The sequence below is a fragment of the Enterococcus sp. DIV1316a genome (assembly GCF_050536915.1).
GTDB classification, from domain to species: Bacteria; Bacillota; Bacilli; order Lactobacillales; family Enterococcaceae; genus Enterococcus; species Enterococcus faecalis.
In genome coordinates this window covers 1,323,257-1,438,599 of the sequence record NZ_CP172913.1, presented here as the reverse complement: position 1 = coordinate 1,438,599, position 115,343 = coordinate 1,323,257, and the positions used below count along the sequence as shown (strand labels likewise).

The window sequence follows — 115,343 nt, the reverse complement described above, 5'->3', positions numbered from 1 at the left end:
TGTCATTGCATGGAAAACCAGAAGAACGCTTTGCTACGTATCAACAAGCCTATAGTGCACAAATTCCTTTTACTGCAGCTACTACTGCGCGTCATGAAGGTAAACTAGCACCGAACCATGTCTACTTGACAACGGCAGAAGGACCAATTGGTTGGACAGCCGTTAAACGTCAAGAGCAAACGAATCATTTAGTCGTTCGTGGCTTTAATCTAACAGCGCAAAATATTCCTTGTGAACTTCACAAAGAGACACAACCAGCGACTTGTTTAACAAATGTATTAGAAGAACCGTTGACACCAGCGATAGAAATCGATGCACCATTACGTCCGTTTGAAATTCGGACATGGCGTTTCGAAAAATAAATAAATAGGAGAACTTTGTTGAAAAGGACAAAGTTCTCCTATTTTCTTCTCTGTCGTTTTTTTGAGATATTTATAATAAAAATCTAGCGAAACAATGAGAAAATCATTCATTTTACGGTCAATTTGTGCTACTATAACGTCAACTGAAGGAGTGAAGCTAAATGGATTTAACCAATCGTTTTAATCGTCAAGTAAATAAAATTGCTGTTTCTTTAATTCGTCAATTTGACGAACAAGTCTCAGGAATTGAAGGTATTTTAAAATTAACGCTAGGAGAGCCGGATTTTAACACACCTGAGCATGTCAAAAAAGCAGCCAAAGAAGCAATTGATGCGAATTTTTCTCATTATACAGGGATGTCTGGTTTATTAGATGTCCGTGAAGCAGCCGCTTATTTTATGAAAGAAAAGTACCATTTGACTTACCAGCCTGGGACAGAAATTTTAGTAACAGTTGGAGCAACAGAAGCGATTTCAGCTTCGTTATTAGCAATTTTAGAACAAGGTGACAAAGTGCTATTGCCAGCACCTATTTACCCAGGGTATGAACCAATTATTACATTGGCGGGGGCGGAACCGGTATATTTGGATACACGAGACAATGATTTTGTCTTGACCCCTGAAATGATTGAAGCGGCAATGGCCGAGCATGGGGAACAAGTCAAAGCAATTATTTTAAATTATCCTAGCAACCCAACTGGTGTCACCTATAACCGCCAAGAGTTGCAAGCAATTGCTGATGTTCTAAAAAAATACGACATTTTTGTGATTAGTGATGAAATTTATAGTGAGTTAACTTATGATGAGAGTCATGTTTCGATTGCTGAAATGTTACGTGACCAAACGATTTTAATTAACGGTTTGTCGAAATCACATGCCATGACAGGCTGGCGGATTGGCTTTATTTTTGCACCAGCGATTTTAACAGCGGAGATCATTAAAGTTCATCAGTATTTAGTTACTGCGGCTGCAACAGTGTCTCAAAAAGCGGCTGTTCGTGCCTTAATCGAAGGAATGCATGATGCTGAAATTATGAAAGAAGAGTATCGGAAACGGCGCGATTTTGTTTATGAACAGATGACTCAATTGGGGTTTGAGGTTGCGCGTCCAAATGGCGCCTTTTATATTTTTGCTAAGATTCCTACTGGTTATGAACAAGATTCTATGAAATTTTGTATTGATTTAGCGCAAAAAGAAGCAGTAGCGTTGATTCCAGGTATTTCTTTTGGTCCAGAAGCAGAAGGATACGTCCGAATTAGTTATGCGTCCGATATGGATAAATTAACAACGGCCATGGAACGAATCGCACATTACATGGCGACACAACGCGTAACGCGCTAGCCTTTATAGATTCTTTACACACCTTTACCTTTTATTTACATTTAATTGAAACAGAATTAACAGAGTCTTGGTAGACTAAACTTGTAACTAATTGAAAAGGAAGTGCAAAGATGAAAAAACGTGTAATTGCAGCAACTATGCTGAGTCTAGGGTTATTATTAACTGGGTGCGGAGCTCAAGGAGGCACAACTGAAAAATCCAGCGAAGCGGATAGTAACAAACCAGTTAAAATTGTCGCTGTTGGTTCCACCGCTTTACAACCGTTAGTAGATGCTGCGAAAGATCAATTTACACAAGAACATCCTAATTATACAGTTTCTGTCCAAGGTGGCGGCAGCGGAACAGGACTTTCGCAAGTTGCAGATGGCGCAGTGACCATTGGAAATTCCGATGTGTTTGCCGAAGAGAAAGATGGCGTGGATGCCTCTAAATTAGTCGATCATCGGGTGGCCGTGGTCGGTATGGGACCAGTGGTCAACAAAGAAGTCGGCGTGAAGAATTTAACAAAGCAACAATTGATTGATGTCTTTACTGGCAAAGTCAAAAACTGGAAAGAAGTGGGCGGCAAAGATCAAGAAATCGTCGTAATAAACCGCGCAAACGGAAGTGGCACCCGAGCAACATTTGAAAAATGGGGCTTAGATGGAGCTAAACCAGTTCAATCACAAGAACAAGATTCTTCGGGAACAGTTCGTAAAATTGTTGAACAAACACCAGGAGCAATCAGCTATTTAGCTTTTTCTTATATGGATGATTCCACCGTTGCCTTAAGCATTGATGGTGTTGAACCAAAAGAAGAACACGTGAAAGACAATTCATGGAAAATCTGGTCTTATGAACATATGTATACAAAAGGGGAGCCTAATAAAGAAGTAAAAGCCTTCTTAGACTATATGGTCACCGATGATGTTCAAAAGACAATTGTCAAAGACTTAGGTTATTTAGCCATCACAGACATGCAAGTAGAACGAGATGTAAATGGAAAAGTAACTGAAAAATAAACAAAAAAACTCAGCCAATAAACAGGATTGGCTGAGTTTTTTTAGGCTTCTTTTTTTGTTAAAGGCAAGGTGATTGTAAAAGTGGTCCCTAAGCCTAAGTGACTATCAATGGCGATTTTACCGCCTAATAATTCTGTGTAATTTTGGACAATAGCTAGACCTAGACCGGTGCCACCAGAATGACGGCTACGTGCTTTATCGACACGATAGAACCGTTCAAAGATCCGTTCTTGGTCTTTTTGACTAATGCCAATGCCAGTATCTTGAACAGATAAACGTAATTGCTGATTTTCTATAGCATAAGAAATAGTAATCTGACCATTTTTTTGGGAATACTGAATGGCATTTTCAATTAGATTCTTCACGATTGGATAAAACAATTCGTATTTGGTGAAAAACTGGCTCTCTGGCAGACCATGAACGACTGTTTTCAGCTGTTTTGCTGCCAATTGTTGCTGATAAGAACCGAGAATTTCTGTAATAAATTTTTCTAAAGTAATTTCTTGTTCTGCATAAGGAATTGTTGCACTGCCCCGAGAAAGTTCTAAAATTTCTTGAATTAATTGTTGCAGACGCTGGGCATCTTTTTGCATGATGTGCAAAAATTGATCAAGGACTTTCGGATCTTCTTTGGCGCCATCTATGAGTGTCTCGGTAAAGCCTAAAAGAGAAGTGACAGGCGTTTTTAATTCATGAGACACGTTTGATACAAAATCTTTTTGCATTTTTTCTAGTTGGCGAACGCGCGTTAAATCATAGGCAATTCCTAATACTTGATAATCATTGGCACTTTGATCATCCAAGTAACGAAGAGAAAGATCTAAGCGTAAAGGTGTTGGTCCCTGTGTCACAGTGATTTCTTGATGTAAGCTGTTTTTTTCAGCGACGACTTGATGGATTAAATGAATCAAATCGGCGTCTTGAATCACTTCAAGATAATTGCTTTGCATATTTTTAGCAGAGAGTCCTAACATTTCCTGCATTTTAGGGTTCAACAGACGAAGCCGTCCTTGCGTATCAATGATAAAGACACCAATCATCAACTCATCTAAAAGTTCGTGAAATTGCTCATCCGCAGACGTATACGCTTTATACGTTTGACTTACTTGTTGACTCAGTAAGTTAATAGTTTCGTAAAGTTCATTCCATTCAGAAGATTGCTGGATAATGGATCGATTTTCATCTGGATGTTTAAGCATTCGTTTCAGAATCGGTAAGACAGTCACTAGCGGTTGATTTTTTTGCCGTAACAATAAAAAGATAAACAAGGTAATTAGTAGGAACAAGATGCCAAATGTAAAGATAATATAGCGACGAAAAGATTGGATATTTTTAGAAAATAGCGCGGTTTGTTCCGAAATCCGAATAATACCAACGATTTCTCCTGATTTTAAAACAGGCGTGGCAACGTACAGAAGTTCTTTATTTAACGTTTTACTCTTTCGTAAAGCTGAACCATAGGTAGCTCCTGATAGAACCGCAGCGATTTCAGGTCGTTTTTTGTGCGACTCTAGCGGTTCATTTTGGCTGCTGTCAAAAAAGACGGTACCATTTTTTTGCAACAAAGTTACCCGTTCTTCTGCATCATCTAACGCATGGGTGACAAGGAGTTGTTGTTGGTTTGTCAGTTGCCCTTTTTCGAAAACGGAAGGGGGCAACTGGTCTGTTAAAAGGGTATTTTTTCTTCTTAAATAGGTTTCTTGCTGAGCAACCATTTCTTTTTGAAAGAAAAAATTGGTCGCTGCAATACTCCCGACAAATAATAAAAGCATGACTGCCGCAACTAAAAAATATTCAATCCGCAGTCTCTTTTTCATCGTTTTGGCTCCTGAAAACGGTAGCCAAAGCCACGGACAGTTACTAAGTAAACGGGCCGTTTGGGATCGGGCTCGATTTTATCACGTAAATGACTAATGTGGACATCGACGATGCGACTTTGTCCAGCGAAGTCATATTGCCAAATTCGTTCCAACAAGGTTTCCCGATTAATGACCCGATCTTTGCGTTTCATGAAGTAAACGAGTAATTCAAATTCTTTCGGTGTTAGCTCAATGGGCTGATTGCGCACAAAGACTTCATAATTTTGTTCATCTACACGAATCTCGCCAATCACAAGCGGAGCTTTAGGTGTGTCCTCTTGAAGCGTTTCGGTCGTGGTAGGTTTCAAACGACGAAAAATAGCTTTCATGCGTGCTAGGACTTCTCTGGGACTAAAAGGTTTTGTTAAATAATCATCTGCCCCAATTTCTAAGCCGATGATTTTATCTACTTGTTCATCTTTGGCAGTTAAAATCAAAATAGGCGTGTCAATTTTTTCTCGACGAAGTGCTTTGGTAATTTCTAAGCCATCCATACCAGGAAGCATTACATCTAAAATTATAAAATCATATTGATTAGACAAAGCTAATTCGAAGCCGTTTTTACCATCTTCGGAAGTAGTCACCTGATAGCCTTCTTTTTCCAAATTAAAGGTTAACAAAGTTAAAATCGATGGTTCATCATCGACGACAAGAACTTTTTTCATTTACATAACTCCTTCAAGAAATTTCTGAAAATAAGTGTATATTTCACTATTGTTAGTTTAACATATTTTTAGAGGAAGAACGTACTTTAAAGTAAGCGAGAATGCTACTTTTGAGAAAAGTCAACTCATGGTATAATAGAGAAATGAAATGAGGAGAAGCGAATGATTGGTATTAGTAGTTGCTTAGGTGGGATTTGTTGCCGTTACGATGGAAAATCTCAAGAACAAGAAGCGTTAAAACAACTTGTAACTAATGGAAAAGCAATAATGATTTGTCCCGAAGTTTTAGGAGAGTTGCCTATTCCACGTCCGCCAGCAGAAATCATTGGCGGGGATGGCTTTGATGTTTGGGCGAATACTGCTTATGTATATACGGATAACGGGGAAGATGTGACTGAGGCATTTAAAGTAGGGGCACAACGCGCGTATCAAAAATTAAAAACTCAACAAATTACAACCTTGATTTTGAAAGAAAAAAGTCCCAGCTGTGGCAGCCAGCTGATTTATGATGGACAATTTTCTGGCATTAAAAAAGCTGGAGTTGGGGTGGCAACTGCTTATTTTATTCAACAAGGAATGACCGTTTATTCTGAAGAAACATGGCAACTTGCGGACATTTCTTTTTAAAAGGTAAAAACTTAGTAAAAAAAGATTGACTATTCCCTATGAAATCGGTAACCTATAAGGGATTGAAGATGGGAGCACGGCTCATGGAAATGGAAAAAACAAACCGCATGAATGCGTTATTTGAATTTTATTCGACATTATTAACGGAAAAGCAGATGAATTATATGGAGCTTTACTATGCTGATGACTTTTCTTTAGGAGAAATTGCGGAAGAATATGAGGTTAGTCGCCAAGCGGTTTATGATAACATTAAACGAACCGAAAAAATTTTAGAAGAATATGAAAAAAAGTTACATCTTTATTCAAACTATGTTGTACGGAAAGAATATCTTGAACAACTACAGCAGTATGTTCAAGAAACTTATCCCAAAGATAGTGAAATCAAAAAATATATTGAACAAATTCAAGAAATAGAGGAATGAAACTATGGCTTTTGAGAGTTTAACAAACCGCCTACAACAGGCAATGAGTAAAATCCGTCGTAAGGGAAAAGTTTCCGAAGCCGACGTAAAAGAAATGATGCGAGAAATCCGTTTGGCTTTATTAGAAGCCGACGTTAATTTACAAGTGGTCAAAGATTTCACAAAACGTGTCAGAGAACGGGCAGTAGGAGTCGAAGTATTAGAAAGCTTATCACCAGCCCAACAAATTGTAAAAATTGTTGATGAAGAATTAACGAAAACGTTAGGTTCAGAAACGGTTGAACTGAATAAATCTCCAAAAATCCCGACAGTGATTATGATGACAGGGTTACAAGGGGCTGGTAAAACAACTTTTACTGGTAAATTAGCCAAACACTTAATGAAAACTGAAAACGCTCGTCCTCTTTTAATCGCTGGTGACGTTTATCGTCCAGCAGCGATTGATCAGTTGAAGGTTTTAGGTCAACAATTAGAAGTTCCCGTTTTTGATATGGGAACAGATGCTAATCCAGTGGAAATTGTTCGTCAAGGGTTAGCATTAGCAAAAGAAAAGAAAAATGATTATGTCTTAATTGATACGGCCGGCCGCTTGCACATTGATGAAGCTTTAATGGACGAATTGAAACAAATTAAAGAGTTGACTAATCCCAATGAAATTCTGTTAGTTGTTGATGCGATGACGGGGCAAGATGCTGTCAACGTTGCAGATAGTTTTAATGAACAGCTTGGAATTACTGGGGTTGTTATTACCAAAATGGACGGCGATACTCGTGGGGGGGCTGCGCTGTCAATTCGGGCAGTAACGGGCGCTCCGATTAAATTTGTCGGTTCTGGTGAAAAATTAACCGATTTAGAAATTTTCCATCCCGATCGTATGTCGAGTCGTATCCTAGGTATGGGGGACATGTTGACGCTAATTGAAAAAGCGCAACAAGATTACGATGAGAAAAAAGCAGAAGAACTTGCTCAAAAAATGAAAGAAAACAGTTTTGACTTTAACGATTTTATTGAGCAATTGGATCAAGTTATGGGCATGGGACCGATTGAAGACTTATTAAAAATGATCCCTGGAATGAGTAACATGCCTGGTATTGAAAATGTCAAAGTCGATCCAAAAGATGTGGCACGGAAACGGGCGATGGTCCTATCAATGACCCCTGCAGAACGTGAAAATCCTGATCTATTAAATCCTAGTCGCCGCCGCAGAATTGCAGCTGGTTCAGGAAATAGTGTGGTTGAAGTCAATCGTATGATTAAACAATTTAAAGAATCCAAAAAAATGATGCAACAAATGTCCAAAGGGGATATGAACATTCCTGGTATGGATCAAATGCTAGGTGGCGGCGTTAAAGGCAAGCTAGGTAAAATGGCCATGAATCGTATGATGAAGAAAAACAAAAAGAAGAAAAAGAAAAAAAGATAAACAGGCTTTAGTTAATTATTGGAAGAAACAGAAAGTGCGCTATCAGTCGAAGAGACTGATGGCGCACTTTCTGTTTAAGCGTAGTTTTGGATAATTGCGTTTAACGCTTCGGCAAAACCAGCGCCGTGTTGTTCATAATATGACGTAAATCGTTCATCACCAACATACATAAGCCCTAACCCTTTATGTGCTTCTGGCGAATAGCTTGACCAAGAGTACATTAACCAATCTTTGTGTAATTGGAAAATTTCTTGCGCAAGTTGGCTAGTCAATTTGGGTGATTTTTGATACATGGCTAACTTAGAAAATAAATCTTTTTCCACGTTCTGCATTGCTTGCATGTCTTTTTCCGTCAAGTTTAAATATTTTTTGTTGGCTTGTTCAATCGTTTCGTTGCCATATTTTTCCCGAATCTCTTTACCATATTTTTCTTCGTTTTCTTGAACTTTTTGTTGTTTGAATGCTTCGAATTTTTGCTGATCTGACATGTTTATCTCTCCTTTGTAATGGTGTAAGGTTTGTTGAACAGAGGCTAAAAGACGATCAATTTCATTGCGCTTTTCCAATAGTTTTTGTTGATGCTCGTATAAAGCCTGTTCAACATTAAAGTCAGGTTGCTCCAAAATTTCTTTAATTTCATCTAGTTTCAGATCCAATTCACGGTAAAAAAGAATTTGTTGCAAACGATTCACCTCGGCTTGCCCGTAAATTCGATAACCAGAAGAATTAATTCTGGCTCGTTGAAGAAGACCAATTTCATCATAATATCGTAACGTCCGTGCACTGACGCCAGATAGTGAAGCCATTTTTTTAATTGTATATTCCATCATTCATTCCTCCTGACAAAATCTATCATAAACCTTTACGTAACGAGAAGGTCAAGCAAAAAAATAAAAAAAGTGAGACAACCTGTAAAAAGTTGCCTCACTTTTTCTCGATTGATTCAATTAGGCAGTTAAGCGATTAAAGAAATCCACGTAAGCATCTACAATTGATTGTAAGAAGCCAACAGTGCCATCAATAATTTTACCATCTTCACCAATTAAGTTCGTAATACCGCCAATATAGGCTTCAGGTTGTTGTAAAGTTGGAACATTTAAGAAGACTAATGATTGTCTTAAATGATGGTTCGCACCAAATCCGCTAATTGCACCTGGTGAAACACTCACCACAAGTCCTGGTTTTTTATCCCAAACGCTTTCGCCATACGGACGTGAACCGACATCCAATGCATTTTTTAAAACAGCTGGTACTGAACGGTTATATTCTGGTGTTACAAACATTACGCCATCTACTTGTTTAACTTCTTCACGGAATGTTGTCCAAGCTTCGGTGGGGGTTCCTTCATCATCCAAATCTTGATTGTATAATTCTAAATCACCTATGTTAATGAAAACAGGTTCGAAATCAGCTGGAAATAAGTCCGCCATTGTTTTTGCTACCAATTTGTTAAATGAATCTTTTCTTAAACTCCCTACAAAAATACCAATTTTTTTTGTCATGTAAATCCCTCCATTTTTCTTTTACTTACTTTATGATAGTACTTTTCCAAAAAAAGCGCAAACGTTTTATCCTTGTACATTGTTGAACTTCGTAACTTCACGTATAATAGCTAGTAAAAGGATGAGTAAAGGAGCAACTGCTTGAATAAAAAAATAAATTGGCGCCGACAGTTAACACCGTTGGAGAAACAAACATTGACTGAATTAAAAAACAAGGAAATGATTAAACAAGGAACTTTTTATAAATTGGAACAAACATTTCCTGAGGAATCAGCTTATACTTATTATGGTTTATACAGGAAGGAACAAACCATTCAAGCATATATCGTAGGGTATTGTTTTGATGGGGAAACCTTGGAAGCGACGATTGTTGCGCCAAATGTAGGACCATTTTTTGAAGAACTTGTTCAAGAACTCGAAAAGCAAGCAGCTTTGTGGGGAATGAAAGAAGTCTTTCTCGTGATGGACGACAAGCAATCTGTTGGCCTGAATTATTTTAATAGACAAGGAATTGTGCCAGCTTTTTCAGAACAGTATCTGGTTTTTCAAAGAGAAACTTACTCACAGGCGTTGGCGAAGCTGACACTTCTCCGACCACAAGTGGCTGATTTGGATTCCTTGGCTAGGTTACTCGAAGGTACGCCTTTGCCGGAGGACCTTCAACGAACACTTATTTATAAAGAAAACAATCAACTTTTAGCCACGCTACGTTTGGATCATTTTGAAAACGAATGGGGGATTTATGGCTTTGTTGTGACAAAAACGCAACGAGGTCGCGGTCTTGGCCGTCAAGTGTTACAGTCTGCGCTCCGAATGATTTTAGAAAATTCAGCTTCAGCGACTATTTTTTTAGAAGTTGAAACAGAAAATCAAGCAGCGCTTCATCTCTATCAAACAGAAGGCTTTCAAGTGAGAAACCAGTACAACTATTATCAAATTTTGTAAAAATTCTTCATTATTTCGTTTGTTTTCCTGCAAATTGGCTAAAAAAATTGAAAAAAAGTAAAGGTGTCAAGAAAAAACTCTTTACAGGTTGTTGTTAATCTGTTAAACTAACTCTTGTGATTAAGTTAATGGAGGTGTATTTAATAATGGCAGTTAAAATTCGTTTAAAACGTATGGGTTCTAAAAAGAGTCCTTTTTACCGTATTGTAGTAGCTGATTCTCGTTCTCCTCGTGATGGACGTTTCATCGAAACTGTAGGTACTTACAACCCTTTGAAAGACCCTGCAGAAGTAGTTTTAAAAGAAGATTTAGTTTTAGATTGGTTATCTAAAGGTGCGCAACCTTCTGATACAGTTCGTAACATCCTTTCAAAAGAAGGCGTTATGAAAAAACATCATGAAGCTAAAAACGTTAAGAAATAAGGTGATTGAATATGGCAGATGTGAAAGAGTTAATTTTAACTATTGTCCGTCCGTTAGTCAGTCAACCTGAAGCAGTCTCATTAGAAATTGAGGAATCAACTGATTTCCTCGAGTATAATTTGACTGTGGCCAAAGAAGATATTGGACGTATCATTGGTAAACAAGGGCGTGTTGCAAAAGCAATTCGGACAATTGTTTATAGTGTACGTATCGATGGTCCGAAAAAGGTCCGTTTAAATATTCTTGATGGTAAATAAGCATTAACAAGGAGGTAGCCTAGCTATCTTCTTTTTTTATACATAACCAAAAAGTTTTCATTGCTAGAGATAGGCCTTTCTTGCTAAAATAGATGTATCCAGAATAAAGGAGCGATTTGTATGGCAAAACGAATTATCATTATGAACTTTGATATTGAAAGTAAATCGTACCAAGCATTTTCCGAAATAAAAAAGATGCAGGCAGAAAGACAGCTTAAAGGTGAGCAAATGGCGGTTGTTACGCATGTTAATGATGGCCAGCATCAATTTAAAATCAATGATTTTATCGATTTTACAGGCAACAATCATACATCAAAAGATAGCATGATTGGGATGCTAGTAGGCATATTAGGTGGTCCTCTGGGCATTCTTTTTGGCTGGTTTGCTGGAAGTATGTATGGTGCAAGCAAAGACGCCAAAGAAATTCAAGAAGCACAAACGGTTTTTGAACATGTGATTCAAAAGATTGATGAAGGACAAACGGGATTGTTATTAATTGCAGAAGAAGAAGACAACCGTCCGCTCAACCAATTGGTTATGTTTGACTTAGGTGGCGAAATCACGCGGCTTGATTTAGAGGAAGTCCAACAAGAAATTAACGATGCGAACGAAGTTGCAAATGAAGCGAAACAATCGTGGCAAGCAAAAAAAGAACAACACAAAGAAGCAACATCGAAAGAAGAATAAGGAGCAAAGACTGTTTTCTGAATAAAGGAAAACAGTCTTTTAAAATACTAAGAAATCACGGTTTTTTATGGTAGTTTGCTAATTTTTTGTTATTTTATCGTAAAATACGGTAAACTAAGAAGAAAACTTTGAGAAAATAGATAAATTATTATTTGCTAAAGGAGCAAACTTCTTCTAAAATAAAAAGGAAGTTTAAAAGAAAGTATGGTAGCAGATGGAAATACAATTTTTAGGAACAGGCGCTGGTGTGCCAGCAAAACATCGCAATGTCACAGGGATTGCGTTGAAATTATTAGATGAACGAAATGCAGTTTGGCTCTTCGATTGTGGTGAAGGGACTCAATTGCAAATTTTAAAAAGTAGTATTCGCCCAAGAAAAATTGAAAAGATTTTTATTACACATTTACATGGGGATCATATTTTTGGTTTACCTGGTTTGTTAAGTAGTCGTTCTTTTCAGGGCGGGACAGAACCTTTAGAAATCTATGGACCAGTTGGGATTGCTGATTTTGTCAAGACTTCTTTACGGGTCTCGCAATCGCGGTTGTCCTATCCACTGAAATTTATTGAATTAACGAAAGCAAATGACGTTATTTTTAAAGATAAACAATTCACTGTTCGCTGTAATATCTTGGACCATGGCATCACGAGCTTTGGCTATCGAATTGAGGAAGCAGCGCATGAAGGAGAATTACAAGTAGAGAAACTTCAAGCTTTAGGGATTCCTTCTGGGCCATTGTATGGCAAACTCAAACGTGGTGAAACGATTGTTTTTGATGGACAGGAAATTAATGGACAAGCGTTTGTGGGAGAGCGTAAACCTGGACGAATCGTGACGATTTTAGGAGACACTCGCAAAACTAAAAATAGTGTAACCTTAGCACAACGAGCGGATGTTTTAGTCCATGAAAGTACGTTTAATAAACACGAAGCAAAAATGGCAAAAGCCTACTTCCACTCAACCAGTCAACAAGCAGCTGAAGTTGCAAAAGAAGCGCAAGTAAAACAACTTATCTTAACGCATATTAGTGCCCGTTATTTAACCAAAGAGGCCTATCAGCTTCAAGAAGAAGCCCAAGAAATTTTCCCCAATACAAAAATCGTAAAAGATATGGATATCATTGAGATTCCATTTGCCAATGAAGGAGGAGCTTAGATGGATTTAACAAATAAAGTCGTTGTCGTAACTGGAGGTTCAGCTGGTTTAGGTGAACAAATTTGTTATGAAGCAGCTAAACAAGGGGCGGTCGTCGTTGTCTGCGCCCGCAGAATTAATTTGATTGGTAAAGTTCGCGAGCAGTGTGCTGTTTTAAGCGGACGAGAAGCATTTTCTTATCAATTAGATATTGCCGATCCAGAAAGTGTTGAACGTGTGGTTGAAGCTATTTCAGCAGAAGTTGGTCCTATAGATGTTTTAGTCAACAATGCTGGTTTTGGCTTGTTTGAAAATTTTGTTGAAATTGACTTGGCTGTTGCACGCCAAATGTTTGATGTCAACGTTCTAGGAATGATGACGTTTACTCAAAAAGTAGCTATTAAAATGATTGAAGCTGGGCAAGGACATATTATCAACGTTGCTTCAATGGCTGGGAAGATGGCTACAGCTAAATCAACCGTTTATTCTGCAACAAAATTTGCTGTGTTAGGTTTTTCAAATGCTTTACGTTTAGAATTGAAACCGTTGGGTGTAGCAGTAACGACTGTCAATCCAGGACCAATCCAAACAGAATTCTTTGATAAGGCGGACCCGACAGGCACTTATCTAGCTGCGGTGGATAAAATTGTTTTAGACCCTACGAAATTAGCGAAAGAAGTGGTTGGGAGTATGGGGACTTCTCGACGTGAGATTAATCGTCCGTTTGTCATGGAAGCGGCTGCCCGCTTTTATACATTGTTTCCACATTTAGGAGATTTCATAGCAGGAAATATTTTAAATAAAAAATAAAGGAGTCGATCAAGTCATGAAAAATCAATGGCGTGTTATTTTGGGCCTTGTGTTGGTCTTAATTGTTGTTATTTTTGCTGTTTTAAATAATCAAGCTGTTCCAGTAAACTTTGGTTTTACTAAAATTAGTGGACCGTTAATCTTAATTATTTTAGGTTCTGCAATTATTGGCGCACTAGTTGGATTACTAACCTCCACAACCACCATTTGGAACCAACGTAAGGAATTAAAAGCTGTACAAAAAGAGTTGGATATTTATAAAAATGATATGGATAAATTAGTCAAAGAAGAAACGGAAAAAGTTCAACGTTCTTTTGATAATCAATTGGCTGATTTGCAAGCCAAACAAGCGGCAGCACCACAAGTCGCAGAACCAGTGGTCAACGAACAAACATCAAACACAGAAGTAGACGCAACGCCTGTGTCAGGTAGTCGTATTGATCGTTATGTGAAACCTCGTGTGAATGAAGAGGAACAAAAATAAGGAAGAGACTTTATCGCTAAGTTTCTTTTAAAATAAAACTGTGATATCTGCTATTTATCTAACAGATATCACAGTTTTTTTCTCAGATTTAAAAAAATGCTTTCTTTAGTTTTTGGAAAAATTTTGCTATAATTACTTGGTTAGGAGTGACGTCGTGAAAAAATCAAACTATCAATGGCAGTTACAGACAAAGACAGAATTACCTGTAGAATTTATAGAACAATTAAAAAAAGAAGAAATTAATCCATTAATTGGCCAACTTTTATGGCACCGCAATATCCGGACAGAAGAAGCATTACGTAAGTTTCTACATCCGACTATCGAAGATATTTATGATCCGTTCTTAATGCATGATATGGAGAAAGCGGTAGCCCGCATCCAGCAAGCCGTCGAAGCGGGTGAACAAATCCTTGTCTATGGGGATTATGATGCAGATGGCATCACTAGTACCACGGTTATGAAAGAAGCAATCGAATTAGTCGGTGGCATGGTTCAGTACTTTCTACCGAATCGTTTTGTTCATGGATATGGGCCTAATAAAGACGTATTTGCTGAACAAATTGAACAAGGAGTCCAATTAATTGTAACCGTTGATAATGGTGTAGCCGGACATGAAGCAATTAGCTACGCTATGGCTCAAGGGGTAGATGTAATCGTTACTGACCATCATGAATTGCCTGAACAATTACCAGAAGCCTATGCGATTGTCCACCCTAGACATCCACAAGGAGCCTATCCTTTTGGAGATTTAGCTGGTGTTGGCGTGGCTTTCAAAGTCGCTACTGCGTTACTTGGTGAATTGCCAATTGAGTTATTAGATTTGGTAGCAATTGGGACGATTGCTGACTTGGTTTCATTAACCGATGAAAATAGAACGTTTGTCAAAATGGGCCTTCAAATCATTCAAACTGGTGATCGAATTGGTTTAGACGTTTTACTACAAGAAGCGGGTGTGAAAAAGGAAGCTGTTTCAGAAGAATCAATTGGCTTTACCATTGGACCTCGTTTAAACGCATTAGGTCGATTAGGGGAAGCCGCACCAGGTGTTGAATTAATGACTACATTTGATGAAGAGCAAGCGCTGGAAATCGCTAAATATATTGATCAACAAAACAATGAACGAAAAGACATTGTAACGACGATTGCCAAAGAAGCGCTGGATTTAATCGACCCGAATGCGCCGGTCCATATTTTAGCGAAACAAGGCTGGCATGAAGGCGTCTTAGGGATTGTCGCGGGCCGCATTATGCAAGAAACGGGGAAACCAACCATTATTTTAGCAATAGATGAATCTGGTACGACCGCTAAAGGCTCTGGACGTAGCATTAGCGCATTGAATCTCTATGAGGCGTTGAACGAAGTGCGTGAGCAATTCACTCATTTTGGTGGGCATCATATGGCAGCGGGAATGACTTTACCTGTTGAAAATATTCCTTTTGTTCAAGAACATCTGGTACACTTTATTGAAAAAAATCAAATTGATATGGCTAATGGACAAGAGTTACTCATTAGTGAGAGCTTAGCGGTTTCGCAGGCAACGACTGCTTTTATTGATCAATTGCGTATTTTGGCGCCTTTTGGGACTGATAATACTGTGCCAACTTTTGTATTTAAGGAAATCACGCCTACGCAAATTCGGCAAATTGGTGCAGATAATGCACATCTGAAATTTCAAATGAATCAAGAAGGGGCACAATTGGATGCAATTGCTTTTCAAATGGGGCCTCAAGCGGATGAACTAGCACAAGGAACCGCCGATGTGGCAGGCCAACTTTCCATCAATGAATGGAATGGTCGTAAGAAACCACAATTAATGGTGACTGATTTTGCTGTATCGGGAAGACAATTATTTGATTTTCGTGGCAAAAATAATCAAACGAAACCAATTCCTTCAGAAGCAACAGCTTATCTTTTGTTTGATGAAAAAAATCAAAAATTCATTTCAGATCCAACCGCTAATATTATTGTTTGGTCAAACCAAGAAGAATTGGTGGAAGCTGTTTCTCAAAATCAAATCGAACAACTGGTTTTTGTCGACTGTCCTGTGGAAGCAATCACGGTTAAAGAAATTGTTGAAGCAACTGAGATACAACGTATATACATGATGTTTATTTCACCAGAAGAAGCTTATTTAAACGGTATGGCTTCACGTGAACAATTTGCAACATTGTATAAATTTATTTTGCAGCAAAAAGAAGTAAATCTACGTTCCCAGCTATCGAAGGTGGCAAATTACTTAAATATCCAAGAAAAATTATTAATTTTCATGATACAGGTGTTTTTTGACTTAGGATTTGTTACAATAGAAAGCGGTGTTTTAAACAGTATTGAGAAACCCGACAATCGACCATTGACTGAAAGTCAAGTGTACCAACAACGATTGAAAAAAATAAAAACAGAAGAATTTCTACTTTACAGTGATTGTCAAACAATACAACAATGGCTGTGGAATGAGGAGGACAAATAAAAATGGATTTAAGAGATTACATTGCAAGCATTCCAGATTATCCTGAGAAAGGGATCGTGTTCCGTGACATTTCTCCATTAATGGCTAATGGGGATGCCTATCGTGAAGCAACGAAACAAATCGTGGATTACGCGAAAGAAAAAAGAATTGATATGGTTGTAGGACCGGAAGCTCGTGGCTTTATTGTCGGCTGTCCAGTGGCTTATGAACTAGGAGTTGGCTTTGCTCCGGTTCGTAAAAAAGGAAAACTTCCTCGTGAAACCATCGAAGTGACTTATGACTTAGAATATGGTTCAGATACATTAACGTTGCACAAAGATGCCATCACACCAGGCCAACGTGTTTTGATTTGTGATGACTTGTTAGCAACTGGTGGTACAATTAAAGCAACCATCGAATTAGTCGAACAATTAGGTGGTATTGTGGTTGGTTGTGCGTTCCTAATTGAATTAATGGATTTACATGGCCGCGATAAAATTGATGGCTACGATATTGTTACCTTAATGGAATACTAATCTAATTTAATTAGAAAGAGCGAAGGATTTAATCCTTCGCTCTTTCTTTGACATATTTATAAAAACGGAGCGTAGCTTGGGGGGAACACACCGTTTTATTATTTATTAAGGGAACTTACGATAAACGTATCTTGCTTGCTGTTGTTTACGTGTACGTGTATAACGCTTCTCATCCCATGACATAAACCAAAGAATAAATAACGGCGTCACGATCATAAAAGCAAGACGTAATCCTAATGTTCCCAAAAAAATACCTATAACCAATACAAAAAATAAAAATCCAACACGACGAATTGCTTCCATGTGTATCACCTCTTCATTTGATTCGAACGAGTGTTCGTATTGTTATTATACGAATGTGTGTTCGTTTTGTAAAGTCTTTTCTACTAATTTATGTTAAAATAATTCGAAAAGAAGAATAATCCTTTATAATAAAGAGATTTAGGGCAATAAAAGAACACGATGCTTTGAGCATCGTGTTCTTATTGTGCTGTGATTACGTATAAAAGAGAACAGAAAAATACATGAGGATCGCTGCAAGCATGACGAACAAGTGCCAAACCACATGCATAAACCGCACATTTTTCAATGAATAGAAGGCTGCACCTAATGTGTAAGACACGCCTCCTGCGACCAATAACGCTGTTCCTGTAAATCCAAGAGATTCATATAACGGACGAGCAGCGATGATACAGAGCCAACCTAAAACAATATAAATAATCGTTGAAATGTTTTTCACTGTTTCTTGTTTATGCAACGTGAGGGATTTATAGACAATACCGACGATGGCGATTAACCAGACTAAACTAAATAAGGTCCAACCTAACCAACCGCCAATACTAATTAAGCAAAACGGCGTATAGCTGCCAGCAATCAATAAGAAAATAGAACTATGATCGAAGACCTGAAAGACCTTTTTGGCTCTTGTAAAAATTAAACTATGAAATAACGTTGAAGATAAAAAAAGTAGAATCAACATGGAGCCATAAATAGCATAAGATACCACGTGAATCGGTGAGCCTAAACGAGCTCCTTTAACAAGTAAAATGACTAAGCCAGCAATACTTAAACCTGCGCCTATGCCATGTGTAACTGCATTCAAGACTTCGTTCACGATTAGGTATTTTTTTGAGAAATGCGTTTTTTCCAATAAATTCACTTCCTTTATTTTAATTTGATGAAAAATTCGGCAGTGTCTGTTATACTATAACTAGATAATTAACCGTTTAATGGTATTCTACCATGAAAACAGGTTCCTTTTAAAGAAAGAGTGATAAATTTATGACAAACGTTAAAATCGTAACGGATTCTTCATGTACGATGGAAAAAAGTCTTAGAGATGAATTAAATATCCATATGATGCCTTTATCAATTATGGTTGATGGCGTTGTTTATCCAGATGATGATCATTTGCCAGGCGAAAAATTTATGGACATGATGGCTAATGCGAAGGCCTTACCCAAAACGAGTCAACCACCAATTGGTGAATTTGTAGAATTATATGATCGCTTAGGTGAAGATGGCAGTGAAGTAATTTCGATTCACATGACAAAAGGCTTAAGTGGAACGGTTGAAGCGGCCCGTCAAGCTAGCAACTTATCATCAAGTAAAGTAACGGTGATTGATAGCGATTTTACAGACCAAGGTTTGTCTTTCCAAGTCATTCAAGCAGCAAAATTGGCACAAGCGGGAGCGGGTGTTCCAGAAATTTTAGCTGAAATTGAACGCGTCAAACAAAATACTAAATTATACATTGGCATTTCAACATTGGATAATTTGGTTAAAGGTGGACGAATCAGCCGTACAACAGGATTATTATCAAACATTTTTAATATGAAAGTTGTCATGGACTTTGAAAATACGGAATTGATTCCTGTAGCGAAAGGCCGAGGCGTTAAAACGTTTAATAAATGGTTTGACGAATTGAAATCAGAATTAAGTAAGATTCCAAATGTTCGACAAATTGGCATTTCTCATGCGGATGGGCTAGAACTAGCAAATGGATTCAAAGAAGGATTACAAGCAATCTTTAAAGACATGGATATTCCCGTATTACATACGAATCCAGTCATTGCAACACATACAGGAAAAAATGCCTTTGCTATTATGTACTATACAGACTAAGAAATAACGAGGTTGGGTCTCACTCTTAAATGAGTAGACGCAACCTCTTTCTAACAAGAAAAGGAAAATTTCTTGTTAGTTTATTTAAAAGGAAGTGACGAAGATGAAAAAACAAACACAGCATATTTTGCTGACCGTCTTAACACCTATCCTCATTGCGCTAGGTGTTTTTGCATTGTTAAGTGTGGCCATCCCCAAAGCAAAGCCACTATTAAAGCAAGAGAAAGTGGCCACAACTGCTCAAAAAAATCAAAAAGAAGTCATTCATTATACAGCAATCGGTGATTCTTTAACTGAAGGAATTGGCGATTTGACGAATAGTGGAGGTTTTGTTCCTATTGTGGCAGATGATTTAAAAGAACACTACAACTTGAACGGTGTTCAAACAGACAATTTTGGGAAAAATGGGGATCGTAGTGATCAAATTTTAAAACGAATCAAAGAGAAACCTGAAATTCAAAAGGGCCTTGCCTCTGCGGACGTGATTACGCTAACGGTTGGTGGAAATGACTTAATGAAAGTAATTAGTAGTAATATTTTCGACTTGAAAGTCAGCTCGTTCAATCGTCCACAAAAAGCCTATCAACGCCGAGTAAGACGACTACTTGAAGAAATCCGAGAGTACAACGAGAAGGCCCCTATTTATGTCTTAGGAATTTACAATCCCTTCTACTTAAACTTTTCCGAAATTACAGAAATGCAAGAAATCGTTGATAACTGGAATCAAGCAACCGAAGAAATGGTTCAAGAGCAAAAACGAGCCTATTTCATTCCTATCAATGATTTACTCTATAAAGGTCGTGGCGATGAAGTTGGCGTAACTGGTGGCGACTCAGAAACTACAGGAAGTAGTGCTAGCAAAGAGGATTTAAACAATTTGTTATATGAAGAAGATCGCTTCCATCCAAATAATCTTGGCTACCAAATTATGGCCGGAGCTGTCCGGGATGAAATGGTCAAGACAGAGAAAGAATGGATAACAAAATCAGAAGGTAGTGAATAAAATGAATGAAGAAAAGCCAAAAACAAGTAAATCAATTAAAAAGACACAACCAACCAATCTTAAACGAAATCCCTGGAAAATCGCTTTTCTTGTTCTAGTGGGTTTAGTCATTGGTAGTGTAGCTTTCGTGACATTTCGAGCAACACAAGTTCGCGAACCAGATTTAAAGAAAATACCAGCAATTGTTGAAAAAGAAGGCGAGCCAGTCGTCACCATTCAGTCAAAAAAACAACAAGTGAACAAACTGATTGACTTTTATTTAGCCGACTTTCAAAAAGGTTCGGAGATCAAATATAAATTTTATTTAGAAAATGATGCTTTATTAAATGGAACATTTCAGGTGTTAGGGCATGACATTCCTTTTTACTTATATTTTGATCCTTACGTGATGGCGAATGGTAATGTACAATTAAAAGCAAAAAGTTTATCTATAGGAACGTTAGGCTTGCCAATTAAAGAAGTATTGAAATTTGCTAAACGTTCTTACAAACTACCTAAATGGGTTGAAATCAATCCAGATGATCAAACTGTTTTATTACGTTTAGATCAGTTTAGAATGCAAAATGATCTATTTGTTCGAGCAGAAAAGATTAATTTAGTTGACGATGACATTCGGATGAATATATACTTGCCAAAAGAGAAATAAAAAAGGAGTGTTAGAGATGGAAGAAAAAGCAATTTTTGCAGGCGGCTGTTTCTGGTGTATGGTGCAGCCTTTTGATACACAACCAGGGATTATCTCAGTTGTTTCGGGTTATACAGGTGGGCACGTGCCTAATCCAACATATGAACAGGTTCTAACACACACAACAGGCCATACGGAAGCAGTAGAAATCACTTTTGATCCAGCGATTATTTCTTACGAACAATTAGTGGATATTTATTGGCAACAAACAGATCCTACTGATGCTTTCGGTCAGTTTCAAGACCGCGGCGATAATTATCGGCCAGTTATTTTTTATCGTTCCCAAGAACAAAAAGAAATTGCTGAGAAAAGTAAAGAACGTCTAGCTAATAGTGGCCGTTTTACAGAACCAATTGTTACCACCATCGAACCAGCAGCACCATTTTATCCTGCTGAAGAATACCATCAAGACTTTTATAAAAAAGACGCTTTGCGTTATGGATTGTCCCATCAACGTAGAAGTGAATTTATTGAAGAAAAATGGAGTGATTAATTTACATGAGACGAAGCTTTTACCATTACTTAATGACATTAAAAGGTCCGGCTAAAGATCCTGAAACTGATTTTGCCAATGAAGCGGCCAAAGATATTCAGTTTCCAAAACAAACCGAGGATTATCATGAACTTTCTTCTTATTTAGAAATGAATGCTGACTATTTAAGCAACATGGACATCTTTGATGAGTTATGGGAAAAGTACCTTGAAAACAATAAATAAATCCAGAGGAAAAGCAAACAAAGCTTTTCCTCTTTTTTCATTCATGTTATAGTAAACAAAAGTAGTGACGAATTTGTTAGAAATGAGATGAAATCTATGAAGAACAAACGAACTGTTCCTTTTTATCAATATATTATTTCGCTCCTCTGTGTCGCATTTTTAGCTGGAGGAAGTAGTTATATTTATTTTGATCATCGTGTTAAAAAGATGAGTCAAGAAGGGGCAATTACCAATGCTGATTTAAGCAAAGTGCAGGATTTATATAATGAAATTAGTACCAATTATGTAGGTGAAGTAGATAAAAATGAATTAGTTGAAGGCGCCTTAAAAGGCATGTCTGAAGCCATTGGAGACCCATACTCAACTTATCTAAATGAATCTGCTGCCAATGATTTAAACGAAAGCTTATCTGGTGATTTTGAAGGAATTGGTGCCACTATGACAATGAAAGATGGCGAACCAGTTGTAGCAGAGGCCCCTGTAGCAGATTCCCCAGCTGAAAAAGCGGGAATCAAAGAAGGCGATATTATTGAAAAGGTTGATGGTACAGCTACAAAAGGGATGAAACTAGCAGAAGTCGTCTCAAAAGTCCGAGGTAAAAAAGGAACTTCCGTTGAATTGACTATCCAAAGAGAGGGAGAAACTAAAAATATCTCAATCAAACGTGGGAAAATTCCCGTTAAAACAGTGACTGGTGAGTTAGACAAAAATGATGCACAAATTGGCTCGATTAAAATTACGTCCTTTGGTAAAAAAACATATCAAGAATTGAAAGAAACAATCACGAATTTACGTGACAAAGGAGCTAAATCCTTTGTAATTGATGTACGCCAAAATCCTGGTGGACTGCTAGATCAAGCAGAGCGAATGGCCAGTATGTTTTTAAAAAATGGCGAAACAATTGTTCAATTTGAAGACAAAAAAGGACGTACGATGAAAGAAGTTGCTTCCAAAGAATTAGACGGCGGCTTTAAAGTAAAAGAACCTGTTGCAGTTATCATTGATGGCAATAGTGCCAGTGCATCCGAAATTTTTGCTGCAGCACTGCATGAATCTGCGAATGTCCCATTAATTGGAACGAAAACATTTGGCAAAGGAACGGTCCAAACGGTGAAAGATTTAAATGACCAAACCGAAATAAAATTGACTGTTTTAAAATGGTTAACACCAAAAGGCGAATGGATCAACGAAAAAGGAATTGAACCAACCATCAAAGCTGATTACCCCGAGTATGCCTATTTAAAATTGATTCCTCGCGATAAAACGCTAAAAGAAGGAGATCAATCTGAAGATATTCAGAACTTAAATGCTATTTTAGCTGTATTAGCGTATCCTGTTGATGAAAACAATGCAAACTACACCGCAGAAACAAAAGCAGCGGTTAGCGATCTTCAACAGAAAAATGGCTTGCCTGTAACTGGAGAAATCGACAATGAAACAGCCACAAAAATTGAAGCCACTTTAGGTAAATTAATTCTTGAAAATGACGCTGCCTACGATACAGCAGTCAAAGAAATTCAAAAAAACTAGAAAAAAGGTGGCACGAAGTTGAAGAAGAAACGTGATTATGTTGGGTATTTAATGTACTTTCTGAAAATTTTAGTACCAGCAATCGTAGCCGTTTTTATTTTAAGAGGATTTTTCCTGATTCCTGTTCGGGTGGATGGCCATTCTATGCAAAAAACCTTGAATCAAGGAGATATGATTGTGATGGAAAAATTCTCCGCCATTAAACGGTTTGATGTGGTGGTCTTTAAAACAGACACAGGATCGATTCTGATTAAACGTGTGATTGGTTTACCAGGAGAAGCTGTGCGTTACGAAAACGATCAGTTATATGTCAATAATCAGCCAATCGCTGAACCGTATTTAACTAAAAACAGAAAAAAAGATCATGAAACGATGCCTTACACTACGAATTTTGATTCAAAAGAATTGTTAATGCAAGAAAAATTACCTAAAGATAGCTATTTTGTACTTGGTGATAATCGCCGTATGTCCAAAGACAGCCGTTCTTTTGGTGCAATACATGCAGATCAAATCTTAGGGAAAGCACAATTTGTTTATTACCCACTCACTCATATGAAGATCATTCCTAAATAAGTAAGACCACTAGTTCGTTTATTTAAATAACGACTAGTGGTCTTTTCTAATCTGAAAAATTGTTCTCTTAGCTGAAAAATGTTAAGGTTAAAGTAATGATAGATGTAGGAGGTCATGCAAATGATTAGAAAAACAATTTTAGCAAGTTCTATCTTAGGCGTTGGGTTGCTAATTGGTGCATGTGGGAATCAAACCCAAACTCAAATGAATTCAACTAATACCAGTGAATCATCACAGCCTAAAGTAACCGAATCAAGTCGCAAGTCATCTGAAAGTGCGTCTAATAACGAAGGTGTATCAAGCGATTCTAGTAAATCCACAAGTTCCACTACAGAATCAGAAATCTTAAAAGGTCTGGCGGAAGAAAAAACGCTAAAAGAAAAAATCCCGTCCTTAAATCAAACAACGATTAAGAAAGTCACTGATAATGAGTATAAACGCATTCTTGTGATGGAAGAAAAGGCTACAGGAACGACCTATAAAAGTATTTTGATAAAAAAACAAAATCGCTTAAAAATTGTCAACGAAACAACCGATGAATTGTTATACAATGGAACCCTATAAGAACGAAACCATTCAATAAACTCAAAAGTATAGCCATTGTTTTCAAAGAAAAATTTCTTTGGAAACAATGGTTTTTTTATTGACAAAAGAATTTCTAAGATATATAGTTAGCTGCATAAGTAGTTAACCATTTAAGTGAGGTGTAAAAATGGAATTTAATTTTTCGGGGGAAAAGCCTTTATTTCAGCAAGTAGCCGATCAGATTGCTGAAGGAATTTTTAATGGCGCTTACTTAGAAGGCGAACAAATTCCCTCAACCACAGAAATATCAAAAAGTTATCAAATCAATCCAGCCACCGTTTTAAAAGGAATGAATTTATTAGTAGAACGACAGTTGATTGAAAAGAAACGGGGGATTGGCATGTTTGTTTTACCAGGCGCTCAAGAGAGAGTAAGAAGTGCACGGAAAGAAGAATTTTTAAATAAAGAAGTCTTAGAAGTTGTCGCAGAAGCTAAAAAATTAGGGATTACAGCTGAACAATTAAAACAACTAATTGAAAGAGGGTATGACGCATGAGTTTGCGGGTGGAATCAGTAAGTAAAAAATATCATCAAAAAAAAGCACTAGATAATATTTCAATTACTTTTGAAAAAGAAACGATTTATGGGCTCTTAGGCAGAAACGGGGCTGGTAAAAGTACGTTATTAAATATCATTAATAATCGAAGTTTTGCCACTTCAGGTTCCGTTCAATTGGCGGGAGAAACAGTGACCGATAATGAGGCTGCTTTGACTCATATTTACTTAATGAGTGAAGATAATTTGTTTCCTCCTCAGTTAAAAATTAAAGATATTTTTAAAACGACTGAAGGTTTTTATGGATCCTTTGACTGGTCTTTAGCCGAACAAATGTTAAGCGATTTTGGTTTAGATGGTAAAAAGACATTCAAAAAATTATCAACTGGTTATCGGAGTATTGCTAAACTAATAGTGGCGCTATCCGTCCCCTGTGAGTATATTTTTTTAGATGAGCCAGTCTTAGGTTTAGACGCCAATCATCGGGAATTATTTTATACTTATTTAATTGAGACATACCAAGAACGTCCCCGTACGTTTGTGATTTCCACCCATTTGATTGAAGAAATTGCGAATTTATTAGAAGATATTATCATCATTGATCAAGGAAAATTGATTCGCGCAGAATCTATTGAAACAATTTTGAAAAACGGTCGCATTGTTTCTGGGCCGAAAGAACAAGTAGAGCGCTATACTCAGTCATTGGAAATCTTAGGCATGGACACTTTAGGTGGAGCAGTTACGGCTTACGTGTACGGCGACTTGCCGACTGAAAAAGCAGAGGTTCAAATTGCGCCGCTAAATTTACAAACATATTTTGTGCAATTAACCAATAGAAAGAAGGAAAAGTAAAATGAAATTTAAAACAGCTTTGCAGTATCGTGTTATTTATCAAGTCCGTTCTTTAGCAATTTATTTTGGCTTTTATGCTTTGTTCGGCATTCTTTTTCCTCTTATTGGGTTGCTCTTTTCTAACGACGTGAACACTGTCAGCTCTGATGCAGTAATTCCTTGTCTGGTTTTTATGGGGATACTATCATTTTTAGGGGTAAACACAGATTTTAAACTGTTTATTCAAAACGGGCTTTCCCGCTGGACAATTTTTTTGGTGAATTTTGTAAGTAATGCTATTTTATCTTTGGTTGGATCCTTGGCTGTACTTGTACTGATTAAAGTATTTAGCGGCAATTTCATTTCTCATTTTCAATTATCAATGAAATTAATTGATGTCTATGCGCAAGGAAACTTTTTCATGTCGTGGTTGCTCTTTTTTATCTTACTAATGCTTAGCGGCTCACTTGGCTTGTTAGCAGGTGTCTTTAATGATCGGATAGATGGCGTAAAAAAACTCATTGTTTTATTGCTGTTATTAATGATTCCTATTTTACTGGGCACGATTGCACAATTAGGGGGGGCACCAATGCGCCTGAGAATGCTCCATGTCTTGCAAGCAATGGTTGGTTATCAATCCACTGGTTTTACTGTCCTGCCACTTCTTCTGACAATCAGTTGCTTTGTGGGCATTAATCTTGGTTTGGCCTATTTATTGAATAAACATCGTGAAATTAAACGCGTAAATGCATAACTAATTAATAAGAACATGTTCAATGAGGTGAATTTGGAACATGTTCTTATTGTTTTAATTGAGAGATACATCGGAAGTACCATGACAAAGGAAAGGGCTTCCGTCAAAATAGAAAGAGAAGAAAGGAGTATGAAAAGAGTAAAAAACTTTGTAAATAAGTAAACGACAAAGAATGAAAAATGGAGGGGTAACATGGCGGTAATTGAAGCAAAAAATATTAAAAAAAGTTATGGAAAGAACGAAACAAAATTTGATGCGTTAAAAGGTGTTGATTTAAAAGTTGAAAAAGGTGAATCTGTGGCCATAATTGGTAAAAGTGGCTCTGGGAAATCAACATTTATGCACATTTTGGCATTGCTAGATCAACCAACTTCAGGAGATATTTATTTAAATGGTAAAAATGTTACTAGTATTAGAAAGAAAGTGCTGAATAAAACGAGAAATGAAGAATTTGGTTTTGTTTTTCAACAATTCTTTATGAATGCCAAGGATACAGTTTTAAATAATGTTCTTTTACCATTAAAAATTGGTGGGATTTCCGGTAGCAAGAGGAAAAAGATGGCTTTAGATGCGTTAAAAGCAGTCGGTTTGGAAGATAAAGTTCAAAATAAAGCGAATAATTTATCTGGTGGCCAAAAACAACGGGTATGTATAGCGCGTGCTTTAGTTAATAATCCGCAAATTATTTTTGCAGATGAACCTACAGGGAATTTAGATTCTGCCACTGGGAAGAAAATTGAAGAATTGTTATTTGATTTAAATAAAAATAAAGGAATTACCTTAATTATTGTGACACATGATCCAGACTTAGCAGCACGTTGTGATCGGCAAGTTCATGTTCGAGACGGCTTGATTGTAGGAGGAGATGAGTAAATGAAATTTAGAGATATTTTAAAATCAGCTAGTACCAATTTAATGCGTAATAAAGGTCGAACCGTATTGACCATTATTGCAATCTTTATTGGAGCATTTACCATAGCTTTAACTACAGGAGTCAATATTGGTGTAAATGATTATATTGACAAACAAGTCGGCAGTGTCGGTGGTGCAAATCAGCTATTTATTCAGCCAAAAATGGAGATGAATGTTGGTAACGGAACAGAACCAAGTAAATATAATCCAGAGAAAAAAACCAGTACGATTCAACAACAAAGTATGCTTGCTGAAAAAGATATTGAGAAGATTAAAAAAATCTCGGATGTTACATCAGTGGAACCAATGAAATCCGTTGCTATCGATTATATAAAAGGAGCAGATAAGCATAAATATGTATTTTCAGCTACTTCTGCGCTAGATGAGATGACCATTGATTTAGCGGCTGGCCGTAAAGTTTCGCAAACGAGCCAGGACTTCGAAATTAATTTGTCACCAGAATATGTAAAAGCGCTCGGCTATACATCTAGTAAAGCTGCCGTGGGAGAAACAGTTCAATTAGGTATCTCAAGTTCCTTGAAAGGACAAGAGCAAGTTATTGAAGCAAAAATTGTTGGCGTTAGAAATGCCAGTGTCATTCAAAATGGGCTCTCGCTGATGAATAAAGCATTGATTGATAAAGTTGTCTCAATCAATCAAGCAGATCTTCCAGAACATTTAAAAAATCAATACGCGATGATTATTGCTGAAGTTAAAAAAGACAGCACGCCAGAGCAGATTAAGGACATCAAAAAAGATTTAGATAAAGCTGGCTATTTAGCGACTACTGTCGAAGATGAAATTGGCATGATTCGTAATATAATCAATGCAATCACTGGTGTTTTAACCATGTTTGGTGCAATTGCCTTGTTAGCTGCAAGCTTTGGCATTATTAACACGCTGTATATGTCTGTCCAAGAAAGAACGCGAGAAATTGGTTTAATGAAAGCCATGGGACTTAGCAATGGGAAAGTCTTTACAATTTTTAGTGTTGAGGCGGCTTTAATTGGCTTTTTTGGCTCAATATTAGGCATTTTAGGAGCTGTTGGGGTTGGAAATTTAGTTAATCGTTTGGCAACGGATTCTTTTTTAAAGGCTTTAACAGGATTTAAATTAATTCAATTTTCATTGCCATCTTCATTAACGATTATCTTAGTTATTATGTTTATTGCTTTTTTAGCAGGAACTTTACCAGCTCGAAGAGCAGCAAAATTAGATCCAATTGAATCTTTACGTTATGAATAATAGACTAAAAACAGCTACTTTCTCTCAATTTAACTAAAGCATATTCTTATATAAAAAGAAGGCAATAGGCGTATACTAAAAGTGTGAAAAATGAAACAAATGAGAGGAAGTTGGTTTATGAAAGCTGTTGTGATTAATCAGTACGGAAGTAAAGAGGTACTTGAAGAAGCAGAAGTAACACTGCCAGAATTATCGGAACATCAAGTGTTGGTAAAAGAATACGCGACATCAATTAATCCGATTGATTGGAAATTGCGTGAAGGATATTTAAAACAGATGTTTGATTGGTCCTTTCCGATTATTCTTGGTTGGGATGTCGCTGGTGTGATTACAGAGGTGGGGAGTCAAGTAACGGATTGGCAAGTTGGCGATAAAGTTTTTGCTCGTCCTGAAACTACTCGTTTTGGTACCTATGCAGAAGTAACGATTGTGGATGATCATTTATTAGCAAAAATCCCTGAAACAATTAGCTTTGAAGAAGCGGCTGCCGTTCCGTTGGCTGGTTTAACCGCTTGGCAAGCATTGTTTGATCATGGTCACCTTAAAGAAGGAGAAACTGTTTTAATTCATGCGGGTGCAGGTGGGGTCGGTACTTATGCGATTCAACTAGCAAAAGAAGCGGGCGCACATGTCATCACGACCGCTAGCGCAAAAAATCATGCCTTACTGAAAAAAATTGGTGCAGATGAAGTGATTGATTATCATACAACGAATTTTGCAGAGGTATTAGCTGATGTTGATTTGGTCTTTGATACAATGGGTGGTGAGGTTCAAAAAAATAGTTTTGCCGTCTTAAAACCAAACACCGGTCGTCTTGTTTCAATTGTGGGCATTGAAGATAAACAATTGGCAGCCGAAAAAAATATTTCTGCTGAAAGTATTTGGCTTCAACCAAATGGAGAACAATTACAAAAAATTGCTGATTTGATGGCAGCTGGAAAAGTGAAATCAATTATTGGTGAAGTTTTCCCTTTTTCTAGACAAGGGATTTATGATGCACATGCACTCAGTGAAACGCACCATGCAGTTGGTAAAATAGTTGTTCAAATGGCAGAATAAAAAGAAGCTCAGACAGTGAATTATCTTAAAATAGAAAAAGTGGGTCCTAAGTCATTTCGACTTAGGACCCACTTTTTTGTTAAGAGGACAGATGTGCCAACCAAGTTTGTGTTTCCTTAATTTCTTGATAAGTTAATTGATGACTTTGTGTCCAAACCTCTTGCACGGTTGCTCCATGATTCTGAAATAATTGAATCACACGCATACTTTCAGGAAGTGGAACAATCGGGTCATGCTCTCCTAGAGATAATAAAACAGAAGTGTCGGTCAAGTCTGGTTGATTGGTCAATTCAACAGGAAACATGGGATGATAGAGGACAGCTTGATGGTAACTATCGGGATGAGTAAGCAATAATTGAATAGCGATATTGGCCCCATTTGAATAGCCAATAAAAATAATTTTATCCAATGAAAATTGATGCTCGTTAGCGGCTTGTTGAATAAACTTATGAAGCGCCTCACCGCGTTTTTCTAGATCTTCTAAGTCATAATGACCTTCCGCTAGGCGCTTAAAATAACGATTCATTCCATTTTCTGAAACATCACCACGAATACTTAGCACAGTAGCTTGTTTATTTAGTTCTTGAGCAATTGGTAGGAGAGCTGTTTCATCACCACCTGTACCGTGAAGTAGCACAAAGACAGGTGCTTCAGGATGTCCTTTTTTAAAAATTGAATGCATGTTTTTTCCTCCTTAGGCTCGTTTTGTATTGAAAGGCTTGATCACACTCTCAATATACTCACGACGATTTTCTAAAAATGGCGCAAGAGATAACTTTTCTCCTAATGTTTCGTAAGGTTCATCCCCCATAAATCCTGGTTCATCGGTGGCTAATTCGACTAAAATATGCCCAATACGAACATACAATGATTCAAAGTAATAACGATCGACATAGCCAGAGTTTTGTAAGCCTAAATGATCAAAGAACGCTTGCCAAGTCCCAAGTGATTTACGATCCGCTAGGCGGAATGCAACGTGATGTACTTCACCATATCCTTGTTGCGCTTGTGAGCTAGTATCATCGTCTACCAAAACGACTTGGGCACCATTGCCACCTTGCCCAACTTCTAGTAAATAGCGATTGCCTTCTTGTGCCACTACGTGAAAGCCTAGAATTTCTTCAAAGACTTCTTTGAATTCATGAAAATAGGAAATAGCTATTTCGACAGGTCCTAAGCCATAAATCGCAAATTCTGTAGGGACAGGTCCTTTTTTCCAAGGGGTGCCCGCTGCAACACCCTGATTTAATTCATCAGAGATTAATTGATACGCTTGATCATCAAAATCCCAAAAGCGAAGGATCTTTTTGCCAAATTCTTCAGAAATACCTGTGTGTTTGACCGCAAATTCATTAAAGCGATTTTCATAATAAGTCAAAGCTGCATCTGAAGGAACCCGGAACCCTGTTCTTGAAATTGTATTGGTTCCTTTTAATCCTTTAGGGTTATTGGGAAAATCGAAAAAGGTCATGGTTGTACCTGGTGTACCCAAATCATCGGCAAAATAGGTGTGGTAAGTATAGATATCATCTTGATTCACTGTTTTTTTGACTAAACGCATCCCTAAAACGTCTGTAAAGAAGTGATAGTTTTTTTCTGCATCACTTGTCATAGCTGTAACGTGGTGGATTCCTAATAATTGATCTTCTTTTTTCATCATTATTTCCTCATTTCGTTTCATTTGTTATTTTTCGTAAAGTTTTTTGAAGAAGTGTTAATTCTTCGGAAGAGAGTTGTTCAAATGCTTCTGCAATTCGCTTTGCATGCATCGGAAAAATTTCTTCAATTAATGTTTTTCCAGCTTCTGTTAATTCAACGTAAGTAATGCGTCGGTCTTTTTCACTGGGGGTGCGCGTTACATAGCCTTTTTTATGTAATTGGTCAATAACATAAGTGGTGCTACTGCTAGCGATTAAAATTTTCTCCTTGATTTTTTGGATGGTCTGAGGACCTTTATGGAGTAACAGCTCTAATACTGAAAATTCTGTAATGTTTAAGTCATAACAAGTGACATCTTGCTTGGCAAGTTGCTCTAGTCGATGGCTGGTTCTTAATAAACCGATATAGGCTTTTAAAGCTTCTTGCTGTTGGGTCATTGTTTCACCTCTTTTTATTTCGAATTCGAGATAAATATAACTTACTTTTGGTAAGTAATCAATTAATATGCTTAAAAAGACAGCCAGCAAAAAATGTGAATTTTTGCTGGCTGTCTTTTTTGTTTAATTTAGAAGATCGTTGGAACTAAGCCGCCATCGATTCTTAAGGCTTCGCCTGAGAAAGAAGAAGAATCTGGGCTGGCCACAAAGGTAACAAAACGACCAATTTCTTCTGGTCGAATGAGCCGTTGGATTTGTGAACGAGAACGATGATTTTTCATGAAATCTTTTTCCCAATCCTCTTTGGGAATGTCTGAATCAGCGTACATATCTTCCAACATTTTTTCTACACCTTCGGTAAGGGTTGAGCCAGGCATAACCGTGTTAACGGTGACATGTGTGCCGACAGTTAAGTTGGATAAACTTTTAGCTAAGGAAAGATTCATCGTTTTTGTCATGCTATATTGGGGCATTTCGCCAGAAGGCATCACCGCTTCTTCGCTAGCAATGAAGATAATGCGACCAAAATCTTGTGCAAGCATTTTAGGTAGATAAGCTTTTGCTAATGCATTGCCTGACAACACGTTCACAGTAAAAAATTTTTCCCAAGTGGCGTCATCGATGTCCCAGTATTCCATTGGTTCAAAAATCCCCATATTGTTCACTAAAATGTCGACTTTAGGGAATTTTTCAAGCAAAGTAGCTCGTTGACTTTCAATGGAAATATCGGCAGTCCCTGCTTGAGGATGAGTGTTTGGAAACATTGTTTGTATTTCTTTAACAACTTTAGTTACTTCGGCTTCATTGCGCCCATTGATAATGACATCGGTCCCTTCACGAGCCATTTCAATCGCAATTGCTTTGCCAATTCCTTTGGTTGAACCAGTAATTAATGCTAATTTATTCGTTAAGTGTAAATCCATTTAAATCCCTCCAACGTTTGTCTATCTCTAGTGTAGGTCTTTTTCTGGACTTTTAAAAGGAAAAAGTTTTTTCGGCCCGCGAGAAACAAGCCCCAATAATTACTTAACAGCTGAGTTTTCACTTTTTGGGCGTAAAACGAGTAATTATTGTCAGTAAAAAAGCGTCACTTTTTTGATAGAATAACTAGAGACGAAATTGGCTAAGACCAATTTTGTAAAATTGTACATAAAAAAGAAGAGTGGGAATGCTATGAAGAAACAATATTACTGGAATATACCCGATAACTTACTAAACTCGTTAAAACAGCGAAAAAAGTTATACAACTTTTATAAAAATGAACAAAATAAGGCAAGAGAATTAGTAGAGAATTGTCAGTCGGTTCTTTTTCCTGAATTAGTTGCTTCGCTGAATAAAATAGATGAACGGATTAAATTATTGATATTCTATCAAAATTTAGAAGATTGTGAGCTTTCAGAAGAAGAAATTATTACTGTGATTGAGCGAGAATATTTTGTGACTTTTTATGAAACAATTGAAGAACCGACCACTGAAATTATTAGTAGTCATTCTATGTATTATTTATTGCAACAGCCGACTAAAGAAATGCTTTGGGATTTAGACTTTAGTAACATGTTAAAACAAGGTCAGTTAGTTGATTTAATGGATTATCAAAAATTGACCAAATGTTATCAAAAGTTGCAGAATCAAGCTAAAAATTTGATTGAAAAATTAAATAAAGAAACATTTTACACATTCTATAGTCAACTTTTATTGATTGATTGCCAATGCAAATTATTAATAGAAGAGGCGCTTCTGAAAGAAGAATCATTGATGACGGTCGATGAATGCTTAATAGCCATTAAGCAAGAAATTCGAAAAATTCATTTTGAACAATTTAAATACCAACATTATTTATTTGAAGATTTATCTTTGCGGTACCAAGTTTAACGAAAGTGACAAAAAGAATGGTTGAATCTAACAAGAATGTTCGTTGTTTTCTGTTATATAAAAAGATATGATAGTTTCTGTAGAAAAAATAAAGGAGACGATTCATGAACGCAAATCGCTTAAAGTTATTGATGATGGGGTTAATGGTTCTTGACCATATTAGTTATTTTGTTCCGCCAGAATGGGCACTGATTTTTCATGTAATTACTCGTTGTGTCGGTGTGTTTTTTGGTTACATGGCTGTAGAAGGTTTCAACTATACACGGAATGTTTATCGTTACAATGGTCGTTTGTATATTTGGGCAGCAATCATGTTTGTTGGAAATACGCTTCTAAATCATTTAGTGAATAATCCAGCTGTCGCTGTTCACAACAATATTTTCTTCACCTTAGCCCTTGGTGTCAGTATGTTAATTGTGACAAAAGCGATGCTAGAGATGCCAAAAATCAGTTTAAAAATTGTTTTATTGATTAGTATATTAGCAATTTTAGGAATAGGAGCAATGTTTGCTGAAGGTGGCATTGTGATGTTACCTTTTATGTTGATTACGTATCTAGCCAGAAAGAGACTTGTCTTACGGAACTGTTTATATGGTGCATTAGCGCTCTTTTTCTTAGTTACAAGTTTTCAATGGTTGGGAGATTGGCCAACGACAATTGAAATGTTAGCTTATAATTCTGATTTTATGTTTATCACTGTGTTACCATTTATATCGCTTTACAATGGTGAGAGAGGGAGCAAAGCACCATTTTTCAAATATTTATTTTACGGATTCTATCCGCTTCATTTATGGCTGATTGCATTGATAGCCAATTACGTTCATTAAACCTTTTTATATTAAAAGAATAAAAACAGCGGCTCACAAAAATGTGAGTCGCTGTTTTTTTAGATGGGTAAGATACTGATTCCTAAAAGAAGAGTGACAAGTAGAAAAACAAAAAGCACAATTCGCTTATCATGAACCAGTAAGGCAATGTATTCTCGGATTAGAGCAGTCGGTAAAAAATATAAGGCAGTTGGCGCCCCGACACCTTCAGCTTTTAAGCCAACACGATGGGCATACATAGCTCCTCGTAAGACATGATAGTTATTTGTTGAAAAAATAACAGAGGGTTGTTTAGAATCAGACGGCATCTTTTGCCAATCTGCCTGAATTATTGCTTTAGAAAACAACATATTTTCATAAGTGGTTGTGGATTGGTCCTCCATCAAAATTGCTTCTGCAGGAATATTTTGTGAAAGCAAATATTTTTTCATTGCGAAAGCTTCGGCCACAGGTTCGTCAGGACCTTGACCACCGCTGACTACAAATTTAGCGGTGGGATTTTTTTCATAATATTCAATCCCTTTATCTAACCGACTCTTCAAAAGTGGAGGTACTTCCTCGCTACGAATTCCCGAACCTAAAACAATGATATAATCAACCGCTTTTTTTAAAGGAATCATTTGGTACATCCATGAATACAAGACGTAAGCAGCAAATAGAAAGGTCAGCAAAAGATCCATTAACAATAGAAAAAGTAAGAACAGAAAAAGCACATAAGGTATTTGCGCTGTACCAACTGATAATAAATATAGAAAGGCTGGTAAAGCAATTAATAAGTTCAACCCTAAGCCCGCCGACAATTTAGCCGTGACACTTTTGCCTTCTTTCGTTTGCATCGTACGTGAGTTAAAAATAAAGTAAAGGCAAATGCCGATAAACACAGCGGGAATTAATAGATAAGCAATGGCCAAGGTAATTAGGTCGCCATTCTTAAAATGTAAATAAATTTTGTCTAGTCCGATAAATAGTAAGGTGACTAATGACAATAAGGTGCCGGAAGCCAGAGTGATACCGCCGAGGATACTGCGGTTATTAATTTTTAATATACCAAATCCTAGTAGGGCGATAAACAAAAAGAATAGTAGTAGTGCCATTTAATTCCTCCTAAAAATAAGTATCTAAAGTATAACATGCTTTAGGATCGGACATAAATAAACAGCTGTGCCGAAGCATAAGTTTTCCTTTCATTCTTAGAAAAGAAGTTTTTTCATGAAAAGTAAATTAGATAACAATTGTTTAGAGAAAGAAAAGCTTGATTTACTAAGCTTTTCCTTCTCTATAAAAAATATTAATAAGGACATAAAAATTAACAATTTGTATGCGCTTACATACTGAGGTAGATTTAAAGTGTAAAGAAGAAAAATGAGGTGAGAAAATGATCACTGTTTCAATTGCAGGAGGTTCACAACCAGAGATTTTACAGCTAGTTAAAAAAGCGCTAAAAGAAGCCGAGCAACCGTTGCAGTTTATTGTATTTGATACAAATGAAAATCTTGATACTGAAAATCTCTGGAAATATGTTCATTGCTCAGATGAGGCCGCGGTAGCACAGGAAGCTGTCAGTTTAGTTGCAACCGGTCAAGCACAAATTTTATTGAAAGGAATTATTCAGACCCACACATTACTAAAAGAAATGTTGAAAAGTGAGCATCAATTAAAAAATAAACCGATTCTTTCCCATGTAGCAATGGTGGAGCTGCCTGCGGGAAAAACCTTCTTGTTAACCGATTGTGCGATGAATATCGCCCCCACTCAAGCGACCCTCATTGAAATTGTTGAAAATGCTAAAGAAGTCGCCCAAAAATTGGGACTGCACCACCCGAAAATTGCTTTGTTAAGCGCAGCGGAAAATTTCAATCCTAAAATGCCTTCGTCTGTTTTAGCAAAAGAAGTCACGGCACATTTTAATGGTCAACAAGAGGCTACGGTTTTTGGGCCACTTTCGCTTGATTTAGCGACCTCTGAAGAAGCGGTTGCGCATAAACGTTACAGCGGTCCTATCATGGGGGATGCAGATATTTTAGTGGTCCCAACTATTGATGTTGGAAATTGTTTATACAAATCATTAACCTTGTTTGGGCACGCCAAAGTGGGAGGAACGATTGTTGGCACAAAAGTCCCAGTCGTTTTAACATCTAGAAGCGATTCAACAGAAAGCAAATTCCATTCATTAAGATTTGCCATGAGACAAGTTTAAAAAAAGGAGCAGAAAAAAATGGAAACAGTATTGGTTATTAATCCTGGCTCGACCTCCACGAAGTTAGCGCTTTTTGCTAATCATGATTGCTTGGCAGAAGAAACGCTTAGACATAGCGTCCAAGAATTGGCACCTTTTGAAAATGTTGTCAGTCAAACACCATTTCGAAAACAAATGATCGCGGAATTTTTAGAAACACATAACATCACACAATTAGCCGCTGTCGTGGGGCGTGGTGGTTTGCTTAAGCCTATTCTTGGCGGTACGTATCTTGTCGACCAACAAATGCTAGAAGACTTGCGGACAGAACGCTTTAATACCCATGCTTCAAATTTAGGGGCGATTTTAGCTAATGAGTTTGCAGAAAAATATCACGTGCCAGCCTTTATTGTCGATCCTGTTGTTGTAGATGAGCTACAGCCATTAGCCAGGATTTCTGGATTAAAAGGCATTCAGCGGCGTAGCGTTGGTCACGCCTTAAATCAAAAAGCGGTCGCTCGAAAAATCGCTGAGGATTTAGGGAAAACATATGAGCAAAGCAATTTTATCGTTGTTCATTTAGGTGGGGGCATTAGCTTGGGGGCGCATCAAAAAGGCCGCATGGTGGATGTGGTAAATGGGCTTGATGGTGAAGGTCCTTATACGCCAGAACGCAGTGGCGCCTTACCGCTCGTTGAATTTGCGCAATGGATACTTGAACAGGAGTTGACGATTAGCCAAGTGAAAAAGCTAATTGCGGGGAATAGCGGTCTTAAATCATACCTAGGTGAAACAGATTTACGGCATATCCAAGCACAAATAGCTGCAGGTGATCAAACAGCAAATTACTATTTAAAAGGAATGTGTTACCAAATCGCAAAAAGTATTGGCGAGATGGCCGTAGTTCTTGAAGGCACAATTGATGCAATTATTTTAACAGGGGGCGCAGCCTATTCGCAAACCGTTGTTCAAGAAATTAGTCAAAAAGTCACTTGGATTGCACCAATTAAGGTTTACCCAGGTGAAATGGAGATGGCTGCTTTATATGAAGGCGTCAATCGAGTATTAACAGGGGAAGAACAAGCTTTAAATTATAGTGAAGCAAAAATTGAGCAGGAGTGATCAAAATGGCGGAACAAACAGATTTACTGATTTTAGGTGGCGGAACAGGAGGCTATGTAGCAGCAATTCGAGCCGCACAAAAAGGGCTAAAAGTCACAATTGTTGAAAAATACAAATTAGGTGGCACTTGTTTGCACAAAGGCTGTATCCCTACAAAAGCTTTATTAAGAAGCGCAGAGGTTTTTGATACCTTAAAACAAGCGGCTTCTTTTGGGATTGAAACAGAGGCAGCGTCCATTGATTTTTCTAAAATACAACAACGGAAAGAAGGAATTATTGAGCAGTTACACAAAGGTGTTGAAGGCTTATGCAAAAAAAATAAAATCAAAATTTTAGCAGGCGAAGGTGCGATTTTAGGTCCCTCTATTTTTTCACCAGTCTCTGGCGCAGTGGCAGTTACGTTTAATGATCCAACACGGGAAGAAGAAATTATCGTTCCTAAAAATGTCATTATTGCGACAGGCTCTAGTCCTAAAACGTTACCTAATTTGCCATTAGATGAAGAATTTATCTTATCTTCTGATGGGATGCTTGAATTAGAAGAATTACCAGAATCAATTGCAATTATTGGTGGTGGCGTTATTGGTGTCGAGTGGGCTTCTTTATTAAATAGTTTAGGTGTCAACGTAACTATCATTGAATTTTTGGATCGTTTACTTATAAATGAGAGTGCAACAATTTCTAAAGAATTAAAGAAACGTTTAGAGCAACGAGGAGTCAACATTCTATTAGGCAGCAAAGTCCAAGAAGCGAAAGTTACTGGACAAAAGGTTCAAGTAGAAGTTGCAGGACAAGAAACCCTCACCGTTGACAAAGTCATGGTAGCAATTGGGCGTCAACCCAATGTCAATAAGTTAGGGTTACAGAATACCTCAGTGAAATATACTGACAAAGGCATTGAAGTAAATGAATTTTATCAAACCACAGAAGGACATATTTATGCGATTGGCGATTGTATCGATACACTCCAACTAGCACATGTGGCTATGAAAGAAGGCGAGTTAGCTGTTCAGCATCTTTTAGGCGAGACAGTTGAACCTTTAAATTATACAAACGTGCCTCGAGGTGTTTATACAAATCCTGAAATAGCAAGTGTCGGCTATACTAGAGAAACTTTACCAGCAGATAAAGAAGTAGTGATTGGCACCTTTAATTTTAATGGTAATGGTAAATCACTTGTTTATGGAGAAACAGATGGCTTTATAGAAGTAATTCGTGACAAGAAGACCGATGATTTATTAGGGGTTTCTATGATTGGGCCACATGTCACGGATTTAATTGCCGAAGCAAGTACTGCCATGTATTTAGATGCCGCGCCCATTGAAATTGGTGAAGCAATCCATGCGCATCCAACAATGACAGAAGTATTGCAAGAAGCAGCCTTAGATACTTATGGCTTAGCGATTCACAAATAGAGAAAGGTTGATGAAAATGAAAACGCTTAAAAAATCGGGTTTATCAAAAGAAGAATTGATTCAGGCATATCGTCAAGTACTACGAGGACGTCGTTTAGACGAACGGTTGTGGCAATTAACAAGGATTGGTAAGACCTCTTTCAATATTTCTGGTCAAGGGGCAGAAGTTGCACAAGTAGCGATGGCGATGGCTTTTGATCCTCAAAAAGATTATTTTTTACCGTATTATCGTGATATGACCGCGTGCTTGGTTTGGGGCATGACCTCCAAAGATATTTTAATGGGTTCTTTTGGAAAAGAAGCGGATCCTTCTTCCCATGGTCGTCAAATGCCGAATCATTATGGTTCAAAAGAGCATAATATTGTTTCCTTCTCTTCAACAGTAAGTACACAAATGCCATTAGCAACAGGTGTTGGTTATGCAGCGCAACTTCAAAAAGCTGATTTTGTTGCATTGACCACCACTGGGGAAGGCTCTGCCAATCAAGGAGAAGTCCAAGAAGCTATGAACTTTGCAGGCGTAAAAAAATTACCAGTCATTTTTGTTGTTGAAAATAATGAATATGCGATTTCTGTCCCAATTGAAGAACAGTATGCCAATAAACGAATGGCCGATCGCGCGAAAGCTTATGGCTTTGAAGGTGTAACCGTTGATGGTAGTGATTTTACTGAAGTCTATCTAGCATTTAAAGAAGCAGTAAAAGCGTCTCGCGGGAAAAAAGGACCAAAATTGATTGAATTAATGGTTTCTCGCTTGACTTCTCATTCCGCTGACGATGATCAATCTGTTTATCGTTCAAAAGAAGAAATTGAAGAAATGAAAAAGAACGATGCAGTGAAGCTTTTTGAAAAACAATTATTAGAAGAGGGCTATTTAACAGCCGAAGACATTGCCAAAATTGATGAAGAAATTCGTGCAGAAATCAATCAAGCAACGGATGAAGCAGAAGCAATGCCAGATCCTGTACCGACATCAATTTTAGAAGAAGTGTATGCAAAATAAGAGAAGAGGAGAAGAAATATAATGGCTGAGATGACTTATTTAGAAGCAATTAACTTAGGAATTTCTGAAGAAATGGCTCGTGATGAAAAAGTAGTTATTTTTGGGGAAGATGTCGGCGGCGACAAAGGCGGGGTGTTCGGTGTAACAAAGGGTTTAGCTGCTAAATACGGTGACGAGCGTTGTTTTAATACACCGTTAACAGAAGGCTTAATTGGTGGTTTAGCTGTCGGCTTAGGTTTAATGGGCTATCGTGCAATTGGTGAATTTCAATTTGCGGATTACATTTTGCCTGCAACCAATCAATTGTTATCAGAGGCTCGGACAATGCGCTATAGAACAAAAGGCGATTGGACTGCGCCAATCGTTTATCGGACACCTTATGGCGGCGGTGTTCGTGGTGGGCTGTATCATTCTCAGTCTACAGAAAAAGTTTTTTGTGGACAACCAGGATTAAGAGTTGTGACCCCCTCTAATCCTTATGATGCAAAAGGGATGATTAAAGCAGCGATTCGTTCCGATGATCCAGTCATTTTTTACGAACATAAGCGTTTATATCGTCTACTAAAAGATGAAGTGCCTGCAGATGATTATATCGTACCAATTGACAAAGCCAATGTCGTTAGAACGGGTAGTGATTTAACCGTGATTAGTTACGGCATGACCTTGCAATTAGCTTTAGCTGCGGCGGAAAAACTAGCCGCTGAAGGAATTGATGCCGAAATCGTCGATGTTCGCTCATTATATCCTTTAGATCGCGAAACATTAGTGGCTGCAGCTAAGAAAACGGGGAAGGTTTTACTCGTAACAGAAGACAATAAAGAAGGCAGCGTGATGAGTGAAATTGCAGCAATGATTTCAGAAGATGCTCTCTTTGATTTAGATGCACCGATTCAACGACTTGCAGGACCTGATTGTCCAAGCATGCCTTATGCATTACCTTTAGAAAGAGAATTTTTAATCAATGAAGAGCAAGTATTAGCAGCAATGAAAGAATTAGCAGAATTTTAATTGAAGCAAGGAGGAAAAAATAAATGGCCACAAAAGAAATCAAAATGCCTCATCTAGGCGAAAGTGTCACAGAGGCAGCCATTGTCCAATGGTTAGTTAAACCAGGAGATTCAGTGAAACGCTATGATCCCTTAATGGAAGTCGTTTCTGATAAAGTCACCACGGAAGTCCCATCAGATTTTGATGGTGTAGTAAAAGAATTTCTGATTTCTCTAGATACAGATGTGCCCATCGGAACAGCGGTGATGACGTTAGAGACAGAAGAAACAACCGAAAAAACAGAAGTAGCTACTTTAGCACCAGTGAAAGAAGCAAGTGCGGAACAAGCGCAAGAACATGAAACGGTTGCAACAACAAGCACTGCGACGTCCCATCAAAAAAATAATGGTCGTTATTCCCCAGCAGTCCTTAAAATTGCCCAAGAAAAAAAGATTGATTTAACACAAGTTACAGGGACAGGTCGTGATGGTCGAATTACTAGAAAAGATGTTACAAACTTTACACCAACACAGGCAAGAACACCTGAGAAAACAGTGAGTCCAGGAACTAGCCCTTCAATTTCAGAGGAGCCAGTTGCTTCGCAAAATGAAAGCGCCGCAACAGCTAGTCCAACTGAAACAAGCCCAGATAAAATTGTCTCTGCAGATCCTGTACGTAAAGCAATTGCTAAAAAAATGGTCCAAAGCGTCAACGAAATCCCTCACGCTTGGTTAATGGTGGAAGCGGATGTGACCAACTTAGTCCAACTTAGAAATTCATTAAAAGATGAATTTAAACAACAAGAAGGCCTGTCTCTAAGCTTCTTCCCATTTTTTGCCAAAGCAGTCATTCAAGCGTTAAAGAAAAATCCAAAAATCAATACATCTTGGGATGATGGCTCAATTATTTATCATAAAGATGTTAATTTATCCATAGCTGTAACGACAGACGAGCATCTTTATGTGCCAGTGATTCAACAAGCGGATAACTATTCGATTGCAGGGCTAGCTAAAGAAATCAATCGCTTGGCACAAGAAGTCCGACAAGGAACGCTAGCAAGCAAAGAAATGCAAGGAGGGACCTTTACTCTTAATAATACTGGAACACTAGGTTCCGTCCAATCGATGGGAATTATTAACCATCCACAAGCTGCGATATTACAAGTAGAGTCAATTAATAAACGCCTTGTGCCAACCGCAGATGGAGGCTTTAAAGTGGCAGATATGGTTAATTTATGTCTTTCTATTGATCATCGAATTTTAGATGGACAACAAGCAGGTAAGTTCTTGCGAGATGTTAAAGATAATTTAGCGAAATATAATGCGGATACGGATGTATATTAAAAATCGTTCCTTGCTTTAGTTAAATAAAAAGCGCCTCAAAGAAATAAGCGCTCTTCTTTGAGGCCGCTCTTTATCTCATAGAAAGTTCAATCATTCTCAAACTTGTTCTAAAAAAACAAAAATAATCAATAGGAGTGTTGAAAATGCCCACTGATAAACTGGATGCTCAATTAACCCCAAGAATATTTTTTAACAAAGTGTTAGCTGGAACAGCTTCCGGCACCATTATCGCCTTAATTCCCAATGCTGTATTAGGAGCCATTTTAAAATATTTTGCAGAATACAAGATTATCGAAATGATTATTCATGCGGCGCAAATTTTCCAACTAGCCACCCCTTTAATTATTGGTGGACTGATTGCTTTTCAATTTGGCTTAACGCCACAAAAAATGATGATTGCTGGCGGTGCAGCATTTGCTGGCTCTGGCGTGATTAAATTTAATTCAGAAGTGAAAGGCTTTATTGGTGCAGGCACTGGTGACATCATTAATATTATGATTACCGCTTCTGTTGCAGTCTTACTTTTATTAGTCATCGATAAAAAATTCGGTTCAGTGGAAATCATTGCTTTACCGATCGTTGTTGGAGTAGGTGCAGGCTTGTTTGGCATGTTGATTTACCCATATGTGACACAGATCACGGTCGCCATTGGTAAAGTGATTAACAATTTTACTGATTTCCAGCCAATTATCATGAGTATTTTAATTGCTTGTTCATTTGCTGCACTGATTATTTCACCAATCACTACTGTGGCAATCGGTTTGGCGATTCAGTTGAATGGCTTGTCTGCAGGTGCTGCTGCAATGGGAATTGCAGCCACAACTGTTGTTCTTGTGATTAATTCTTGGAATGTCAACCAATCAGGAGTGACACTGGCTGTCTCTTTGGGCGGCATGAAAATGATGATGCCTAACTTATTTAAATACCCAATTATTTTAATTCCTTGTTTATTTACAGCGACTATTTCAGCAATTCCTGTGGTTCTATTCAACATTTCAGGAACCCCACAATCGGCTGGATTTGGCTTGGTTGGACTCGTGGGGCCACTTGCTTCGTTGGATGCGGGCTTAGGGATCTTACCCTTACTCTTTTCTTGGTTTGTTGTTCCAATTGTCGCGGGTTTATTCTCAAAATTCTTATTTGAAAAAGTGTTGAAACTTTATGATAGTAAAGTCGTCTTTGCTTATCAAGGCTAGATTATCCATTAATTTTCTTTAATGATTTGGATAAAATCTCTAACATCTTCTGTCATACTAAAATCGCGGCGCAAAGCAATGCCGATGGGGAAATAGTCAAACTTATCTTTTAAAGGAATCCATTTCAGTCCCTGACTTTTTCCCACTTCATAATATTCAATCGGCAGCAAACAAATCGAATTATTTTTTTGTAAACTATAAAGAAGTACTTGTAAATCATCGTTATGCAAAATGATATTCGGCTCATAACCGAAGCTCCGAGTCCGATCTAGTAGTAGGCGACCAATCATAAAATTATCACTTAACGATGAAAATCGTTGATCTTTCAAATCTTTAAAAGTTAATTTTTCATATTGGGAGAGAGGATTTGATTCTGGTACCACGACATAAACATGGTAGCCTTTGGTAGTCGTTTCTAAAGGTTCAATATGAATAATTTCAGGTAAGGTATTTGGGAAAGAGATTAGTCCCATATCAATTTCTTTATTTGCTAACATCGTTTGTAATTTTGGCGAGCCATCTTGCTGTAATATTAAATTCACATGTGGATGGGTTGTTAAAAATCGTGAAATTTCTTTCATAAATTGTACAGCAAATAAAGTAGTTAAGCCTAAACGCAATTGCTTTTTAACTGGTTTCTGGTTCATTTCACGAATATCTGTTACCAATTGATCGAATTGAAAAACAACTTCTTGGCCATGTTCATATAAATAAACACCTGTATCGGTTAATTGAAACGGTTGATCAGAATGATCAAACAACGCTGTGCCTAACTCAGATTCCATTTTTTTCAATGCTAAAGAAAGTGTTGGTTGGGTGACAAATAAATTGCGAGCGGCCGCCGATAAACTGCGGGTATTAACAATTTCAATGAAGTACTTTAAAAGCTGAATATTCATCAGAAACTCCCTTTCTTTTTAAAAGCGCTTACATAAATGCGCTTGGATAAAAAATAACAAATAGATCACTTATAATATAACATATGTATTGCCTTTTTATGGTTATAAAAGTAAGAGATAGAGATTTTCTTAGCAGATTTTTACCTAAAAATAAAAAATTGAACGGAGGAAAAGAAATGAAGATTATTATCGCAGGTGCTGGCGCTATGGGCAGTCGCTTTGGACTAATGTTACATCAAGCAGGAAATGACGTTATTTTTGTTGATGGTTGGCCAGAACATATTGAAGCAATAAGAAAAAACGGGTTAGTTGCTGATTTTAATGGCGAAGTGGTGACCGCTAAAATTCCTATTTATCCTCAGACAGAAGTAGCAAGCATCGATTTTACAGCAGACTTAGTTATCCTATTTACAAAAGCAATGCAACTGGAAGGAATGCTTGAAGCATTAGAACATTTCCTTAATAAAAATACGAAAGTTTTATGCTTGTTAAATGGAATTGGGCACGAAGATATTATCAAAAAATACGTGCCATACGAAAATATTTTATTAGGAAACACAATGTGGACCGCTGGGTTAGAAGGACCGGGCAAAGTAAAATTATTTGGCAATGGTTCGATTGATTTACAAAATTTAGGAGCGCAAAGTGAACAAGCGGCAGAAGCAGTCATTAAGGTATTAAATAACGCTGGCTTAAATGCACGTTATTCTGAGAATATTTTATCATCCATTTATAAGAAGGCTTGCGTAAATGGAACAATGAATGGTTTATGTACTTTGTTGGATTGTAATATGGCAGACTTTGGCGAAACAGAGCAAGCAGATCAAATTGTTCAACAAATAGTTAATGAATTTTTAGCAGTCGCTGAAGTGGAACAAGTTACGTTAGATAAACAAGCAGTGCTTCAACAAATCCGCTCGTGTTATAATCGAGAAACAATTGGTTTGCACCATCCATCGATGTATCAGGACTTAATAACCAATCATCGTTTAACCGAAATTGATTATATCAATGGAGCAATTGTTCGCAAAGGGAAAGCCTATGGGATTGCTACACCGTACTGTCAGTTTTTAACAGAGTTAATTCATTGTAAAGAAAATTTACTTCATGCTAAATAACAAGTAAAAACAGAAATACTCTTGAGTCGGTCTTGAGAAGAGCTTGACCTACTTCTTTCTATACTTTGCCAGTGTACAAGGCTGAGACAAAATCCAAAGTGAGTTTGTCTCAGCTTTTTTGTTTTTTAAAGAACACTACAGAAAATAAATCAAATCCGTGAAAAATATGTTAAACTAGAGAAGGTGTTTTTTCGCAAGAATCTACGCGGAACACAGGACTCGTTGAAGAATTGAATCAAAGAAACAATGTGTTAAAGAAGGGATTTGAACAGATTATGACCATTCAATGGTTTCCCGGCCATATGGCCAAAGCAAGAAGAGAAGTTTCGGAAAAAATCAAATATGTCGATATTGTATTTGAACTAGTTGATGCGCGGTTACCGCTTTCTTCCCGTAACCCAATGATGGACCAAATTGTCCAACAAAAACCACGATTAGTCCTTTTAAATAAAGGGGACTTAGCAGATAACGACCAAAATAAAAAATGGCAACATTACTTTCAAAAGAAAGGGTACCAAACCCTAGTCATCAATGCCCAACAAAATAAAGGAATCAATAAAATTGTGCCAGCAGCCAAGGAAGCGTTAAAAGAAAAATTGGCTCGTGAACAGGCGAAAGGCTTGAAACCGCGTGCGATTCGCGCAATGTGTATTGGGATCCCCAATGTTGGTAAGTCAACCTTAATGAATCGTTTAGTCGGAAAAAAAATTGCGCAAACCGGGAACAAGCCAGGCGTGACAAAAGGACAACAATGGTTACGCTCTGGTTCCCAATTGGAATTACTGGATACACCAGGGATTCTCTGGCCAAAATTTGAAGATGAAGAAATTGGGAAAAAATTAGCTTTAACTGGCGCTATAAAAGATCAATTATTGCATTTAGATGATTTGGCGATTTATGGATTAGAATTTTTTGCACGTTTTTATCCGCAACGTTTGACGGAACGATATGGTTTAACAGAGGAAGAGCTATTTTTACCTGCCCCAGAACAATTGATGTTAATTAGCCAAAAACGTGGTTTTAGAGATGATTATAATCGAGCCAGCGAAATGATTATTTTAGAAATTCGCAGTGGAAAATTAGGTACGTATACTTTGGACCGCTGGGAAGAACTAGGAGACGAATAACATGGCAAAAGAGTCGATTCAGGCAATCAAAGAAGCGTTGTTAACTGTCACTGATGCAACCGATGAACGATTAGCAAGCTGGCGAGAAGATGAACGTTCAGGAGTGCAACAAGCGATCAAACAATGGGAACGTCGCCAGTTAGCCAAAGAAAAAGAGTGGCAACTTTTTAAAGAAATGAGTCAATTTGAGGAAGCGGCCTATAAAAAAGGCCATCGTTTAATTGCAGGAATTGATGAAGTAGGCCGCGGACCATTAGCTGGCCCTGTTGTGACAGCTGCAGTTATTTTACCGAAAGATTGTCAATTATTAGGCTTAAATGATTCAAAAAAACTATCTGCTAAAAAACGGGAAACGTTATATAACCAGATTCAAGAACAGGCTGTCGCTATCGGGTTAGGTATCGCTGATCAAGGAGTCATTGATCAAATTAATATTTATCAAGCAACTAAACAAGCGATGAAAATGGCAATTGACGATTTAGCTTTTGCACCAGATTATTTATTAATTGATGCAATGCAGTTAGACGTTCCCCAACCACAAGAAAGTTTGATTAAAGGGGATGCACGCTCCATTTCGATTGCAGCAGCCAGTATTATTGCAAAAGTAACAAGAGATCGATTAATGGAAGAATATGATGAATTATATCCTGGATATGGATTTAAAAACAATGCAGGCTATGGAACAAAAGAACATCTTCTCGGGTTAGAAAAATACGGTGTAACACCCATTCATCGACGTACGTTTGCGCCAATAAAAGATATGATTTAAAAATAAAACACTTTTTTTACGTATTCTTATTTTAAGAAGATGTGAAAGAGGTGTTTTTTGTTGGAAATTTTACAACGACAATTATTATTTAAATTAGCGGTATGCCAAGGAATTGGCAATTTAGGTATCTTAAAAGTGTTACAAGAAGCTGTCGCACAAAAGCGTGTTGATTTTTCTAGTACAGAAATTATTAGAATCGCTGAAATCAAGAAATATCGTGAATTATTTGAACAATCTTGGTTACACCATACGATTCATAGTGAAGCGTTATATATACGACAATGCCAACACCAATTTATGACAATTTTAGATGCCGTCTATCCTAAATTATTACGAGAAATTTATAATCCACCAGCAATTCTTTTTTATAGAGGAAATTTACAATTGTTAAGTAGAAGGAAAATTGGCATCGTCGGCGCTCGCTATGCCACTTCGTATGGGTTAAGAGTGACTGAAGCTCTGGTTCCTAAAATAGTCAAAGAAGGATTCACAATCGTCAGTGGTCTTGCCAAAGGCATTGATAGTCGTAGCCATGAGATGGCCATCCAGAACGGGGGTCAGACAATTGGAATTTTAGGCACTGGATTAGATGTATATTATCCGTATGAAAAGAAAGAATTACAGCAAACTATGAAGCAGAATCAGCTTGTTTTAACAGAATATGTGAATGGGAGTGGGCCGAAAAAATATCATTTTCCTGCACGTAATCGCATTATTGCTGGATTATCTTTAGGGGTCTGCGTGATGGAAGCTCGTAAGAATAGTGGCTCTTTAATTACTGCACAAGCGGCGATGGATTACGGGCGCGAGGTATTTGCCGTACCGGGAAGTATTTTCCAGTCTTTTTCAACAGGCTGCCATGAATTAATTCAGGACGGCGCTAAATGTGTTCAGACAATTGATGATATTTGTGAAGAATTGTGACTTTTACTAATTGTGAATTGACAACCTACGTTCACTTCGGTACTATTTAATCAGATTTTAATCTTTTGGTTGGTAGTTAGGAGTGTCTAAATGGAAACGGTTGTTAGAAAAAGATGGCTGTTTGGTATGCAGCTACTGGGCTTTTTGATTTTGGATCAAATTCCTTTGATGATGGTCTCAGTTGTTCAATTTTCTACAGAAAATTTTTGGTTTCGCTTTGTTAGTGGATTAGTGGCTGTTGGACTTGGTGCCTATTTCGTCTATCTATTTGTTGCTTTTTTGAAAAAGAAAAAGCTCATAACTTGGACTTTTTTTGGAATCAAAGAAACCTTGCCAGTGGTCTTGTTAGGTTTGGTGATAATCTTTTGTGTGAGAATATTTGGTGATTTCTTATTACGTCTGGAAGGATTAGAGACGACCTCTAACCAACAAAGTGTTGAAGAAATTGTTCAAGCCATTCCTAAAGGGCTTATACTTATTTTTGCAGGTGTGATTGGGCCAATTTTCGAAGAGGGAATTTTTCGTGTCGGGATTCAAGCGTTTTTCAAGCCAGCTTCAAAAATAGGCATACTCGTTTCTTCTATTTTATTTGCACTTGTGCACACGCCGACAGATATAGGTAGTTTTGTTATTTATTGGGGCATGGGTTTAGCTTTAAGTTGGGTCTATCTACGCACGGGTCGCTTTGAAGCTGCTGTCTTGACTCATTTTGTTTGGAATGTTATAGGTATTTTAATGCTTTAGGATAAAATCTATAAATCATAGGCATTTTTTATTTATAAATTCGGACAGTCAAACAGAAATGACAGAAATGTTAGAAAGCCTAGTCTTGACAAACCTATTCTATATAGCATATGATGTATTACGATTTGTGCGTTTTTTACATATATTATATAGTAGGAAAGCGAACGCGAAAGGAGCTAATTGAATGGCCTATAAGTATCTCGTGATTGTAGAATCACCTGCCAAAGCCAAAACAATTGAAAAATATCTAGGAAGAAACTACAAGGTGGTTGCCAGTGTTGGTCACATTCGCGATTTACCAAAAAGTAAAATGGGGATTGATATTGAAAATAATTATGAACCTCATTATATTTCGATTCGCGGAAAAGGCGATGTCATCAAAAGTTTAAAAGCGGCTGCAAAAAAAGCTGAAAAAGTCTATCTCGCAGCCGATCCGGACCGAGAAGGTGAAGCAATTGCTTGGCATTTAGCTTATCTTCTTGGCCTTGATTTAAAAGATAAAAACCGCGTGGTATTCAATGAGATCACTAAAGAAGCGGTAAAAGCGGCATTTAAAGAACCTAGAACCATCAACGTTGATTTAGTTGATGCACAACAAGCACGGCGCATTTTAGACCGTTTAGTTGGATACTCGATTAGTCCTATTTTATGGCGTAAAGTCAAAAAAGGTTTGAGTGCTGGTCGTGTGCAATCTGTTGCTTTAAAAATGATTATTGATCGAGAAAATGAAATTCGAGAATTTAAACCTGAAGAATATTGGAGCATTGATGGGAATTTCCAAAAAGGTCGCAAGAAATTCAAAGCAAATTTCTGGGGCGTAGATGGTAAAAAGAAAAAATTACCAAATGCAGAAGCGGTGAAAGAAATCACTTCTCGGATTGACGGTAAAGATTACGATGTTACAAAAGTTGAGAAAAAAGAACGGAAACGTAATCCTGCATTACCTTTTACAACCAGTAGTTTACAACAAGAAGCGGCACGTAAATTAAATTTCCGTACCCGTAAAACCATGATGGTTGCGCAACAATTGTATGAGGGAATTGCTTTAGGGAAACAAGGCACTGTGGGGCTGATTACCTACATGCGTACAGACTCAACCAGAATTGCCGATTCCGCCAAAGCAGAAGCTGCTGAATTCATTGAAAAGACCTACGGAGATGAGTTTTCAGCACATGGCGGCCGCAAAGCAAAAAATACGCAAGGTGCACAAGATGCCCATGAAGCGGTTCGTCCGTCAAGCGTTTTAAGAACACCCGATGAAATGAAGAAGTATTTAGATAAAGATCAATTAAAATTATATACTCTTATTTGGTCGCGCTTTGTTGCTAGTCAAATGACACCAGCGATTTTAGATACCATGAAGGTCACGCTTCAACAAAACGGCGTAACGTTTATTGCCAATGGCTCCAAAGTGAAATTTAAAGGGTTTATGCAAGTATATGTTGAAGGACGCGATGATGGTAAAGAAGACAAGGAAAATATTTTACCTGAATTAGTGGAAGGTGACGTTGTTAAATCGGTCGATATCGAACCGAAACAACACTTTACTCAACCACCGGCTCGTTTTAGTGAAGCCACGTTAATCCGGACTTTAGAAGAAAATGGTGTGGGCCGACCATCAACGTATGCGCCAACATTAGAAACCATTCAACGGCGTTATTACGTGAAGCTAACCAATAAACGGTTTGAACCAACGGAATTAGGTGAAATTGTGAATTCTCTAGTTTCAGAGTTTTTCCCACAAATTGTCGATACACATTTTACAGCGACAATGGAAACGGACTTAGATAAAGTCGGTGAAGGCCAAGAAAAATGGGTTGAAGTTGTCGATCGTTTCTACAAGCCCTTCGAAAAAGAATTAACAAATGCCGAAGAAAAGATTGAAAAAATCCAAATTAAAGATGAACCAGCAGGCTTTGACTGCGAACTATGTGGACATCCAATGGTGATTAAACTGGGTCGCTACGGAAAATTTTATGCATGTAGTAATTTCCCAGATTGTCGGAATACAAAAGCGATCGTTAAAGAAATTGGCGTGACGTGTCCTGTGTGTCACGAAGGACAAGTTATCGAACGCAAATCAAAGAAAAATCGGATTTTCTATGGCTGTAGTCGGTACCCAGAGTGTGACTTCACTTCTTGGGACAAACCAGTAGGCCGACCATGTCCAAAATGTGGGCAATATTTAGTAGAGAAAAAAGTTAAAGGCGGCAAACAAGTCGTTTGTATCAATGGCGATTATGAAGAAAACGTCCAAAAATAAGAAAAATTGAGACCGAAGAATTTACTTCGGTCTTCTCTTTTAGTAAAATGAATTGAGTTTGTAAGAGACAGCTCTTAACTTCTTGACATAGAAAGGAATTTTTATACATGACAAAAAAAGTCACAATTATTGGTGCCGGTTTAGCCGGAAGTGAAGCGGCATGGCAAGTGGCCAATGCTGGGGTACCAGTTGATTTATATGAAATGCGCCCTGTCAAAAAGACACCAGCGCATCAAACAGAAAATTTTGCAGAGTTAGTTTGTTCTAATTCATTACGTGGAAATAGTTTAACCAATGCGGTAGGTGTTTTGAAAGAAGAAATGCGCCGTTTAAATTCAATCATTATTGGTAGTGCAGATCAAACCGCTGTACCAGCTGGCGGCGCCTTAGCAGTTGACCGTGATTCTTTTTCTGAAACAATCACTGAAAAAATTAAAAGTCATCCATTAATTACAATCAAAAATGAAGAGATCACCGATATTCCGGAAGGGATTGTAATTATTGCAACGGGTCCTTTAACCTCTGAAAGCTTATCTCAAAAAATTCAAGAATTTAATGGTTCTGAAGGCTTTTATTTTTACGATGCAGCAGCACCAATTATTGATAAATCAACAATTGACATGGATAAAGTTTATTTAAAATCTCGTTATAACAAGGGGGAAGCGGCTTACTTAAATTGTCCGATGACTGAAGAAGAGTTCAATGCTTTTCATGAAGCGCTAGTCAATGCAGAAGTGGTTCCTTTACGCACGTTTGAAAAAGAGAAGTTTTTCGAAGGCTGTATGCCCATCGAAGTAATGGCGCAACGTGGCATTAAAACCATGTTGTTTGGCCCAATGAAACCTGTCGGACTAGAAGACCCTAAAACAGGTAAACGCCCTTATGCTGTAATTCAATTACGTCAAGACAATGCTGCAGCTTCTTTATACAATATTGTTGGTTTCCAAACGCATTTAAAATGGGGCGAACAAAAACGAGTATTCCGTATGATTCCAGGATTAGAAAATGCTGAATTTGTTCGCTATGGCGTCATGCATCGTAATAGTTTTATGAATTCTCCAGAGTTGCTAAAGCCAACCTACCAATCAAAAAAACGTGACGATCTGTTTTTTGCTGGACAAATGACTGGTGTTGAAGGATATGTTGAAAGCGCGGCAAGTGGTTTACTCGCAGGTATTAACGCAGCTCGTCTTGCCAAAGGGGAAGAGCCGATTGAATTCCCTCGCGAAACGACTTTAGGAAGTATGGCTTATTATATTACACATGCAGAAGGCAAACATTTCCAACCAATGAATGCAAACTTTGGGCTTTTCCCAGAGTTACCTGAACGAATTCGTGACAAAAAAGAACGCTATGAAGCAATTGCTAATCGGGCCTTAGATGTCCAAGCTCAAGTTATCCAATCTTTAGACTAAATTAGAAAAAATATGAGAAAAGACCGAGCATCATTGCTAAGAAATGCGATGATACTCAGTCTTTTAATTTTTAGAAAAAAATAACAAAAGCTAAAGAATAGTTAAAATTGTGAACATATTTAGAAATATTGATTAAATTCTGACAACTTAATTGTCTTTTGAAAAAGGTTATGCTAAAGTTACTTTGTAATCGAATGAGGAGGGCTATCACATGGAAGAAAAGAATTGGCCTGAGTTATTTGCTCGTTATCTTATTGTCGAAAGAGGCTATTCAGAAAAAACAAAAAAAGCATATCAAGAAGATATACAACATTTTTTTTCGTTTTTAAAGACTTCAGGTAATGACAATTATTTGACTGTGGAACATTTGGATGTTCGGGCTTATTTGAGCGAATTGTACGATCAGGAATATAGCCGTAATTCGATTAGTCGAAAAATTGCCAGTTTGCGTTCTTTTTATCAATTCTTATTAAAAAATGAAGCAATCCAAGAAAATCCTTTTTCCTATGTTCATATGAAAAAGAAACAGTTACGGTTGCCCCGTTTTTTTTATGAAAAAGAAATGGATGCATTATTTGAGAGCGCACAAGGCGAGCAACCGCTTGATTTGAGAAATCAAGCGTTGCTAGAAGTTCTGTATGGGACTGGTATTCGGGTCAGTGAATGTGCGAACTTAACGGTGGACGCAGTTGACTTTCAAGCTTCTGTTTTATTGGTTCACGGAAAAGGAAATAAAGATCGCTATGTGCCTTTTGGTTCATTTGCACAAGACGCCTTAAAGGATTACTTAGAGAATGGCCGCGCGCTATTAATGACAAAATATCAAAAAAAACATCCGTATGTCTTTGTTAATCATCATGGTGAACAAATCACGCCAACAGGGATTGAATATGTCTTAAACCAACTAATTAAAAAAAGTTCATTAAATGCGGAAATTCATCCCCACATGTTACGCCATACATTTGCGACACACTTATTAAATAATGGCGCCGATATGCGGACAGTTCAAGAATTATTAGGACATGCTAATTTATCCACAACTCAGATATATGCGCATGTGACAAAAGAAAGTTTACAAAAAAATTATCGAACGTTTCATCCTCGTGCATAATGGAGGTAAACGTCTAGGAGGAACAATAATGGTTGAATCACAATTTCACTCTACAACAATTTGTGCAGTCGAAAAAGATGGAAAATTTGCAATGGCTGGTGACGGCCAAGTAACAATGGGCGAATCTGTCGTTATGAAAGGTACGGCCAAAAAAGTGCGCCGTATTTACAATGATGAAGTCGTTGTCGGTTTTGCAGGAAGTGTGGCAGATGCCTTTACATTAGAAGAAAAGTTTGAAGGAAAATTAAATGAATACAACGGAAACTTAACGAGAGCTGCGGTTGAGTTAGCCCAAGAGTGGCGTACACAACAGTCTATGCAAAAATTAGAAGCTATGCTGATTGTGATGAATAAGGAAGAAATGCTCTTAGTTTCAGGAACTGGGGAAGTCATCACACCAGACGATGGTATTTTAGCAATTGGTTCAGGCGGTAATTTTGCTTTGTCCGCTGCAAGAGCCATGAAAAACTTTGGTGATAAAGAAATGCCAGCGAAAGAGATTGCTAAAAATGCCTTAAATATTGCTGCAGATATCTGTGTATTTACGAATCATAATATCATTGTAGAAGAATTATAAGCGAGGGAAAATCCATGAATGAATTAAACAAAACACCAAAAGAAATAGTCAAAGAACTAGATCAATATATTGTTGGACAGCAAGCTGCCAAAAAATCAGTGGCGGTAGCTTTACGTAACCGCTATCGTCGCTTGCAATTAGAAGAAAATATGCAACAAGATATTACGCCTAAAAACTTACTAATGATTGGACCAACAGGTGTTGGTAAAACTGAGATTGCTCGTCGTCTCGCAAAAATTGTCAATGCGCCTTTTGTAAAAGTTGAAGCAACCAAATTTACAGAAGTAGGCTATGTCGGTCGGGATGTCGAATCAATGGTTCGGGATTTAGTAGAAAATGCGATCCAAATTGTTGAAAAACAACAATACAGTCGCGTGTATGCGCAAGCGTTAAAAAAGGCCAATCAACGTTTAGTCAAAGTATTAGTGCCTGGAATTAAAAAAGAACAAAAACAGGCTGGCGGTAATCAATTTGAACAAATGATGAACATGTTTAACATGGCTCAGCAACAGCAAGAAGCACAAGAAGAAGTAACGGAAGATATTCGAACGAATCGCCAAACAATTTTGGAACAGCTGGAAAAAGGTCTATTAGATAATCGTGAAGTAACAATTGAAATTGAAGAACCGAAGAAAACGATGCCAGCTATGAACAATGGCCTAGAACAAATGGGTATCGACTTAAATGAAACGTTAGGCGCTCTGTCACCAAAGAAAAAAATCGAACGTACTGTAACGGTGAAAGAAGCACAAGAATTATTAGTGAAAGAAGAATCAGCAAAAATTGTCAATGACGCTGATATCCATAGTGAAGCTATTCGTTTAGCTGAATCAAGCGGAATTATTTTTATCGATGAGATTGATAAAATCACCTCTAAAAGCCAACAAAATTCGGGCGAAGTCTCTCGTGAAGGAGTACAAAGAGACATTTTGCCGATTGTTGAAGGCTCCCAAGTTAACACGAAGTATGGTCCTTTACAAACGGATCACATTTTATTTATCGCTTCAGGTGCTTTCCACTTGTCAAAACCAAGTGACTTGATTCCAGAATTACAAGGCCGCTTCCCAATTCGAGTTGAATTAGATGATTTAACGGCGGATGACTTCGTAAGTATCTTAACTGAGCCAAACAATGCTTTAATTAAACAATATGTAGCATTAATCGGTACAGAAAATGTTTCAGTCATCTTTACAAAAGAAGCAATTGAACGGTTAGCACACATCGCTTATGATGTAAACCGTGATACAGATAATATTGGGGCGCGTCGTTTACACACAATTTTAGAGCGTTTATTAGAAGATTTATTATATGAAGCACCAGATATGCAAATGGGTGAAATTACGATTACCGAAGCATATGTCAATGAAAAATTGAATGACATTGTTCAAAATGAAGATTTAAGTCGTTACATCTTATAAAAAAGGCTGGAGGAGAAAAGATGGCTACATTATTAGAAAAAACACGTCAAGTGAACGAGCTTTTGCAAAAAAACAATCTGTTTGACGTACAAGCAGAACTTCCGTACAACAAAATGGCAATGATTTTAGGGGATATTTTAGAAAGTAATGCGTATATTATTAGCAGTTCAGGGGATTTGTTGGGGTATACTGAAAAATTAGATGTTAATAATGCCCGTATCAAAAATATGTTTAAAGAGAAAAAATTTCCTCAAGGATACACCGAGGCCGTGGATATGCTCAAAGTAACCGAAGCCAATATTCCAATAGATAGTGATTTAACTGCATTTCCTTTTGAATCACGAGAGCTGTATCCGTTTGGTCTAACCACTATTGTGCCTTTGTACGGTGCTGGCAAACGCTTGGGTACGATTATTTTAGCGCGTGTTGAAAAATCCTTTAACGAGGATGATTTAGTGTTAGCTGAATATAGTGCGACCGTTGTCGGCATGCAAATTTTGTATCATCAATCCAGAACAATTGAAGCAGAAGTTCGCAGTGCGACTGCCGTGCAAATGGCCATCAACACTCTTTCCTATAGTGAATTAAAAGCCGTCCATGCCATTTTTGAAGCCTTAGATGGCGAAGAAGGTCGTTTAACTGCTTCAAGTATTGCAGATGAAATAGGCATTACTCGTTCCGTAATTGTGAATGCCTTAAGAAAATTAGAATCAGCTGGAATTATTGAATCACGTTCTCTTGGTATGAAAGGGACTTATTTAAAAGTATTAAATCAACAATTTATTAAAGAGTTGGAAAAATAAGCAATTGCTCGTATCAACTAGGAGGACAACGCAATGACTGTACAAATTGAAAATGAATTTCTAATCGCAACATTTGCTGAAGAAGGAGCAGAATTAGTAAGTTTACAATCAAAAGAAACCGGCATTGAATATATTTGGCAAGGAAATCCTGAATTTTGGGCCCGCCATGCGCCCGTACTTTTTCCGATTGTCGGTCGTCTAAAAGAAGATACGTATATGTACCAAAATCAAGCGTATCATTTAACTCAACATGGTTTTGCTCGTGATCAAGTATTTGATGTGATTGAAAAAGGTGGAGAAGAAGTTTCTTTTTCACTAAAATCAACAAAAGAAATCAAGAAGAAGTATCCTTTTGATTTTGAACTAGTGATTACTTATACATTAGAACACCAAGAATTGACTGTAAACTACCAAGTAGAAAATACAGGGAAAGAAGAGATGTATTTTGGGATTGGTGGTCATCCAGCCTTTAATGTACCTTTAGAATCTTCACTAACGTTTGAAGATTATTATCTAAGTTTTTCACCTAAAAAATCACGGACACAAATTCCCTTAGCAGGCCCGTTTATTGATTTAGCGAATAAAACGCTAGCCCAAACGAATATCAGCTTTGACTTAACGCATCAATTATTTGAAAATGATGCAATGATTTTTGAAACAAAAGGTCAAACAGCAATTACGATTGCCACAGACGAAAGTGACCATCAAGTCACTTTGAGTTATCCAGAAATGCCTTTTGTGGGGATTTGGTCACCGACACCGAAAGAAGCGCCTTTTGTCTGTATCGAACCTTGGTGCGGGATTGCTGATGCTGTCGACGCAACTGGCCAACTCGCTGAAAAATTTGGCATCAATAAGTTACCAGCTAACGAACTATTTAAAACACAGTATATGATTAGTGTAAAATAAAGAAAAAGGCTGTGAACATTATTTGTTCACAGCCTTTTTCTTTATTTTTTTGCACGTAAGCCAAAAGAGAGGCGACTTTCTGTTCCATTTTTAATTCGCTGAATGTTTTCACGATGACGGACAAAGATAAAAGTAGTCAAAGCAATCGCAATCACGGTTAATAACCAGTTAAATGTTGGTAAAATAGCTGGGACAGTGAAAGGCAAAATAATAGTAGAAAGTGTAATTAGTACAGCGCTAATCATACTTGTTAAACTCACCATACTGGTTAGATACAGACAAATCACAAAAATAAGAGCAGAATAAATAAAAAATGTGGGGCTGTATGCTAATAACATGCCAGCGCTAGTGGCTACGGCTTTACCACCTTTGAAATTGGCAAAAATAGGGAAGGTATGCCCTAAAACAGCTGCTACCCCAAAGAAGAGTGGGTTCACGCCTTGTAAACCAAACAAATAGGGTAATGAAGTGGCTAACGTTCCTTTCAAGATATCCATTAATAATACCGTGATTCCGGCAGGTTTCCCTAAGACACGAAATGTATTGGTTGTTCCTGTATTCCCACTCCCAAATTGGCGTATATCTTTTTTAAAGAAAAGTTTGCCAATCCAAACACCTGAGGGAATCGAACCTAATAAATAGGCAACAAGTAACAAAATGACGATTTTCATCAAGTTAACCTCTTTCTTATTCAAACTAGGATTTATTTTATCATGAATAGAAAAACGGAACAACGTCTAATAACTAAAACAAGAAAAGTTTTTCTTTTGCTTGAGGAAGCGTTGACAAATGGTTGATAACCGTTATAATAAATGTGTGTCATTAGACAAAGACGTCTAATCACTGGTTTGAAAATTAGTTATCAACGAAGATACAATATATATGTACTTATGAAGTGTCAGGGAAAGAGGTGCGAATCCTCTACAGACCTACCTACTGTATGGTGGATGAAACCAATAAGACCACAGATTATTCTGGAAGGATTGGGAGTAAGAAGAAGCTAAGTCAGGATACCGGCTTGATAAGTCTAATCATTCTTTTGTAGGAAAAAGAAGGGGCTTTGAAGATAACTGGCTGAGTATATCATTAGCATAGTTAAGTGACTGCTTTTTTTCTATTGGAGAAAAAAGTGGTTTTTTTGTATTGTTTTGACGTTGAGACAAAGGAGGTTCATTTCAGAAAATTTTCCCCAAAATAAAATAGACGAATGCGAGGATGAAAAAATGAAAAAATTTACTTTAACAATGATGACTTTAGGTTTAGTAGCAACACTTGGCTTAGCAGGATGTGGTAAACAGGAAAAGAAAGCAACTACCTCTTCTGAAAAAACAGAAGTAACGTTACCAACCAAAGACCGTAGCGGCAAAGAAATTACTTTACCCAAAGAAGCAACCAAAATTATTTCCCTAGTGCCATCAACAACAGAAGTGATTGAAGACTTAGGTAAAACCGACCAATTAATCGCAGTTGATACTCAAAGTAGTACAATGATGACTGATTTAAAAAAATTACCACAAATGGATATGATGGCTGTCGATGCCGAAAAATTGATTGCCTTGAAACCACAAATTGTTTATGTGAATGACATCAATTTAGCTAGCTCAGAAAGTGTTTGGAAACAAGTGGAAGATGCTGGAATTACAGTCGTTAATATCCCCACTAGTACAAGTATCAAAGCAATCAAAGAAGACGTCCAATTCATTGCGGATAGCTTATCCGAACATGAAAAAGGACAAAAGTTAATCAAAACAATGGATCAAGAAATCGACGAAGTAGCTAAAATTGGTAAAACCATTAAAAAACCAAAAACTGTTTTGTTTGAAGTGGCTGCCTTACCAGACATTTATAGTTTTGGTATTGGGACATTTTTAAATGAAATGATTGAAACAATTGGGGCAAAAAATGTTTTGGCAAATGAAAAAGGCTGGTTACCAGTGACAGAAGAAGCGGCCATTGCTGCAAAACCAGAAGTCATTTTAACCAATGTTAACTATATGAAAGATCCCGCCAAAGAAATTTTAGCTCGTAAAAACTGGGAAAACGTTCCTGCAGTTCAAAACAAAGAAGTTTTCGAAATTGATAACATGTCTAGCTCTTTACCAAATAACCACATTACCAAAGCATTAAAACAAATGGCAAAAGCTGTTTATCCAGAGGAATACAAGGATTTAAAAGATGAGTAAAAAAACGTGTCTCATACTGATGCTCTTGATCAGTATGAGCATGCTCTTTTTGGGTATTAAAATTGGAAGTGTTCAGATTTCGTTAACGGATTTGCTTCAAATTTTAGTGAAAAAGACGGTTTCAGAAGATGGGATTTTAGAAGGAATCATCTGGAATGTTCGGTTACCGCGTGTCGTGATGGCCTATCTCGTGGGCGCAGGCTTAGCAGTAAGTGGCACGGTGATGCAATCACTCTTAGGTAATCCTTTAGCTTCTTCATATACTTTGGGCGTATCAGCGGGAGCATCCTTAGGCGCTGCGTTAATCATGGTAACTGGAGTAACTGCTTCGATTTTAGGGGCATTTTTATTGCCTTTAACTGGTTTTATCTTTGGCTTAGCAACGGTCTTTTTAGTTTTGTTATTTACGCAAACAATGGATAGTCAAATGTCCAATCAAACAGTTGTTTTAGTAGGAATGATTATGACCTTGTTTGTCGGTGCTATTTTGACGTTGATTACAGCACTTTTCCAAGATTATTTGAAACAATTAGTCTTTTGGCAAATGGGTAGTTTTTCTGGCAGTAATTGGCAAAAAATTGCTATTTATTGTCCAATCTTGCTTGTCAGCAGTCTGTTTCTTTGGTTTGATGCCAACGCATTGGATGTTCTTGGCTTAGGAGAAGAACATGCGATGTTATCGGGAGTAGAAGTCAAAACAGCAAAACTACGCATTATTCTTTTGGCTAGTTTACTAGCAGGAAGTGCGGTTTCATTTGTCGGTGTGATTGGTTTTGTTGATTTAATAGCACCACATATTGTCCGTCGCTATTTAGGGGCGACTCATCGCTGGCTGATTCCCGGTTCAGCAATCTTAGGTGGGACCATCATGGTAATAGGGGACACAATTGCTCGCACGATTTTATCACCAAGAGAAATTCCCATTGGGGCCGTAACAGCCTTGATTGGAGCGCCATTCTTCTTGTATATTTACTTTAAAAAAAGGAGAGTTGCTGCATGATTGAATTAAAAAAAACAGCTGTAACACTCCAACAAACCCCCATTTTAAAAGATATTTCCCTCGTTTTTCCGACAGGTAGTAAAACTTGTATTTTAGGTCCAAATGGTTGCGGTAAAACGACACTTTTAAAAACGATTGCCGGACTTGTGCCTTATAGTGGTTCTGTTTTAATTGATGGTCAAGAAGTTCATGGACAAAAGCGGAAGGAATTGGCAACGAAAGTAGCGATGATGAGTCAATTCACGACAGTTGCTTTTGATTATACGGTTTACGAAACAGTTTTGATGGGGGCGTATCGACAACAAGCACAACGTTTTTTACCTATTGTTTCTAAACAAGAAAAAGAACGAGTCCTTTATTATTTAGAACGCACGGGTTTATTGCCTTTAAAAGATAAAGTTGTCAATCAGCTTTCAGGAGGACAACAACAACGAGTATTTTTGGCTAAATTATTTGTACAAGATCCAGAAATTATTTTATTGGATGAACCCAATAATCATTTGGATATTCGGTATCAACAAGAATTGATTCAGCAGTTAAATGAGTGGAGTGCGCAAGAAGGGAAAACGTTAATCGGGGTGTTTCATGATATCCGTTTAGCGTTAACGCTAAGTGAAAAAATTGTGTTTATGAAGCAAGGGAAAGTGGCCGCGCAAGGTGATTTTCAAACGTTGGCTTCCAAAGAATTTTTACAAACGATTTTTGAAACAGATATTGTCTCCTATTTTCAGAAACAACATAAAGTTTGGGAAACTATTCAATAATTTTGACAAGTTTTTTGGAAACAGGTAAGATAAAGGCAAAGAATCAGAAACACAATGGCGTGTTTTAACAAATCGGCAAAGGAGCCCAAGACTAAGTACGTGATGGTACTTGCTTTGGGCTCCTTTTTTATGGAGGTAACGATGAAACGAATCATTTTAATGGGAGCTATCGGTTGTGGCAAAACCACGTTATGTCAAGCTCTGCAAGGCAAAGAATTAATTTATGATAAAACACAGGCGGTGGAATTTCATACAGAAATGATTGATACACCAGGCGAGTTTATTTTGCATCGACAATATTATAATGCATTAAACGTCACAGCGGCAGAAGCAGATGTGATTGGTTTGGTTCAAAGTGCTGTAGAAACACAACAAGTTTTTTCACCAGGATTTGGTAGTATTTTCCCGAAAGAAATCATTGGTATTTTAACCAAGATTGATTTAGCACAAGATTCTCAGCAGTTAGAGATTGTTCGGCAACAATTAAAAAGTGCGGGTGCAACAAGAATTTTTGAAATTTCTTCTGTTGAAAAAATTGGCTTGCAAGAATTAGTAGATTATTTAGAGGAGGATGAAGCAGAATGAAAATTTATACAAAAACTGGCGATAAGGGAATGACGAAATTAGTCGGCAGCTCAACCGTCGCTAAGGATTCTGATCGAGTTGAAAGTTATGGAACGATTGATGAATTGAATTCTTGGGTGGGCTATATTATCAGCCAACTTCCACAAGAAAATCAAGAAATTAAAGAAGAACTAGAAGCTTTACAACATTTACTTTTTGATGCGGGAACAGATTTGTCAACACCGATTGAAGCACAACGACCATTTAAATTACAAAAGGCAAGTGTGCATTGGCTAGAACAGCGGATTGATTTCTACACTGCACAATCACCAGATATTGATCGTTTTATTTTACCTGGCGGAACCCCAGCAGCCAGTATGGTTCATGTGGCTCGGACGATTGCACGGCGCGCAGAACGCATCATTGTTCGTTTAAATTGGACAGCCAAAATTAACGAAGAGGTATTAATTTTTACCAATCGTTTATCAGATTATTTTTATGCGTTGGCTCGCTATTTAAATGTTCAAGCACAACGACCTGATGTTTTTTATGAACGAAGCGAAATGGTTTTCCATAAAATTAAAGAAGATGGATTGTAAACAGTTGCTTTTCTAAAAAACTTATGGTAAATTTCAGATAGATTAAACGAATATTTTATGAAAAATATGAATGGAAGCCAGTGAGAATCTGGCACGGTCCCGCCACTGTGAAGAAGCAAGGTTGCTTTTAAGTCAGGTCTTTTCATTTTTTCATTATTGGGCATGCTGTTTCGAGGCAAAACAGGATGTTTCTTAACAACGCTTGTGTTGAAAATCCAGCCCAAGATATTTGTATTAATCCAATTAATGGCACGAGGAAGTGCTTTTGGGAATTTTGGGCTGGTCTTTCAATGTTGAAGGAGATTTCAGGTACAATGACGTACTGCTATATTCCCTTTTTTTATTGACAATTAATTAAAGGCGTTGTACTCTATGGATAAGGTTTCGTGTACAATGGCGTATACATAAGGAAGCAAAGACGCTTCAGACAGATGATTTTTCGTTTGTTTGAAGTGTCTTTTTGTATTTTATTAAGGAGGAATTGAGATGAAAACAATTCATTTCCCTACCGAACTATGGGTAGGAGAAGGCGCATTAGCCAATTTGGAAACACTTCATGATAGACGTGTTTTCATTGTCACAGATCCATTCATGGTTGACTCTGGATTTGTGAATGAAGTGACAAAGCATTTAACAAAAAGTGAATGGCAAATTTTTAGTGATATCATCCCCGATCCACCAATTGATAAGATTGCTGCGGGAATTAAGCAGTTAGCGACATTTCAAGGAGATACGATATTAGCTTTAGGTGGGGGATCCGCTATTGATGCGGCCAAAGCAATGAAATTTTTTGGCAAACGTACTTTGCAAACTCAGATTGCTGAGTTTATTGCGGTTCCTACAACTAGTGGAACTGGTTCAGAAGTTACGAATTTTTCAGTGATTACGGTTGCAGAAACTGGCACCAAAATCCCGCTTGTAACAGATGAAATTCAACCAGAAATTGCGATTTTAGATACAAATTTAGTGATGAGTGTGCCACCAAAAATCACAGCGGATACAGGAATGGACGTCTTAACGCATGTTATTGAAGCGTATGTTTCAACAGAAGCAAATCCGATTTCAGATGCGTTGTGCGAAAAAGTCGTTCGCTTAGTATTCGACAATTTAGAAATAGCCTTTAATGAGGGTAGCAACCAACAAGCCCGTGAAAATATGCATTTAGCTTCATGTATGGCAGGGATGGCGTTTAATGTTACTTCGTTAGGCTTGAATCACGGTATTGCTCATGCGGCCGGTGCGCGTTTACATGTGCCACATGGACGAATGAATGCAATGCTCTTACCGGAAGTCATTGCATATAACAGTGGCTTAGCGAATGGCAAAGTCGCCAACGAACCAACAGCTAAACGTTATGCGCAGTTAGCAAATTGTCTAAATGATACACAGACAACCAATGCACGGATTGGTGTTCAACAATTTATTCGACAAATCAAGCAACTCCGTCAAAAATTAAACATGCCTGCCACTTTTAGTGACTATGGTTTACCAAAAGAAGAAGTCCAAGCTGCGATCCCCAAAATAGCTGAAGGCGCATTGATGGATGGTTGCACCAAAACAAATCCTGTCCAACCAACAGCAGCAGAAGTGACAAAAATTTTAAATTCTATCTTATAAGCGATTGACAGGATGAAATCGATAACATATAATGTGGGTAGCACAACGGCGTGCTTCAAAATTTAAGAGCAAAGAAGCTCCTTAGTAGAAAGCGAAAGTGGAACCTTTACGTTTTTTATTGAGGATTTTTTATTTGCTAAATTAAAGGAGCGAGTCTGGTTGGAAGAAAAACAACGAATGATTCAAGAATATGTTCCTGGGAAACAAGTAACGTTAGCGCACATCATTGCTAGTCCTAATAAAGAAATTTATACAAAATTAGGGTTGCCAGACGGCACCAGCAATGCACTAGGTATTTTGACAATCACTCCGAGCGAAGCGGCAATTATCGCTGTTGATATTGCGACTAAAAGCGGAGATATCCAAATCGGTTTTATTGATCGTTTTTCTGGATCGGTGGTCATTTCTGGTGACGTAAGCTCAGTGGAAGCAGCCTTACAAGCGGTGATTGAAGGTTTACAACAGATTTTAAACTTTTCTGTAACTTGTAAAATTACCAGAACATAGCGTTGAAAGGACAAGGGCGTGAAGAAAATGGATGGACGAATTGTAATAGTCGATGATGAACCTATTACGAGACTCGATATTCGTGATATTGTGATAGAAGCAGGGTACGAAGTAGTCGGTGAAGCAGCTGATGGTTTTGAAGCAATTGAAGTATGTAAAAAAACACAACCTGATCTAGTATTAATGGACATTCAAATGCCAATTTTAGATGGTCTAAAAGCAGGTAAAAAAATTGTTCAAGACCAACTAGCCAGTAGTATTGTCTTTTTATCTGCATACAGTGACGTACAAAATACGGACAAAGCTAAAAAATTAGGCGCACTGGGTTATTTAGTTAAACCTCTAGATGAAAAATCATTAATACCTACAATTGAAATGAGCATTGAACGAGGCAAACAAACGCAGCTGTTACTAAATCAAATCGATAAATTAAGTTTAAAATTAGAAGAACGTAAAATTATCGAAAAAGCCAAAGGTATTCTTGTAAAAGAAAATCATATATCGGAAGAAGAAGCCTACCAAATGTTGCGTACGTTAAGTATGAACAAACGCGCACGTATGAGTGAAATTGCAGAATTGATTGTAATGGATGATGAATAAATGAAACGATTAGAGCAATTATGTCACCAATATACCAATCTTTCAGAATCAGACATTAAAGAATTACAACGTACAGCACGTTATCTTTCTTCGACGACACTGTATCAAAGTGCAGATGTTTTTATTGATGTGTATAAGGAAATGTCACAGCAAGCACTAGTCGTTTATCATAAGCCGCCTGCGAAGACAACTTCTTTATATAGCGGAGATGTCGTCGGGATGGAAGCTTTATTAAAAAATGAACCTGGTGTTCTGCGTACCATGCAAACTAGCTTAAATAGCATTGGTTTGTTAGCAGTGACTCAGGAAAATCGTTTGATTAAGCAAAATATCTATCCCATTCGCAATGAACATCGAACGATTGGTGTCATTATTGTCGAGATTGCGGCAGATGAAGAGATTCAAGCGGACTTACAAAAAGAGGAGCTAAATAACTGCCAGTTAGCAAAAGTAGCGAAATCAACTAGTCAAGTCGACGCATTATTTATTGATCAATTGGCAGAAGCCGTTTTGATTTTTGATGCGGCGGGTCACTTATTAATTACCAATCACAATGCACAAGAGCTTTATCGCAAACTTGGTTATCGGGATAATATCATTGGAATGAGTTATGACAATTTGTCCATCGATTATACAACTTTTGAATATGTGTTGTATCAAATGAAATATAAAATGAGTAATCAACCAATTGAAAGCAAAACGACCTACCTTAATTATTATTTTAAGGTTCGGAAAGTGTGGTTGGCATCAGAAGAACAACTGATTATGATTATTCAAGACAATACAGAATTTAAAGAAAAAGAAGCGGAAATTATTTCCAAATCTGTTGCGATTCGTGAAATTCATCATCGTGTTAAAAATAACTTGCAATCGGTGGTTTCCTTATTGCGTATTCAAGAACGGCGAACGCAAAGCCCCGAAGCAAAGAAAGTCCTTCATGAAAGTGTCAATCGAATTATGGCGATTGCAGCCACCCATGAATTGCTGTCAAAACAAGTCAAAGATGACGTTGCTTTACGGCAAACATTGGAAGCAGTGATGTATAATTTTAGACATCTTTTTCAAGGCGCACAACCCATTGAGATGATGATGGATGTTGATCCAGCCATTATGGTTTCTAGCGAACAAATGGTTACCATTTCCCTTGTTGTCAACGAACTATTACAAAACATTTTTGATCACGCATTTGAGCCACAAACAAGTGGCGTTGTTAAACTTAGTGGAACATTAGATAATAAAATGATTACCATTACTGTTACAGATAATGGTAAAGGCTATGATGTTCATCAAAGTAACGAGACCAGTTTAGGTTTGATGATTGTCAAAAGCTACGTAAAAGATAAATTAAAAGGAAAAATTACAATTGAATCCAATAAACAGGGAACTAAAACCTGTTTCTATTTCGAACAGAACACCAGTGATGTTGTTCATTGATTAAGCAAAGGCGCTTAAAGAAAAGTAGAAAGAAATTTTCTAACGATTCTTTAAGTGCCTTTTTGTATGCAAAAGGAGGCGAGTCAGGCGATGTCGAAGGAAACACTTTTAACCGTAGGGATTGATTTAGGGACGTCTACAACCCAATTAGTCTTGTCAGAATTAACTGTTGAAAATTTTGCCTCTGCGTTTACAGTACCACGTATCAGCATTTCTGATAAAAAAGTCATTTACCGAAGTGACATTATCTTTACACCCTTACTTAACCAATCAGAAATTGATGCAGAACCTATCAAAGCGTTTGTAGCGGAGCAATATCGCCAAGCAGGCATTCATAAACAAGATATTCAAATGGGTGCGGTAATTATCACAGGTGAAACTGCTCGAAAAAGCAATGCCAACAATGTGCTACGAGCACTTAGTGGCTATGCAGGTGATTTTGTCGTTGCTACGGCTGGTCCTGATTTAGAAAGTATCATTGCCGGGAAAGGCGCTGGTGCTCAAACTTATTCTGAAACGAAACGCAAACCGGTGGTTAATTTAGACATTGGTGGTGGAACGACAAATTTAGCTGTCTTTAAAGATGGTGAAGTGATTGACACGGCTTGTTTTGACATTGGCGGACGCTTAATTAAATTAGATCAACAACAAAAAATCACCTATATAGCTCCGAAGATTCAAGAAATTATAAATAAAAAAGGGCTAACCTTGCACCTTGGTGACCAAGCCACCGAACAAAACTTACTGCCAATTATTTCGGAATTAGTTGCCGTGTTAGAAAATAGCATTGGCTTGGGGACACAAAGTCCGTTCTACCAGTTATTAGTAACGAACCATCCACTACGAAAAGGTGAGGAATTACCAATTGTAACATTTTCTGGTGGTGTGGCTGATTGCTTAAATACGACAAGTACGAATCTCTTTAAATATGGGGACATCGGCTTACTTTTAGGGAAATACTTGAGAAAGTCACTGATTTTTTCGGAAAAAGAAGTCTTAGAAAGCGCAGAAACAATCCGAGCGACGGTCGTCGGAGCAGGTTCACACACTGCTGAAATTAGCGGAAGCACGATCGCTTATCGTGAGCAAATTTTGCCGGTAAAAAATATCCCAATTCTAAAATTAGCGCAAGAGGATGAAACCCTTACTGTGACAGAATTAGGCCAGCGAATCCAAGAAAAACTCAATTGGCATCGTATTGAAGAAACACCCCAGATTGCCCTAGCAATTAGAGGCATGAGCAATCCAACATTTACTGATATTCAACGCTATGGTCAAGGGATTGTGGAAGGATTAGCTAGTTTAGTTGCTGAACAAATTCCCATTATTGTTATGGTGGATGAAGACATGGCGAAAGCTTTAGGGCATGCCTTAAGTGCCCATCTGCCAAAAGACTATCCGTTTATCTGTCTTGATTCGGTCAAAGTAGAAAACGGTGATTATGTAGATATCGGTTTACCAGTGGCAGAAGGAGCCGTCCTTCCAGTCATTGTTAAGACCTTAGTATTTAATTAAAAAGGAGCGACACAAAGATGATTTTAAAAACCAAACTATTTGGCAAAGTCTATCAATTTACATCTGTTAAAGAAGTCTTAGCCAAAGCCAATGAAGAAAAGTCTGGCGACAAGTTAGCTGGCGTAGCTGCTAATTCAGCCGAAGAACGCGTGGCAGCGAAAGTCGTTTTATCGGAATTGTCCTTAAATGACTTGTTTAACAATCCCGTTGTTGATTATGACGAAGACGAAGTGACACGCATTATTATTGACCAAGTCAATATGCGAATTTTTGAAAGTATTAAACATTGGACAGTCGCAGAATTACGCGAATTTATCTTATCTTCGGAAACAACCGATTTTGATATCAAACGAATTTCCCGTGGACTAACTTCAGAAATGATTGCTGCTGTCTGTAAATTAATGTCCAACATGGATCTAATTGTTGGCGCAAAAAAAATCAATATTGAAAAAACCGCCAACACAACGATTGGCCGTCCCGGAACTTTTTCGAATCGTTTACAGCCAAACCATCCAACCGATAATGTCGATGGCATTATGGCATCAGTTATGGAAGGTCTTTCTTATGGCGCCGGTGATGCTTTAATTGGTTTGAATCCTGTTGATGATTCTACAGAAAGTGTTAAACGAATCTTAAACAAATTTGAAGAGTTCCGCAGCGAATGGGAAATTCCAACACAAACTTGCGTGCTTGCTCACGTAACGACACAAATGGAAGCCATGCGTCAAGGCGCGCCAACTGGCTTAGTCTTTCAATCCATCGCTGGTTCAGAAAAAGGGAACACTGCATTTGGTTTAAATGCAGAAATTTTAGCTGAAGCACAAGATTTAGCGCTTCACAGTGGTCAAGCAGCTGGTCCTAATGTGATGTATTTTGAAACAGGTCAAGGCTCAGAACTTTCTTCTGAAGCGAACTTTGGCGCAGACCAAGTGACAATGGAAGCGCGTTGTTATGGCTTAGCCAAAAAATTTGATCCGTATATTGTAAATACCGTTGTCGGCTTTATTGGACCAGAATATCTTTACGATTCAAAACAAGTCATCCGCGCTGGTTTAGAAGATCATTTCATGGGCAAATTAACTGGAATTTCAATGGGCTGTGATGTCTGCTACACCAACCATATGAAAGCTGATCAAAATGATATGGAAAACTTAGCAATGTTATTAGCAACAGCTGGTTGTACGTATATCATGGGGATTCCTCATGGCGATGATGTCATGTTAAATTATCAAACAACTGGGTTCCATGAAACTGCGACGATTCGTGAAACATTAGGCTTACGTCCAATTAAAGAATTTGAAGAATGGATGGAAAAAATGGGCTTAATGGAAAACGGAAAATTAACAAGTCGCGCTGGCGATGCATCTGTATTTATTAAATAAACGAGGTGAGAATACAAATGAACGAAAAAGAATTAAAAGAAATGATTGCCGGAATTTTAACAGAAATGGTCGCTGACAATCAAGCGGTTTCGACTGCCACTGTGACTGCTGAAGAAAAACCAGTCACAACACACGTCACTGAAACGACAGAAATTGAAGAAGGCCTAATTCCTGACATTACTGAAGTAGATTTACGTAAACAATTACTATTGAAAAATGCCGTTGATCCTGAAGCACTATTAAAAATGAAAGCTTTCTCGCCAGCTCGTTTAGGCGTTGGTCGTGCAGGGACGCGTTATATGACTAGTTCAACATTACGTTTCCGAGCGGACCATGCGGCAGCACAAGATGCGGTCTTTTCAGACGTAAGCGAAGACTTGGTAAAAGAAATGAATTTTATTTCTACAAAAACAATCTGTAACAGTAAAGATGAATATTTAACACGTCCAGATTATGGTCGTCAATTTGATGAAGAAAATAGTGAAATCATTCGGAAAAATACGACACCAAAAGCCAAAATCCAAATGGTCGTAGGGGATGGCCTTAGTTCAGCTGCTATCGAAGCGAATATTAAAGAAGTCCTACCAGCAATTAAACAAGGATTAAACATGTACAACTTAGATTTCGACAATGTAGTTTTTGTTAAATATTGTCGCGTGCCAGCAATGGATAAAATTGGTGAAATCACTGACGCTGATGTTGTTTGCTTGCTAGTTGGCGAACGTCCTGGTTTAGTAACAGCTGAATCTATGAGTGCCTACATTGCTTACAAACCAACTGTTGGTATGCCAGAAGCCCGGCGGACAGTTATTTCAAATATTCATAAAGGTGGGACACCGGCTGTTGAAGCAGGGGCCTACATTGCCGAAATTATTAAAAAAATGTTAGACAAGAAAAAATCTGGTATTGATTTAAAAGAAGCTGAATAAAGGAGGATTTCTCATGAAAAATGATCGTCTAGGCGCAAATGTCCTAAGTATGAAAGTCATTCCCAATGTCGATCCGGCATTAGCAAAAGAATTATCATTGAAACCAGAACATCGCTCATTAGGAATTGTTACTTCCGATTGTGATGATGTCACTTATGTTGCATTAGATGAAGCAACCAAAGCCGCCGATGTTACTGTAGTTTATGGTAAAAGTATGTATGCTGGCGCAGCAAATGCTTCAACCAAATTAGCCGGTGAAGTGATTGGCATTATTGCTGGTCCGAGTCCTGCCGAAGTCAATAGTGGCTTGAGTGTCATTACGCAAGTCATTGAAGAAGAAGCCAGCTTCTATAGTGCTAACGAAGATGACAGCATTGTTTATTTTGCACATGTAGTATCAAGAACGGGTAGCTTTTTATCTGAACAAGCGAATATTCCTGAAGGTGAAGCGATTGCTTATCTGATTGCACCACCGCTAGAAGCAATGGTTGGCTTAGATGCAGCAATGAAAGCTGCCGATGTTCAAATGGGTGTCTTTTATGGCCCACCTTCTGAAACGAACTTTGGCGGCGCCTTATTGACAGGTAGTCAATCTGCATGTAAAGCTGCTTGCAGTGCGTTTGAACAAGTCATTCAAAATATCGCTGACAATCCGTTGAGTTATTAAGGATGTGACCTGAATGAAAGCATTAGGAATGGTCGAAGTCAAAGGATTTTTAGGTGCCATTAGTGTGGCCGATGCGGCATTGAAAGCCGCCGACGTTACTTTGTTAAAAGCTGAAATTATTAATGGCGGTTTAACAACTGTGGAACTGATTGGTGACGTTGCCGCGGTTCAAGCTGCCGTTGAAGTAGGCACGGAAGTAGCTAAAGAATTAAATTGTTTAATTGCTCATCATGTGATCTCACGGGTTGATGCTCAAACGGAAGTAATTTTATCAGATCCAGAACCTAAGTCAGCACCTGAACCGATGGAACAAGTAGAAGTAATTGAAGAAGAGATTGAAACACCAGATTTGGAAGAACACACTGGCACACGCCAAAAATTAGAAACACAACGCGTGGTTGATTTACGCAAACAAGCCTACAAAATGAACCTAAGTAGTTTAAAGAAAAGTGAGATTAAATTTGCCAATAAAGAAGCTTTAATTCAAGCAATCATGGCTGAAATAGAAAGAAGTGAAGACGAGTGGAATTAGTAGATAAAGACTTACGTTCCATCCAAGAAACAAGAAATTTAATCAGAAAAGCCAAAGAGGCACAGCAAGTATTAGCAACATTTTCGCAAAAACAAATCGATGCGATTGTTCAAGCGGTTTCAGAGGCTACATTTAACCAACGAGAAAAGTTAGCGAAAATGGCCAATGAAGAAACAGGATTTGGTATCTATGAAGATAAAATCATCAAAAATGCTTTCGCTTCAAAAGTAGTATATGACGAAATGAAGGACAAAGCTACAGTTGGTGTGATCAATGATGATGCTGCCAAAAAAGTCACTGAAATTGCTGTCCCAGTGGGTGTAATTGCAGGATTAATTCCTTCTACCAACCCGACATCAACAGTCATTTACAAAGCATTAATTTCATTAAAAGCTGCTAACAGCATTGTTTTTTCACCACATCCCAATGCGTTGAAATCGATTATTGAAACAGTAGAAATTATCCAAAAAGCGGCTATTGCTGCAGGGGCACCAGAAGGTTGTGTCTCGGTCATCAAAACGCCAACCATGCAAGCGACCAGCGAATTAATGAAAAATAAAGAAACAAATTTAATTTTAGCTACTGGTGGAAACGCAATGGTTAAAGCCGCGTACTCTTCTGGAACACCAGCAATCGGTGTTGGGCCTGGTAATGGACCAGCCTACATCGAACGAAGCGCAAATGTTCCTCATGCAGTGAAACAAATAATGGATTCAAAAACTTTCGATAACGGTACAATTTGTGCATCGGAACAATCAATTATTGTTGAAACTGTCAACCGTGAAGCGGTCAAAGAAGAGTTAATTAAGCAGGGAGCGTATTTCTTAAGTCCAGCCGAAGCCGACAAATTAGCTAAATTTATTTTACGACCAAACGGTACAATGAACCCGCAAATCGTGGGTCGTTCCGTTCAACATATTGCTTCATTAGTTGGTTTATCTATTCCAAAAGATCGCCGCTTAATTGTTGCCGAGGAAACACATGTAGGCTTGAAATATCCATTTTCAAGAGAAAAATTGGCACCGATTATTGCTTTCTATGCAGTTGAAAACTGGGAAGCAGCTTGCGCGTTATCAATTGAAATTTTGAAAGGTGAAGGTGCGGGTCATACGATGGGTATTCACACAGAAAACAAAGAAGTCATTCGTGAATTTGGCTTAAGAAAACCCGTCTCTCGTTTGCTTGTTAACACCTCTGGTACACTTGGCGGCATTGGTGCTTCAACTAACTTAGTGCCAGCATTAACACTTGGTTGTGGCGCAGTTGGTGGCAGCTCAACTTCTGATAATATTGGGGTTGAAAATCTGTTCAATTTACGTCGTGTTGCTTATGGCGTGCGTGATTTAGAAGAGATTCGTCAAGAATTTGGTCAAACATCAACCACATCTGTGGCTACTTCTTGCGAAACAACCAATCAAGAAGAACTAGTAAATGCCGTGGTAGCCCAAGTTTTAGCTCGCTTAAACTAACAAGAAACGAGCGAGTAAGAGTAAAACAAATAAATTATTGGATTTAGGGTTTGGGACCTAAGTCAAATTGATAATTGTCCCAAATTTTTAAAAATAAAACATACATCTTAGGAGGAAATTATAATGTCAAGTACAAATGCTTTAGGAATGATCGAAACTCGTGGTTTAGTAGGTGCTGTTGAAGCAGCTGATGCAATGGTGAAAGCGGCAAACGTTACTTTAATTGGAAAAGAACAAGTCGGTGGCGGTTTAGTTACAGTAATGGTTCGCGGTGACGTTGGTGCTGTAAAAGCAGCAACAGATGCTGGTGCTGCTGCAGCAGAACGTGTTGGTGAATTATTATCTGTCCATGTAATTCCACGTCCACATACAGAAGTAGACGCTATTTTACCACACGCAACAACTGAATTATAATTTTGATTTTTTGGGGCAGAGGTAGGTTCATTACTTCTGTCCTAAACTTTCATTGAGGAGGGGTGTTATGACAGTTATTACAGAAGATATGCTTCGCAACAAAAGGCTTAAAAAAGAACTAGAAGATGGCACGGATTTTGTGTTTCCTGTAGGCAGTTTTCTGACGCCAGCCGCCAAAAGCTATCTACGCGAGCATCGGATTAATAGCAGCTTCTCTTCAACAAACCCATTGCTTTCTGAGGTTCATTCAGTGAAGGCCTCCTCACAAAAACAAAAACAAGAACATTTATCAAAAGAAACAATTTATGAGATTCGGCACTTAAGCCATCTATTGTATTTGCCTTTCTTAACGAATGAAGCGTTATCAACAGAAGGTTGGTTATATTTCGAACAACAACAACAGTGGTTAGAGAAGTTTATTTTAGAACAGTCGATTGTAATGGAACCAGTCATTTTGGAATCAAAGGTAACTATTCTAACTAACCAACAGAGACAATGGCGCTATTCCTCAAAAGAAATTCAATTACAACTAGATAAAATTATTCTCCAGTTAAAAGGAGAATCACAACTGTTCGGCCTTTTTCAATCTTGGGCTACAGAATTAATTAGCACCATGGCTGAAATATCACGAAACTAGGAGATGAACAAATTGGATTCAATGAATGAAATTGTTGAAGAAGTTGTTAAACGAATTCAGCAACAACAACAAAATACTTTTGAAGTTGAAGCATCTGGCCGACATGTTCATTTGTCTCGTCAAGAGATTGATGCATTATTTGGACCAGGATATCAACTAACAAAAGTGAAAGATTTATCACAACCTGGACAGTTCGTTTGTAAAGAACGAATTACGGTTGCTGGACCTAAAGGACTTTTTCAAAATGTGGTTATTTTAGGCCCTGAACGTAGCGAATCACAAGTCGAAGTTTCTATGACGGATACGCGTATTTTAGGAATTAATGCCCCAGTTAGAGAGAGTGGCAAGACAGAAGGGACACCTGGCGTCACGCTGATGAACGGATCAGCAGTTGTGACATTAAGTCACGGCTTAATTGTTGCCAAACGTCATATTCACATGACACCCGAAGACGCCTTGAAAAATAAAGTAAGCAATAGCCAAATTGTGCAAGTCAAAGTGGAAGGCACACGTCCGTTAATCTTTGATGATGTGGTTGTGCGAATCAGTCCGCGATTTGCAACGTACATGCACATTGACTACGATGAAGCCAACGCTTGCGGCTTAACCAAAGGAGCTCGTGGCTATATTCTTAAGTAAAAGGAGGAAGGACAATGAACGTTTCTGAAATGGAAAATTTGATTCAACAGATTACTGATCAAATTTGTCAACAATTGCTGTCGTCGTCTTATTCAGTGGCTTTAGCAGAAGCAAAAGAAGCATTTCCTGAAGAAATGTTTGTTCGTTTTCCTGATGTAAATTGGGTAACCAAGGAGCAGAAGCTAGCACGAGGCTTGGTTGTAAAGAGGCTAACGATTTCCCAAGTAAATGCGATTGCGCATTTACAGGAAACGGATGAATTAGTCAAAAACATCTTAGCATTCTTATTTGAAGGTAAGCCGGTATTGGTTTTAACCCCAATACCTTCAGTGACTAAAAATTCACGATTGAAATATCGTTTGAAACAAACGATTCAGGAAAACGTGGACATGTGCCAACAGTTTGGGCTGATTTTTTATCATGATTCAGAAAATTACGCTGTGTTTCAGGCGGCCTGTCAAAAACAACTTCGTTCTTTGGCTGAGACCAAACGAACCTACATTACTGAAAAACAATTGATAAGAATGACAGAAGCAGGTGTTTCTTTAAGTAAAAACGCCTATTTAACCCCGTTAGCGAAAGATTATGCTAGGAAACATCAATTGCTGACGTAAGGAGGAAAAACGATGCTTTTAGGAAAAGTGACTGGTAGCCTTTGGTCAACAAGAAAAGATGAAAAATTAAATGGCTGGAAATTTATGATGGTTGATATTTTGAATCAAGAGGACGAAAAGCAAGGATTTTTAATTGCTGCTGACAACGCTGGAGCTGGTGTCGGGGACAAAGTGTTAATTAGTCAAGGCAATGCTGCCCGTATTTCGGCAGAAGATCCGAATGTCCCAATTGATGCAATGATTGTTGGTGTCATTGATTCTACAGAGGAAGAATAGGGAGGACGAGACATGAGCATTAATGAAATTATTATGTATATTATGGTTCTTTTCATGATTATTGGAGGAATCGATAAATGTATTGGCAACAAACTAGGTTTAGGGGAGCAATTTGAGGAAGGGATTATGGCTATGGGTTCTCTAGCGCTTTCTATGGTAGGGATTATCACTTTAGCGCCTGTCTTAGCCAATCTTTTAAGTCCGATTGTCGTTCCTGTCTATGAATTACTAGGGGCTGATCCAGCAATGTTTGCCACAACCTTATTGGCTAATGATATGGGCGGCTTTGCGTTAGCGCAACAATTAGCCAATGATCCACAAGCTGGTTTATTTGCGGGGGCAATCTTAGGTGCAATGATGGGGCCAACGTTAGTCTTTACAATTCCAGTAGCGCTTGGCATTATCCAAAAAGACGACCAACAATTCTTAGCAACGGGTGTTTTGAGCGGGATTATTACAATTCCTTTTGGTTTATTAGCAGGTGGTTTAACAGCTGGCATGCCATTGTCATTGATTATTCCTAACTTAATTCCAATTATTATTGTTGCTGCTTTAATTATTTTAGGTTTATGGTTAGCGCCAAAGGGCATGATTAAAGGCTTCCAAATTTTTGGTCAAGGCGTAGTGATTGTCGCTATCTTTGGTTTAGTTGTCGGGGCGATTCAACTATTATTAGGAATTACAGTGATTCCTGGTATTGCACCAGTTACTGAAGGAATTGAAGTCGTTGGCGGGATTGCTTTAACTTTAGCTGGCGCTTTCTGTTTAGTAGCTGTGATTACGAAAGTCTTTAATAAACCATTGATGAAACTAGGAAAAGTTTTAGGAATGAATGAAGTAGCGGCTGCAGGAATGGTTGCTACATTAGCTAACAATATTCCCATGTTCCAAATGTTAAAAGACATGGATAATCGAGGAAAAATTATTAATATCGCTTTTGCTGTTTCGGCTTCTTTCGTTTTAGGTGACCACCTTGGTTTTACTGCAGGCGTAGCAAAAGAAATGATTTTTCCAATGATTGTTGGCAAATTAGTTGGAGGGATTACCGCCATTTTTGTGGCTATCTTTATGGCAAATCGAATGCTAGGGAAACCCGAAACAGAAGTGAAATAATGAGGTGTAAATATGACAGAATTAAATCGTGAAATGATTGAAACGCTTGTTCGACAAATTGTCACAGAAAAATTAATGCCGACTAAACAAGTGGATCCAAGTGGAATTATGTCCATCAAATTACCCGAAATCGACGTAACAGAAGACGACCGCTTAGATACAGGCAACCCAGCGGACATTGTTTACACAAAAGATCTGTTTTCTTTAGAAGAAAGCCCGCGCCTTGGTTGCGGTTTAATGGTGATGAAAGATACCACCTTCGACTGGACACTAGAATACGATGAAATTGATTATATTATTTCAGGACAATTAGATATACTGATTGACGGACGTAAAATTTCTGCAACAGCCGGCGAAATTATTTTAATCCCGAAAAGTAGCAAAATTCAATTTTCAGTGACGGGTGATGCTCGCTTTGTCTACGTGACTTATCCAGCAGATTGGCAAAGCCAATAATTATTTTATCGGCAGTCAGAGAATAATTTTGCCAAAACCCTTTACTCAGCGTTATAATAAATAAGAACGAAAAAAGGGGTTGAGTGAATGACATTTGAGAATCCAAGTCAAAATCAAATTTTTGATATTTTAAAACAAGCAAAAAATATTGCGGTGGTTGGTTTGAGTAACAAGCCCGACCGCACAAGTTACAAAATTGCGGAAATTTTACAGCAACATGGCTATCGTGTATTGCCTGTCAATCCAGTTTTAAAAGGTGAAACGGTGCTTGGCGAAACGGTTTATGGGACATTAACAGAGATTCCTGAAAAGATTGATATTGTTGACGTCTTTCGGCGGAGTGAATTTTTGCCAGAAGTGGCCGCAGAAACATTGAAAACAGAAGCGCCTGTCTTTTGGGCCCAACTAGGTTTGGAAAATGAAGAGGCAGCGAACTTGTTATTAAATGAAGGTCGTCAAGTTATTATGGACCGTTGTATTAAAATTGAATTGGCAAAAATGGCAGATGCTGAATAAACACGTGTAATTTTATAAAGAAAGAGCGTCCTGAACGGAAAGCTCTTTTTTTTTTGACCCAGATAGAGTATTATTGTAATGATGGTTTTAGAAGGAGCGAACGGAAAACGCAAGAAACCGGCTCACTCTTCTTCTAATTCTTTAAGAAATAGTTAATGTACGCTTATTAACTAAACGAGAATCTAAGTATAAGGAGTTTTTTCTTTGGCTAAAAAAATTAACAATGAGTACAATGATGCCTCTATCCAAGTCCTAGAAGGATTGGAAGCAGTGAGGAAAAGACCTGGTATGTATATCGGTTCAACCGATAGCCGTGGACTCCATCACTTAGTCTATGAAATTGTCGATAACGCAGTCGATGAAGCGTTATCTGGCTACGGGAATGAAATCAACGTAACTATCCAAAAAGATAATAGTATTTGTGTTGCAGACTCTGGCCGCGGAATGCCAACAGGGATGCATGCTTCTGGTATCCCAACAGTAGAAGTTATTTTTACTGTCTTACATGCGGGTGGTAAGTTTGGCCAAGGTGGCTATAAAACTTCAGGCGGACTCCATGGGGTGGGTGCCAGTGTTGTTAATGCCTTATCTAAGTGGTTAGAAGTTCATATTGTTCGTGATGGCGTAGAATACATGGAACGATTTGAGGACGGCGGTAAACCAGTTGGTACCTTAAAAAAAATCGGCAAAACAAAAAAACGCAACGGTACCTCCGTTACTTTTTTACCTGACGACACCATTTTCTCTACGACAAATTTTTCTTACGAAATTTTAGCAGAACGTTTGAGAGAATCAGCTTTCTTATTAAAAGGCGTCAAAATTACTTTAACAGATGAACGTGGGGAAGAACCCAAAGAAGAAGTCTTCCACTACGAAGAAGGCATTAAAGAATTTGTTGCCTATCTAAATGAAGAAAAAGATACATTAACACCTGTTGTTTATTTTTCAGGAGCCAAAGAAGGTATTGAAGTTGAATTAGCTTACCAATACAACGATGGCTATTCTGAAAATGTTTTATCTTTCGTTAACAATGTCCGCACAAAAGATGGCGGTACCCACGAAGTCGGTATGAAAACGTCAATGACAAAGGCGTACAATGAATATGCACGGAAAGTGGGACTATTAAAAGAAAAAGATAAAAATTTAGAAGGTAGCGACTTCCGTGAAGGCTTAGCAGCTGTCCTTTCTATTCGAGTACCAGAAAACTTACTACAGTTCGAGGGTCAAACCAAAGGGAAATTAGGCACACCTTTAGCAAGAACCGTTGTCGATAACGTCGTAGGCGAACAAATGGGCTTCTATTTACAAGAAAACAGTGAAATGAGTCAATCATTAATTCGGAAAGCGATTAAAGCCCGTGAAGCCCGTGAAGCGGCTCGCAAAGCTCGTGAAGAAAGCCGGAACGGTAAAAAACGGAAAAAAGGTGAATCGTTACTTTCTGGAAAATTAACCCCGGCTCAATCCAGAAATCCTAAGAAAAATGAATTATATCTTGTCGAAGGAGACTCGGCCGGTGGTTCAGCAAAACAAGGACGCGATCGGAAGTTTCAAGCCATTTTACCGCTACGAGGAAAAGTCATTAATACGGAAAAAGCGAAAATGCAAGACATCTTGAAAAACGAAGAAATCAATACTATGATCTATACAATTGGCGCAGGCGTTGGTCCTGAATTTTCAATTGAAGATTGTAATTATGATAAAATCATCATCATGACCGATGCGGATACCGATGGTGCCCATATTCAAGTGTTGCTATTAACGTTCTTCTATCGTTATATGAAACCATTAATTGAAGCCGGCAAAGTCTACATTGCCTTACCACCTCTTTATAAAGTCTCTAAAGGAACTGGAAAAAAATCAGTCATTGAGTATGCTTGGACCGATGGTGAATTGGCAGAAGTGATTGATAAAGTTGGTAAAGGCTATATGCTCCAACGCTATAAAGGTTTAGGGGAAATGAATGCAGAACAACTTTGGGAAACAACGATGGATCCTGAAACTAGAACCTTAATTCGTGTTCGGATTGATGATGCAGCTCAAGCAGAACGCCGTGTGACCACATTAATGGGCGACAAAGTCGAACCTCGTCGAAAATGGATTGAACAACATGTTCAATTTACGTTGGAAGAAGATGGCAGTATTTTAGATCGTTCAGAAGAAGACACTTCTGCACCAACAGGAGAAAGTCTTTTAGATGCGGAAAAAACAAAAGAAGCAGAACAAACCGATGACACTGAAATCAGTTTGTTTGACATAGAGTAGGGAGTGACAATTTTGGAAAAACGCCAAGAAGTTCAAGAATTAACCCTTGAAGAAGTAATGGGCGATCGTTTTGGAAGATATTCCAAATACATCATTCAAGAACGGGCCCTACCAGATATTCGAGATGGGCTAAAACCAGTACAACGCCGCATTCTCTTTTCAATGAATAAAGACGGCAATACCTTTGATAAAGGCTTTCGTAAATCAGCAAAATCTGTCGGAAACATTATGGGGAATTATCATCCCCATGGCGACAGTAGTATTTATGAAGCGATGGTCCGTCTAAGTCAAGACTGGAAATTACGGGAAGTACTAATTGAAATGCACGGAAACAACGGAAGTATGGATGGCGACCCGCCAGCGGCGATGCGTTATACAGAAGCTCGTTTATCACAGTTAAGTGGTGAGTTGTTAAAAGATATCGACAAAAATACCGTCGATTTCGTCTGGAATTTTGACGATACAGAAAAAGAACCCACTGTTTTACCAGCCAAATATCCTAATTTATTGGTAAATGGCTCAACGGGGATTTCAGCAGGTTATGCAACAGAAATTCCTACACATAATTTAGCGGAAATTATTGATGGGACCGTGTATTTAATTGATCATCCTAATGCAAGTTTAGAGAAATTAATGGAATACATTCCAGGACCAGATTTCCCAACAGGTGGGATCCTACAAGGAAAAGCAGAAATTAAAAAAGCCTACGAAACCGGCCGTGGTAAAGTAATTTTACGTGCGAAGACAAAGATTGAGCCCTTAAAAGGCGGCAAACAACAAATTGTCATTTCTGAAATTCCTTATGAAGTCAACAAAGCAACGCTAGTGAAGAAGATGGATGAAATCCGTTTAAATAAAAAAGTAGACGGCATTGCCGAAGTTCGTGACGAAAGTGACAGAACTGGCTTGCAAATTGTTGTTGAACTAAAAAAAGATGTCAATGCAGAAGGTATTTTAAATTATCTATTTAAAAACACTGAATTGCAAATCAATTACAACTTTAACATGGTAGCCATCGACAACATGACCCCGCAACAAGTGGGCCTAAAACGGATTTTAGAAAGTTACATTACGCACCGCAAATCAGTTATCATTAACCGTTGTCAATTTGAGTTGGACAAAGCTCGCAAACGTGAGCACATTGTTGCTGGTTTAATTAAAGCATTGTCTATCTTAGATAAAGTGATTGCAACAATTCGTGGCAGTAAAGATAAAAAAGATGCGAAGAAGAACTTAGTATCCGACTATGCGTTTACTGAAGAACAAGCTGAAGCAATCGTTACTTTACAGCTATACCGTTTAACTAATACAGATATTACTGATTTACAAGAAGAAGCGAAAACTTTAGAACAACAAATTGCTGAGTTATTGAACATTTTAAACAATGAAAAAGAACTATTCTCAGTCATGAAAAAAGAACTTCGCGAAGTTAAAAAGCAATATGGCAATCCGCGCTTAACTCAAATTGAAGAGGAAATCCAAGAAATCAAGATTGAAACAGCCGTGTTAGTTGCGCAGGAAGACGTGGTCGTAACCGTGACGCACGAAGGCTATATCAAGCGGAGTAGTATTCGTTCTTATACAGCATCAAAACCAGAAGAAATCGGCATGAAAGAAGGCGACTTTTTACTATATGCTGGCGAAGTCAATACATTAGATCATCTTTTACTAGTAACAAATAAAGGGAATATGATCTATCGCCCCGTCCATGAGTTGCCAGATTTACGCTGGAAAGAAATTGGCGAACATATTTCTCAAACCATTTTAAATCTTGCTATCGATGAATCGATTATTGCTGTATATCCTTATAAAGAGTTAAGTCCGACAAAAACCTTTGTTTTCATTACAAAAGCTGGCATGATTAAACAAACCAAAATGGCTGATTTTGAGCCTTGGCGCACTTATAAGAGCCGCCCGACATCTTGTATGAAATTAAAATCAGACCAAGATGAAATTACCAATGTTTATTTAACAAATGATCAAGACTTATTGGATGTTTTCCTCGTGAGCAATCGCGGTTTTGGCTTACGCTATCCATTATATGAAGTACCTGTTGTGGGTAGTAAAGCGGCTGGAGTTAAATCAATGAACCTCAAAGAAGACGATTATGTCGTTAATGGTTTACTGGTTCATTCTGAAGGGGATACACCGATTGTCATCGTTACCCAACGTGGCGGTGTTAAACGCATGTTAGCCCAAGAATTAACACAATTAGGACGAGCAAAACGTGGATTAATGGTCTTACGGGAATTGAAGAAAAATCCACATCGTGTTGTCTTTATGTCTGAAAGTACCGATTTAGATTTATTAGTTACTACGCAAAAAGGCACACAAGAAGTTATTCAGTCGAAAAACTATCCAATCAGTGAACGAACATCCAACGGTTCCTTTGTCATCGATGAACAAAAAGATGGCCAAGTAATGGAAGTCCACGAGATGCATTCTGCAGTGATTGAAGAAGAACAAACAAACTAAACTGTGTTATAAATATCTCCACAGCAGCCATCTGTATTAATACAGATGGCTGCTGTTTTTAATACAGAAGTACATTTTTCACAAGTGATAACAACTATAAATCGTTCTTATTTTCACAAGTATAAATGTTTATATATCAGCGTTTAGAATCTTCGCTCCCCATTTATTTATTAAGAAAGTGCAATAAATAATAAAAAAACGCTTGCATCTAAAAGGTTATGTGTTATACTAATCACATAAAGCTGTTACATACAATCAAGTAGCAGTTAACTAAGGAGGCAAACACTTCATGAAACAATGGGAAGGCTTTAAAGGCGACAAATGGAGAACAAGCGTTGACACTCGTGATTTTATTCAAAACAACTACACAGAGTACAAAGGCGACGACAGTTTCTTAGAACCAATCGCTCCGAGCACTGACAAATTATGGACAAAACTACAAGAATTATTTGAAATCCAACATGAAAAAAATGGCGTTTATGACATGGATAGCGATATCCCAGCAACTATTACGTCACATGAACCTGGTTACTTAATCAAAGAAGAAGAAAAAATTGTCGGTTTACAAACAGATGTACCATTAAAACAAGCATTTATGCCATTCGGTGGTATTAAAATGGCGAACAATGCCTTAGTTTCAAATGGTTATGAAACTGACGAAGAAATGACAAAAATCTTCACAGAATACAGAAAAACACATAACCAAGGTGTTTTTGATGCCTACACAGCTGAAATGCGTTTAGCACGTAAAAACAAAATCATTACTGGTCTTCCAGATGCTTATGGCCGTGGCCGTATTATCGGTGACTATCGTCGTATCGCATTATATGGTATCGACTACTTAATGGAACAAAAGAAAAAAGATCATGATAACACTGGTAACAAAGAAATGACAGACGATGTTATTCGCTTACGTGAAGAAATTTCTGAACAATACCGTGCGTTAAATGACTTAAAACAAATGGCTGCTTCTTATGGTTTCGATATTTCTCGTCCTGCTGCAAATGCGCAAGAAGCAATCCAATGGTTATACTTTGGTTACCTAGGTGCCATTAAATCTCAAAATGGTGCGGCAATGTCAATTGGTCGTATCTCAGCATTCTTAGATATCTATATCCAACGTGACTTAGAAGCAGGTTTAATCACTGAATTTGAAGCACAAGAAATGATTGACCATTTAATCATGAAATTACGTATGGTTAAATTTGCACGGACACCAGAATACAACCAATTATTCTCTGGTTATCCAATTTGGGCAACATTATCTATTGCTGGTATGGGTATTGACGGTCGTTCATTAGTTACCAAAAATGACTTCCGTATCTTACACACATTAACAAACATGGGACCATCTCCAGAACCTAACTTAACTGTATTATATTCTTCTCACTTACCAGAAGGCTTCAGAACATATGCAGCTAAAATCGCGAAAGAAAGCTCATCTATCCAATTTGAAAACGATGACTTATTACGTGAAAACTGGGGTTCTGACGACTGTGCAATCGCATGTTGTGTTTCTGCAACAGTTATGGGTAAAGATATGCAGTTCTTCGGCGCTCGTGCGAACTTAGCGAAAGCTGTTCTTTATGCAATTAACGGCGGGGTCGACGAAAAAACTAAAATGCAAGTAGCACCAAAATATCGTCCAATGACTGGTGACAAATTAGATTACCATGAATTCATGGAACGCTATAAAGACATCTTAGACTGGTTAGCTGAATTGTACGTTAACACATTAAACATTATTCATTACATGCATGATAAATATGCATATGAAGCACCACAATTAGCTTTAATGGATACTGATTTACAACGGACATTCGCAACTGGTATTGCCGGAATCTCTCATGCGACTGATAGTATCATGGCAATTAAACACGGTGAAGTAGAAGTAATCCGTGACGAAGATGGTATGGCAATTGATTATGTACCAACAAAAGAATTCCCAACATACGGAAACGATAACGAAGAAGCTGATGCAATGGCTAACTGGATTTTAGATTACTTTATGACACAAATTAAACGTCAACACACATACCGTAACTCTAAACCAACGACTTCATTATTAACAATCACTTCAAACGTTGTTTATGGTAAAGCAACAGGGAACACGCCTGACGGACGTCGTGCCGGCAAACCTCTTGCACCAGGTGCGAACCCAAGTTATCAAGACGGTAAATTCTTAGGTGAGAAAAATGGCTTGTTAGCTTCATTAAACTCAACAGCTCGTTTAGAATATACAATCGCTTTAGATGGTATTTCTAATACACAAACCATCAACCCTAATGGTTTAGGTAAAGACGACGACACAAGAATTAACAACTTACGTAACGTATTAGATGGCTACTTCGATAAAGGTGGTTACCACTTAAACGTAAACGTATTTACAAACGAATTATTATTAGATGCACAAGCACATCCAGAAAAATATCCAAACTTAACTATCCGTGTATCTGGATATGCCGTGAAATTCCGTGACTTAACTCCTGAACAACAAGCAGACGTTATTTCAAGAACTTCACACGACAGACTATAAAAAACATTTACATTATTTAACTGAAAGGGTGACATTCAACGTGTCATCCTTTTCGTTTGAAAGAAGAGGGATCATTATGACAACACCAGTTACAGGTAGAATTCATTCAACAGAAAATTTTGGTACCGTTGATGGCCCAGGTGTCCGTTTTATCGTATTTACACAAGGGTGCCGCATGAGATGTCAATTCTGTCATAATCCAGATACTTGGAAAATTGGTTCCGGTGGTCGTGTGGTGACGACTGACGAAGTATTAGAGGAAGCATTACGTTTTCGCTCTTATTGGGGCGAAAAGGGTGGTATCACTGTCAGTGGTGGTGAGCCGCTATTGCAAATGGACTTTTTAATCGATTTATTTAAAAAAGCCAAAGCACAAGGCATTCATACAACCTTAGATACGTGTGGCAAGCCTTTTACTCGGGAAGAACCCTTCATTAGTCAATTTGATGAATTGATGAAGTATACAGATTTACTCTTATTTGACATCAAACATATTGATAACGAGCAACATAAACTGTTAACAACGCAATCAAATGATAATATTTTAGAGATGGCTACCTATTTATCTGAAATTGACAAACCTGTTTGGATTCGCCACGTATTGGTGCCTCAACGTAGTGATTACGACGAATATTTAATCCGTCTGGATGCCTTCATAAAAACATTAAACAATGTAGATAAAGTTGAAGTGCTTCCTTACCATACGATGGGCAAGTACAAATGGGAAGAACTAGGTATTCCTTATCCATTAGAAGGAATTGAGCCTCCTAAAAATGATCGTGTTGAAAATGCGAAAAAACTACTACATGTCGAGGACTATCAAGGTTATCTAGCACGTTAACAAACGAAAAAATAGAAAAGAAGACAATTTTTTTGTTGTTTCTTTTCTATTTTTTGTTATCATTAAGAGTGAATCAAAACCAAGGAGTGTGTATTATGTCAAAAATTTTAGTTTTTGGACACCAAAATCCTGATACAGATGCTATCGGAGCAGCAATTAGTTTTGCTTACTTACAAAAAGAATTAGGAAAAGAGACAGAAGCTGTCGCTTTAGGAACACCAAGTGAAGAAACTCAATATGCCTTAGATTACTTCAATATTGAAGCACCACGTGTTGTCACTGAAGCAGCTAGCGAAACAAACCAAGTCATGTTAGTGGATCATAACGAATTCCAACAAAGCATTTCAGATATCGCTGAAGTAAACATTTTAGCAGTAGTGGATCATCACCGGATTGCCAACTTTGAAACAGCAGATCCATTGTATTATCGTGCAGAACCAGTAGGGTGTACCAGTACAATCATCTATAAAATGTTTAAAGAAAATAACGTGACAATTCCAGCTCAAATTGCTGGTATGATGGTCTCAGCGATTATTTCTGATACATTATTATTTAAATCACCAACTTGCACACAAGAAGACATCGATGCAGCGCACGCCCTAGCTGATATTGCTGAAATTAATTTAGAAGGCTATGGTCTTGACTTATTAAAAGCAGGAACAAATTTAAGCGATAAATCAGCTGAAGTCCTTTTAGATTTAGATGCTAAGAGCTTCCCAATGAACGGCAAAACAGTTCGCGTTGCTCAAGTAAATACCGTCGATTTAGCAGAAGTTTTAGATCGTCAAGCTGAATTAGAAGCAGCTATGGCCGCAGAAAATGCAGCCAATAATTATGACTTGTTTGTCTTAATTATTACGAATATCCTAGACAGTGATTCTGAATTATTAGCGATTGGTGCGGAACAAGCCAAAATTGAAGCAGCGTTCAATGTAACATTAGTTAACAATCGTGCGTTCTTACCCGGCGTTGTTTCTCGTAAAAAACAAGTAGTACCACAATTAACAGAAGTCTTTAACTAAAACCGTAAGCGCCTAAGCAACGCGATAAATTCCTTGTTGCTTAGGCGCTTCAATAGTAAAGGGGCGTTAACATGAATGATTTAGCAATTTACTATCATTCTCCGCAACAAACGAAACAATACAATCATTTGCTCAACCAATCACTTTTTTTCCCTCTTGTTACTTTTATGTATGAACATCGGGAAGAAAGAATCATTTTAAGACAATTAAAAGCGGCCTTTGCAACAGAAGCCAAGTTAGAACAATTTTTATCAGAAATGATTGATTGTCAGTTAATCATTCGGGAAAATCGTCAATATCGTTTGAATTTTCCTATTTATACGGCAGCTGAAGTTGCGAGTTTGACTTTGGCTGAAGACGAACTTCCTAAGTTTAAAGGAACTGTAACAGAGCAATTATTTTGGCTAGCTGAATCTTTTTGGCCACAAGTGTTTCCAGAAGAGGAAGACTATTTTTTTGGCGTGAGCGGTGGCCCCTCATTTTATCAAAAACAAAGATTGGCCTCGGCACAACTATCTATGATTACGCTTGAAAAAGAAAAGACAGAGGTTCCAACAATGCCTCGTTATTTTGATTACTTGGGCAAAGAGCAACCCTTGCCAGAAGCCTTCAGCGCTTTATATGACTTGCTAGGGGACGTAAATCCTGAATACTATCTTTCGCAAGCGAGAAGAGTCATTAAACAAGCTCTGCGAGGCCGCAAAGTCAGTACTGTGCCTAATATTTTTCAAGAAAGTTTGCACTTGACCCAAGTGATTACGATTGACCAGGACCACTTAAAACTCCTTTTACCAGTAGCAACGGAACAAGCCGAGCCTTTAGAAGCACAGTCGGATATTCTAGCATTTTATTATGAAAAAATTGCTAACCGATCGGCCATCGAACGCTTAGTTTTTATGCAACAATTGATTGAGCAACTAGGTACGAACTCTCTAAGTTATCTTAGAATAAATTAAAGTTACGATAATTTTATTATGTAAACTAAAAATCAATAACAAGAAATGACGCCGCTTCTTAGTGAGAAATGGCGTCATTTCTTTTGCGAACTTTTTTCGTCCAAAACCCACCGGAAATGAACTTAGGCTCATAGGAAATGATAAATGCTCTCGGCTCTAATTGATTGATTAATTTGTACAATGTACGTTCGTTTTTTCTTGGGGAAAGAATTTCTAAAACCATTCGTTCTCCTTCACGTCCGTAGGCAACACTTTGTGTAACACCATAGCCGTGTTCACGAAGTGTTTCTGGTAAATGAAATTGTTCAGTAGTAGAAGGGAGGATAACCGATACCATAATATAACCCAAGGCCAAATAGTCTTCGATTTTAATTCCTACACTAATGCCAACAGCGTAACCAAGCGCATAAACAAGTAAATTTAAAGGATTGTCTAACCGATTCAGAACCATACTTAGCCCTAAGACATAAATTGTTATTTCAGCCATACTAACCAGCGGTGCAATAACCCGATAACCTTTCATCGTTAACATAAAACGAATAGTATTTAAGGTAATATACGCAAAATTAATGATAAAAATCATGGCTAACATTTTCAAATCAACGACCATAAAATAAGTACCTCTTTTCAAAATCTTTACATCCAGCCCTCATTATAGTACAGAAAAACTGAGAATCAAAGGCGAAACACTTATAGAAATGAATTCTTTTTTGAATACTCGCTCATATTATTCGCCTAATTTAACTGTTATTTGATATAATCTTAGTATGAAGTAAGAAGGAGGTAAGCGATGAAAATTTTTGTTTGGATTTTGTTATTTTTATTAGTAATTAACGTTATTGCTGCCTTAATTACTGTTTTTAGAAAACCTCGTAGTATTTCCAGCGTTTTAGCATGGATGATGACGTTGATTTTCTTGCCTGGTATCGGCTTTATTATTTACTTATTCTGTGGGCGAGGTATCGATGGACAAGAAGTTTTTAAATTGTCTGATGATGAAAAACAAATGGTTCAACGAATTAAAGAAAAAGTGGACGTTGATAACAAAAAAGCAGGGCGCGATAAACGTTATGATTTACTTTATGATGCGAAAGTTTTAAATCGTTATTTCCGGAATATGGACGCATCACCGTTGGCCAAAAGAAATAGTTTGCAATTATTCACAGATGGCCAAGAAAAATTTCAAGCATTATTTGAAGATATTCGTGCAGCGAAAGAAACCGTTCATGTGGAGTATTATGCGTTTTTTAATGACACAATTGGCAATCAATTTTTAGATGTATTAATTGAAAAGTTGCATGAAGGCGTGGAAGTTTACTTAATTTACGATCCTTGGGGTTCACCCGGCGCAAATAAAAAGTTTTTTGCTCGTTACGTTGACGCTGGAGGAAAAGTAGCTCCCTTTATTACTTCTCGCGATATGATCCGTAAAACACGTCTAAATTATCACTTGCATCGAAAAATTGTTGTCATCGATGGGAAAATTGGCTGGACCGGCGGGTTCAATGTTGGGGATCAATATTTGAATGTCACCGAAAAATTTGGTTACTGGCGAGATACCCATATTCGTTTGGTCGGGACGGCCGTATTTTCATTGCAAGAGATATTTATCATGGATTGGAATGCTTCAGTCAAATATCCTGAAGAACGTATGACGTATCATGAAAAATATTTTAAATTACCAGAAGATCATGAAGTGGAGCATTTGTCCTTACAAGTTGTTTCAGATGGTCCTGATTCAGAAGAAGAAATTTTGAAAAGCGGGTTTGTTCGGATGATTTTTTCTGCAGAAAAGAGTGTCTGGATTCAAACACCGTATTTAATCCCTGACGATAGTATGATTAATGCGTTGTTAGTGGCGGTTCGTTCGGGTGTCGACGTGCGAATTATGATTCCTTGTATGCCTGACCATCCCTTTATTTACCGCGCAACACAATATTACGCGAATTACTTACACAAACGCGGCATTAAAATTTATATTTATGATAGTGGGTTTATTCATGCAAAAACAATGGTAATTGATGATGAATTAGCTATGGTTGGGACAACAAACCAAGATATTCGCAGTTATTCATTGAATTTTGAGGTAAGTACGTTTATTTACAATCCCGACATTGCGTGGATGTTAGCGCAAGTCTTTGAAGAAGATATAGAAAAAAGTGTCTTACTAACCGACGAGATAATTAAAAAACAAGGGTACTGGCTACGCTTCAAGCAAAACTTTTCACGCTTGTTGTCACCAGTCTTGTAATCAATAAATCAGCAGTGAATGTAGTAAACTACTATTTTCACTGCTGATTTTAGTAACAAAACACTGAAGTGGTCTACCTAATTCATTGATAATCCCTCTAAATAATGGTAAATTAAAAATAAATTCAATCAGCTATTCTATCGTGAGAAACATAGTTATTACGTAGATCAGATCAAAGGGACATTCACGACGAGCAAATATTGAGTGTGTTTGCTGAAACGTGCATGTGTGATTTGGTCTTTTTTATTGAGCTGTTATTTTATAGATAAGGAGTGGTCATCATGGACTACCAAGCAATAGCAAAAGAAATTTTGAAAGACGTAGGTGGCAAAGACAATATCGTGGATGTCACACATTGTTATACACGATTGCGTTTCGTATTGAAAGATACGAAACAAGCGAACAAAGAAGCCTTACTACAAACAGAAGGTGTCATTTCTGTTGTTGAAAGTGGCGGGCAGTATCAAGTGGTTTTAGGCAATAAAGTCGCGCATGTTTATAATGCTCTAGAACCTTTGTTGGCTCAGCAACTTACGACCAAAACATCCACAAAAGAAAAAAATTCATTAGGTAATCGAATTTTAAATACTGTTGCCGCGATTTTCACACCTGTCGTACCAGCAATTGCCGCTTCAGGCATGTTAAAAGGAATTCTAGCCATCGCTGTGATGGTCGCAAACAATTTTTACCAGGTCGATTTAAAACCTTTGAATACGTATATTATTTTAAGCGCCGCTTCCGATGCACTTTTTTATTTTATGCCAGTTATTTTAGGTTATTCAGCTGCTAAGGTTTTCAAAACAAACGAATATATCGCCATGGTAATTGGTGCCACCTTATGTTATCCAACCATCGTTTCATTAATGACTGAAGAATCAGCGGTTACCTTGTTTGGATTACATGTGACCAAAGCCAATTATGTTTCCACAGTAATTCCTATTATTCTTGCAATTTTTATGTTAGCTTATGTGCAACGCTTTTTGGAAAAAGTCATTCCAGAAGTTCTAAAAATTATTATGGTTCCTACGCTGTCATTACTTTTAATGATTCCAGCCACTTTATTATTATTTGGACCGATAGGGATTTATTTAGGCGACGGCGTGAATTGGTTGTATTATTATATAATGAATTTTAGTCCCATCTTGTTAGGCGGTTTTATCGGCGGAATTTGGTGTGTCTTAGTCATTTTTGGGGCTCACCGTGGGCTTGTGCCAATTGGGATTAATGATGTCGCTCGAACAGGACGGCAAAATTTGCTAGCGTTTGCTGGTGCAGCAAACTTTTCTCAAGCGGGCGCCGCATTTGGCGTGTTTGTCCGCACAAAAAATAAAGACTTGAAAGCTGTTGCTGCCTCTGCAACAGTGACTGCATTATTTGGTATCACAGAACCAGCTATTTATGGGGCAAACTTGCGGTTAAAAAAACCGATGATTTATGCGGTGGCTAGCGGAGCAGCAGGTGGGGCCTTAATGGGCTGGGGCGGTTCCTACGGGACAGCCTTCGCTAACCAAGGACTCTTGACCATCCCAGTTTATGCAGAAGCAGGAACCAAAGCCTTTATTTGTTATTTATTAGGTTGTGGCATTGCTTTTTTTGGTGCATTTCTATTAACGATTTTTCTAGGCTTTAATGATTTACCGCTTGACGAGTCACGTCAAGAACCCGGCTTAAAGACAGAGACAGGGACAGTCAAAGAAAAGCAACGGATTCAAGCACCTGTTCAAGGACAACTCGTATCTTTAGACCAAATCAACGATGAAGTCTTTGCTTCTCAACAAATGGGAAAAACGCTAGCTATTTATCCGACAGAGGAACAAATTGTTTCACCAGGAAATGGGAAAGTGACGGCTTTATATCCAACTCATCATGCAATTGGCTTAAAGTTAGACAATGGTGCTGAAATCCTCCTTCACATTGGAATCAATACAGTCGAATTAAAAGGACGAGGATTTGAGAGGTTCGTAAAAGCAGGAGAAAGGGTCAGACTAGGACAAAAACTGCTCTCTTTTGATAAACAAATCATCCAAGCTGCTGGTTATGATCCAACCGTCTTAGTCATCGTAACAAATACTGCGGAAATGGCTGTAATTGAGACAACCAAACAAACAGAGATTACACCACAAACAAATTTATTTTTCATGCAAGTAAAGGAGCAAAACTAATGGTTAAACAATTTAAGAACGATTTTTTATGGGGCGCTTCTTCCTCCGCTTTTCAAATTGAGGGCGCTTGGAATGAGGACGGCAAAGGCCTAACAGTCGCTGATTACAATTCTTTTAAAAAGTCAGCTGTACAAGCAGACACGAAAGTCGCCAGCGATTTTTACCATCGTTTCAAAGAGGACATTGCGTTAATGAAAGAATTAGGCTTAAAAACCTATCGTTTTTCTCTTTCATGGGCACGAATCATTCCAACAGGTGATGGCGAAATCAATCAAGCCGGCATCGATTTTTATAATGCTGTCATTGATACACTTTTAGAAAACGATATTTTGCCGTTTGTCACACTTTATCATTTTGATTTACCTTTTGCGTTGGTGGAAAAATACAATGGTTGGGCGGATCGTCGCTGCGTTTCCGCATTTCAACGCTATGCGCAAGTCTGTTATCAAGCGTTTGGTGATCGAGTCAAAAATTGGCAAGTTACAAACGAACAAAACTTAATGATTCGTGTCGATGAACGAATGAATATGTACGACGTTGCACCAGAAAATGCTGAAAAAATTCGTGCACAAATGGATTACCATATGTTTGTTGCCCATGCGTTAGCGACGAATGATTGTCACCAATTGGTTGCTGGGGGAAAAGTCGGTCCCTCTGTTTCCTCAACGATGACTTATCCTAGTTCTAATAAGCCTGAAGATGTTTGGGCGGCTCGTATGAATGATAACTTTAAAACGAATTACGCTCTAGAAATGTATTGTTTTGGCGAATACCCTGGTTACTATCAAGAGTATTTGACCAAATGCGGCATTTATCCCGAAACACAGCCAGAAGATCAAGCAATTTTGAAAGCCGCTAAACCAGATTTTATCGCTCTTAATTATTATCGGACGTTAGTCGCTAGCTATTTACCGACAGATGAGCAACACCCATTGGGTACGAAAGAAAAGGACATTGATTTTGATCTATACGGTTATTTTAAAATCGAAAAAAATCAACATTTAAAAACCTCTAAGTATGGCGCCCAAATTGATCCAACTGGTCTACGTTTAGTTTTAAATGATTATTATCGTCAATACCGTTTGCCGTTAATCATTACAGAAAACGGCTTAGGCACACCAGATCACCTAACAGAGGACGGAAAAATTCATGATGATTATCGAATTGCGTATTTGCATGATCATATTGCTGCTTGTCATGCGGCTATTTCTGACGGTGTTGAGTTGTTTGGCTATTGCCCTTGGTCGGTCATGGATATTTTAAGTTCTCATCAAGGATTCAAAAAACGCTACGGTTTTATTTACGTCAATCGTGAAGACCATGAGTTAAAAGATTTACGACGCATTAAAAAAGATAGTTTTTATTGGTACCAATCAGTTATTAAAAATAATGGGTTATCAGAAGAATAGTGCCCAAAAAAGGATCATCCATTGCATAAGCGGGTGATCCTTTTGTTTTCAAGTTCTCTCATTCCGTGTTAGGCTTAAGTTAATAAACCCATTAAAGGTGGTGAGAGAGATGAATAATTACGATTTATGGAAATGGGCTGCCGGGAAACGAACCGAAAAAAATAAAAATGAAACCTATAGCGCCAAAAATTGGTGGTATGTTTTACTAATGCTCGGTGTATTTGTAGGGATCATGTTGTTGTATTATTTAATCTCTGTGCTTTGGAATTAAGGGAAAATAGGCAAATGAGGAATTAAGAATAAAAAAAGACACCTGAAAAGGTGTCTTTTTTAACAGGATTCAGACAATGATAGCTGAATCGGAATAGGATAATTTTCCTCGAGTGCAACATCAGGATCCTTCATTCTACGAAGCAGTAAGTCAATCATAACGTCACACATCTCGTCGATTGGCTGCACAATGGTTGATAGTTGTGGGGCAATTCTTTTGATTAATTTTGTCCCATCATAACCAATTACTTTTAATTCTTCAGGAATGGATATCTTCAATTTTTGAGCAATATTCATAACTGTAATTGCTGTCAAATCATCGGTACAAAAGATGCCGTCTACAGTTTTATTTTGAAGCAAACGTTCGATTTCTAGATTTTTTAATGTTGTAGAGGTTCCATTATCAATTTGTAGAATCGTTTTTTCTGCGCCATATTTTTCCATCGTTTGTTTATAACCAGCCAATCGATAATCGCTAGGTGCGCCTGTGTTATTAGCACCAGTAATAATTGCAATCTTTTGTGCACCACTTGCAAATAAGGCTTCAGTGGCTTTTTGGCCACCTTGAAAGTTTTGCGAAGAGACAATTGGAATGCCAGGTGCCAAGAAACGGTCAAAGGAAACAATAGGTAGTGAAACATTTTCATATTCGTTAATAGCTAAGTTATGGCTACCAGTGATTACACCGTCCACTTTATTTGCAGCGAGCATTCGTAAATAGGCGCGCTCTTTTTCTGGATCTTTTTCACTATCACATAAAATCACTTTATATCCTTGAACAAAGAGCTTTCTTTCCAGTGTTTCAATTAATTCACCAAAAAATGGATGACTAACAGAAGGGAAGACTAAACCAATCAGCTGCGTACTTTTTCCTTGGAGGCTTCTGGCTAATCCATTAGGTTGATAATTTAATTCTTCCATCGCTTGATGAACTTTATCAATTGTTTTTTGACTAAGATAACCATAATTATTAATCACGCGGCTTACCGTTGTCGGGCTCACCCCAGCAAGCTTAGCTACATCCGTTAATTTAACCACCATCAAAATTCACCATCATTCCTAATTATTCGTATTTTCCAGCTCATAAAAACAAGCTTTTGCCGTCTTGGATAGATGAAGATACTGTTGCGCTTTATCTGGAAAGAAGCGACCAGTCATCGTTTTTTCACCTTTATTTACATAGATTTCTGCAACAGAACAATCAACAAAAATAGTTAACTGAACTGACTTATTTTTCCTAATTTTAGTTTCACGAATTGTGCCATACTTTTCAGCAAAAGGTTGGCCAGCAAATGTTCGATCAAGGGTTATTTTACCATGAATCGTATCAATTGTAATTAAAAGTCCTTTTGAACCCGTTTCGTTCGCTAAAAGCCGAATAAAAGCAATCTCATTTTTGGGAATATCCACTTCTAATTCAAAAGAAGCAGTAGATAAAAAATGGCAGCCATTTGATAAAGTAGTGGCGGATTGACGAAGCATTTCTGTTTCAGAAACTGGATATTGAAATAGTTTCCCGTTGTGAATTGTGAGTTCTTTAACCAGACTTAAGCCATTTGCCCAACCCTCCACATCACTTGGGTAAGTGATTTCTGGCAACCCAATCCAACTGACCGCAAGTGCACGACCATCTGGCGCATTAAAGGCTTGAGTGGCGTAGACATCAAATCCTTCATCTAAATTTTCAAAAGGCCCAGCCTGAACTAAAGAAAGATTCTCCAAATCAAACGTTTCGGCCAATGTGTACATATTCGGATAGATATTCTGATAACTTTTTACAGATGGAGATAGACCTTGTGGGCAAAATAATAAGACAGGCTGGCCATCAATAAATACCAAATTGGGGCATTCAACCATGTAGCCTAATTCTTGGTCGGTGAACGTCAATTCGCCAAGTTGATGAAAATTGTGTACGTTTCGATCTTTAGAAAAATAGACCACAATTTTTCCTTGTCCATTTAAATCACTAGCACCAATTAATAAAACAAGTCCTTCTTGATAAGGAAATACCATCGGATCACGAAAATGGGAAGAATAATTGGGGTCAATAGGTAGGAATGGTGTTGATTCCTTTGTGATCGCACCTAAAGAATTCAGCCATGCAATATTTTGATATGCAAATCGTTGCCAAGTTTGATCACGAACATTTCCTGTATAAAATAAACATAGTTGGTTATCTATTGGTAAAGCTGAGCCTGAATAGACGCCATGAGAATCATATTCAGAGTCGGGATAAAGGGCAATTCCTTCATAATCCCAGTGAATTAAGTCGGAGGAAGTTAAGTGGGCCCAACTTTTTAGTCCGTGAACACTCCCGAAAGGAAACGCTTGATAAAATAAATGCCACTGGTTATTGAAATACGAAAAACCGTTGGGATCATTTAGTAGTCCTGTCTGTGGTTGAATATGATACTTAAAACGCCAACTAGATTGCGCGATAATAGAAGTTAGATTTTCGAGGTGAGCAGATGTCCAAGAAGAATAAGGCGCATAACGTAATTCATCAGTCCATTGGTTCATGATGCTTGACATAAGTAATGTCTCCTTTGTTAGAAAATAGTAGTTAGTCTAATAGTATAAACAAATCAGAAAAAAGTCAAACGTATAACATATATAAATCTATTTAAATCAAAAGAATATTATAATTTACATTTATTTATGATAAACGTTTGACATATTACGCAAAAACGAGTATCATACAAAATGTAAAAACGGTTACAGAAAAAATTAACAGGACTAGTTTAAGAGTGAGGAGAACCAGAATGAACAGAAATTGGTGGCAAAAAGAAGTGGCCTATCAAATTTATCCACGTAGCTTTTCGGATAGTAATAATGACGGAATTGGTGATTTACAAGGCATTATTCAAAAAATGGATTACTTAGAAAATTTAGGAATTACGCTGATTTGGCTGAGTCCAATGTACCCGTCGCCAATGGCTGACAATGGATATGATATTTCAGACTATTATGGTATTTCTAGCGATTTTGGTACAATGGCAGACTTCGATGAACTCATTGAAGAAGCAAAAAAACGAAACATAAAAGTTATTTTAGATTTAGTGGTAAACCATACATCTGATGAACATGCTTGGTTTCAAGATGTTTTAAAAAATCCTCAAAGTCGTTTTCGAGACTTTTATATTATAAAAGAAGGACGAGAAGCACCTACAAATTGGCGGTCTAACTTCGGTGGTAGTGTTTGGGAAAAACTACCTGGGGAAGATGCCTACTACTTTCATGCCTTTCATAAAAAACAGCCGGATTTAAATTGGGAAAATCCTGAACTACGCAAAGAAATCTATCAAATGATTCGTTTTTGGTTAAACAAAGGAATTGCTGGTTTTCGTGTAGATGCGATTAATTTTATTAAGAAAGATTTGACTTGGACAAACTTACCTGCTGATGGGGCAGATCAATTAGCCAAAGTAACAAAAGCTAGTAGAAACATGCCAGGAATGAGTGACTTTCTGAACGAATTAAAAGAAAAAGCTTTTGCTGGCTTTGATATTGTCACAGTTGCCGAAGCGGCCGGCGTCAATTATCCAAATTTATCAGAATTTATTGGAGAAACAGGGTATTTCGACATGATTTTTGACTTCAAATGGGCTGATTTGGATGTGAAATCAGGAAGCGAATGGTTTTATAGAATCGATTGGTCTTGGAATGATTTACGCACATTAATTTTCAAACAGCAAGAAGCCATGCAAGAGGCTGGTTGGAGTGCAAATTTTATTGAAAATCATGATCAACCTCGAGCGACAACGAAATATTTAAAAGAACAGGCTCAACAGCCAAATGCGGTTAAAACATTCGGCGCCATGTATTTCTTTTTAAGGGGTACGCCTTTTATTTACCAAGGACAAGAATTAGGAATGACCAATTTTGAAAGGGGTTCGATTGATGAATTCGATGATATTTCTAGCATTGATCAATACTATCGAGCAATAAAAGAAGGATTTACACCCAAAGAAGCCTTGTCACTTGTCAATTTGCGTAGTCGAGACAATGCCCGCACACCTTTTCCATGGAATGATTCTATGTATGGCGGTTTTTCAAGCGTCAAACCTTGGTTAGGAATGGTGGATAATTATAAAGAAATCAATGCCGAAGCAGAAATAAAAAATAGTCAAAGTATTTTTCATTTCTATAAGCGGATGATTGCATTTCGTCAAAAGAGTCCCTATACAGACATCTTACTTTATGGAACATTTGAGGGACTATCAAATCTTCCAGATAATGTTATTGCTTATAAACGCAAATTAAATGAAAAAACAATTTACGCCTTTTTTAATTTTGGTGAGGCGGTTCCAATCCCTCATTATTTAGTTAATGGCACAGTTATTTTTGATACACAGTCTGAAGAACGAGAGCAGTTAGTTCAGCAGGGAACATTATTAAAAAGCTATCAAGGACTATTGATTACTATAAATGAGTAGCTAGGAGGAGTATAACATGGCAGAAAATTATCAGCAGGCAGCCAAAGACATTATTCAATTAATCGGTATGGATAACATTATATCGGTCACCCATTGTCAAACGCGGTTACGTTTTATTTTGAAGGACCACGAACAAGTAGATGGTAAACAACTAGAAAAAATTGATTTAGTAAAAGGTGTCTTTTATAATGGCGGTCAATACCAAGTGATTTTAGGAACTGGTATTGTGACTAAATTGTATGATGAAATAGAAAAACTTGGAATCAATGTTGTGTCAAAAGCAGAGCAAACAGCAATTTTAAAAAATAATGAAACGGGCATGCGCAAAACAATGCGCATTTTAAGTGAAATATTCATTCCAATTGTTCCAGTAATTGCAGCAACAGGATTGTTCCTAGGGTTAAAAGGTGTTATTTTTAACGATACTTTTTTACAATTATTCGGAGCAAGTGTAGCCAATATTCCTGAAAGCTTTCAACAAATTGTCTCTGTCATTACAGATACCGTCTTTGCCTTTTTGCCAGCTTTGATTGTTTGGTCTACCTTTAAAGCATTTAATGCGACGCCTGTAATCGGGATTGTTATTGGTTTAATGATGGTATCACCCATTTTACCAAACGCTTATGCAGTTGCAACACCAGATTCTGGCGTGAAAGCTATTATGGCTTTTGGTTTTATCCCAGTTGTCGGTGCACAAGGATCCGTTTTAAGTGCAATTGCTGCTGGTATAATTGGCGCAAAGATTGAACTTTTTTTCCGAAAAAAGATGCCGAATATTCTCGATCAAATTTTTACACCCTTTATGACTATGTTAATTACTTTTTTAATCATGATTCTCGGAATTGGCCCAATTTTGCATACCGTTGAATTAGGCATGGTAGATGTTGTCCAATGGTTGATTGGGTTGCCCTTAGGACTAGGTGGTTTCGTGATTGGTGCCTCATATCCTTTAATGGTTTTGATTGGTATTCATCATACACTAACTATGGTAGAAACATCATTATTAGCAAATACAGGATTTAATGCATTGATTACAATATGTGCCATGTATGGGTTTGCTAACGTTGGCAGTTGTTTAGCCTTTGCGAAAAAAGCGCAAGATAGCAAAGTGAAGTCGACAGCCATTGGTTCTATGTTGTCTCAATTATTTGGAGTTAGTGAGCCTGTGTTATTTGGATTACTTATTCGTTGGAACTTAAAACCACTGCTATGTGTCTTGTTTACATCAGGTTTAGGCGGAGCAATTTTAGCTATTTTTCATATTCAATCAAATTCTTATGGCTTAGCCGTTATTCCTTCTTTCTTAATGTATATCTATAGTGCACATCAATTAGTGATCTATTTATTAGTCGCACTTTTATCTGTCGGTGTATGTTATGCATTAACCAGTCTATTTGCAATTCCGCAAGAGGTTTTGATTTCAGATAAAGTAATCGAAGAGGAAGAACGCGAAGTCTTTGAAATGCAACATAACACCTTAGATGAACAACTTTTTTCTCCGGTAAATGGTTACGCCATGAATCTTACTGCTGTTAATGACCCGGTATTTTCAAGCGAGATGATGGGCAAAGGTTTAGCAATCATGCCAACAGCGAACAAGGTTTACGCGCCTGCAGATGGTTTATTAAACTTGGTTGCAGAAACTGGACACGCTTATGGTATCCAAACGGACGCAGGAGCTGAAGTATTAATTCATATAGGAATTGATACTGTCACATTGGGGCAGGAGGTCTTTCAGACACAAGTAACCCAAGGTCACCGTGTTAAAAAAGGAGATCTTTTAGGAACGTTCGATCGAAAAGCCATTAAAGAAGCTGGGCTTGACTCAACTGTCATGGTTATCATTACAAATACTTCAAGTTATTTAAGCGTAGAGCCAATGATGTCAGATCATAATGAAATTACGCCGGAACAAATCATTTTAAATCTAAATACACCTAACTAAACAAAAGAACAGCAAGAAGTAGTTATCACTTCTTGCTGTTCTTTTTCTTAATAAAAAACCAATGATTTTCGGTTGTATTTGTCTGTCCGTTTGTAGTATCATTGAGTCAGTTTTAAAGGAAACATGCCAAGTATGGAAGACCATACTTGACACGCATTGACTAATTAAACATGGGGAACGTTGCCATAAGTTGATGTTCCAGTCAATAATGCAAGTAAATCAAACATAGCATGTACCTCCTTTAATTGATAATCAAAGTATAACATTTTTTAATGAATTTACATAATAATACAAGTGGAGGTCTGTTCGTGAAGGTAGCAGGAGACAAAATAAAACAAGCGAGAAAACTTAAAAAAATCACACAATCAGAGCTGGCTAACGGCATCTGTACGCAAGCAACAATTAGTAATATTGAAAACCGTAATCTATGTGACAGTTTAGATATTTTCTCATCTATTTGCCTCCGATTAGATTTAGAAGTAGAAGAATGCATGATGATTTCTGAAGAAAAGAAAATTGAAAATCTACTAAACAAAGTCGAGGATTTATCTTTACGGTTATTTCACTTAGAGGCCTACAATTTATTACAAGAAGTGCCTGAAGGTCTTATCTTATCTAATAATGAACTAACGACTAAATTGTTATATTATAAGGGAATTACTTGTTTATTAGGAAAAAAAGATAAAGCAGAGGCCTTGTTTTACCTATATCGGGGCGCAGAAATTGACCGTAAAGTCAATATTTACAACATTTTAAGCCTGAATGCGCTAGGTACGCTATATGAACTGGAAAAAGATATGAGAAAAGCGCAAGTGTATTACGAAAAATCATTACAAGAATTGGAACAATTTAAATTAGAATGTTCCTTGGAGCGTTGTAGAATTTATTATAATTCTGCTAAATTCTACTCGGAAATGAAAGACTACCAAAAAAGTGTCACTTTAAGCGAAAAAGGGATTCAGATTTGTCGTGACAAACACTCCATTTATTTGCTAGATTATCTTTTATATGAAAAAGCCTTTAATAAACAAATGCTCGGGGAAGACACAGCCGATGACTATCGTCAAGCCTATTATTTTACACAATTTTTTGGCAATACAGAAGTCCTACAATATATTGAGAAAGATATGAAAGCTTTTAATATTTCCTATTAATTTAAATCAAAAAGCCGATAAAAGCTGAAAACCCAGTTTTTATCGGCTTTTTGAAAAGTCTAGGCAAGTTGCTTTTAAAAATCAGCAGTCACGGTTACGATAAGCAAGACGAAGTATTTAGGAGGATTTAAAAATGAAAAGAGTAATGTGGTTTAGACGTGATTTACGATTACAGGATAATAAAGCATTAGCACACGCGTTACAAAATTCTGCAGCTGATGAATTGATTTTATTATTCCAAATGAATCCTCAACAATTTATTCAAGAAAGTGCTAATCATAACGCTTTTTTTGCAAGTTTAGCCTCGTTCAAAGAACGAATCGATCAAGAGGCACATTTACAAATCATGGTCGGCGAACCGTTAGATTTATTTTCACGTTTGAAACGCAAATTACCCGATTGGCAGGCCATTTATTTTAATGAAGATACTTGTGGCTTTGGGGCAAAGCGGGACCAGCAAGCTATGCGCTTTTTTGAAGAAAATAATATTCAGTCTTTCTCTTTTCAAGATGCCTATTTGCATGGCTCTGAAGAAATTAAGAAGAACGATGGCAGCAAGTACCAAGTGTTTACGCCCTATTACAATAAATGGAAAGAGGCGCCTAAAGAAACACCGATTCCTGTTTCCTATACAGCTGAAAAAATTTTTAGTGCGTGTCTTTTTCCAGAAGAGGAAGCAGCTTATCGTGAACAGATTGCGAGGATTCCTTTAATACACTATAGTGTCGGCGAAGAAACAGCCAGAAGGCGCTTAAATACTTTTATTGATCAAAAACTTCAATCCTATGAAAATAAGCGTGATTTCCCTTATCAGGATCAAACGAGTCATCTGTCTACTTTTTTAAGAACGGGAGAACTTTCGATTCGCACCATTTGGCAAGAGCTTGCATCTATGCCTTCTAGCTTAAGTAAAGAAACCTTCAAAAAAGAATTAGCTTGGCGCGACTTTTACAATATGATCTATAGTACGTTTCCACAACAAAAAGAGGAAGCTATTCAAGAAAAATTTCGTTATATTCAATGGACAAATGACCCAGAAATGTTTGCCAAGTGGCAAAAAGGGGAGACGGGGTACCCTATAATTGATGCCGCAATGCGACAACTGAATCAAACTGGTTGGATGCACAATCGCTTAAGAATGATTACTGCCTCTTTTTTAGTTAAAAATTTACACATTGATTGGCGTTGGGGTGAAAAATACTTTCAAAAAATGTTGATTGATTATGATGCCGCCAATAATATCGGTGGCTGGCAATGGGCTGCTTCGACAGGAACGGACGCTGTCCCGTATTTTCGGATTTTTAATCCAATTATCCAGTCAAAAAAATTTGATAATGACGGCCAGTTCATCAAAAAATATGTTCCAGAACTTAAGCAAGTGCCACAAAAGTATATTCATCAACCAAATCTAATGAACGAAGCCTTACAAACGCAATATCATGTACATTTAGGAGAAAATTATCCAAAACCCATTGTCGATTATGCATCAAGTAAAAAACAAACATTGTTTCTATATGAAGCGAGCAAAGAAATTCATCAAGAAATGAACAATCCAACGTTTCAATAAACAGTAAACCCAACTAGCTTAGCAAACAACTTGTAAGGTTAGTTGGGTAAATTAATTAGTCGAAAGAGAAGTGCAATTTATCGGCTAAAGTTTTTTATTTTATTCTAGTTTACATAATATACATTATACAAAGTAGTTTTGAATTGGCGAATGTTAGGATTAAGTGCAACATATAATTGTTTTAGTATAAAGATTATTCGTGATTTGCTCTATTATATCATGTTTCAATTTCCGTATAAATAGTATCGTTCGTTGTATTCTTTTTTATAACAATGTAAAAAATATTTGTTGGTGCTAGAAAGCTTTCGAATACTCCAAATTAAATTTGTGCTGCGGTGATTTCCACTTAAAGATTTTTCGTGGCCGTAAATTCATACTTTGAACAGCTTGATTGATCTTATTTTGAGAAATATTTTTAAAATTAGATGGTTTTGGAAAATATTCTCTGAGTAATCCATTATGATTTTCATTTGATCCGCGTTCATGTGGCGCGCATGGATTAGCATAATAGATTTTGCAGTCAAAAGTGTCTTCAATAAGTCCAATTTCAAACTGATTGACAAACTCGCTTCCACGGTCACATGTGATCGATTTCACACCATGTGGATACATTTCCACTAGACGCTTAATTGCTGTCATCATGGATCTACCTGTCTTGTTCGGTATCTTAATTGCTACATAATGCCTTGTTTTACGTTCTATGAATGTTGCTAGACACGCTGCAACACCTTGCTTGGACACAACGGTATCTGCTTCCCAATGACCGAACTCCGTTCGTAACTGAACCTCTTCTGGTCGGTTCTCCAACGTGCGCCCTTCAAAGAAAGCTCGATCCGGCCGTTTTAATCGTTTCCCAGTATTCTTTATTTTGTAACGTTTTCCACGACCGCGTAATTTCTTAATATCGAAAGGAACGATCTTTTTGTAAATCCAGTTATAAATTGTTGATGTACAAACCTTTACACTACGAACTGCGTTCGCTATCTGTTCCGGCGAATATTTCATATCAAGATACTTCATGATAGTTTTAGTATTGTGTACAGTAGCCTTAGTAGTTGTTCCGCAATTTTTCTTGCGAATACGTGCTAAATTACCAGCGCTAGTTGCTTGATAAGGCAAACTAGCGAGACTCTTCTTCTTTCTTTGCTCGGAACCACGTTTGATCTCTCTAGAGATAGATCGTGGATCTATGCCGATCCAATCGGCGAGCTATCTCAGCCTGAGAGACTCCTTCCTTCAGATACGCTTCTATTTGTCCACGCTCTTCAGCTGATAAATGGTTATACGACATTTCATAAACTCCTATCTAAAAAAACAAACCCAACAAACGACGCTTCTAGTAAATCACAAAGATTTCTGCCCACAAATCCCTTAATGACAAGGCGTTCGTAGGTAGACCATTCTCATTTCACAATCTAGGTGATTGAAATCCTTGCTACGACAATCACTTGAAATAATCCTCACTTATGTTAACCGTTAATGAAATAACATATTTTTTAGTAAGCTGATCTATTTTAAGTGTTGTAATATTTCTAGAGGAGTTTCTAACCTAATATCTGCACTTGAGAATAGTGGATTTTCTTTTGCTCCCCACTTTGCTAAAGCAAATTTAGCTCCAGCTGATTGTGAGCTATGCATATCATAGATAGAATCGCCTATATAAATTGTTTCTTCGGGTAAACTTCCTAATTTATTTAATGCATATAGAATTGGTTCAGGATTAGGTTTATGTTTCGTTGTATCAGAGGCAGTTACTGAAATATCAAAAAGTTTACTTAAACCAAAATGTTCAAATTCATTTTCCATTTCTTCATTTGTTTTGGATGTAACGATCCCAATTTGTATCTCGTTTTCTTTTAACTTAGTCAATGCTTCTTCCACTTGAGGAAACAAAGTCGCAAGATGAGAGTATTGTTTAACATTTTCGGACCAACATGCATGTAGCTTATCAACTTCCTCTCCAGATGATGAATACCGTTCAATTGCTTTTTTACCTGGTATACCTAAGATATACTCTAAATTTTCTTCTGGAACGTCCAAGTTTTTCTCTTCTTTTAGAGTTTTTTGTAAAGACTTAATCATGACAAATTCTGTATCTAAGATTGTTCCATCTACGTCAAATAATACCGTTTTAATCATGTTTGCACCTACTTTGAATTTATTATAGAGACATTACTATCTGATATTGTTCTTTCTAAATCATCTGGTAGACGACTTTCTATAACAAGAAAATCAATATCTTCGAAATCTAAACCTTTATAGTTATGACTTAATCCGATTTTTGTATTATCAATTAGTAAAACTACAAGTTTGGATTGTTTTCTTATCTTTTTTTTGAAATCTATATCTTCATCGTAGGCGTAATAAATGCCTGAAGTTGTGATTCCAGCGGCACTCATAAAAGCAACATCAAAGATAAATGAATCCAGCTCAAGCATTGGTTTCGTTCCAACGACATTTCGTTTGATAGGATCGACGCTTCCACCTAAAATCTTAGTTTTACATTTAGTATTTCTCAATAGTTGGTCGGTAATATCTAATGAATTTGTCGTTGCTATGACATTCTCATAAGGTCTTATATGTCTTGGAATGCAACTGACCGTTGTCGAAATATCTAAAAAAATATGGGAATTATCTTTTACTAAATTACTAGCAGTTTTTGCTAGAATATCTTTTTCAGCACTGAGATCTTCAGTACGTTCAAGATATTCATCTAAACGACTAAAGGTATTGGGCAAACTAATTCCACCATATGTGCGATCAATAGCATTATTTTGAGCTAATTTGATAATATCTCTTCTTGCTGTATCTCTTGAAGAACCTGTTAAGTTTATAATTTCCTTCAAACTAAGAGTTCCGCGCGTCTTCAATTCCTCTAAAATTAACTCAAGTCGTTTCTTTTGAATCATAAACATGTCTCCTTTTAAGTTGGTATAAGCATATTTATAAATTAGCTTAAAATAGCTTATTTGTCAATGTTAACCCTCGATACATAACAAAAACACTCAACAATAATTTGCTGAGTGTTGCACTTTATTCTAGTATTCGGGAGTAGAGTAAAAAGCATTGAAAAGCAAACAAAACCAGTCTTTAGTTTATCTAGACTGGTTTTGTCACGTACGTTATATAAATTATGCTTGTTGATTAATTGCTTGTGCGACACGTGCTCCATATTCTGGATTTACTCTAGTGAACAAATCAATTTGACGCGCGATGATTTCTTGATTTTTCACTTGACCTAAAGATGCCGCTATATTGTTAATTAAGTTTTCTTTTTCTTCGCTTGGCAGCAAATTATACAAAGCGTTTGCTTGTGTAAAGTGATCTTGATTATAGCTATAATTACCAACATTTCCTTCAACTTCAAAGGAACTAATTTTCGCCTTAGGATCTTCTTTTGGTGTTTCAGTATAACTATTTGGTTCGTAATTAATTTCGCTATTGCCATTGTTAAAACGCATATTGCCGTCTTTTTGGTAGTTATTTACAGGCGCTTTTGCTTGGTTGATCGGCAATTGGTGACTATTAGCGCCCACACGATGACGATGTGCATCCCCATAAGCGAACAAACGTCCTTGCAATAATTTATCTGGAGAAGCTTCAATACCAGGAACGAAATTCCCTGGTGAAAAGGTTACTTGTTCAACCTCTGCAAAATAATTCTCTGGATTTCTATTTAAAGTCATCGTGCCAACTTCAATCAGCGGATACTCTTTTTGAGAAACCGTTTTTGTTACATCAAAAAGAGTTTCTTTCATTGTTAACGCATCTGCATACGGGATAATTTGCACAGATAATGTCCAAGAAGGAAATTCTTGATTTTCAATTGCATTATGCAAATCTTCAATATGGAAATCGGGATTTTTCCCAGCAATTTCTTCTGCTAATTGACTCTCTAGATTTTTGATTCCTTGATTCGTCTTGAAGTGATATTTAACAAAAAATACTTCTCCAGCAGCATTGACCCATTTGAATGTATGGCTACCAAAACCATGCATATGACGGAACGACAACGGAATGCCACGATCACTCATTAAAATTGTTACTTGATGAAGGCTTTCAGGTGAATGAGACCAAAAATCCCAAACAGCTTCTGGACTTTTCAAATGCGTCCGTGGATTTCTTTTTTGGCTATGAATAAAATCTGGAAACTTAATTGCATCACGAATGAAAAAAATGGGCGTATTATTGCCAACTAAGTCGTAATTTCCTTCGTCTGTATAGAATTTAAGCGCAAAACCGCGAGGATCACGCAATGTATCTGATGAACCTAACTCTCCAGCTACAGTTGAAAAACGAGCGAATAAAGGTGTTTCTTTGCCAACTTCAGATAAAAAATCGGCTTTAGTATATTGTGCCATTGATTGGCTCACCTTGAAAATCCCATGAGCACCAGCACCTTTGGCATGAACAACCCGTTCTGGTACGCGCTCACGATTAAAATGAGCTAATTTTTCTAATAAATGAACGTCTTGGATTAGGACAGGACCAAATTCTCCTGCAGTTAGCGAATTTTGATTATCGCCAACTGGACTTCCTTGTGACGTAGTTAAATGTTGATTTTTCACCTAAAACACTCCTTCATCTAAAATTATACTCATTGTATAAAAAAACCACTCTGCATAACAAAAATAATGCTTAAAAACACTCGAAAACATTTGTTATTTAATAGAATGATTAAAAATAGCAGTAGAATTTAAATCAAAAACAAATGTATTAACTTTAAACTGTTTACACCACCAAAAATAACAACCAATAATTCAAAGAAAACTAAAATGCTGTTTTTTTATTCAAAAAAGACCTAGCATCCCAATCATGCTAGGTCTTTCGTTACTTTTTTTGAGCGGCCGTTTTTATTGGTCATTCAGCGTTATTGATTGATCGCAACAGTCGTGTCTTCAGTGGATAGACCTGTCATAGAGGTGCTATCGGAAAATATTTTTTCAACTTCTTGTTCTGATAAAATATTTTCTTTCTTAGGCATTGAAATCGTCGCTTTTTTGGCTTTTTGTGTAATGCTAATTTTACTAGATAATGATTCAAGTCCCATGTCAACGTTCTTGTCTTGCTGCGGTTTCACATTAATCAACATATTTGTTTTATTTTCTTTTGTATTAACAGAAACTTTGGCAGAAACATCTTTGATTTTTTCGAAAGGATCTTGTTCTTTACCTTTTTCAGATGTTTCTGTCGTAATTTTGATTAACTTTTGTAATTCTTTTTTTGTAAACGTATGGGTAATGGTGTCCCCTTTTTTCTCGAACGTATCCTTGTCTAATCCTTCTAAAAACTCTTTGTATTCCTTAGCAGACTGTTTTCGTTCTTTTTCCGATTCTTGATACTCTTTGATTGTATCTTGCCATTCTTTCGTACTTTCCTCGTTCATGGCTAAAAGATCAATGTATTTTCCTTTTAGTTTTTCTGTATCTAACTGAGAACTATCGATAGCACCGTCAGTCATTGAGTCTGCGACAGCGACAATATATTCCATCATATCTGTTGCTAAATAGAGTTTTGGCTCTTTGCCCTCGTTATCTAATGATCCAACCAATGAAATCGGTACATCCATTCCCATCGCTTTTAATTTCATCTCTAAGTTGAATGCTTTTTCTTTTTTGGCATCTACTTGAATCTTCCCAGAAAGCGATGCGTCTTTGATTTGCGTGATGAGCATCCCAATCATAGGATTCGTTTGTGCACTATCTTCTTGTGAAAATTTCATGTCACTAATTGACATAGAGAAATCCCAAACCCCAGATTCTTGTGCGTTTTGATTGCCAATCCCTTGAATGAACTCATCTTTCGCACTTTTGCCACAACCTGTCAGTAACAAAGCTGAACAGAAAACGCCTGTAATAATCCCCACTTTTCTTTTTAACACACTTTTTCCCCCTCATTATATAAAAAATTAATTCCCTTTTATTAAGAATAGCAAACATTGCTTATAAATAGCAATGTTTAATTTTAGATTTCCTCTCTTTTAATAAGTGGGATTGATTTAATCTTTTAGGTTTGAATCATTAAGCTGTATTATTTTTAAAATAAAATTGCTTTTCGCCAAAAAATACTGGGAAAAGTTCTGCTAAACTGCCAGCTAAAGGACCTTCTCGCAATTCTTTTTCAGTGACCCAAAACAAGGGTTGTTCCGTTTCTTCTGGTAGTTCATCCGCTGTTTCTGCAATGAATAATGTGGCTAATTCCCGCGCACCTGAACAATCATTCAGCCATTCTGCAACACCTACTAATTGTGGCTTCAGCACTAATCCTGTTTCTTCAAGGAGTTCGCGAACCATAGCTGTTTCCATGCCCTCGTTTTTTTCAACATGTCCGCCAGGGAACGTCCAACCAGGCCAATCCTTTTTTTGTCGTTCTTGCACAAGGATTTCATTTTTCTGATTTCTAATCATACATAATGTTGTTAATTCTACTTCAAAATTCCGATTCATTTGGCACCTCATCATTTTTTCCTTTGTTAAGGTTACGATACAGAAAAACAGAGAAAGATTCAACTAAGAATTTTCTCTGTTTTATCATCTAGCTCTTTAATAAGTCGTATTGCGATTGATATAAATGATGATATAACGCATGTTTTGCCATTAGTTGATCATGAGATCCTTCTTCCACAATACGACCACCATCAATATAGAAAATTTTATCGCTATTTTTGATGGTAGAAAGTCGATGAGCAATAATAAACGATGTCCGTCCTTTCAGAAGTTGTTGTAGTCCTTCTTGTAACAATTCTTCTGTTTTTGTATCAATACTGGAGGTTGCTTCGTCTAAAATTAAAATTTTGGGATCTGCCAGTAACGCACGAGCAAATGAAATTAATTGGCGTTGTCCTGCCGAGAGTGTACTACCCCGCTCTTCCACAACTGTTTCATAGCCATCTTTTAAATCCTTGATAAAGTCGTGCGCACGAACAATTTTTGCGGCTTGGATAACTTCTTCCTCTGTGGCTGCTAAATTTCCGTACCGAATGTTTTCAATAATTGTTCCTGAAAAAATAAACGTATCTTGAAGCATTACCCCCATTTGTTTCCTTAACGAACGGAGTGTCACATCGCGAACATCATAACCATCAATTTTAACGGCCCCTTCATTCACATCATAAAAACGACTTAACAAATTGATGATTGTTGTTTTACCCGCACCTGTTGGCCCAACCAAGGCGATTGTTTGTCCTGGCTCAATATGAAAACTAACATCGTTCAAAATATTTTTTCCTTCTTCATAACGGAAATAAACATGCTGAAAGTCGACGGTTCCTTTAATTGGCGGCAACGCAATAGCGTGCGGCGCATCTTGAATTTCTGGAACAACATCCATCGTTTCAAAAATCCTTTCCAAATAAGCAGTTGCAGTAATCAGAGAATTGTAGAAGTTACCAATATTGATGACTGGATTCCAAAAGTTATTGATATAACCGATAAAAGCAATTAGCGTCCCAGTGGTAACGGACACGCCTAATTGACGGATTCCTACGAAATAGATAAAACAAGTCGTAATGACGGATATATTTTGCACTGCTGGCCATAATAAATACTGGACACGCACAGCTTTCATAAAGGATTGACGATATTCTTCGCTTACCTCGTTAAAAATCTGGAAATTTTCATCCTCTCGTGCAAAAGATTGTGTAATTTTAATTCCTGAAATACTTTCATGAATATAGGCATTTAAGTTTGATTGTTTATTGCTAAGCTCTTGGTAAGCTTTCCGTTGTTTCCCTTGGATAAACAGAACCATCACGAACAACACAGGCAATAGCAGTAAACTGTATAAGGTTAATTTCACATCAATAAATAACATGAAGATTAAGGTGATAATCACATTAAATAAATCAGAAATTAAATTGATCAATCCGTTACTTAGTAAATCACTTAACGTATTGATGTAATTGATCACCCGAATTAAGATTTTTCCATGCGGCCGACTGTCAAAGTAAGAAAATGGTAATTTTTGTAGATGCTCAAAAATTGAAAAACGCATATCTTTTAAAATATCTTGTCCAATTTCTGTGATGGCATATATTCGATAACGCATACACCAACCAATAATCACCAAGGAAAATAGGAAAATAGCCCCTAGTATCAAGAGTAACGAGAGATTCTTTTGTGGAATTACTTGGTCAATCGCAATTTTAGTAAAGTAAGGGCCTAACATACTTGCCAGATTAGCTAATATGATGACAAATAATGTTTTAAAAACAGCTTTTTTGTAAGGCTTAATATAGGCGCCTAATCGTTTATAATGAGACCAATTAAATTCTTTTTCTAAAGTCTCATCCACATCAAACGTATTTCTAGCCACGCGACTCACCTTCCTTTGTCAGACCTAATTGTTTTTGATATACGTCAAAATATTTGCCTTTTTGTTCGACTAATTCGCTATGCGTACCGCTTTCCACCACACGGCCTTTTTCCATCATCAAAATTAAATTGGCCTCTCTCACAGAAGAAATTCGGTGGGCAATAATAAATGTCGTTTTCTTTTCCGTCAAACGACCTAGTTCTTTTTGAATTTTTGATTCTGTTTCCATATCAACAGCGGAAGTTGTGTCATCTAAAATTAAAATAGCTGGATCTTTGGTTAAGGCACGGGCCAGTGAAATCCGCTGTTTTTGGCCACCAGATAGGCCAACGCCGCGTTCACCAACAATTGTTGCATAACCTTCGGGCATTCTGGAAATAAAGCTATGGGCATCAGCAATTTCAGCCATCATTTGCACTTGTTCCAAGTTAGCCAATGTGTTACCAAAAGCAATGTTATCTTCTATTGTATTGGAAAAAAGAAAGACATCTTGCATAACCATGGAGATATTTTCTCGCAATTTACGAACAGAATAGCTTTTAGCATCTTTTCCATCAATATAAACAGTGCCTTTTGTTGGATCATAGAACCGAGCGATTAAGTTAACTAAAGTGGTTTTGCCTGAACCAGTTTCCCCTAAAATACCAATTGTTTCACCAGGTTTTGCTGAAAATGAAACATCCGATAAAATGGGGGTTTCTGGATCATCTGAAAAATGAAAGGACACGTGATCAAACGTCACATAGCCTTGGATTGGTTCTGCTTCTTTTTCCCGAGCAATGGGAATCTTCGGTTTCGTTGCTAATAACTGACGAATTTTAATGGACGATGCCGTAAAGCGTTGCACATCATTGATCAACCAGCCACTCATTCGCATCGGCATGTTCAACATCCAGAGAAAACCGTTAAAGGCCACTAAATCACCAATTGTCATCCGACCTTGAATTACAAAGAGGCCACCAAGAACTAAGGCAATAACATTTAAACTACCTGCAAAACCGTCTAACCACGGTAAATATTTTTTTGAGACATCTGCAGAAGCCATATTCCATTTTTTATAGTCTTCATTGTGCTTGTTAAACTTTTCAATTTCATAAGGTTCTTGAGAAAAAGCTTTAACCACCCGATTTCCACCAATATTTTCTTCGACCATCGAATTTAGCCGAGAAAAACTTTCCCGGATCTCAAAAAATACCGGATGCGATTCCTTCGACATTTTTTGTGTTAACAGAAAAATCAAAGGTGTAATTAAAATTAATGCTAGCATCAATTGCCAATTGATCGTCCCCATCACAATCACGGCTGCGATGAACCATAAAATACATTCTAAGAGGTTATAAGTGACCCAAGAAACAAAATGGCGGATAGCGTCTGTATCCCCTGTCATTCGCGCCATAATATCGCCAACACGTGTATGATTAAAGAAATCAAAATCTAATTCTTGAAGTTTGACATACATATCTTTTCTTAAGTCAAATAACGCAGATTGTCCAACCGATTCAAACAAGACTTGATAACTATAACGAACAACTGTCCGAATAACGGTCACCCCAATCATAATCCCAAGAATTGGGACAAGCTCTTCAGTTTTCCCCTGATTGATTACTTGGTCTACAATTCTGCCAGATAACAATGGAATAATAACAATTAAAATAGCGTTAATAACGACAAAAATAACAGCTAGCAGTAACTTATTCTTATTTTTTTTAGCATATTGCCAAATCCATTCAAAACTATTCATTTTCTCCCCTACTCTCTCTTGTTTTTATGGACGTGTATAAGATTACTGTTTTTTTATAGGAAAAGAAATGGGCATTCTTGTATATTTTGATGTACAATATAGTATAGAAAGCGGATACAAGTAGGAGTGATTTTTTATGAACTACACAAATAGTCGAACGTTTAATCCTGAAATTTTATATGCCTTCGATCCTTGGAACGAAGAGACCCACCCTTATAATTGTCATCATCATGAATTTCTGGAAATATCTATTCTTTTAGAAGGTGAATCCGAATATATTGTTCAAGGGCAACAGTACCATGCCACTGCTGGTACGGTGTTTCTTTTTAATCCGCGAACGGAACATGGTGAGCAACAAAAAGCAGGAACTTACTCACATCAACTACACATTGGCATTTCAAATCTCTATTTAGAAGGCTTAGCGCGAAACGTATTTCCAAATAAATCAGCTTTATTAGATTTAAGTCATTTACATGGTGCTTTTTTAGAAAAAGCTTGGCAAATTGTTCATGAATTAAACCATCAAGAAGTTGAATCAGCGTTACAAATTAAAGCTTTAGTTATTGAACTATTGGTTTATATTTTAAGAAGTTTAGCAGTTGATCAAGAAAATAAAATTGAAACTCGGCTATCGAAAACGGAAAAAAGAAAACGAAATTTAGTCAATCATACGATTTATTATCTGGAAACCCACCATGACGAAGAAATTACTTTGGAACAGTTAGCTGAAATGTTATATGTTACCCCGACTTATTTGTCGAAAACCTTTAAAGCGGCCACAGGCGTTGGGCCAATCAATTATTTAATTCAAATCCGCTTAAACCATGCGAAAGAATTGCTGAAAAATGATTCCTTAAGTGTCAAAGAAGTAGCAAAAACGGTTGGTTACGAAGATGCCTATCATTTTAGTAAATTATTCAAAAAATATTATGGAAAATCTCCTTCACAATTTTAAGATAAAAAAACAAGGAATCGTCGGCTTCATTGCGTCCGTTTCCTTGTTTTTGCTTTACGTTGACTCTTTTAACTGTTTCGTCATTGTATAATCGGTATGGCGTTCATTTCCCATATAAAAATCATGTTCATCTGTTTTGACGAAGCCCAATGATTGATAAAATTTTTGCGCTGGATGATTATGTTCCCAAACACCTAACCAAACCGTCTCTTTTTCTGCTTCTTCCGCTAATTCAATTGCTTTCGTAATCAAATGTTTGCCTAAGCCTAAACGCTTAAAAGATTTACGAATATAAATGCGCTCAACTTGTAACGCTTGTGGATGTTGATAGGTAATCTGAGCATCACCGTGATTTAATTTCACATAACCTGCAAGTTCATTATTATAAAAAGCAAAGAAATATTGCGAATCTTTATGTAAGATTTCGCTTTCTAAAACTGCTGGACTAAATTTCCTCTCATAATGTGCCTGTAAATCCTCTTCGTTTTCGCCATCTCCATAAGTATCTGCAAAAGTCTCTTGGCAAATGGCCTCTAATTCTGGTACGTCTGCGACGGTACACTCTCTAATAAATACTGACATACTAAAACTCCTTTGTAGATTAAATCAACTGTTTAATTAAAATTAAACAAGGATTCCAAGCGTCCCATAATGTCGGAAAAACCTCAAGGCGCTTAAAACCCAATGATTCGTAAAAACGAATAGTATGATCGTACACGGAATAATTTCCTTCGTCAACTGTTTTGACTTGAATAAAAAAATAGTTATTTTTAGAATACGTTTCCACGCTTTCTATCAATAACTTGCCGATACCTTTGCGATGATACCGCTTTTTAACTGCCATACAATGGATTTCTACTGTATCTTTACTTGTTTCTGAAAGTGTTATAAAACCGAGTATTTTATTCTCTACATCCTTTGCCACCCACATAGGTAAAGTACTAGCTATATCGATATACTTGCGGGTCTCTTTTTCAAGGCCAAACCATTCTGGAAGATTAAACAATACCTCTTGTGCTATCTGAGTCTTTTTATCTGCATTTTTTTCCCTCATAATTGTGAATTCTTTCA

At 37.4% G+C, this 115,343-nt stretch carries 112 protein-coding genes, 3 pseudogenes and 2 riboswitches (1 of these 117 cut by a window edge); of the genes and pseudogenes, 89 read left to right on the top strand and 26 right to left on the bottom strand.

From position 1 onward, the window contains the following. The 3 genes from IGL56_RS06990 to IGL56_RS06980 form a co-directional block, all read left to right on the top strand. Positions 1-362 carry the final stretch of an alpha-mannosidase gene (locus IGL56_RS06990; protein ID WP_002385877.1) on the top strand. 2,329 nt of this gene lie to the left of the window's left edge, so the window shows 362 of its 2,691 coding nt (coding positions 2,330-2,691); its start codon lies off the left edge, out of view; the stop codon is at positions 360-362. 161 nt (positions 363-523) lie between these two features. After that, complete coding sequence (locus IGL56_RS06985) at positions 524-1,702, top strand: pyridoxal phosphate-dependent aminotransferase (RefSeq protein WP_002357424.1); 1,179 nt, start codon at positions 524-526, stop codon at positions 1,700-1,702. 110 nt (positions 1,703-1,812) lie between these two features. After that, positions 1,813-2,703, top strand: a complete 891-nt coding sequence (locus IGL56_RS06980) for a phosphate ABC transporter substrate-binding protein PstS family protein (protein ID WP_002357425.1) — start codon at positions 1,813-1,815, stop codon at positions 2,701-2,703. A 41-nt stretch (positions 2,704-2,744) separates the two neighbouring features. Here the strand turns inward: IGL56_RS06980 and pnpS are convergent, their stop codons facing one another. Both pnpS and IGL56_RS06970 read right to left on the bottom strand, forming a co-directional pair. Next, on the bottom strand, positions 2,745-4,520 hold the full coding sequence (gene pnpS, locus IGL56_RS06975) for a two-component system histidine kinase PnpS (RefSeq protein WP_002392419.1): 1,776 nt from the start codon (positions 4,518-4,520) through the stop codon (positions 2,745-2,747). Beyond that, positions 4,517-5,227 (bottom strand): response regulator transcription factor, encoded by a 711-nt coding sequence (locus IGL56_RS06970; protein WP_002357427.1) that lies wholly within the window; start codon positions 5,225-5,227, stop codon positions 4,517-4,519. Before IGL56_RS06970 ends, pnpS begins: the two co-directional genes overlap by 4 nt. Positions 5,228-5,389: 162 nt before the next feature. Here IGL56_RS06970 and IGL56_RS06965 point away from each other — a divergent pair, with 162 nt between their 5' ends. From IGL56_RS06965 to ffh, 3 genes are all read left to right on the top strand, one after another. Next, positions 5,390-5,854, top strand: coding sequence for a DUF523 domain-containing protein (locus IGL56_RS06965; protein WP_065813697.1), 465 nt, complete (start codon positions 5,390-5,392; stop codon positions 5,852-5,854). 83 nt (positions 5,855-5,937) lie between these two features. Then, positions 5,938-6,276, top strand: a complete 339-nt coding sequence (locus IGL56_RS06960; RefSeq protein ID WP_002357429.1) for a putative DNA-binding protein — start codon at positions 5,938-5,940, stop codon at positions 6,274-6,276. A gap of 4 nt (positions 6,277-6,280) precedes the next feature. Further along, positions 6,281-7,699, top strand: coding sequence for a signal recognition particle protein (gene ffh / locus IGL56_RS06955; protein WP_002357430.1), 1,419 nt, complete (start codon positions 6,281-6,283; stop codon positions 7,697-7,699). A 74-nt stretch (positions 7,700-7,773) separates the two neighbouring features. Here ffh and IGL56_RS06950 read toward each other — a convergent pair whose 3' ends face one another. Both IGL56_RS06950 and IGL56_RS06945 read right to left on the bottom strand, forming a co-directional pair. Then, positions 7,774-8,529 carry a MerR family transcriptional regulator gene (locus IGL56_RS06950; RefSeq protein WP_430599708.1) on the bottom strand — a complete coding sequence of 252 codons (756 nt, stop codon included), beginning with the start codon at positions 8,527-8,529 and terminating at the stop codon, positions 7,774-7,776. 117 nt (positions 8,530-8,646) lie between these two features. Next, a complete protein-coding gene (locus IGL56_RS06945) occupies positions 8,647-9,201 on the bottom strand; it encodes an NADPH-dependent FMN reductase (RefSeq protein WP_002357432.1) in 555 nt (184 codons plus the stop codon). A 141-nt stretch (positions 9,202-9,342) separates the two neighbouring features. On the opposite strand from IGL56_RS06945, the gene IGL56_RS06940 reads away from it, so the two are divergent. The 9 genes from IGL56_RS06940 to IGL56_RS06900 all read left to right on the top strand — a co-directional run bounded on the left by IGL56_RS06940 (position 9,343) and on the right by IGL56_RS06900 (position 16,923). Continuing rightward, positions 9,343-10,146 carry a GNAT family N-acetyltransferase gene (locus IGL56_RS06940; RefSeq protein ID WP_002357433.1) on the top strand — a complete coding sequence of 268 codons (804 nt, stop codon included), beginning with the start codon at positions 9,343-9,345 and terminating at the stop codon, positions 10,144-10,146. Positions 10,147-10,292: 146 nt separating this feature from the next. Continuing rightward, complete coding sequence (gene rpsP / locus IGL56_RS06935) at positions 10,293-10,568, top strand: 30S ribosomal protein S16 (protein WP_002357434.1); 276 nt, start codon at positions 10,293-10,295, stop codon at positions 10,566-10,568. An 11-nt stretch (positions 10,569-10,579) separates the two neighbouring features. Next, on the top strand, positions 10,580-10,825 hold the full coding sequence (locus tag IGL56_RS06930) for a KH domain-containing protein (RefSeq protein ID WP_002357435.1): 246 nt from the start codon (positions 10,580-10,582) through the stop codon (positions 10,823-10,825). 120 nt (positions 10,826-10,945) lie between these two features. Continuing rightward, the gene (locus IGL56_RS06925) at positions 10,946-11,512 is read left to right on the top strand and encodes a hypothetical protein (RefSeq protein WP_002357436.1); all 567 of its coding nucleotides are present in this window, start codon (positions 10,946-10,948) and stop codon (positions 11,510-11,512) included. A gap of 214 nt (positions 11,513-11,726) precedes the next feature. Beyond that, positions 11,727-12,668: a ribonuclease Z gene (rnz, locus tag IGL56_RS06920; protein WP_010815988.1), complete on the top strand. Its 942-nt coding sequence runs from the start codon at positions 11,727-11,729 to the stop codon at positions 12,666-12,668. Further along, positions 12,669-13,457 (top strand): SDR family NAD(P)-dependent oxidoreductase, encoded by a 789-nt coding sequence (locus IGL56_RS06915; RefSeq protein ID WP_002357438.1) that lies wholly within the window; start codon positions 12,669-12,671, stop codon positions 13,455-13,457. 16 nt (positions 13,458-13,473) lie between these two features. Beyond that, positions 13,474-13,941 carry a LapA family protein gene (locus IGL56_RS06910; protein WP_002357439.1) on the top strand — a complete coding sequence of 156 codons (468 nt, stop codon included), beginning with the start codon at positions 13,474-13,476 and terminating at the stop codon, positions 13,939-13,941. Between the two features lie 154 nt (positions 13,942-14,095). Then, complete coding sequence (gene recJ, locus IGL56_RS06905; RefSeq protein ID WP_010815987.1) at positions 14,096-16,408, top strand: single-stranded-DNA-specific exonuclease RecJ; 2,313 nt, start codon at positions 14,096-14,098, stop codon at positions 16,406-16,408. A gap of 2 nt (positions 16,409-16,410) precedes the next feature. Next, complete coding sequence (locus IGL56_RS06900; RefSeq protein ID WP_002357441.1) at positions 16,411-16,923, top strand: adenine phosphoribosyltransferase; 513 nt, start codon at positions 16,411-16,413, stop codon at positions 16,921-16,923. Positions 16,924-17,028: 105 nt separating this feature from the next. Here IGL56_RS06900 and IGL56_RS06895 read toward each other — a convergent pair whose 3' ends face one another. After that, complete coding sequence (locus tag IGL56_RS06895) at positions 17,029-17,226, bottom strand: hypothetical protein (protein ID WP_002360203.1); 198 nt, start codon at positions 17,224-17,226, stop codon at positions 17,029-17,031. A gap of 193 nt (positions 17,227-17,419) precedes the next feature. Beyond that, positions 17,420-18,073 (bottom strand): PAQR family membrane homeostasis protein TrhA, encoded by a 654-nt coding sequence (trhA, locus tag IGL56_RS06890; RefSeq protein WP_002357443.1) that lies wholly within the window; start codon positions 18,071-18,073, stop codon positions 17,420-17,422. A gap of 131 nt (positions 18,074-18,204) precedes the next feature. Here trhA and IGL56_RS06885 point away from each other — a divergent pair, with 131 nt between their 5' ends. The 14 genes from IGL56_RS06885 (at position 18,205) to IGL56_RS06820 (ending at position 29,436) form a co-directional block, all read left to right on the top strand. Next, a complete protein-coding gene (locus IGL56_RS06885; RefSeq protein WP_002357444.1) occupies positions 18,205-19,047 on the top strand; it encodes a DegV family protein in 843 nt (280 codons plus the stop codon). 103 nt (positions 19,048-19,150) lie between these two features. After that, positions 19,151-20,050, top strand: coding sequence for an SGNH/GDSL hydrolase family protein (locus IGL56_RS06880; protein ID WP_002385880.1), 900 nt, complete (start codon positions 19,151-19,153; stop codon positions 20,048-20,050). Further along, positions 20,043-20,696, top strand: a complete 654-nt coding sequence (locus IGL56_RS06875; RefSeq protein ID WP_025189105.1) for a YpmS family protein — start codon at positions 20,043-20,045, stop codon at positions 20,694-20,696. The genes IGL56_RS06880 and IGL56_RS06875 overlap by 8 nt, the downstream gene beginning before the upstream one ends. 16 nt (positions 20,697-20,712) lie before the next feature. Further along, on the top strand, positions 20,713-21,228 hold the full coding sequence (msrA, locus tag IGL56_RS06870) for a peptide-methionine (S)-S-oxide reductase MsrA (RefSeq protein WP_002357448.1): 516 nt from the start codon (positions 20,713-20,715) through the stop codon (positions 21,226-21,228). 5 nt (positions 21,229-21,233) lie between these two features. Beyond that, positions 21,234-21,452: a YozE family protein gene (locus IGL56_RS06865; protein WP_002357449.1), complete on the top strand. Its 219-nt coding sequence runs from the start codon at positions 21,234-21,236 to the stop codon at positions 21,450-21,452. 87 nt (positions 21,453-21,539) lie between these two features. After that, positions 21,540-22,982, top strand: a complete 1,443-nt coding sequence (locus tag IGL56_RS06860; protein ID WP_002369330.1) for a S41 family peptidase — start codon at positions 21,540-21,542, stop codon at positions 22,980-22,982. 18 nt (positions 22,983-23,000) lie between these two features. Next, positions 23,001-23,555 (top strand): signal peptidase I, encoded by a 555-nt coding sequence (gene lepB, locus IGL56_RS06855; RefSeq protein WP_002382369.1) that lies wholly within the window; start codon positions 23,001-23,003, stop codon positions 23,553-23,555. 114 nt (positions 23,556-23,669) lie between these two features. Continuing rightward, the gene (locus IGL56_RS06850) at positions 23,670-24,119 is read left to right on the top strand and encodes a hypothetical protein (RefSeq protein WP_002357452.1); all 450 of its coding nucleotides are present in this window, start codon (positions 23,670-23,672) and stop codon (positions 24,117-24,119) included. A 148-nt stretch (positions 24,120-24,267) separates the two neighbouring features. Beyond that, positions 24,268-24,636 (top strand): GntR family transcriptional regulator, encoded by a 369-nt coding sequence (locus IGL56_RS06845; RefSeq protein WP_002357453.1) that lies wholly within the window; start codon positions 24,268-24,270, stop codon positions 24,634-24,636. Beyond that, positions 24,633-25,487, top strand: coding sequence for an ATP-binding cassette domain-containing protein (locus tag IGL56_RS06840; RefSeq protein WP_002357454.1), 855 nt, complete (start codon positions 24,633-24,635; stop codon positions 25,485-25,487). The genes IGL56_RS06845 and IGL56_RS06840 overlap by 4 nt, the downstream gene beginning before the upstream one ends. A 1-nt stretch (position 25,488) precedes the next feature. Then, the gene (locus IGL56_RS06835) at positions 25,489-26,220 is read left to right on the top strand and encodes a hypothetical protein (RefSeq protein WP_002357455.1); all 732 of its coding nucleotides are present in this window, start codon (positions 25,489-25,491) and stop codon (positions 26,218-26,220) included. Positions 26,221-26,412: 192 nt separating this feature from the next. Then, the gene (locus IGL56_RS06830) at positions 26,413-27,093 is read left to right on the top strand and encodes an ABC transporter ATP-binding protein (RefSeq protein WP_002357457.1); all 681 of its coding nucleotides are present in this window, start codon (positions 26,413-26,415) and stop codon (positions 27,091-27,093) included. Further along, complete coding sequence (locus tag IGL56_RS06825; RefSeq protein WP_002357458.1) at positions 27,094-28,377, top strand: ABC transporter permease; 1,284 nt, start codon at positions 27,094-27,096, stop codon at positions 28,375-28,377. 90 nt (positions 28,378-28,467) lie between these two features. Beyond that, on the top strand, positions 28,468-29,436 hold the full coding sequence (locus IGL56_RS06820) for an NADP-dependent oxidoreductase (protein WP_002385882.1): 969 nt from the start codon (positions 28,468-28,470) through the stop codon (positions 29,434-29,436). A 79-nt stretch (positions 29,437-29,515) separates the two neighbouring features. Here the strand turns inward: IGL56_RS06820 and IGL56_RS06815 are convergent, their stop codons facing one another. The 4 genes from IGL56_RS06815 to IGL56_RS06800 form a co-directional block, all read right to left on the bottom strand. Further along, positions 29,516-30,118: an alpha/beta hydrolase gene (locus IGL56_RS06815; RefSeq protein ID WP_002357461.1), complete on the bottom strand. Its 603-nt coding sequence runs from the start codon at positions 30,116-30,118 to the stop codon at positions 29,516-29,518. 12 nt (positions 30,119-30,130) lie between these two features. Then, on the bottom strand, positions 30,131-31,093 hold the full coding sequence (locus IGL56_RS06810; RefSeq protein WP_033591631.1) for a ring-cleaving dioxygenase: 963 nt from the start codon (positions 31,091-31,093) through the stop codon (positions 30,131-30,133). Between the two features lie 10 nt (positions 31,094-31,103). Continuing rightward, positions 31,104-31,532 (bottom strand): MarR family winged helix-turn-helix transcriptional regulator, encoded by a 429-nt coding sequence (locus IGL56_RS06805; RefSeq protein WP_002357464.1) that lies wholly within the window; start codon positions 31,530-31,532, stop codon positions 31,104-31,106. 128 nt (positions 31,533-31,660) lie between these two features. Continuing rightward, a complete protein-coding gene (locus tag IGL56_RS06800; protein WP_002357465.1) occupies positions 31,661-32,455 on the bottom strand; it encodes an SDR family NAD(P)-dependent oxidoreductase in 795 nt (264 codons plus the stop codon). 196 nt (positions 32,456-32,651) lie between these two features. Between IGL56_RS06800 and IGL56_RS06795 the strand changes: the two genes are divergently transcribed. Together IGL56_RS06795 and IGL56_RS06790 are read left to right on the top strand one after the other, a co-directional pair. Further along, complete coding sequence (locus IGL56_RS06795) at positions 32,652-33,404, top strand: DUF7006 family protein (RefSeq protein ID WP_002385886.1); 753 nt, start codon at positions 32,652-32,654, stop codon at positions 33,402-33,404. A gap of 104 nt (positions 33,405-33,508) precedes the next feature. Further along, positions 33,509-34,231, top strand: coding sequence for a TraX family protein (locus IGL56_RS06790; RefSeq protein ID WP_002357468.1), 723 nt, complete (start codon positions 33,509-33,511; stop codon positions 34,229-34,231). Positions 34,232-34,290: 59 nt separating this feature from the next. Here the strand turns inward: IGL56_RS06790 and IGL56_RS06785 are convergent, their stop codons facing one another. Continuing rightward, complete coding sequence (locus IGL56_RS06785) at positions 34,291-35,325, bottom strand: YdcF family protein (RefSeq protein ID WP_002382358.1); 1,035 nt, start codon at positions 35,323-35,325, stop codon at positions 34,291-34,293. Between the two features lie 281 nt (positions 35,326-35,606). Between IGL56_RS06785 and ptb the strand changes: the two genes are divergently transcribed. The 8 genes and pseudogenes from ptb (at position 35,607) to IGL56_RS06745 (ending at position 43,473) form a co-directional block, all read left to right on the top strand. Then, entirely contained in the window at positions 35,607-36,428 is an 822-nt protein-coding gene (ptb, locus tag IGL56_RS06780) for a branched-chain phosphotransacylase (protein ID WP_002357471.1), read from the top strand. A gap of 18 nt (positions 36,429-36,446) precedes the next feature. After that, a complete protein-coding gene (gene buk, locus IGL56_RS06775) occupies positions 36,447-37,529 on the top strand; it encodes a butyrate kinase (protein WP_002357472.1) in 1,083 nt (360 codons plus the stop codon). 5 nt (positions 37,530-37,534) lie between these two features. Next, complete coding sequence (gene lpdA / locus IGL56_RS06770; RefSeq protein WP_010773970.1) at positions 37,535-38,944, top strand: dihydrolipoyl dehydrogenase; 1,410 nt, start codon at positions 37,535-37,537, stop codon at positions 38,942-38,944. Between the two features lie 10 nt (positions 38,945-38,954). After that, a complete protein-coding gene (locus IGL56_RS06765; protein ID WP_025189103.1) occupies positions 38,955-39,947 on the top strand; it encodes a thiamine pyrophosphate-dependent dehydrogenase E1 component subunit alpha in 993 nt (330 codons plus the stop codon). Positions 39,948-39,968: 21 nt separating this feature from the next. Beyond that, on the top strand, positions 39,969-40,955 hold the full coding sequence (locus IGL56_RS06760; RefSeq protein ID WP_002357475.1) for an alpha-ketoacid dehydrogenase subunit beta: 987 nt from the start codon (positions 39,969-39,971) through the stop codon (positions 40,953-40,955). A gap of 23 nt (positions 40,956-40,978) precedes the next feature. Next, a pseudogene (locus IGL56_RS06755) lies at positions 40,979-41,149 on the top strand (biotin/lipoyl-containing protein); the annotation flags it as partial. A gap of 195 nt (positions 41,150-41,344) precedes the next feature. Next, positions 41,345-42,277, top strand: a pseudogene (locus IGL56_RS06750) (dihydrolipoamide acetyltransferase family protein); the annotation flags it as partial. Between the two features lie 143 nt (positions 42,278-42,420). Next, positions 42,421-43,473: a PTS sugar transporter subunit IIC gene (locus IGL56_RS06745; protein ID WP_002384478.1), complete on the top strand. Its 1,053-nt coding sequence runs from the start codon at positions 42,421-42,423 to the stop codon at positions 43,471-43,473. Positions 43,474-43,481: 8 nt separating this feature from the next. Here IGL56_RS06745 and IGL56_RS06740 read toward each other — a convergent pair whose 3' ends face one another. Then, positions 43,482-44,372 (bottom strand): LysR family transcriptional regulator, encoded by an 891-nt coding sequence (locus tag IGL56_RS06740; protein ID WP_002357478.1) that lies wholly within the window; start codon positions 44,370-44,372, stop codon positions 43,482-43,484. 176 nt (positions 44,373-44,548) lie between these two features. On the opposite strand from IGL56_RS06740, the gene IGL56_RS06735 reads away from it, so the two are divergent. From IGL56_RS06735 to IGL56_RS06680, 12 genes are all read left to right on the top strand, one after another. Next, on the top strand, positions 44,549-45,490 hold the full coding sequence (locus IGL56_RS06735) for a 2-dehydropantoate 2-reductase (RefSeq protein ID WP_002357479.1): 942 nt from the start codon (positions 44,549-44,551) through the stop codon (positions 45,488-45,490). Between the two features lie 275 nt (positions 45,491-45,765). After that, positions 45,766-46,617 (top strand): ribosome biogenesis GTPase YlqF, encoded by an 852-nt coding sequence (gene ylqF, locus IGL56_RS06730; RefSeq protein WP_002357480.1) that lies wholly within the window; start codon positions 45,766-45,768, stop codon positions 46,615-46,617. Position 46,618: 1 nt separating this feature from the next. Further along, the gene (locus IGL56_RS06725; protein WP_002357481.1) at positions 46,619-47,386 is read left to right on the top strand and encodes a ribonuclease HII; all 768 of its coding nucleotides are present in this window, start codon (positions 46,619-46,621) and stop codon (positions 47,384-47,386) included. 60 nt (positions 47,387-47,446) lie between these two features. Then, positions 47,447-48,310 carry a DNA-processing protein DprA gene (gene dprA / locus IGL56_RS06720; protein WP_002385893.1) on the top strand — a complete coding sequence of 288 codons (864 nt, stop codon included), beginning with the start codon at positions 47,447-47,449 and terminating at the stop codon, positions 48,308-48,310. 90 nt (positions 48,311-48,400) lie between these two features. Further along, a complete protein-coding gene (locus IGL56_RS06715) occupies positions 48,401-49,054 on the top strand; it encodes a CPBP family intramembrane glutamic endopeptidase (RefSeq protein WP_002357483.1) in 654 nt (217 codons plus the stop codon). 184 nt (positions 49,055-49,238) lie between these two features. After that, positions 49,239-51,317 (top strand): type I DNA topoisomerase, encoded by a 2,079-nt coding sequence (gene topA, locus IGL56_RS06710; protein WP_002357484.1) that lies wholly within the window; start codon positions 49,239-49,241, stop codon positions 51,315-51,317. A gap of 107 nt (positions 51,318-51,424) precedes the next feature. Beyond that, positions 51,425-52,732: an FADH(2)-oxidizing methylenetetrahydrofolate--tRNA-(uracil(54)-C(5))-methyltransferase TrmFO gene (gene trmFO, locus IGL56_RS06705; protein WP_002357486.1), complete on the top strand. Its 1,308-nt coding sequence runs from the start codon at positions 51,425-51,427 to the stop codon at positions 52,730-52,732. Positions 52,733-52,943: 211 nt separating this feature from the next. Continuing rightward, positions 52,944-53,843 (top strand): tyrosine recombinase XerC, encoded by a 900-nt coding sequence (gene xerC / locus IGL56_RS06700; protein WP_002357488.1) that lies wholly within the window; start codon positions 52,944-52,946, stop codon positions 53,841-53,843. Positions 53,844-53,871: 28 nt separating this feature from the next. Further along, complete coding sequence (hslV, locus tag IGL56_RS06695; RefSeq protein ID WP_002357489.1) at positions 53,872-54,420, top strand: HslVU peptidase proteolytic subunit; 549 nt, start codon at positions 53,872-53,874, stop codon at positions 54,418-54,420. A 14-nt stretch (positions 54,421-54,434) separates the two neighbouring features. Next, positions 54,435-55,838 carry an ATP-dependent protease ATPase subunit HslU gene (gene hslU, locus IGL56_RS06690; RefSeq protein ID WP_002357490.1) on the top strand — a complete coding sequence of 468 codons (1,404 nt, stop codon included), beginning with the start codon at positions 54,435-54,437 and terminating at the stop codon, positions 55,836-55,838. Between the two features lie 20 nt (positions 55,839-55,858). Further along, positions 55,859-56,641: a GTP-sensing pleiotropic transcriptional regulator CodY gene (gene codY / locus IGL56_RS06685; protein WP_002357492.1), complete on the top strand. Its 783-nt coding sequence runs from the start codon at positions 55,859-55,861 to the stop codon at positions 56,639-56,641. A 33-nt stretch (positions 56,642-56,674) separates the two neighbouring features. Next, positions 56,675-57,550, top strand: coding sequence for an aldose 1-epimerase family protein (locus IGL56_RS06680; protein WP_002357493.1), 876 nt, complete (start codon positions 56,675-56,677; stop codon positions 57,548-57,550). Positions 57,551-57,591: 41 nt separating this feature from the next. Here the strand turns inward: IGL56_RS06680 and plsY are convergent, their stop codons facing one another. Beyond that, positions 57,592-58,221 carry a glycerol-3-phosphate 1-O-acyltransferase PlsY gene (gene plsY / locus IGL56_RS06675; protein WP_002360243.1) on the bottom strand — a complete coding sequence of 210 codons (630 nt, stop codon included), beginning with the start codon at positions 58,219-58,221 and terminating at the stop codon, positions 57,592-57,594. A 205-nt stretch (positions 58,222-58,426) separates the two neighbouring features. Then, positions 58,427-58,586, top strand: a riboswitch (cobalamin riboswitch). Between the two features lie 118 nt (positions 58,587-58,704). On the opposite strand from plsY, the gene IGL56_RS06670 reads away from it, so the two are divergent. From IGL56_RS06670 to IGL56_RS06530, 29 genes are all read left to right on the top strand, one after another. Then, positions 58,705-59,733 carry an ABC transporter substrate-binding protein gene (locus tag IGL56_RS06670; protein WP_263306708.1) on the top strand — a complete coding sequence of 343 codons (1,029 nt, stop codon included), beginning with the start codon at positions 58,705-58,707 and terminating at the stop codon, positions 59,731-59,733. Continuing rightward, a complete protein-coding gene (locus IGL56_RS06665) occupies positions 59,726-60,733 on the top strand; it encodes a FecCD family ABC transporter permease (protein ID WP_002357497.1) in 1,008 nt (335 codons plus the stop codon). The genes IGL56_RS06670 and IGL56_RS06665 overlap by 8 nt, the downstream gene beginning before the upstream one ends. Then, positions 60,730-61,497: an ABC transporter ATP-binding protein gene (locus IGL56_RS06660; protein WP_002357498.1), complete on the top strand. Its 768-nt coding sequence runs from the start codon at positions 60,730-60,732 to the stop codon at positions 61,495-61,497. Before IGL56_RS06665 ends, IGL56_RS06660 begins: the two co-directional genes overlap by 4 nt. A 141-nt stretch (positions 61,498-61,638) precedes the next feature. Continuing rightward, positions 61,639-62,082, top strand: a complete 444-nt coding sequence (locus IGL56_RS06655; protein WP_002363995.1) for a EutP/PduV family microcompartment system protein — start codon at positions 61,639-61,641, stop codon at positions 62,080-62,082. Beyond that, positions 62,079-62,660 carry a cob(I)yrinic acid a,c-diamide adenosyltransferase gene (locus tag IGL56_RS06650; RefSeq protein ID WP_002385894.1) on the top strand — a complete coding sequence of 194 codons (582 nt, stop codon included), beginning with the start codon at positions 62,079-62,081 and terminating at the stop codon, positions 62,658-62,660. The genes IGL56_RS06655 and IGL56_RS06650 overlap by 4 nt, the downstream gene beginning before the upstream one ends. 44 nt (positions 62,661-62,704) lie before the next feature. Continuing rightward, positions 62,705-62,854: riboswitch (adenosylcobalamin (AdoCbl) riboswitch) on the top strand. Between the two features lie 292 nt (positions 62,855-63,146). Then, on the top strand, positions 63,147-64,277 hold the full coding sequence (locus tag IGL56_RS06645) for a 1-propanol dehydrogenase PduQ (protein WP_002357501.1): 1,131 nt from the start codon (positions 63,147-63,149) through the stop codon (positions 64,275-64,277). Positions 64,278-64,436: 159 nt separating this feature from the next. After that, positions 64,437-64,784 carry an ethanolamine utilization microcompartment protein EutS gene (gene eutS, locus IGL56_RS06640; protein WP_002357502.1) on the top strand — a complete coding sequence of 116 codons (348 nt, stop codon included), beginning with the start codon at positions 64,437-64,439 and terminating at the stop codon, positions 64,782-64,784. Between the two features lie 27 nt (positions 64,785-64,811). Continuing rightward, positions 64,812-65,384, top strand: coding sequence for an ANTAR domain-containing response regulator (locus tag IGL56_RS06635; RefSeq protein ID WP_002357503.1), 573 nt, complete (start codon positions 64,812-64,814; stop codon positions 65,382-65,384). Beyond that, positions 65,385-66,818 (top strand): sensor histidine kinase, encoded by a 1,434-nt coding sequence (locus IGL56_RS06630; RefSeq protein WP_002357504.1) that lies wholly within the window; start codon positions 65,385-65,387, stop codon positions 66,816-66,818. A gap of 66 nt (positions 66,819-66,884) precedes the next feature. Beyond that, positions 66,885-68,333: an ethanolamine ammonia-lyase reactivating factor EutA gene (gene eutA, locus IGL56_RS06625; RefSeq protein WP_065813699.1), complete on the top strand. Its 1,449-nt coding sequence runs from the start codon at positions 66,885-66,887 to the stop codon at positions 68,331-68,333. A 17-nt stretch (positions 68,334-68,350) separates the two neighbouring features. Next, positions 68,351-69,715, top strand: a complete 1,365-nt coding sequence (locus IGL56_RS06620; RefSeq protein ID WP_002357506.1) for an ethanolamine ammonia-lyase subunit EutB — start codon at positions 68,351-68,353, stop codon at positions 69,713-69,715. Between the two features lie 17 nt (positions 69,716-69,732). Beyond that, positions 69,733-70,644 (top strand): ethanolamine ammonia-lyase subunit EutC, encoded by a 912-nt coding sequence (gene eutC, locus IGL56_RS06615; protein ID WP_002363986.1) that lies wholly within the window; start codon positions 69,733-69,735, stop codon positions 70,642-70,644. 13 nt (positions 70,645-70,657) lie between these two features. Then, entirely contained in the window at positions 70,658-71,311 is a 654-nt protein-coding gene (gene eutL, locus IGL56_RS06610; protein ID WP_002357509.1) for an ethanolamine utilization microcompartment protein EutL, read from the top strand. 13 nt (positions 71,312-71,324) lie between these two features. Continuing rightward, positions 71,325-71,843, top strand: coding sequence for a BMC domain-containing protein (locus IGL56_RS06605; RefSeq protein ID WP_002357510.1), 519 nt, complete (start codon positions 71,325-71,327; stop codon positions 71,841-71,843). After that, positions 71,834-73,312, top strand: coding sequence for an acetaldehyde dehydrogenase (acetylating) (locus IGL56_RS06600; protein ID WP_010815979.1), 1,479 nt, complete (start codon positions 71,834-71,836; stop codon positions 73,310-73,312). The genes IGL56_RS06605 and IGL56_RS06600 overlap by 10 nt, the downstream gene beginning before the upstream one ends. 123 nt (positions 73,313-73,435) lie before the next feature. Beyond that, a complete protein-coding gene (locus tag IGL56_RS06595; protein ID WP_002357513.1) occupies positions 73,436-73,726 on the top strand; it encodes a BMC domain-containing protein in 291 nt (96 codons plus the stop codon). A gap of 67 nt (positions 73,727-73,793) precedes the next feature. Further along, the gene (locus tag IGL56_RS06590) at positions 73,794-74,363 is read left to right on the top strand and encodes a hypothetical protein (protein WP_002357515.1); all 570 of its coding nucleotides are present in this window, start codon (positions 73,794-73,796) and stop codon (positions 74,361-74,363) included. Between the two features lie 3 nt (positions 74,364-74,366). After that, positions 74,367-75,002, top strand: coding sequence for an ethanolamine utilization phosphate acetyltransferase EutD (gene eutD, locus IGL56_RS06585; RefSeq protein ID WP_002357516.1), 636 nt, complete (start codon positions 74,367-74,369; stop codon positions 75,000-75,002). A 14-nt stretch (positions 75,003-75,016) separates the two neighbouring features. Further along, the gene (locus tag IGL56_RS06580) at positions 75,017-75,616 is read left to right on the top strand and encodes a TIGR02536 family ethanolamine utilization protein (protein WP_002365681.1); all 600 of its coding nucleotides are present in this window, start codon (positions 75,017-75,019) and stop codon (positions 75,614-75,616) included. A 12-nt stretch (positions 75,617-75,628) separates the two neighbouring features. Further along, positions 75,629-75,892 (top strand): EutN/CcmL family microcompartment protein, encoded by a 264-nt coding sequence (locus IGL56_RS06575; RefSeq protein ID WP_002357519.1) that lies wholly within the window; start codon positions 75,629-75,631, stop codon positions 75,890-75,892. A 12-nt stretch (positions 75,893-75,904) separates the two neighbouring features. After that, positions 75,905-77,005 (top strand): ethanolamine utilization protein EutH, encoded by a 1,101-nt coding sequence (gene eutH, locus IGL56_RS06570; protein WP_002357520.1) that lies wholly within the window; start codon positions 75,905-75,907, stop codon positions 77,003-77,005. Positions 77,006-77,017: 12 nt separating this feature from the next. Beyond that, complete coding sequence (locus IGL56_RS06565; protein ID WP_002357522.1) at positions 77,018-77,461, top strand: ethanolamine utilization protein EutQ; 444 nt, start codon at positions 77,018-77,020, stop codon at positions 77,459-77,461. Positions 77,462-77,548: 87 nt separating this feature from the next. Next, the gene (locus tag IGL56_RS06560; RefSeq protein WP_002365680.1) at positions 77,549-77,977 is read left to right on the top strand and encodes a CoA-binding protein; all 429 of its coding nucleotides are present in this window, start codon (positions 77,549-77,551) and stop codon (positions 77,975-77,977) included. A gap of 204 nt (positions 77,978-78,181) precedes the next feature. After that, on the top strand, positions 78,182-80,239 hold the full coding sequence (gene parE / locus IGL56_RS06555) for a DNA topoisomerase IV subunit B (RefSeq protein ID WP_002381887.1): 2,058 nt from the start codon (positions 78,182-78,184) through the stop codon (positions 80,237-80,239). A 12-nt stretch (positions 80,240-80,251) separates the two neighbouring features. Beyond that, the gene (gene parC / locus IGL56_RS06550) at positions 80,252-82,714 is read left to right on the top strand and encodes a DNA topoisomerase IV subunit A (RefSeq protein WP_002357527.1); all 2,463 of its coding nucleotides are present in this window, start codon (positions 80,252-80,254) and stop codon (positions 82,712-82,714) included. A gap of 289 nt (positions 82,715-83,003) precedes the next feature. Beyond that, complete coding sequence (gene pflB / locus IGL56_RS06545; RefSeq protein ID WP_002357529.1) at positions 83,004-85,250, top strand: formate C-acetyltransferase; 2,247 nt, start codon at positions 83,004-83,006, stop codon at positions 85,248-85,250. Positions 85,251-85,326: 76 nt separating this feature from the next. Further along, positions 85,327-86,091: a pyruvate formate-lyase-activating protein gene (gene pflA / locus IGL56_RS06540; RefSeq protein WP_002357530.1), complete on the top strand. Its 765-nt coding sequence runs from the start codon at positions 85,327-85,329 to the stop codon at positions 86,089-86,091. Positions 86,092-86,186: 95 nt separating this feature from the next. Beyond that, positions 86,187-87,113, top strand: a complete 927-nt coding sequence (locus tag IGL56_RS06535; RefSeq protein WP_002360265.1) for a manganese-dependent inorganic pyrophosphatase — start codon at positions 86,187-86,189, stop codon at positions 87,111-87,113. Between the two features lie 71 nt (positions 87,114-87,184). After that, entirely contained in the window at positions 87,185-88,069 is an 885-nt protein-coding gene (locus IGL56_RS06530; RefSeq protein ID WP_002357532.1) for a DUF1803 domain-containing protein, read from the top strand. A gap of 58 nt (positions 88,070-88,127) precedes the next feature. Here IGL56_RS06530 and IGL56_RS06525 read toward each other — a convergent pair whose 3' ends face one another. After that, positions 88,128-88,679 (bottom strand): DUF2179 domain-containing protein, encoded by a 552-nt coding sequence (locus tag IGL56_RS06525; RefSeq protein ID WP_002361848.1) that lies wholly within the window; start codon positions 88,677-88,679, stop codon positions 88,128-88,130. 180 nt (positions 88,680-88,859) lie between these two features. Here IGL56_RS06525 and cls point away from each other — a divergent pair, with 180 nt between their 5' ends. From cls to IGL56_RS06505, 4 genes are all read left to right on the top strand, one after another. Beyond that, positions 88,860-90,320: a cardiolipin synthase gene (cls, locus tag IGL56_RS06520; RefSeq protein ID WP_002371124.1), complete on the top strand. Its 1,461-nt coding sequence runs from the start codon at positions 88,860-88,862 to the stop codon at positions 90,318-90,320. A gap of 281 nt (positions 90,321-90,601) precedes the next feature. Further along, positions 90,602-92,482: a beta-glucoside-specific PTS transporter subunit IIABC gene (locus IGL56_RS06515; protein ID WP_065813701.1), complete on the top strand. Its 1,881-nt coding sequence runs from the start codon at positions 90,602-90,604 to the stop codon at positions 92,480-92,482. Further along, the gene (locus IGL56_RS06510; RefSeq protein WP_002357536.1) at positions 92,482-93,891 is read left to right on the top strand and encodes a glycoside hydrolase family 1 protein; all 1,410 of its coding nucleotides are present in this window, start codon (positions 92,482-92,484) and stop codon (positions 93,889-93,891) included. Before IGL56_RS06515 ends, IGL56_RS06510 begins: the two co-directional genes overlap by 1 nt. 109 nt (positions 93,892-94,000) lie before the next feature. After that, entirely contained in the window at positions 94,001-94,162 is a 162-nt protein-coding gene (locus tag IGL56_RS06505; protein ID WP_002357537.1) for a hypothetical protein, read from the top strand. A 59-nt stretch (positions 94,163-94,221) separates the two neighbouring features. Here IGL56_RS06505 and IGL56_RS06500 read toward each other — a convergent pair whose 3' ends face one another. Continuing rightward, on the bottom strand, positions 94,222-95,202 hold the full coding sequence (locus IGL56_RS06500; RefSeq protein WP_002363973.1) for a LacI family DNA-binding transcriptional regulator: 981 nt from the start codon (positions 95,200-95,202) through the stop codon (positions 94,222-94,224). 18 nt (positions 95,203-95,220) lie between these two features. Then, positions 95,221-96,681, bottom strand: coding sequence for a sucrose-6-phosphate hydrolase (locus tag IGL56_RS06495; RefSeq protein ID WP_002392409.1), 1,461 nt, complete (start codon positions 96,679-96,681; stop codon positions 95,221-95,223). Between the two features lie 242 nt (positions 96,682-96,923). On the opposite strand from IGL56_RS06495, the gene IGL56_RS06490 reads away from it, so the two are divergent. The 4 genes from IGL56_RS06490 to IGL56_RS06475 all read left to right on the top strand — a co-directional run bounded on the left by IGL56_RS06490 (position 96,924) and on the right by IGL56_RS06475 (position 103,263). After that, positions 96,924-98,597, top strand: coding sequence for a glycoside hydrolase family 13 protein (locus IGL56_RS06490; RefSeq protein ID WP_002385902.1), 1,674 nt, complete (start codon positions 96,924-96,926; stop codon positions 98,595-98,597). 16 nt (positions 98,598-98,613) lie between these two features. Next, the gene (locus IGL56_RS06485; protein WP_065813702.1) at positions 98,614-100,542 is read left to right on the top strand and encodes a sucrose-specific PTS transporter subunit IIBC; all 1,929 of its coding nucleotides are present in this window, start codon (positions 98,614-98,616) and stop codon (positions 100,540-100,542) included. 272 nt (positions 100,543-100,814) lie between these two features. Next, the gene (locus IGL56_RS06480; RefSeq protein ID WP_002357542.1) at positions 100,815-101,696 is read left to right on the top strand and encodes a helix-turn-helix domain-containing protein; all 882 of its coding nucleotides are present in this window, start codon (positions 100,815-100,817) and stop codon (positions 101,694-101,696) included. 133 nt (positions 101,697-101,829) lie between these two features. Further along, the gene (locus IGL56_RS06475; RefSeq protein WP_104832907.1) at positions 101,830-103,263 is read left to right on the top strand and encodes a cryptochrome/photolyase family protein; all 1,434 of its coding nucleotides are present in this window, start codon (positions 101,830-101,832) and stop codon (positions 103,261-103,263) included. A gap of 294 nt (positions 103,264-103,557) precedes the next feature. On the opposite strand, the pseudogene IGL56_RS06470 reads toward IGL56_RS06475, so the two are convergent. The 8 genes and pseudogenes from IGL56_RS06470 to IGL56_RS06435 all read right to left on the bottom strand — a co-directional run bounded on the left by IGL56_RS06470 (position 103,558) and on the right by IGL56_RS06435 (position 113,317). Next, positions 103,558-104,554: pseudogene (locus tag IGL56_RS06470) on the bottom strand (IS30 family transposase). Positions 104,555-104,772: 218 nt separating this feature from the next. After that, positions 104,773-105,402 carry an HAD family hydrolase gene (locus IGL56_RS06465; protein WP_002357547.1) on the bottom strand — a complete coding sequence of 210 codons (630 nt, stop codon included), beginning with the start codon at positions 105,400-105,402 and terminating at the stop codon, positions 104,773-104,775. 8 nt (positions 105,403-105,410) lie between these two features. Further along, on the bottom strand, positions 105,411-106,172 hold the full coding sequence (locus IGL56_RS06460; RefSeq protein ID WP_002357548.1) for a DeoR/GlpR family DNA-binding transcription regulator: 762 nt from the start codon (positions 106,170-106,172) through the stop codon (positions 105,411-105,413). 222 nt (positions 106,173-106,394) lie between these two features. Beyond that, complete coding sequence (locus IGL56_RS06455; RefSeq protein WP_002357549.1) at positions 106,395-107,831, bottom strand: catalase; 1,437 nt, start codon at positions 107,829-107,831, stop codon at positions 106,395-106,397. 302 nt (positions 107,832-108,133) lie between these two features. Further along, the gene (locus tag IGL56_RS06450; RefSeq protein ID WP_002357550.1) at positions 108,134-109,144 is read right to left on the bottom strand and encodes a hypothetical protein; all 1,011 of its coding nucleotides are present in this window, start codon (positions 109,142-109,144) and stop codon (positions 108,134-108,136) included. Between the two features lie 139 nt (positions 109,145-109,283). Further along, positions 109,284-109,709 (bottom strand): 8-oxo-dGTP diphosphatase, encoded by a 426-nt coding sequence (locus tag IGL56_RS06445; protein ID WP_002385906.1) that lies wholly within the window; start codon positions 109,707-109,709, stop codon positions 109,284-109,286. An 88-nt stretch (positions 109,710-109,797) separates the two neighbouring features. After that, positions 109,798-111,576, bottom strand: a complete 1,779-nt coding sequence (locus IGL56_RS06440) for an ABC transporter ATP-binding protein (protein WP_430599869.1) — start codon at positions 111,574-111,576, stop codon at positions 109,798-109,800. Then, entirely contained in the window at positions 111,569-113,317 is a 1,749-nt protein-coding gene (locus tag IGL56_RS06435; protein ID WP_002357553.1) for an ABC transporter ATP-binding protein, read from the bottom strand. The genes IGL56_RS06440 and IGL56_RS06435 overlap by 8 nt, the downstream gene beginning before the upstream one ends. A gap of 136 nt (positions 113,318-113,453) precedes the next feature. Here IGL56_RS06435 and IGL56_RS06430 point away from each other — a divergent pair, with 136 nt between their 5' ends. Beyond that, positions 113,454-114,272 (top strand): helix-turn-helix transcriptional regulator, encoded by an 819-nt coding sequence (locus IGL56_RS06430; protein WP_002357554.1) that lies wholly within the window; start codon positions 113,454-113,456, stop codon positions 114,270-114,272. A gap of 54 nt (positions 114,273-114,326) precedes the next feature. Here the strand turns inward: IGL56_RS06430 and IGL56_RS06425 are convergent, their stop codons facing one another. Then, positions 114,327-114,854, bottom strand: coding sequence for a GNAT family N-acetyltransferase (locus IGL56_RS06425; RefSeq protein ID WP_002357555.1), 528 nt, complete (start codon positions 114,852-114,854; stop codon positions 114,327-114,329). Between the two features lie 19 nt (positions 114,855-114,873). Continuing rightward, complete coding sequence (locus IGL56_RS06420; RefSeq protein WP_002357556.1) at positions 114,874-115,326, bottom strand: GNAT family N-acetyltransferase; 453 nt, start codon at positions 115,324-115,326, stop codon at positions 114,874-114,876. Positions 115,327-115,343: the final 17 nt, after the last annotated feature.

Bases quoted from the DNA above. Each gene is read 5' to 3' on its own strand.
- IGL56_RS06420 (WP_002357556.1), bottom strand. From the start codon at position 115,326: ATGAGGGAAAAAAATGCAGATAAAAAGACTCAGATAGCACAAGAGGTA.
- IGL56_RS06605 (WP_002357510.1), top strand. From the start codon at position 71,325: ATGAAAGCATTAGGAATGGTCGAAGTCAAAGGATTTTTAGGTGCCATT.
- IGL56_RS06660 (WP_002357498.1), top strand. From the start codon at position 60,730: ATGATTGAATTAAAAAAAACAGCTGTAACACTCCAACAAACCCCCATT.
- IGL56_RS06590 (WP_002357515.1), top strand. From the start codon at position 73,794: ATGACAGTTATTACAGAAGATATGCTTCGCAACAAAAGGCTTAAAAAA.
- IGL56_RS06565 (WP_002357522.1), top strand. From the start codon at position 77,018: ATGACAGAATTAAATCGTGAAATGATTGAAACGCTTGTTCGACAAATT.
- IGL56_RS06425 (WP_002357555.1), bottom strand. From the start codon at position 114,854: ATGTCAGTATTTATTAGAGAGTGTACCGTCGCAGACGTACCAGAATTA.
- IGL56_RS06915 (WP_002357438.1), top strand. From the start codon at position 12,669: ATGGATTTAACAAATAAAGTCGTTGTCGTAACTGGAGGTTCAGCTGGT.
- hslV (WP_002357489.1), top strand. From the start codon at position 53,872: ATGGTTGAATCACAATTTCACTCTACAACAATTTGTGCAGTCGAAAAA.
- IGL56_RS06495 (WP_002392409.1), bottom strand. From the start codon at position 96,681: ATGAACCAATGGACTGATGAATTACGTTATGCGCCTTATTCTTCTTGG.
- eutH (WP_002357520.1), top strand. From the start codon at position 75,905: ATGAGCATTAATGAAATTATTATGTATATTATGGTTCTTTTCATGATT.
- IGL56_RS06945 (WP_002357432.1), bottom strand. From the start codon at position 9,201: ATGACAAAAAAAATTGGTATTTTTGTAGGGAGTTTAAGAAAAGATTCA.
- IGL56_RS06635 (WP_002357503.1), top strand. From the start codon at position 64,812: ATGGATGGACGAATTGTAATAGTCGATGATGAACCTATTACGAGACTC.
- eutC (WP_002363986.1), top strand. From the start codon at position 69,733: ATGAACGAAAAAGAATTAAAAGAAATGATTGCCGGAATTTTAACAGAA.
- IGL56_RS06620 (WP_002357506.1), top strand. From the start codon at position 68,351: ATGATTTTAAAAACCAAACTATTTGGCAAAGTCTATCAATTTACATCT.
- IGL56_RS06655 (WP_002363995.1), top strand. From the start codon at position 61,639: ATGAAACGAATCATTTTAATGGGAGCTATCGGTTGTGGCAAAACCACG.
- IGL56_RS06490 (WP_002385902.1), top strand. From the start codon at position 96,924: ATGAACAGAAATTGGTGGCAAAAAGAAGTGGCCTATCAAATTTATCCA.
- IGL56_RS06530 (WP_002357532.1), top strand. From the start codon at position 87,185: ATGAATGATTTAGCAATTTACTATCATTCTCCGCAACAAACGAAACAA.
- IGL56_RS06800 (WP_002357465.1), bottom strand. From the start codon at position 32,455: ATGGATTTACACTTAACGAATAAATTAGCATTAATTACTGGTTCAACC.
- rpsP (WP_002357434.1), top strand. From the start codon at position 10,293: ATGGCAGTTAAAATTCGTTTAAAACGTATGGGTTCTAAAAAGAGTCCT.
- IGL56_RS06505 (WP_002357537.1), top strand. From the start codon at position 94,001: ATGAATAATTACGATTTATGGAAATGGGCTGCCGGGAAACGAACCGAA.
- IGL56_RS06465 (WP_002357547.1), bottom strand. From the start codon at position 105,402: ATGATTAAAACGGTATTATTTGACGTAGATGGAACAATCTTAGATACA.
- IGL56_RS06895 (WP_002360203.1), bottom strand. From the start codon at position 17,226: ATGGAAGCAATTCGTCGTGTTGGATTTTTATTTTTTGTATTGGTTATA.
- IGL56_RS06980 (WP_002357425.1), top strand. From the start codon at position 1,813: ATGAAAAAACGTGTAATTGCAGCAACTATGCTGAGTCTAGGGTTATTA.
- IGL56_RS06760 (WP_002357475.1), top strand. From the start codon at position 39,969: ATGGCTGAGATGACTTATTTAGAAGCAATTAACTTAGGAATTTCTGAA.
- IGL56_RS06785 (WP_002382358.1), bottom strand. From the start codon at position 35,325: ATGGCACTACTACTATTCTTTTTGTTTATCGCCCTACTAGGATTTGGT.
- IGL56_RS06445 (WP_002385906.1), bottom strand. From the start codon at position 109,709: ATGAATCGGAATTTTGAAGTAGAATTAACAACATTATGTATGATTAGA.
- msrA (WP_002357448.1), top strand. From the start codon at position 20,713: ATGGAAGAAAAAGCAATTTTTGCAGGCGGCTGTTTCTGGTGTATGGTG.
- IGL56_RS06515 (WP_065813701.1), top strand. From the start codon at position 90,602: ATGGACTACCAAGCAATAGCAAAAGAAATTTTGAAAGACGTAGGTGGC.
- IGL56_RS06560 (WP_002365680.1), top strand. From the start codon at position 77,549: ATGACATTTGAGAATCCAAGTCAAAATCAAATTTTTGATATTTTAAAA.
- IGL56_RS06475 (WP_104832907.1), top strand. From the start codon at position 101,830: ATGAAAAGAGTAATGTGGTTTAGACGTGATTTACGATTACAGGATAAT.
- IGL56_RS06860 (WP_002369330.1), top strand. From the start codon at position 21,540: ATGAAATCTATGAAGAACAAACGAACTGTTCCTTTTTATCAATATATT.
- IGL56_RS06970 (WP_002357427.1), bottom strand. From the start codon at position 5,227: ATGAAAAAAGTTCTTGTCGTCGATGATGAACCATCGATTTTAACTTTG.
- IGL56_RS06485 (WP_065813702.1), top strand. From the start codon at position 98,614: ATGGCAGAAAATTATCAGCAGGCAGCCAAAGACATTATTCAATTAATC.
- IGL56_RS06480 (WP_002357542.1), top strand. From the start codon at position 100,815: ATGAATTTACATAATAATACAAGTGGAGGTCTGTTCGTGAAGGTAGCA.
- IGL56_RS06825 (WP_002357458.1), top strand. From the start codon at position 27,094: ATGAAATTTAGAGATATTTTAAAATCAGCTAGTACCAATTTAATGCGT.
- IGL56_RS06820 (WP_002385882.1), top strand. From the start codon at position 28,468: ATGAAACAAATGAGAGGAAGTTGGTTTATGAAAGCTGTTGTGATTAAT.
- IGL56_RS06715 (WP_002357483.1), top strand. From the start codon at position 48,401: ATGGAAACGGTTGTTAGAAAAAGATGGCTGTTTGGTATGCAGCTACTG.
- ffh (WP_002357430.1), top strand. From the start codon at position 6,281: ATGGCTTTTGAGAGTTTAACAAACCGCCTACAACAGGCAATGAGTAAA.
- xerC (WP_002357488.1), top strand. From the start codon at position 52,944: ATGGAAGAAAAGAATTGGCCTGAGTTATTTGCTCGTTATCTTATTGTC.
- ptb (WP_002357471.1), top strand. From the start codon at position 35,607: ATGATCACTGTTTCAATTGCAGGAGGTTCACAACCAGAGATTTTACAG.
- IGL56_RS06880 (WP_002385880.1), top strand. From the start codon at position 19,151: ATGAAAAAACAAACACAGCATATTTTGCTGACCGTCTTAACACCTATC.
- IGL56_RS06535 (WP_002360265.1), top strand. From the start codon at position 86,187: ATGTCAAAAATTTTAGTTTTTGGACACCAAAATCCTGATACAGATGCT.
- IGL56_RS06430 (WP_002357554.1), top strand. From the start codon at position 113,454: ATGAACTACACAAATAGTCGAACGTTTAATCCTGAAATTTTATATGCC.
- IGL56_RS06885 (WP_002357444.1), top strand. From the start codon at position 18,205: ATGACAAACGTTAAAATCGTAACGGATTCTTCATGTACGATGGAAAAA.
- IGL56_RS06840 (WP_002357454.1), top strand. From the start codon at position 24,633: ATGAGTTTGCGGGTGGAATCAGTAAGTAAAAAATATCATCAAAAAAAA.
- IGL56_RS06580 (WP_002365681.1), top strand. From the start codon at position 75,017: ATGAACGTTTCTGAAATGGAAAATTTGATTCAACAGATTACTGATCAA.
- IGL56_RS06810 (WP_033591631.1), bottom strand. From the start codon at position 31,093: ATGAAAAAAGAAGATCAATTATTAGGAATCCACCACGTTACAGCTATG.
- cls (WP_002371124.1), top strand. From the start codon at position 88,860: ATGAAAATTTTTGTTTGGATTTTGTTATTTTTATTAGTAATTAACGTT.
- IGL56_RS06595 (WP_002357513.1), top strand. From the start codon at position 73,436: ATGTCAAGTACAAATGCTTTAGGAATGATCGAAACTCGTGGTTTAGTA.
- IGL56_RS06845 (WP_002357453.1), top strand. From the start codon at position 24,268: ATGGAATTTAATTTTTCGGGGGAAAAGCCTTTATTTCAGCAAGTAGCC.
- IGL56_RS06900 (WP_002357441.1), top strand. From the start codon at position 16,411: ATGGATTTAAGAGATTACATTGCAAGCATTCCAGATTATCCTGAGAAA.
- IGL56_RS06665 (WP_002357497.1), top strand. From the start codon at position 59,726: ATGAGTAAAAAAACGTGTCTCATACTGATGCTCTTGATCAGTATGAGC.
- IGL56_RS06435 (WP_002357553.1), bottom strand. From the start codon at position 113,317: ATGAATAGTTTTGAATGGATTTGGCAATATGCTAAAAAAAATAAGAAT.
- IGL56_RS06510 (WP_002357536.1), top strand. From the start codon at position 92,482: ATGGTTAAACAATTTAAGAACGATTTTTTATGGGGCGCTTCTTCCTCC.
- codY (WP_002357492.1), top strand. From the start codon at position 55,859: ATGGCTACATTATTAGAAAAAACACGTCAAGTGAACGAGCTTTTGCAA.
- IGL56_RS06925 (WP_002357436.1), top strand. From the start codon at position 10,946: ATGGCAAAACGAATTATCATTATGAACTTTGATATTGAAAGTAAATCG.
- IGL56_RS06650 (WP_002385894.1), top strand. From the start codon at position 62,079: ATGAAAATTTATACAAAAACTGGCGATAAGGGAATGACGAAATTAGTC.
- IGL56_RS06575 (WP_002357519.1), top strand. From the start codon at position 75,629: ATGCTTTTAGGAAAAGTGACTGGTAGCCTTTGGTCAACAAGAAAAGAT.
- IGL56_RS06765 (WP_025189103.1), top strand. From the start codon at position 38,955: ATGAAAATGAAAACGCTTAAAAAATCGGGTTTATCAAAAGAAGAATTG.
- IGL56_RS06910 (WP_002357439.1), top strand. From the start codon at position 13,474: ATGAAAAATCAATGGCGTGTTATTTTGGGCCTTGTGTTGGTCTTAATT.
- IGL56_RS06460 (WP_002357548.1), bottom strand. From the start codon at position 106,172: ATGATTCAAAAGAAACGACTTGAGTTAATTTTAGAGGAATTGAAGACG.
- hslU (WP_002357490.1), top strand. From the start codon at position 54,435: ATGAATGAATTAAACAAAACACCAAAAGAAATAGTCAAAGAACTAGAT.
- eutA (WP_065813699.1), top strand. From the start codon at position 66,885: ATGCAAAAGGAGGCGAGTCAGGCGATGTCGAAGGAAACACTTTTAACC.
- ylqF (WP_002357480.1), top strand. From the start codon at position 45,766: ATGACCATTCAATGGTTTCCCGGCCATATGGCCAAAGCAAGAAGAGAA.
- IGL56_RS06965 (WP_065813697.1), top strand. From the start codon at position 5,390: ATGATTGGTATTAGTAGTTGCTTAGGTGGGATTTGTTGCCGTTACGAT.
- IGL56_RS06735 (WP_002357479.1), top strand. From the start codon at position 44,549: ATGAAGATTATTATCGCAGGTGCTGGCGCTATGGGCAGTCGCTTTGGA.
- IGL56_RS06950 (WP_430599708.1), bottom strand. From the start codon at position 8,529: ATGATGGAATATACAATTAAAAAAATGGCTTCACTATCTGGCGTCAGT.
- IGL56_RS06525 (WP_002361848.1), bottom strand. From the start codon at position 88,679: ATGGTCGTTGATTTGAAAATGTTAGCCATGATTTTTATCATTAATTTT.
- eutD (WP_002357516.1), top strand. From the start codon at position 74,367: ATGAACAAATTGGATTCAATGAATGAAATTGTTGAAGAAGTTGTTAAA.
- IGL56_RS06725 (WP_002357481.1), top strand. From the start codon at position 46,619: ATGGCAAAAGAGTCGATTCAGGCAATCAAAGAAGCGTTGTTAACTGTC.
- IGL56_RS06745 (WP_002384478.1), top strand. From the start codon at position 42,421: ATGCCCACTGATAAACTGGATGCTCAATTAACCCCAAGAATATTTTTT.
- IGL56_RS06680 (WP_002357493.1), top strand. From the start codon at position 56,675: ATGACTGTACAAATTGAAAATGAATTTCTAATCGCAACATTTGCTGAA.
- topA (WP_002357484.1), top strand. From the start codon at position 49,239: ATGGCCTATAAGTATCTCGTGATTGTAGAATCACCTGCCAAAGCCAAA.
- IGL56_RS06790 (WP_002357468.1), top strand. From the start codon at position 33,509: ATGAACGCAAATCGCTTAAAGTTATTGATGATGGGGTTAATGGTTCTT.
- pflB (WP_002357529.1), top strand. From the start codon at position 83,004: ATGAAACAATGGGAAGGCTTTAAAGGCGACAAATGGAGAACAAGCGTT.
- plsY (WP_002360243.1), bottom strand. From the start codon at position 58,221: ATGAAAATCGTCATTTTGTTACTTGTTGCCTATTTATTAGGTTCGATT.
- IGL56_RS06805 (WP_002357464.1), bottom strand. From the start codon at position 31,532: ATGACCCAACAGCAAGAAGCTTTAAAAGCCTATATCGGTTTATTAAGA.
- rnz (WP_010815988.1), top strand. From the start codon at position 11,727: ATGGAAATACAATTTTTAGGAACAGGCGCTGGTGTGCCAGCAAAACAT.
- IGL56_RS06960 (WP_002357429.1), top strand. From the start codon at position 5,938: ATGGAAATGGAAAAAACAAACCGCATGAATGCGTTATTTGAATTTTAT.
- IGL56_RS06740 (WP_002357478.1), bottom strand. From the start codon at position 44,372: ATGAATATTCAGCTTTTAAAGTACTTCATTGAAATTGTTAATACCCGC.
- IGL56_RS06865 (WP_002357449.1), top strand. From the start codon at position 21,234: ATGAGACGAAGCTTTTACCATTACTTAATGACATTAAAAGGTCCGGCT.
- pflA (WP_002357530.1), top strand. From the start codon at position 85,327: ATGACAACACCAGTTACAGGTAGAATTCATTCAACAGAAAATTTTGGT.
- IGL56_RS06985 (WP_002357424.1), top strand. From the start codon at position 524: ATGGATTTAACCAATCGTTTTAATCGTCAAGTAAATAAAATTGCTGTT.
- IGL56_RS06815 (WP_002357461.1), bottom strand. From the start codon at position 30,118: ATGCATTCAATTTTTAAAAAAGGACATCCTGAAGCACCTGTCTTTGTG.
- buk (WP_002357472.1), top strand. From the start codon at position 36,447: ATGGAAACAGTATTGGTTATTAATCCTGGCTCGACCTCCACGAAGTTA.
- lpdA (WP_010773970.1), top strand. From the start codon at position 37,535: ATGGCGGAACAAACAGATTTACTGATTTTAGGTGGCGGAACAGGAGGC.
- IGL56_RS06850 (WP_002357452.1), top strand. From the start codon at position 23,670: ATGCAAATGATTAGAAAAACAATTTTAGCAAGTTCTATCTTAGGCGTT.
- IGL56_RS06645 (WP_002357501.1), top strand. From the start codon at position 63,147: ATGAAAACAATTCATTTCCCTACCGAACTATGGGTAGGAGAAGGCGCA.
- IGL56_RS06500 (WP_002363973.1), bottom strand. From the start codon at position 95,202: ATGGTGGTTAAATTAACGGATGTAGCTAAGCTTGCTGGGGTGAGCCCG.
- IGL56_RS06835 (WP_002357455.1), top strand. From the start codon at position 25,489: ATGAAATTTAAAACAGCTTTGCAGTATCGTGTTATTTATCAAGTCCGT.
- IGL56_RS06630 (WP_002357504.1), top strand. From the start codon at position 65,385: ATGAAACGATTAGAGCAATTATGTCACCAATATACCAATCTTTCAGAA.
- pnpS (WP_002392419.1), bottom strand. From the start codon at position 4,520: ATGAAAAAGAGACTGCGGATTGAATATTTTTTAGTTGCGGCAGTCATG.
- IGL56_RS06930 (WP_002357435.1), top strand. From the start codon at position 10,580: ATGGCAGATGTGAAAGAGTTAATTTTAACTATTGTCCGTCCGTTAGTC.
- trmFO (WP_002357486.1), top strand. From the start codon at position 51,425: ATGACAAAAAAAGTCACAATTATTGGTGCCGGTTTAGCCGGAAGTGAA.
- eutL (WP_002357509.1), top strand. From the start codon at position 70,658: ATGAAAAATGATCGTCTAGGCGCAAATGTCCTAAGTATGAAAGTCATT.
- IGL56_RS06830 (WP_002357457.1), top strand. From the start codon at position 26,413: ATGGCGGTAATTGAAGCAAAAAATATTAAAAAAAGTTATGGAAAGAAC.